Source organism: Parabacteroides sp. AF39-10AC, assembly GCF_003635405.1.
In the GTDB taxonomy this organism is placed as follows: domain Bacteria; phylum Bacteroidota; class Bacteroidia; order Bacteroidales; family Tannerellaceae; genus Parabacteroides; species Parabacteroides distasonis.
Genome location: NZ_QTLP01000013.1, coordinates 59,030 through 154,105, shown reverse-complemented (window position 1 = coordinate 154,105; position 95,076 = coordinate 59,030). Strand labels below are relative to the sequence as shown.

The window sequence follows — 95,076 nt, the reverse complement described above, 5'->3', positions numbered from 1 at the left end:
GCAAATTTTCTATAGAATTAAAGAATTTTCCCCCTGATTTATCGGGTGAGCCCGATTATACGCATTAGGAAGATCCGGTAGCTGGTGGAAAAGGCATAAAAAAAGAGGGCATTGAAAAATGTCCTCTTTTTTATTTTGGCATCGCACGAATTATTCAGCGCTTTCAGTTGCCGGAGCTTCTTCAGCGGGAGCCGCTGCGGCTGCTTCCTCAGCTTGCTTAGCAGCTTCAGCTGCTGCCAATTCTGCTTTCTTTTTAGCTACGATTTCTGCTTTTGCCTTATTAGCTTCCTTCTCAGCCTCAAGACGTGCTTTAGCTTCTGCTCTAGCTGCTTCGCTGTCTTTTTCTTTGATAGCTTGTACGGAAGCTTGTTTGTTCTTCAACCAAGCTTGGAATTTCTCCTCAGCTGCGGCTTCGTCGAACGCACCCTTCTTAACACCTTCCAATAAATGCTTTTTCAAGCAAACGCCTTCGCGAGAAAGGATGTTACGAGTTGTGTCTGTAGGTTGAGCACCTACTTGTAACCAATACAAAGCTCTTTCGAAGTTCAAATCTACTGTAGCAGGATTAGTGTTCGGATTATAAGAACCTATCCTTTCAATAAATCTTCCATCACGTGGAGCCCTGCTGTCTGCGATCACGATTTGGTAGAAGGCGTAACCTTTACGACCGTGTCTTTGCAATCTAATTTTTGTTGCCATGTTTGAATAATTAATTTAAGCTGTTTGTATTAGCGGGTGCAAAGATAGGAGTTTCTGTTTATAAAACAAGCGTTTTGTTGGAAAATATGTGGATGTTTCTGCTTTTTTTAAAGGTAGTTTAAGGGATTAGTCCCTTATGCAATTGGTTGCCGACACCGTCGGCAATAATGCTGACGCTGTCGGAAATATTGCTGACGCTGTCGGAAATATTGCTGACGGCGTCGAAAATATTGTCGACGGCATCGGCAACCAATTTCTTCCTAGTCTTGCCCCGGAAAGATCGTATGAAATCTCCTGTACATCCCTAATGAAAGGGATTTTTCTTATCTTTGCGGCTTCATTATATTAATGTATTAAAATAAACATATGATTTCAGTTGACGGACTAACAGTAGAGTTTGGTGGAAGCGCCCTTTTCTCGGATGTTTCTTTTGTGATTAACGAGAAAGATCGTATCGCCTTGATGGGTAAGAACGGTGCCGGTAAATCTACCTTGTTGAAGATATTGGCCGGCGTGCGGGAGCCAAGCCGTGGAAAAGTGTCCGCCCCTAAAGATACCGTGATCGCTTATTTGCCGCAGCATTTGATGACGGAGGATGGCCGTACCGTTTTCGAGGAGACGGCGCAGGCTTTCGCCCATCTGCACGAGATGGAGGCGGAGATCGCCGAATTGAATAAGCAACTGGAGACTCGTACGGACTATGAGTCGGATGGTTATATGGAGCTGATCGAGCGGGTCTCTACCTTGAGCGAGAAATTCTATTCCATAGAGGAGATCAATTACGACGCCGATATAGAGAAAACCTTGTTGGGACTGGGTTTCAAACGGGAGGATTTCGACCGGCAAACCAGTGAATTCAGCGGTGGCTGGCGTATGCGTATCGAACTGGCGAAACTACTGTTGAAGAAACCGGATGTCCTTTTGCTGGACGAGCCGACGAATCACTTGGATATCGAGTCTATCCAGTGGTTGGAGGATTTCTTGATCGATAACGGTCAGGCCGTAGTGGTGATCAGCCACGACCGTGCGTTCGTGGATCATATCACGACTCGTACGATCGAGGTGACGATGGGCCGGATTTATGATTATAAGGTAAACTATAGCCAATACTTGCAATTACGGAAGGAACGTCGTGAGCAACAACAGAAGGCTTATGACGAGCAACAGAAGATGATCGCCGAGACGAGAGAGTTCATCGAGCGTTTCAAGGGCACGTACTCCAAGACCTTGCAGGTGCAGAGCCGTGTGAAGATGCTGGAGAAACTGGAGATCTTGGAGGTGGATGAGGAAGATACCTCGGCTTTGCGCTTGAAGTTTCCGCCTTCGCCCCGTTCGGGCTCTTATCCGGTGACGATTGAGAATGTCTCGAAAGCGTATGGCGATCATACGGTTTTCCGAAACGCTAATCTGATGATCGAGCGAGGGGATAAGATCGCTTTCGTCGGGAAGAATGGCGAGGGTAAGTCTACCTTGGTGAAGTGTATCATGAAAGAGATCGAGCATGAGGGGACGTTGACGCTGGGGCATAACGTGATGATCGGTTATTTCGCCCAGAACCAAGCCTCCCTGCTGGATGAGAATCTTACGGTTTTCCAGACGATAGACGATGTGGCACAAGGCGATATCCGTAATAAGATCAAGGATCTGCTGGGTGCGTTCATGTTTGGCGGCGAGAACTCGGCGAAGAAGGTGAAGGTGCTTTCCGGTGGCGAGCGTACACGTCTGGCCATGATTAAGCTATTGTTGGAGCCTGTGAACTTGCTGATTCTGGATGAGCCGACAAACCATCTGGATATGAAGACGAAGGATATCTTGAAGCAGGCGTTGCTTGACTTTGACGGGACGTTGATCGTCGTATCCCACGACCGTGATTTCTTGGATGGGCTGGTCTCTAAGGTCTATGAGTTCGGAAACCAAAAAGTGACGGAGCATTTGGAAGGCATCTATGAGTTTATGCAGCGCAAGAAGATGGAGAATCTGCGTGAGCTTGAGCGGAAGAATTAAATCCTCCACCCAAGCGTCAGCATAATATCATACGTGGAGCTATCTATATCTTTATGATACTTATAATGGGTACGGCGGGAGAAATAACGATTTCGCAACGCAATATTCCATTTATGCTTGGACATATAGGCTAAGGTGGTGGAAAATACCGTTAAACGTGCGTTGCCGGCATCGCCTTGTACGTTTAACTTTGTAGGGTCCACCGCATTCCAGTCTATATCCGGCTCGTATCCTTTCCATGTGAAGATATGGTAGTTCTCCAAATCGATCAAGAACGCCCAGCGTTTATCGTAGGCCAATCCGGTAAACGCTTTCACGCTATAACCGCTTCCCAGATTATAATCTCTCTCTTCCAGCCGGAGGTAATCGGAGATGCTTGCGCCCAAGGCGACTCCTGTTCCGTATAATTCGGCGTAAACATCTACTTTATTGTCCGGCGTGCCTCTTTTGTAATAGATCAATCCACCACCGACCGCCGCCGCTTCCGATATGCGGTAGGGAGCTACCGTTTGGGAACTATTGGATTTTAACTCGGAATCATAGTAGTCGAAATGCTGAAAGATTCCAGCGGCCAGACTACGAGGGCCTTTACTCCAGACCTGTTTCCCCCAGATAGCCCCAACGGCATTGACTTGGCTGATGAGCGGCTGGCTCGAAAAGAAATCGAACCCGGCCTTCAACTGAAACCATTCATAGGGCGAATAGAAGTCATCATTGAAAGGATCTCCATAATCCAACCTGAAGGATACGTGCATGCTCGTAGTGCCATGCTTGGAGCCTTCCTGCTCGGCAAGGAAGCGAGGGCCGACACCCACGATGAAGTTTACGGGAACCGAGGTGTAGACACGCCCCTTGGAGCTGCTGTGTCTCCAAGCTTCTCCCGTGATGATACGATTGATCGCCCGCATCGGAGATATCAAACCGGATAAGATCTCCCGTCCCACACGTTCCGCCCCGTGGGAGCGGTTGTCGATGAATAAGTCGGAGAGCCGGTAGGTAATCTCACCTAATTCTATACCGCCGAAAGAGGTGGCAAGCATGTCATTGATGGAGGGCGGTTCCGTTTCCATAAAGAATTCCCACATTAGGCTGCCTCCCGCCGCGAATGGAATGGATTGCCAGAAATTCAGTCCGTTGCTACGGGCCGCGTTGAAATATAATGATCCGTGATAGGGATGGGCCACCAGATTGGTAGAGAACTTATCCGTGTCCCAAACAGGCCCCGTCTTGAAGTTTTGCTTAATCGTATGTCCGTTTATCTTCGCGAAATCCTCGTTCATTAAGAAACGGTCGAAAGTCCAGACGGCCATGTTCATTCCGAATACCTCGCTTGCTGCCAACCAAGGGCGGCGTGGAATGAAAAGGGCCGTGTCGCTCACGTAATTGCGGGCATCCATCTGAGGGAAGTGTTGCCCCCACATCCATTGGCTGGATAGCAGACAGATCAACCCGATCAACATGCATTTTTTCATCCTCATCTAACTCAATTCTCTTTTGTGAATAAAAATCAATAGGTTACGGTTATAACCACTCCGCAAACTTATATATAATAAACATTAAGGGATTCGTTTGGTTTAAATTATTGTTAGGTATTCTTTCTATAAATGCTGTTATTTGCGAACTATTCCGTATTTTTGCGAAAAAAACAAAATGATAGATTTTATCACCTTTTGTGACTATACAGGGACCTTTGCGTTTGCCATAAGTGGCATAAGATTGGCTTCTGCGAAACAATTTGATTGGTTTGGCGCCTATGTGGTGGGTGTCGTGACCGCTGTAGGAGGAGGTACGATTCGTGATATTTTATTGAATGCGGTGCCTTTTTGGATGGAACAAGCCTCTTATTTGATTGTCTCGGCCTTGGCTTTGTTGTTCGTTATCGCTTTCCGAAAATACGTGATCCGTTTGAACAATACATTTTTTATATTCGATGCTATCGGATTGGGGTTGTTTGTGGTGGTAGGTATCGCCAAGACCTTGGATTTCGGGTTTCCCATGTGGGTGGCGATCGTGATGGGAACTATAACCGGCTCGTTTGGCGGTATGATGAGGGATATATTGATTAATGAGGAGCCTTTGATATTCCGGAAAGATATTTATGCGTTGGCTTGTGTCTTTGGCGGTTTGATATATTATATATGTATGCAAACTTCTATGTCGGCGGCGATGATACAGTTCGTATCGGCGTTGAGCGTGTTCCTCGCACGTATAATCGCCGTAAAATATCATATAAGTGTTCCGGTGTTGAAAGGAGAAGAATAATTTATTAACTTTGCATAATTATATGGACATGCATACTCAACAAGAAAAGGCTTCCATCCTGTTGATATATACGGGTGGGACGATAGGTATGATCGAGAATCCGGAGACTGGAGTGTTAGAGTCGTTTAATTTCCAGCATTTGAAGGACAATATGCCGGAGTTGAAGAAACTGGGGTATTCGGTGGCCACGATACAGTTCGATCCTCCGATGGACTCCTCGGAGATGGGGCCGGACTCGTGGATGAAGATCGTGAAAATCATCGCCGATAATTATCAGAAATACGACGGCTTCGTGGTACTGCATGGCACGGATACAATGTCGTATACGGCATCGGCATTGAGTTTTATGCTCGAGAACCTGAGTAAGCCGGTGATCCTTACGGGATCGCAATTACCGATCGGGATGTTGCGTACCGATGGGAAGGAGAACTTGATTACGGCGATCGAGATAGCGGCCGCCAAGGAGAACGGCTTACCGTTGGTCCCGGAGGTCTGTATCTTTTTTGAGAATGATTTATTGAGGGGGAATCGTACGAGTAAGATAAACGCAGATAATTTTAATGCGTTCCGTTCGTACAATTACCCGGCTTTGGCTCATGCGGGTATCTATATTAAGTATGATCTGCCGCAGGTATATCATCCGGTATCGCGTAAGCCGCTGAAGCCGCATTATTTGTTGGACCGAAATATCGCTATACTAAAACTATTCCCCGGAATTTCTCCGCAAGTAGTGGAAAGTATCCTGAATATCCCGGGTCTGAAAGGCGTGGTGATGGAAACATTCGGAAGCGGAAACGCTCCGTGCGAGGAATGGTTCTTGAATATGTTGAAGGAGGCTGTAGACCGTGGTATCGTCATCGTGAATGTTACTCAGTGTAGGGCCGGAAGTGTGGAGATGCACCGTTATGAGACGGGGCACAAATTGTTGGAGGCAGGCGTGACGAGCGGCTTCGATAGTACGACGGAGAGCGCCGTGACGAAGCTAATGTTCCTCTTCGGCCATGGGCTGACACCCGACGAGGTGAAGGAGCATATGAACTGCTCGTTGATCGGGGAGGTATCGATCCCTGAGACGTTCCGCCCCTAGTGTATACTATGTAAAACAGAAAAAAAGCAGTGTTGCGGAATAGGAGAGTATGAAACTATCATTTCTGAGTTTAGCGAGTGGGAGCAGTGGGAACTGCTATTATTTGGGGACTTCGGAATTCGGTATGCTGATTGACGCAGGTATCGGAATCCGGACCATAAAGAAAGTATTGAAGGACCGGTCGATCGATTTTACCAAGATCGTGGCCGTGTTGATTACCCACGATCATGCGGATCATATCAAGACGGTCGGGTATTTGGGCGAGAAGCTTTGCATTCCTGTCTATGCGACAGCCGACGTGCACCGGGGGATTGATAAGAGCCGGTATGTGGAGGAGACCTTATGTGTCTCCCGCAAGGTTATAGAAAAAGAAGTTCCATTCCTTATCCGTGATTTCCGTATCACGGCTTTCGAGGTGCCTCACGATAGTACTGATAATGTGGGGTACCATATCGAGTATGGTAATCATAAATTCACTTTCGCTACCGACGTAGGCCATATCACGGACACGGTGGGGAAATATATCTGCATGGCGAACCATTTAATATTGGAAGCGAACTATGACGAGGAGATGCTTCGTTTCGGTACATATCCCGCTTTCTTGAAAGAGCGGGTGGCGAGCCCCACCGGGCATTTGAGTAACAGGGAGGCCGCAGAGTTCTTGGCGACCCATTATAATACCGGTTTGAAGAATATCTGGCTTTGCCATCTCAGCCGGGACAATAACCATCCCGAACTGGCCTATAAGACAGTGGATATACGTCTTTTCCAAGAGGGCATAAGGGTAGGGAAAGATGTCTCATTGGTTGCGTTGAAGCGGACTACACCCTCGGATATTTACGAGTTTGATTAAAATTTTATGAAAAAAAGTAGTCGAAAAGTTTGCGGGGAAAAATAAAACCTCTATCTTTGCACCCGCAATCGAGAAACAAACGGTGGTTTGAAAAAGTAACGATAGCAAAATGGAATGACTTGGTAGCTCAGTTGGTAGAGCAAATGACTCTTAATCATTGGGTCGAGGGTTCGAGCCCCTCCCAGGTCACTCAAACAAATAACATGTTGACTTGGTAGCTCAGCTGGTAGAGCAAATGACTCTTAATCATTGGGTCGAGGGTTCGAGCCCCTCCCAGGTCACTCAAACAAATAACATGTTGACTTGGTAGCTCAGCTGGTAGAGCAAATGACTCTTAATCATTGGGTCGAGGGTTCGAGCCCCTCCCAGGTCACTCAAACAAATAACATGTTGACTTGGTAGCTCAGCTGGTAGAGCAAATGACTCTTAATCATTGGGTCGAGGGTTCGAGCCCCTCCCAGGTCACACGATTTACTTATTGGAAAGATGGCAGAGTGGTCGATTGCGGCGGTCTTGAAAACCGTTGAACTGAGAGGTTCCCGGGGTTCGAATCCCTGTCTTTCCGCAGAGAGTCCTGTAAGGCGAAAGCTTTACGGGATTTTTTGTTTTTGAGGCGTTTGTCCGGGCACGAACGGAAAGAGGTAGTGGGCATCGCTAGAATGAGAAAGTGTATAATAATATGGAAACAGGATCATTGCGGATAAGTGATATACGGCCGGATTTTATCTATATGATGGAACAAGCCGTGAAAGCCCCATCGGGGCATAATACCCAACCTTGGTTGTTTCGTGTGCAAAAGGATAGGATACAGATTCTTCCGGATATGAGTAAGTCCCTTCCGGTCGTAGATCCGGATAACCGTGAGTTATTTATTAGCTTAGGATGTGCCACCGAGAATCTTTGCATTGCGGCTGAGGCAAAAGGATATGCTCCGCTACCGGTTTTTTCAGGATCGGGGGAGATCACCGTACTCTTGTCGGAGGCATCGATGATTAAGGAGACGAGTGGGCTTATCGAGGAAATTTCGGTCAGACAGACGAATCGAGGCATATATTCCGGGGAAATGATTCCATCGGATCAATTGAGCTATTTGAGGAATACGCCTTTGGAGGAAAATATCAGTCTGCATTTGTGGTCGAAAGGAGAGTGGGAGTTCGATACGCTTTCTTCTTATATATTTGCGGGGAATAACCGGCAAATGAACGATCATCTGTTTAAACGAGAGCTGAAATCATGGATGCGTTTTAATAAGAATCATGTACGAGCTACATCGGACGGCCTGAGTTATGCGGTGTTCGGGGCGCCGAATCTTCCCCGTCTTATCTCAGAGACAATCATGGGAAGTGTCTTGAAAGCCGGCATACAAAATAGGGGAGACAAGAAGAAGCTGGACTCTTCTTCTCATTTAGCCTTGTTTGCCTTACGGACAAATACGCTACCGGAATGGTTTGCGCTAGGCCGGAGTTTGCAACGTTTTCTTTTGAGAGCTACGGAAAAGAATATCGCTTTCGCCTTTTTGAACCAGCCTTGTGAGGTGCGTGATCTTTCCGGTTTGCTGGCGAAAGACTTGTCTTTCACCAACGAGATTCCTGCTTTGATCCTCCGTCTGGGATACGCTAAGCGGAAAATGCCGTACTCACCTCGAAAGTCTTGGCGTGAGAGGCTGGTTCCGTAATGGTTAAGTCAGATAGCGAGTGCCCTCGTTCATGCCAGCTTGCACGGGATATGCCAAGACGAAACTGTTTGCCTGAAAGTATTTGTTGAGGTACTTGGGGATACGGGCCATGGCGGGAGCGTAGGAAAGTCCTTCCTTGCGGCTAAGGATAATCCACATCGTGTCGTCCGGTTTTATATCCCGGAAAACGATCAGGAAGTCATCCCAGTCGTTGAATTCGATATAACTGGCTTCTCCGCTTTTCTTGGCTAATAATTTCTTTAAGGCATTCAAGGTCGCTTCCGAACCGTAAAAGACTGTCGCTGCACCTGTGTTCTGGGTCACGTTTCGTAGCCGGAAGATGATTTGGTTGAAACCGATTTCTTTTTCGGCCAATTCCGGGATGATGATCAGATGCCGTCTAACAGTAGAGATGGGTTGTGCGGGCTTGTATATGAATGTGCTTACACTACTTTCCGCCAATACGCTTTCCACGATATGGCCAAGGAAGGCCGCCGGTATATCTTTTTCCTTGTGCAATCCCACTACCAGATCTGTGATCTCCCGCTCTTTTACCACGCTGGCGATAGCATTCGATATGCTTAAGTCATATCTTAATAAATCCTTCATCCGGGTATCCGTGGCGGCAGCCGTATTGACTGCGGTCTGTAGAACCCTGCGGGATTGTTTTAACGCTTTCTCGTCTGAATGATGGTTATCTATCACTTTTAGGGCAAACAAGCCGTTCTTGTTTTGGGGAGATTTGATCGCCAAGCTGAGGTTGACCAGCTCTTCCACGGTCTCTTCATTGCTGACCGGTATCAAGATATGCTCTGATTCTTTTTTGTTTTCCTCCTTATCGGATATATCTTGGGCCGCTATGTTATGAGCGCCTTTTTGGGCGGCGAAAGAGGCGATGGTGCAAGTGACAAGTATCATCAGGATCGTACCGTTCAACACGCTCTCATTTAATAACCGGATTGGTTCCCCATTAGCGTCTGTTCCGGTGATTACGTTATATCCGACCATCACGGCGGCCAATGTAGCGGCGGCTTGTGCGTTACTTAGGCCGAAAATAACGCTTCGCTGATCCGTGGACAGATGGAAAGTCTTTTGGGTCATCCAAGCGGCTATGTATTTGGCGGCCGTAGCTACGATAATCATGATAAGTCCTACTTTAATGGTCTCGAAACTGGTAAAGAACGTACGATAATCTATTAACATACCTACGCCCAACAAGAAGAATGGGATGAATATGGCATTTCCTACGAACTCGACACGATTCATCAAAGGTGAGCTTTGCGGGATAAGGCGATTTAGGGCTAGTCCGGATAAGAACGCCCCGATGATCGCCTCCATGCCCGCTACCTGAGCTAGGAAAGATCCCAGAAATACCATCACCAGCACGAATATATACTGTGATATATTATCGTGTACATGCTTAAAGAACCAACGCCCAATGAAAGGGAAACCGAATAATACGATTAACGCGAATATCAAGATGGAAACCCCCAGACGAATCCAAAACATATCGTTGACCTGTCCGGTGGCCATGCCGACAATGATCGTTAGGACGAGCAATGCCAAGGTATCAGTGATCATCGTTCCTCCTACGGTGATACTGACAGCTTTGTTTTTGCTGATACCCAGTTTACTGATAATCGGATAGGCGATCAATGTATGGGAGGCGAACATACTGGCGAGTAAAACGGAGGTCAATACGTTGAATTGCAGGACCCATATCCCGACAACCGTTCCTAGGATCATCGGAATGAGGAATGTGTACATGCCGAAAGCTAGGCTTTTCGTACTATTTCTCTTAAAATCCGCCATATCGATTTCCAATCCGGCGAGAAACATGATATAAAGCAATCCCGCCGTCCCGGACAAGATAATGCTGCTATCCCGTAATACGAGATTAAAGCCATGCGGTCCGATAATTGCGCCGGCAATGATCAGTCCAAGCAGGTGAGGGATTCTCAGCTTGTTTAATAAAAGGGGAGCGGCCAGGATAATTAAAAGAATCAAGAGAAATTTTAATACCGGGTCCGCTAAGGGCAATGTGAAATCTATTGTCGAGGCTAATACCATATGCGTAATTTTTTCGTTATAATTTGAAACAAAAATAATAAGAATTTGCGGAGATTGCAGCGTTTACGCCAACTTTGCATCTTCTTTTATAGATAACAATAAATGTGTGAGTTTTATAAGTTAAAGTATATGTAAATCTTGGGACATTAACGTGAACCGATTATATTTGTACATACATTACATTGAGTTTATTGTTATAAAACTAAAAAGCGTTTAAACCCTTTGCATAAAAGGGCGTCAAACATGAAAAGAGAAAAATATTTATTTAATGTAGAGGAGAAACAAATATGAAACCCATGAAATTAACATCTTTAGTGATGATGCTTCTGATCGCATTTAGTGCCGCGGCTCAGGAGGAGTTCTTTGATGATGTGTATTTCTCTTCCAAAAACAAGAAAAAGAAAGAACAGGTTGAAGAGAAAAAGGTTGTTCAGCCGAAACAGGAGTCTAGGACCCTGGTCGCTACAGCCAAGAGCCAAGCTTCTTCAGACAGCCGGGATGTGGATGAATATAACCGTCGTTATACATCAGTCGAGGTGGAGGAGCCTTATCGTGAGGATGATTCCGTTATCTATGAGGATAGCGATGAGAATGAGTCTTCTTCCGAGCGTCGTTCGGATACTGAATATACGGAACGTATCATTCGTTATCATTCGCCGAGTAAGATTACGATCGCCGGAGCGGATCAAGTCGATTTGTATCTGAGTGACGGATATTATGGTTACGGCTATGATACGGATTATTCGAACGGTAGCGCGAACGTGAATTTTAATATCAATGTCGGCAACGGTTGGGGCTCGCCTTGGTATACAGGTTGGTACGATCCTTGGTTCTATAGTTATAGCCCTTGGTGGACTTATTCATCTCGCTTCTACGGCCCGTCTTGGGGATTCGGCTGGGGCTGGGGAGGCTTTTATGCCGGCTATTATAGTCCGTGGTACGATCCATGGTATGGCCCGTCTTGGGGCTGGGGTGGAGGCTATTGGGGTGGCCATTGGGGACATCACCATCATTACTATCCCGGTTACTACTCGACTCCAAGTAGACATTATTCAAACGGACGTTCCTCTTATCGAGATAATCGCTCTTATGCGAGTGGCAGAGGTTCCGGTTATACAGGTGGGCGGAGCAGTGGCTCTTCTTCCTTGAGAAATTCCGGATCGACTACAAGACCTTCGTCTTCAAGTTCCTTGAGCAATGGACGTGCGGGATCTACCCGTAGGGAATCTGCTATTTCCTCTGGTGCGGGACGTCGTTCCTCTTCTTCTGTTAGAAATTCGGCAACGACAAGAAGTAGCTCGGGCATAAGTAATAGCTCGGCGAGAACAAGGATTTCCAGAAGTAGTTCTGGAGCCGCATCTTCTTCCGGACGTCAATATTCAGCTCCGGTAACACGTTCTTCTTCCAGAAGCAGTAGCGATTTCTCAAATAGTCGCTCTTCTTCCAGTCAATTTAGAAGTTCCTCTCCTTCTCGTAGTAGTTCGGTAGGTTCTTCTTCCGGTAGCTTCGGTGGAGGTCGTTCTAGTGGAGGCTCTGTTGGTGGCGGAGGTGGCCGTGCCGGTGGTGGTCGCAGGTAAAAGTGTTAGGTTGATAAAATTAGAGATACGATGAAAAGGATAGGAATTATAATGTCGGTGCTTGCCCTGTGTGGCGGCACCGCTTTTTCGCAGTCACAGTTGGATGCCTTTAAGTATTCCCAGACGGAGTTGAATGGTACGGCTCGTTATTTAGGAATGGGTGGTGCTTTTGGTGCGTTAGGTGGTGATATTTCCGCTATGAATACGAACCCGGCAGGCTTGGCGATTTATAAAAGCTCGGAGGTGGTTACGACATTGAGTTTGTCTTCGGCCTCCGCGAAGACCGATTGGCTTGGTTCGAAGGTGGACAACAGCCGTACGAAGGTGAGTTTCGATAATATCGCTTACGTAGGATATTTCCCGACAGCGAATGATGAGGGTATCGTGAGCTGGAACGTTGGTTTCTCTTATAATCGCTTGAAGAATTATAACCGGAACTATACGATGGCTACAGGAGGTGATTTGAATACTTCTCTTTCTGATTATGTGGCCATGCGTGCGGCAGGAATGCCTAGCGGACTGTTGGGGGAGGGTAAAGACTATAACCCTTATAATAACCAAGACTTAGGTGATTGGCTATCTATTCTAGGATACAATGCCGGTTATATGGATTCATATAACGATAATGATAAAGAGTATTATAGTGCGTTCGGGGATAAAGATGCGGATGGGCAATGGAGTCCGTATTTATTGCAAGGAGGTCAATTAAAAGTTTCAGAGCGAGGTTCCGTGGATCAATATGACTTGGCTTTCGGTATAAATATATCGGAACTTGTGATGCTTGGCGCTACGGTTGCGATTACGGATCTGAACTATAGATATCAGTCATCGTATGATGAGGAATTTACGAACGGCAATAATTTATACTTAGATAATTACTTGGATACGGATGGTACCGGGTATTCATTTAATGTGGGTGCCATTGTTCGTCCTACTGATTTTCTTCGTTTAGGTGTAGCTTATAATTCACCTACGTGGTATAAGATGACAGATCGTTATTATGGTGAGGCCGGTTCTTATCTGACCTTTATGGATAAAGGGGAGATGAAGGAGCGTAAACTGGATGCGGCTACTCCTAATAATGCTTATTATGACTATGAATTCCGTTCTCCGGATAAATGGATATTTAGTGCCGCCGCAATCTTGGGTACGACCGCTTTGATAAGCGTTGATTACGAGTTGATGAATTATAAGAATATGCGTATGTATCAAACGGATGGTAGCAGTAACGTGTATACTAACCAAGATATAACGGATAATTTCAAGTCAATGAATACGATCCGTGTAGGTGCGGAGGTAAAGGTTACTCCTCAATTTGCCGTAAGAGCAGGTGTCGCCTACAGCGATAGTCCGATCAAGGATAAACTGAAGAATGGAGAGAAAGAGGTCTTTACGGTTGGTACGATTCCTAATTATACGATCGATAAAGGGGTCATGAATTATACGGTAGGTATCGGTTATCGCTTCACCCCGAACTTCTATACGGACTTGGCTTGTGTATTCCGTACGCATAAGGAAGATGTTTATGCGTTCTCTAATATGTTTGCGGGAGATGATCCGAAGCCATTCCTCGAAGCCCAACCCGCCACGATGAAAACAAACACGACTCGTGTAGCTTTGACATTGGGATACAAGTTCTAATATACATATATTTTAGATCAGTAAAGTCCCCTGTTCGTACGTTAAAGGTGCGGGCAGGGGACATTCTTTTTATAATTTGAAATAAAATGTTTGTTGGTTTAAAATATTTTTCGTTCTTTTGCTTCCATAAATAACATTGTATAACAGTTAAACCCCATCGCCTATAGCATAAACATTACTCGAATAAACTAAAAATGTGAAAGTAATGAAGACTTTAAAAATGATGACCGACGAGGAATTGGTTGTCCTTTATGCAGAAGGTAATAATGCCGCTTTCGATATTTTATTAAATCGATACAAAAGTAGCATTCATTCTTACATTTATTTCATAGTACGTAACAAAGAGCTTACGGAGGATATCTTTCAAGAGACCTTCGTGAAGGTTATCATGACTATAAAACAAGGTCGCTATACCGAGAACGGCAAGTTTAAGGCATGGATTACTCGTATTGCCCATAACTTGATTATAGATAATTTCCGTCAGGAACGTAGCGAGAACACGATCTCGAATGATGAGGTAGAAATCGACTTATTTAATAACATCAAGCTTTGCGATGGTACGATAGAGGATAATATCGTGCGCCATCAAGTATTGTCTGACGTGAAGAAATTGGTAAAGCATTTGCCGGATAACCAGCGTGAGGTGTTGGAGATGCGTTACTATCAAGATCTTAGTTTTAAGGAAATCGCCGATATCACGGGGGTTAGCATCAATACGGCCTTAGGGCGTATGCGTTACGCTATCTTGAATATGCGCCGTATGGCCGATGAGAACCGTATCGAGCTATCTATGGTGTAAAATAATTTTCTTTCCATGCAATAAGTCTTAGGTCCCTACGTTTTATTAGCAAACAAGATAAAAATAAAGGTGCCTATGAGGAAGCTTTCTACGCAATGCATGGATGATTTGGAGAAAAAAGTGAAAAGTGCCCCGGAGGCGAAAAGTTCGCCTCGGAAGCAAACGATGGATTTCTTGAAACAGTTTGCGAGGGCTTATCAAGCGGAACCGGCTGTACGTCCGGAGCTCTGCGGGTATGTGTTGAACTAAGAATTACAGAAAGAGAATCTATATTATTAGGTTCTCTTTCTTTTTTTGTGTACTTTTGTAAAAACAAAAGACAAGATTATGAAGCATTTGATAGCGCCTTCCCTGCTTTCCGCTAATTTTCTGGATTTGCGGAAGGAGGTGGAGATGATAAATAAAAGTGACGCCGATTGGTTGCATCTGGATATTATGGATGGGGTATTCGTGCCGAATATCTCGTTTGGCTTCCCGGTACTTAACGCATTAAAGTCTATATGCCAGAAGCCGATGGATGTGCACTTGATGATCGTGGAGCCCCAGAAGTTTATCCCTGAGGTCGCGGCTACGGGAGCCTATATGATGAACGTGCATTATGAGGCATGTACCCATTTGCATCGGACGGTAGCGGCTATTAAGGAAACGGGCATGAAAGCGGGTGTCACCTTGAATCCGCATACGCCCATCTGCTTATTGGAAGATATTATCCAAGATGTGGACATGGTTTTATTGATGTCCGTGAATCCGGGATTTGGTGGTCAACGCTTCATTGAGCATTCCGTAGATAAGGTGGCCCGTTTACGGGAAATGATAGACCGGAAGGGATTGAGTACTATGATCGAGGTAGATGGCGGGGTGAATTTAGAGACGGGGAAGCGCTTGGTTGACGCCGGTGCCAATGTGTTAGTCGCCGGTAACTTCGTATTCAAATCTCCAGATCCGATACAAACAATTAAAGACTTGAAAGCTTTGTAGAACACATTAATATATCACAAAACCTAACTATCATGATTGAGGAAATACAAAAGCGGCCTTTTGTACGGCCGCTTTTTTTATGGATAACCGGAATTTTATGCTATGCGTTTTTACCTGCCTCTTCGCTCCTATATGTTTTAGGGGTTTTATCTGCTTTGGTTTTTCTTTTTCTGGGCTTCTCGTGTGGGAGAGCGCATGCGGAGTTGCGATACGATTCCCGTTGGATATGGGGAGCTATAGTCTCTGTTTTGATTGTATGTTTGGCGGTTGAGGTCTGTTGGTATAGTGACCGGCGTATAGCGCTTGTAAATGAGCCTGCTTCTTCTTTAGATTTATTGGCTACCAAGGCTCAATATTCTTTGGTAAATACATTTGATCGTTTGCGTTTGTCTGATGAGGAGAAATCTATTTTGGCTACATTGACATTGGGATATAAGAAAGCGATGAGTCGGGAAACGAAAAGGCGCTTCTCTTTGGCGGGCGTGTCTCATATATTAGCGGTGAGCGGTTTTCATGTTGCCGTGATTTGTGGATTCTTATCTTTCTTTTGCTCGTTTATGCCAAGATGGGGGATAGGACGTTGGGTTCGTTATATCATTCTGGTGGGAAGTCTTTGGGGGTTTGTCTTTATCACAGGATTAGCGCCCTCGGCGGTACGGGCCGCCTTGATGCTGTCTTTATATTTAACAGGAAGGGCGCTTAGGCGTGTTACGGATGGATATAATACATTGGCCGCTGCCGCTTTCTGTATGCTGGCCTATAATCCGTATTATCTGTTTGATGTCGGTTTTCAGTTAAGCTATTTGGCTGTGTTTTTTATTTTATTCCTAGTGCCTCGTTTCAAGGAATGGATAGTGGTGAGAAATCCTTTGTTGGCCATGCCTTGGGAATGGATTACGGTGTCTATAGCTGCGCAGATAGGGACTGCTTTGCTCTGTTTTTATTATTTTGGACAATTTTCGACAGTTTTCTTGTTTACGAATCTACCGGTCACTCTCTTGGCTATGTTTTTGATTCCTTTTGCCTTTTTGTGGTTAGGCTATCCGGTGGATTTCTGTGGATATGACTGGATACAGAAGATCGTAGAAGGGCTGGTTCATGGCATGGTAAGGGTAGTGGACGTGTTCAGCGCCCTGCCTTATGCGACGATTACGGGTCGTTTTAGTTTCTTTGAGATGCTAGGAGGTTATGGTTTTCTTGTTTTATGCTTGATATATATGAAGATACGGGAACCAAAAGTTTTGTTGGCCGCCTTAACCCTTTTGTTAATAATATCAGTAAAGATCCTTATTGAACTTTTTTTGATAGCCGGAAACTAAAAAAGTCGTACCTTTGGGGTGAAAACAAAAAGATTATATGATCACTAAAATCATTCAAGAAGAGAAGATTCAGAAAGCCAAAAAATACGTAGAGAAAGGCGAGAGTTTTGTTATCGTGACGCATGTCTCACCAGACGGCGACGCATTAGGTTCATCCCTTGGTTTATATCATTTCCTATCCGCTTACGGTAAGGATAATGTAGCGGTAGTAGTACCGAACGCATTTCCCTCTTTTTATAGATGGATGCCGGGCGCTAAGGATGTCGTGATACATGAGAAATATCCGGATTTCGCCGAGAAATTGATCAAGGAAGCGGATGTTATTTTCTGCCTCGATTTCAATGAACCCAAACGTATCGAGAAACTGGCTCCGGCGGTGATCGCCTCAGAAGGCCGCAAGGTGATGATTGATCATCATTTGAACCCCGCAGATTTTTGTCGTGTGACGATGTCGTATCCGGAGATGTCTTCTACCAGTGAGATGATCTTCCGTTTTATTTGTCGTATGGGGATGTTCGATTTATTGAATCGGGATGCCGCCGCTTGTATCTATACGGGTATGATGACGGATACGGGATCGTTCACCTATAATTCGAATAAACCGGAGATTTATACGATCGTCAGCGAATTGATCAAGAAGGGGATTGATAAGGATTTGATCTATCGTAAGGTGAATCAGGTCTATTCCGAGTGCCGTTTACGTATGATGGGATATGTGTTGTATGAGAAGATGAGGGTCTATCCGGAACAACAGGCGGCTCTTATCACATTATCGAAAGAGGAACTGGATCGTTTTCAGTACCAGACTGGAGATACGGAAGGTTTCGTGAACTTGCCGTTAAGCATAGAGAACGTAAGCTTTAGTGTCTTTATTCGTGAGGACAGCGATTACATAAAGGTATCGCTTCGCTCCGTGGGCGATTTTCCTTGCAATCAGTTTGCTTCTACTTATTTCAACGGAGGTGGACATAAAAATGCGTCCGGAGGTGAGTTCTATGGCTCTTTATCTGAGGCCGTAGCCGTGTTTGAGAAAGGTTTACAGGAATTTAATCCTAATAAATCAGAAGATTTAGGCAAACATGCGTAAGGTTTGACGAAGATTATTTACATTTGCGATTCATTCAATTAAAGACTAACAAATGAAGAAAGGTTTTAATATCCTGTTGATTCTGTGTGCCGCATTAGTTGCTATCTCTTGTAGCAAGACAAAGTCGTACACGGATATGTTGAAAGATGAGAAAAAGGCAATCGAGCGTTTGATCGATGCTAATGATTTTGAGATTTTAGACGATTTTCCTAAAGATAGCATCTTCAAGGAGAATCAATTCGTTAAATTAGAAAATGGTGTTTATTTGAATATCATAGATAAGGGTTCTAGTGAGCGTGCGGTGCAGTATAAAACGAAAATGTTGTACCGTTGTAAATTGCACTACATACTGGAGGTGGATACCTTGGTGTACGAGAATTATGGCCCACATAGCAATGGGACTTATCCCATTCCGTTCACATACGGCGATTATTCGAACAGTAATCCATACGATCCTTCCTATCAATGGGTAAGCGAAGGTTTGCAGACTCCTTTGCAATATGTGGGAGACCGGGCTAGAGTAAAACTTATCGTTCCTTTTAAGCGGGGCACCTATTATGACCAGTCGAAAGGCTTGCCTGTATATTATGAAATTCTAGAATATATATTTGAAGAAAACTTATGACACTAATTAAATCTATTTCCGGTATTCGCGGTACAATAGGCGGTAGCCCGGAAGACGGATTGAATCCGTTAGCTATTGTTAAGTTTGTAGCCGCTTATGCTACATTCATCCGAAAAAACACAAAAGTGGAGACCAATAAGATCGTTGTAGGGCGTGACGCACGTATCTCCGGTCCGATGGTTAAACAAGTCGTCCTAGGAACGCTTACCGGCATGGGATTTGATGTGGTGGATATCGATCTGGCCACGACTCCTACTACCGAATTGGCCGTAGCTATGGAAGGGGCTTGCGGAGGTATTATCCTTACCGCCAGTCATAATCCGAAGCAATGGAATGCCTTGAAGCTTTTGAATGAGAAAGGTGAGTTCTTGAATGCCGCTGAGGGGGCTGAGGTATTACGCATAGCTGCCGCCGAGGACTTCGAGTTCGCCGACGTGGATCATTTGGGCAAGGTAATCCCGAATGCGACTTATAAGCAAAAACATATTGAGAGCGTCTTGAATCTGGATCTCGTGGACGTGGAGGCTATTAAGGCCGCTAATTTCCGTGTAGCTATCGATTGCGTGAACTCCGTAGGCGGTATCGTGATCCCTGATTTATTATATGCGTTGGGCGTGAAGGAAATCTTCAAGCTGCATTGCGCTCCTCATGGAAACTTCTCTCATAATCCGGAACCCATTCCGGAAAACTTGACAGAGATCTCCGATTTGATGGGACATGCGAAAGCGGATGTCGGTTTCGTAGTAGATCCGGACGTAGACCGTTTGGCGATTATCTGCGAGAATGGCGAGATGTTCAACGAGGAATACACTTTGGTCGCTGTCAGTGATTACGTATTAAGCCATACTCCGGGTAATACGGTAAGTAACCTGAGCTCCAGCCGTGCGCTTCGTGACGTTACCCGTGCTCATGGCTGCGAATATAATGCCGCCGCTGTAGGTGAGGTAAATGTGGTTACCAAGATGAAGGCTACGAATGCAGTGATCGGTGGTGAGGGCAACGGTGGAGTGATCTATCCGGCCAGCCATTACGGACGCGACGCTTTGGTAGGTATCGCCTTGTTCCTGACTCATCTGGCAAAGAAGAAGATGAAGACAAGCGAGTTGAAGGCTTCTTATCCTCCGTATTTTATCTCCAAGCAAAAAGTCCAGTTAACGCCGGAGATCGACGTGGACGCTATCTTAGCGAAAGTAAAAGAGAAGTTCTCTCAATATGATATTACGGATATCGACGGCGTAAAGATCGATTTCCCGGATAAATGGGTTCATTTGCGTAAAAGCAATACGGAACCGATCATCCGTATCTACTCTGAGGCCCATACGATGGAGGAAGCCGAGGAATTAGGCGGTCAATTAATACAGATCATCAACGAGATGTGTAAATAACACCCTTTCGGGGCGTTTTAAAATATTGGGTTCAGTCTTCAGCCGAGGTAAGCTATTTATACTCTGTTGATTTGACTGAACCCTTTTCTTTTGGATAATTCTCGGTTCGTGTAATGAATAAACTAATAAAGGTAATCTTATTTCTAATTGTCGGGATGGTTCAAGCCTTCGCATGGGGAGGGCTGAGAGGGGACACGTTGGCCAAGGAGCTGGATGAAGCTGTCTTGAATAGATCTTTTTATCTTCAGCAACGGGAGCAACGGATCACGCAGCTAAAGGACATGTTTCTCTTGAGCAAGATATCGTTGTGGCAGGAATATGAGATCAACCACCAATTATACGAGGAATTCAAGAAAATACAACAAGACTCGGCCATCTATTACATAAAGCGGAATATGGAGATAGCGTCATTTATGAAGGATACGGCACGCATCTATACTTCCCGCTTACGGCTGGCTACGCTTTATGCTTTCTCCGGGATGTACCGTGAGTCGGAAGGTCTGTTGCGAAGCATAGACCGTGAGTTGCTGTCTAAAGAGCAGAAACAGGATTTCTATGAGGCTTATTATTCGTTTTTCTCTTATTACAGTACGAATCTGGATTCTTTTGGATATAGGAAACAACTTGATTTATACAAGGATTCGTTATTGTCTGTCTTAGATACGGTCTCTTATCGGTATAAGATAAATCTGGCGCAGAAATATCTGGCTCACGGACAGGCGAGGTCTGCGGAGAAGGTGCTCATCCCTTTATTGGAGAAAGAGGAGCGGTATAACCCGAATTTCGCGATGATCACTTATCTGCTGGGAGATGTTTATGATATGGATGGGCGTACCGATCTCGCCCGAGACTATTATACCTTGTCGGTTATCGCCGATATCAAGAGGGCCTTCTTGGATAGTGGTTCTATCCAAAAGCTGGCGTTGAATTATTATGAAAGTGGTGATCTATCCAATGCCCTTAAATATGCGCAGCTAGCTATAGAAGGTGCCGTTACTTGCAATATACAGTTCCGCATGAATGAGATCTCTAAATTCTATCCTATCATTAATGCTTCCTATCAGACACGGGAAGCTCAGGGCAAAAGGCAATTGATGACTTATTTCTTGTTGATCAGCCTATTGACGCTCTTTCTGATCCTTTCTCTTGCCTATGTGTATAGGCAGATACGGAAGATCTCAGCGATACGAGAAGAGTTGGTTAATACCAATGCCTGTTTGGTAAAGTTGAATGGAGAGATAAGCGAGACGAATAATTTATTGCAAGAGCGAAATATACAGCTATCGGAGTCAAACCATATCAAGGAGGAATACATCGCTCATTTCCTCGATCTCTGCTCCACCTATATTAATAAACTGGAGGATTACCAGAAATCGCTACAGAAAAAGGCGATGAATAAACAGTTGGACGAGTTATTCAAGATGCTCCGTTCGACCCGTATGGTGGAGAATGAGGTGGAAGCGCTTTATGTTAACTTCGATCGAATCTTTCTTGGATTATATCCTACGTTTGTCAGGGACTTCAACGCTTTGTTGCAGCCCGAGGAACGTATCGTCTTGAAATCGGAGGATCTGTTGAATAAGGAACTTCGTATATTCGCCTTGATGCGGTTGGGAGTTACGGACAGCGTAAGGATAGCCGCTTTTCTTCGTTGTTCGTTGAGTACGATCTATAACTACCGGACCAAGGTACGTAATAAGGCGTTAGTGCCTCGTGATGAGTTTGAAGGTTGGGTGATGAGGATCGGGGTTAACCGGAATCCGTTATAATCAATCTACATTTTTTAGGATAGTGATCTTTATTAACTGATTTGTATTTAATGGGATAGAGGATCGTACTGTCTACATTTTTATATCAATCTTCTTTTTGCTTCTTATTCCCGGATACATTTGCGGCATAACTTTTAAAAAGAGATGCCATGAAGATTAAATTAATGATTGCCGCCGTGATCGCCTGTTTGGTGTTCACGGGATTTACGAAAGAGAACGTATCCGATACGGTCGATCACAACGCATGGAAGACATCCGGCGTCGTGGTCATACAAAATGATGTCCTTACGTTGGCCGGTTCCAACGCCCGTGCTTTGTTGAACGATGGCAAAGGCTATACGAACTTCGAGTTAGATATGGATGTACGTACCACGACCGGTGGCAAAGGTTATATTGGTATCCATACGGATGCTACGGATCGTAAAGGATATCGTATCGCCTTGAACAACGATCGGGAAGATCCGGTTTGGTGGCGGATGACGGGTAGCTTGGTGTCGGTCCGGAACCTGACGAAGAGTTTCGTGAAAGAGAACGAATGGTTCAAGATGAATATCCGGGTAGAAGGACGGCTTGTCCGGGTGCGGATTAATGGTGAGACTGTCGTAGAATATATAGAGCCTTCCAAACCTTTCCGTTTGAAGGAGAACGCTAAAGCATTGTTATCCCAAGGTACTATCTCGCTGGTGGGTACGGGACGTGGAAATCTTCAGTTTAAGAATATCTCTTTAGAGGCGTTTAGCGCGAAAGGAATAGACATTCCCGCTCAATGGGCGAATGCCGTGGATGAGCAGACGGACGAGATTATTCGTTTGCACCAAGAGGACTTCCCCGTGCTTGATTATCATGTTCATTTAAAAGGTGGATTGACGAAGGAAGTAGCCGCACGGCAGTCACGCCAGACGGGTGTTAATTATGGCTTGGCTATCAATTGTGGCGTCGGCTTCTCGATCACGAACGATACGGAGTTGTATAATTATCTGGATACCATGCGTACCCAACCCTTTATCTTGGCTATGCAAGCGGAAGGACGTGAGTGGGTAACCACCTTTTCGGAGGCGGCCCGCAACAGCTTCGACTATGTGTTTACCGATGCCATGACGTTTCTGGATCATAAGGGGCGGCGTACGCACCTATGGGTAAACAAGGAAGTGATTATCGATGATGAGCAAGCATATATGGATATGATGTTGGACCGTATCTGTTCTGTCTTGGAAGAGCCGGTCGATATGTACGTGAATTCCTGTTTCCTTCCCGATGCGATGAGTGACCGATATGATATGTTTTGGACAGAAGAGCGTATCGACCGTTTCGTGAATGCCTTGGCAAAAAGTGGAAAGGCTTTGGAGATAAACGAGCTTTATCATATTCCGAATAAAGCGATCATTCAGAAAGCGAAAGCCGCGGGTGTAAAGTTCACGTTCGGTTCCAACAATATCACGCCGGAGGTAGGAACGCTCGATTATTGCATCCGTATGAAAAAGGAATGCGGTTTGACGGCGCAAGATATGTATAAACCACACATTAATATATAAGATTAGTTTTAAGGTCTGAACAAACATTAGATTTAAGGTAGAGGTATTAGTGCTTTAGGCAAAGATTGTTAGGTTTCGAGGTAAGATACATATGGAGTTACAGTTATAATATAATAGGTCGATTACTATAGGACAAAACATTTTATTTACTATATATAAAGATAATCATATATAGTTACATTCTACAAACCACGGCGTGAACTGTACATACCACAGCATGGTTTGTGCAGTTCACGTCGTGGTCTGTACGATTCACGCCGTGCTTTGTAGAATGTAACAGTATCTTACGAAGAATGAACAGGCTCTTGAATAACTATTCTAGCCAAAGTGTAGCGTTTTTATCTTATAGGAAAATAGCGGTGAATTCCTTTTCGAAATTCGGCGTGAATACGCCTTTCCCCAGATTCTCCTTGATCTCCTCGATCGGCCAGAAACGTCCTCCGTCCAGTTCCTCGGGATCAGGGGTGATGGGGCCATCGTAAGTGGTCCGGAAGCTGTTTACCAATTCCTTCTCTATGGAAGACTCGAATATATAACGTTTGATGAAGACAGGCGTGAAATCGGTAATGCCCAATTCCTCACGAACCTCACGGCGCAGGGCCTCTTCCACGCTTTCTCCATAATCAATATGCCCACCTACGGCCGTGTCCCATTTTCCCGGTTGTATATCCTTGTTCATGGAACGTTTTTGTAGATATAGATCTCCATCCTTATTAAAGATATGTAAATGGATTACGGGATGTAGCAACTTACTTCCGCTATGACATTCCTTGCGAGTAGCCTTTCCGATCGTCTCACCTTCCTCGTTTACCAGAGGAAACCATTCTGTTCTCATATTTTAAATAGACTTTAATTTACTGATAACCGTACCTAACTCCTCATCCGTTAAATTATTTCCATACGTAGCGTAATCCAAGCGGAACGTACATCCGTTCTTGTATTCGGAGCAACCATAAGCGGTTTTGCCCCGGAGGATAGAGCCTTTGTGACAGATGGGGCAAACGGGCTTATCCGTTGATGGAAGCTCCAATTCAGGAGTAGCCTCTGCTTTCTCTTTCTCTTTCTTGGCACGAGGCTTACGAGGTTTCTTTTCCTTTTTCTCCTTGGGTTCGTCTTTGGGAGTTTCTTTAGCTGCTTTAGACGTATCCTCAATCGTGATCGTTCGCCGGGTTTGGTCGGAAAGGACGTTTATGACGACCTCGTTTACCATCTGCTTCAACTCATCCAGAAAAGTACGGGCCTCATAAGTCCCTCGTTCAATCTGGCGTAGTTTCTTTTCCCAAAGCCCCGTCAACTCTGCGCTTTTCAGCAGTTCTTCATGGATCGTGCCGATCAATTCCGCACCGGTAGCGGTGGGATAAAGATTCTTGCGCTCCTTCCGTATATAATTACGCTTGAACAAGGTCTCGATGATCGCCGCACGGGTAGAAGGGCGGCCGATACCGTTTTCCTTTAAGGCATCCCGCAGCTCGTCATTATCCACTAATTTACCGGCGGTTTCCATCGCCCGCAATAAAGTTGCTTCCGTATAGGGTTTCGGAGGCTGGGTCCAAGTCTCTTTCAAGATCGGTTTATGCGGGCCGCTTTCTCCTTTCACGAAATCGGGCAATACGCCTTCTTCCTCGGTAGGTTCAGCCTCCGGATCTTTCTGCTCGGCTCCGAATACGACACGCCAACCCGGTTTGAGGATTTGCTTTCCGGTTACCTTGAATTCCACCTTATCCACTTGACCCAAGACCGTAGTGGTCGATATCTCGCAATCCGGATAAAAGGCAGCGATAAAACGACGGGCTACCAAATCGTACACCTTCCGTTCCGTATCCGTAAGATTGCGGGCGGGGACTCCGGTAGGGATGATCGCATGGTGATCGGTAACCTTCGAGTTATCAAACACTTTCTTGCTCTTCGGCAATTTCTGATTCATCAAAGGAGCGGTAAGCTCCGTATAATCCACCAACCCTTTCAAGGTATTGGGAACTTTCGGATAGATATCATCACTAAGGAAAGTCGTGTCGACACGCGGGTAGGTTGTCACCTTCTTCTCGTAGAGCGATTGGATCAGCTTTAGGGTATCGTCCGCCGTAAACGCAAATTTCTTATTACATTCCACCTGCAACGAGGTCAAGTCGAATAGGCGGGGGGCGAATTCCTTCCCTTTCTTCTCGGTGATACTGGTTACAGTAAAATCCTGTTCCTTTACCTTCTCCAGAAAAGCCTCGCCTTCCTCTTTCTTCGTGAACTTACCTTTCGTGGCGGAGAAAGTCGTATTCCTGTAAATGGTCTTTAATTCCCAATAGGGTTCCGGCTTGAAATTGTCGATCTCGGCTTGCCGGTTTACGATCAAGGCGAGCGTCGGGGTTTGCACACGGCCGATCGATAATACCTGCCGGTTCTGCCCGTAGCGCAAGGTATAAAGGCGGGTGGCGTTCATCCCCAGCAACCAGTCGCCGATGGCACGGGATAGCCCGGCCTCATATAACTTATTGAATTCCGTCTGTTCTTTGAGTTTTTGGAAACCTTCCCGGATCGCCTCCTCCGTAAGCGAGGAGATCCAAAGGCGGTAGACCGGGCATTTACAACCTGCCTTTTGCATGACCCAGCGTTGGATCAGCTCTCCCTCTTGGCCGGCATCACCGCAGTTAATGACCATCTCGGCATTTTGCATCAGGCTCTCGATTACCTTGAATTGTTGCTCATACGTAGGATTCTCGATTAGTTTGATACCGAACCGGGGAGGGATCATAGGTAGTGACCCCAGACTCCAGCGTTTCCAGTTCTCCGCGTATTCATGCGGTTCTTTCAGGGTACACAAATGCCCGAATGTCCAAGTTACCTGATATCCGTTTCCTTCGATATACCCATTCATTCGTTGGGTTGCCCCTAATACTTCCGCAATTTCCCGGGCCACACTCGGCTTTTCGGCGATACAAACTTTCATCAATACATCATCCTTTCTTAAATGAACAGACAAAAATACATGATTATTTCCGAATGAGCAAAGATGTTTGTTATCGCGAGTTTATAAAGCTGTATGATGGAGTTGCTGATTTTGGTTCAATTTGTTTTTACCTTTGGGAATTTTGCATACATTTGAACCTATGTAATCGAAGTGGGAGAATAAGTCGAATGGCAGACATTGATTCAGAGAAAGAAAGAAGGCTTGTGGCGGACTTGCTAGAAGGGGACGAGTCGGCCTTTTGTGAATTATATGCCCTGTATAAGGATCGCTTGATGTGGTTTTCCTTGAAATTCCTTAAATCCCGGGATATGGCGGAAGATGTTTTTCAGGATGCTTTCGCCTCTATTTGGCAGAATCGCCGTTTCTTGAACCCGAATGTACCTTTTGGCCCGTATGTGTATACGATCGTGAAAAATCGGATCTTAAACCTGTTGGCGGGACTGGATCGTGAGTTGGAGCTGAGGGATAAGATACGGTCCGCCTCATTGGATAGCACGAACGAGACGGAGGACTCGGTATTGGATACGGATTTAAACGCATTGTTGGATAAGGCGCTTGAAACGTTGACCCCACAACAAAAAAGGGTTTTTGATATGAGCCGTAAAGATATGAAATCCCATAAGGAGATAGCCGACAGTTTGGGTATCTCGGTATATACGGTACAACAACATATCTCTACGGCCTTGAAAGTGATCCGGGCGTTTCTGGCTAAATATGCGGAGACTTATATGAAGCTACTGCTCTAAAAACACACCTCCCTTTATTCATATTCCCGATAGGCACCGAACCGGGCTAAGCGATCCTCGCCGAGTTGTTCCGGTACAGGTTGAGGGGAGAGGCTCAAGCCTTCGTTGATCTGTTCCCAAAGTCCCGTACGGGTGTAAGTTTGATGCACTTTCTGGAAATGGGTGGATAGTAATAAATCCTTGGCTTCTTGATATTGCTTCTTATCAATCAGTAGCTGTACCTTTCGCTCGACCACCCATTCATCAGAGGACGCGTTTATCTTATCCAAACATTTTTCCCGTTCCGGTAAAGCCTCTGTTCCAAACTTCTTTAATACTTTATCCCGCTCGATAACCAACTGGGGATGTAGGTTCAACCACGAGGTCTCGGGGATAGCGGCGTAAGTATCTCTCGCCTTTTCCCACGCCTGCCGACGAACATATAGCCTTGCCAATAAAGCTTTTGCCAGATCGATATCCGGGATGGATAGTTGTTCGATCGCCTCCTCTACACGTTCTCTTCCAGCCAACCAAGTCCCATAGTGGAATTGCCAATAATCCCGTTCCGGCCGGGGAGATATTTGGATCGCCCAACGAAAAGCATCGTCCAGATCTTCCATGCCGGATGGAGCCCACTGCCCGTCTTCCGGATAGGGGGCGGCGGGAAGCGTGGACTTATTCTTATAGGCATCGGCTAAGGCGATCCAGATGGAAGATTCATTCTTCCGGGCCCAGTCGAATAGCGGGATGCGATCGATCGGGCGAAGCCTTAATGCCGGAACCTTTAAAGAATAGATATCCAAAGGATGATCTGTCGGTATCCAATATTCTACGTGATTCTTTTTCTCGCCGGGACGCAATTCTAGCTTGATGGACTGGTCGCTGATCGGGCCACCTTGGATTTCTACGTAAGGCTGCCGGTCGGGGGTACTGAGCATGGACCATTCCTTGTCGCCGGCTACGCCATAACTCCATAGCTTGATACCGGGCGTACTGGATTCGTCGGCGATATGATAGAGCCCGCTGCCCAAGGAGGGAGTGTAGGCCCCGAAAGCATTCACGTCTTTCGTTTTCCAGAAGTAGCCGGTCATCTCTTTGATATCCCGTTCATGATGGGTTCCTTCGGTTTTCCAGTCGATCGTGTCCAACGTGGAGGCATGGGATAATACGGTCCCGTTCGGGAAATCGTATTGGGTATCCGGTGCGCAAGGAAGGGCGGCGTTGGACCATGACATCCATGGATAGGCTTGCTTTCCCGGGTTGTAGTAAACAACCCTTTGGGTAAGGCATTCGTCCTTATCTCCTAAGGAATATTCTACAGACCATTGCATACCGTAATGAGATTCCCGTTCTCCGCATGTTACATATGTGCGGTCTCCCGTATGATCGATCTGATAAAGCACCGGCTCATTTTGCGTGGGAGAGTGGGAGATCGGGAAACTGACCTCGATCCCCCCGGCCACGAAATAGAAACGGGGTAATATCCGTGTGTATTTGATTACGTCCGGTCTGTACAAGACCTCCTTGCCGCTCTCCTTGTGAGTGAGGGATATTACTTTCCCGCAAAGATCGGGGCAGATGATAGCCTTGACTTTCTCGTTCTCTAGCGAGATCATCCGGTACCTTTTAGGTACCGGACGATTTGAGGTCTCGCTATAACTCATATAGGGGTATACGCCATTCGGGTCCAAGGCGGTCGGTAGCGGGCCGGTGGGCGTCAATACGTGCGTCAGCTGTATCTGGTCGAACTCCTCGCAAACAACACCTGTTGTCTGCGAGAAGGCCGGCCCTGCGGCTACGCTTGCCATGAGTGATAGGATTAAACGATATGCTTTCATGTCTTTCCTGCTATATAAGCCCATTATTTCGCCAAAAGATCGGACAGTTGACGGATGATGAGGTTACCCTTACGTACATCCGCCGAGATCTTGTTCTCATCGAACTCTTTCTCTTTCGGGAAGATAGACAAATGTTGGTCTAGCTGCTTCAATAAGCCTTGGGCTTGCGCGTTACCCGATTGGGCGGTCAGTTCCCGTAAGATACGGACCTTCTCGAAATCCACGATACCCTCTCTCATCTTCTCGAAGCGGATGCAACTCTTGCCTCCCGGATATACCATGTAGCAATCGCCTGCTGCCCAAGAGCCATGACGTGCGTCGCGATCGGCATCTTCCGGCCAAGCGTCGTAAGCCCATCGCAAGAAGCCGTCGTACCCATACGCCATTACATACCAACTGATCCAACGTCCCTCGATAGGAGGTGAGAACACGAAGTTGTTCGGGATCGGCGGGTTACAGCATACGTATACGGTGGACGTGCGTCCGGTGGCGGCCCGTGCCTTTTGCTCGGCGATGGTAGGTTCCTCTCCGTAAAGGAAAGAATAATCGTCCAGCAGTCCGTCCAATTCCTTATGCCAATTGCCGGCGTAAGTGATCTTCCAGCATTTATCATGGTTGCGCACGACATTGATAGCCGCTAAGGTCTCTTCCATCGGATTCTCGTTGATTCCGATATAGGTGATGTCCAACCAGCTTTTAGCTTCTAGATGGAACTTGAAATCCGTGAGGAAGATATTCCACATCTTCTTGAATTCCTCCGAGCTTGGCGCCCAGTTGATATAAGAATAATCGCCCGTAGCCTCGTCCTTATAGCGGTGACGGAATCCCCAAGGAATCGGGGTATAGAGGGTGATTGCCTCGTTGATGCCACATTCCATCGCTAATTCTACGTACTCGTCGAAGATCTTGTAGTCGAAGGCCCATGTGCCGTCCGCTTTCTTGATCCACTCGATCATGCCCCCCTCGATCATATAGGAGTTATCGGACCAAGGAGAATGTACTCCATAAGTCGTGATGTAGGTACCACCCGCGTCGGCATAATGCTTCAAATGCTGCTTGAGAAGCATCTTATGTTCTGGTGACCACGGTTCCACGTGATTGTACCATGCCACGGCCCACGGGTTCTGCCATAGGTCCAGACGGTATTTCCAGTCTTTCGGATAGGGGAGCAACTGGTTTTGCACCACGATCTCCAGATTCAATAGTTGAGGAGCCTTGCCTTTCGCCCGTACCTCCACTTTGCCTTTATACGTACCGGGAGCGGTTCCTCTCGGCACATCCACCATCATCCATACCGGACGGGTGGTTTGGGAAGGGAGATCGAAGCGGTCCAGCGTCTCGAAACGGTCTGGCATCAAGAAGCCGGATTTGTAGGGAGATTCCCCGCAGATGGCTTTTTTCTCGGCATACGGATAATTGGACAATACGTAACGCACCAACTCGAAGGTAATCCGATCTTTCGGGATGATGTTTCCCTCGGCGCTCCTCAAGTCTTGCGTAGAGACACGTACTTGTTCCAATGCTTCTGACGACCATACCAATATCTGGGCATTCGCTCTTTCCCCCCTCCAAACGGCCGTAGAGTAGGAAGATGATAAATCGTTGTCATGGTTTACGGGTACTTCCTTCCGGAAATAAAGCCGGTCGGTCGATCCGAAGGCGGAATGGATACCCGCCTGATTGCTCCAAGCGGGTTCATTCACGCAAAAATCAAATGTTAACTCCGGGTCATAGTGGTGACTCCGTACAGGGACAAACGTGGAATCCATCTGCCCCGGATACACTTGGCCTAGACTGATATGAGAATAAATAAAAAAACTAGCTACCGCTAAAAAGTATTTCTTCATGCTATAAAAATTTAAGATAATTCATATTTAAATGGGATTCCCCTCCCAGATAGGTAGGCCCTCCCTTCTCGTATAGGTAGGGCCTACCCTCATATATATAGTCGCTTATTCTTGGAAAAACCCTTACCAGCCCGGATTCTGTTCCAAGGTTCCTTTCGACAATTGTACCTGTTGCAAAGGGATCGGGGATAGCCAATGCTTCGGTGTCTGGAACTTGCGGGCGGATGCGGGTTGGGCGATGATAAAGCCATCGCTATCCACCTGTATATCCTGCCCGATCACCAACTCCGGGAATTTCTGTTGATACTCCGTACCCACGAATTTCACGCCACGGATCGCAAGGGGAAGAACCGTTTCCGCCGTGCCCCAACGACGTAGGTCGTCCCGGCGATATCCTTCGAATGCCAGTTCCACGGTTCTCTCACGCCGGATCTCTTCCAGCATATTCAGGCCGTTGACGGAGACGAAAGCGTTGGTTAGGTGAGGCATATTCGCCCGGTTTCTCAGATCATTGATGGTGATGTCTAACTGATCGTCCGTGATTTGTCCGTTCTTCTCGTATAAAGCCTCGGCGAGGATCAGCAGGACTTCGGCGTAACGAAACTCCTTGAAGTCGTATTCGCCGATGAATTGAGCGGCATCCAATGTCTCATCCAAGAACTTACGGATCATATAGCCTGTGCGTGTAGCGCTATTCCCTACAAATCCCGGATAGGTAGGTGTCCAGAGACCTCCCTCGAAAAAGACCTCGCTACCGGGAACGATAAACGTCTGCTCCATACGGGAGTCCCGGTTCTCGAATTCACTCGTCTGGTATTGGAATCCCTTAAATAAAGGAGATTTATCGATGGGCAGACCATCGTTACATAAATACATATCCGCAAGGTTTTTTGTAGGAACCATGGCACCGAACCAAAGTTCCCGTGTCCAGTTATGGGTCACTCTCAATTTATAATAACGCCTTGCCAATAAGACCTCCTTGCTATCATCCCCCTCTAAGATATGTAGATATTTATAGCTTTCCTTCCCTTTATCCCGGAACAAGGCGTATTCCTTGGAATCCACTAAGGCTTGGGCGGCATCGATGGCCGATTGGATATACATATCGGCGTTGGAGCCTTGATGGTATTTCTCCCAAGTTCCCTCGTACAAGGATACGCGGGCTTTTAACGCTAAGGCGGCCCCTTGCGTGGTACGGCCCAATTCCTCGGTAGTCAACTGGCTTTGCTTGGGAAGCAAAGGAATCGCCTTATCGAGATCGTCGATGATAAAATCAATGATCTCCTGCTGGGAGGAGCGAGGCGTGTAAAGCTGTTCCGAGGAGGTATTCAAGGGAATCTCTATCTTGGGAACCCCTCCGTAGAATTTGACCAGTTTCCAGTAGTTGTAGGCCCGGAAGAAATGGGCCTCAGCTTTCCAGCGTCCGATCTCGTCATCGGTCAATCCAGACTCCTCCGCTTTCTTGAGCAGATAGGAAGTGGATTGGATGAATTTCCAAGGCTCATCCCAATCATCCGAATTGACCGGTGCTAAATAAGAACCATCGCTTACGTCGTCCGCCCCCGAACCGAAAGCGATATCCGAGTTCTTATCTATATATTGGGAGGCCTCCATCAGGCTGAAGTAAAAATCATTGGCGGCCAACTCGAAATCGGAAGGCTTTTGCCAAAATACGGCGTCGGACACTTGATCCATAGGTGTCATATCCAAGTCGCAACTAGATAGCCCGAGTGTGGCCGATAGCGCTATAATTATATTAAATCGTCTCATACTGCTAATTTGTTTTTTCGTGGAACCTTAGAAAGTTAAGTCAATACCGAAAGAATAATAACGTTGGAACGGATAATTGAATCCGGCTTTGTCCGACTCGGGGTCCCATCCTCCTTTTACGTTATGTATCTCGAATAGATCCTGTCCGCTTACGTAAAAGCGTGTCCGTTCGATGCCTAGTTTCTGTAACGCACCTTTGGGGAGCGTGTAGCCTATCTGGATATTCTTTAGGCGAATGTAGGCGGCGTTGATCTTTTGCAGGGTGGATGCCTGATAATTCCAATGCCGGATCTCCCCATGCGTCAAGCGGGGATAATAGGCGTCCGGGCGATCCTCGTTCCATGTCTGGCCGTAGTAGAACTGAGGCGGGTATCTCCACCAGTCGCTCTAAGGCATGGCGAAGTCTCCTTCACGGAACAAGGTGCGCTTGGCAACTCCTTGGAAGAATACGCTGATATCGAAGTTATTCCATTTAGCGCCCAGATTCAATCCGAAGGAATAGCGGGGAGTGGTGGAGCCAACGTATTCGGCGTCGCCGTCATCCCCATCTTTATCACCGTAGGTGGAGATCTTACCGTCGCCGTTCAAATCCTTGAACTTCGCGTCTCCGATGCCGATATTGGAAGGTACGCCCTCTAGTTTCTTATAAGCGTCGAGATCCGCTTGGTCCTTGATCACGCCATCGTATACGTAAGCGAAATAGGAATTCATGGGATAACCTTCCCGGGTCTCGTTCAATCCTAGTTTATAGGTATCGGCACCTCCGTATTCAACTAATTTGTTCACGGCGTCGGTCAACTGGAATTGGGCAGAGTATTCAACGTTGCCGATCTTGTCGGTCCAGTTCAATGTCAACTCGAAGCCGTTCGTGCGTAATTTACCCGAGTTCGAGTAGGGTGCCTCCGCGCCTAACATGCTGGGATAAGTTACCGGAATTAACATATTATTATTCATCTTCACGAAATAATCAAACGAGAAGCCGAGGCGGGAATCAAGGAAAGCGGCATCGACACCCACGTTGACATTCTCCAGAATTTCCCATGTCCGGTCTACCCCGGCCAATACGTCTAAGCCCATGGCTTGGCTTTGGGAACCGTTTCCGAACGGATAGATTAATTTAGTTCCCCAGCCATCGTCCCTAAACTTTAGCAACTGGATATAGTCATACAGGCGGATACCTTCTTGGTTTCCGGTCTGTCCGTATGATGCTCTTAACTTCAGCTCATTGAATACCTTGGAGTTTTTCAAGAAGTTTTCTTGAGAGATACGCCAGCTGGCGGAGACTCCGGGAAACATCCTCCACCGGTTGCCGGGGGCGAAACGGGAACTACCGTCATAACGGAAGTTTGTCTCCAGAATGTACTTGTTCTTAAAGCTGTAGCCTAGGCGGGCGAAGGTAGAGCCGGTAGCCCAATGCTCGGCTTTGGCGTCGTTCTTCATATTTCCCGTGCCTCCGAGGTTAAGCTCCCACAGCTCATCCGAGATGAAGTTATCACGGCGTGCCATGAACATGCGGACTTCCTCCGTCTCGTAGGCCATACCTAACATGGCGTCCAGATGGTGGTCCGGGCCGAAGTTCTTATCGTAATTCAAGTAGGCCGTGTAATTTTGGTAAACGGTCTCTTCTGTCGTGCGATCCACGGCAGACTGCTCCGGACTTCCCGCTCCGGTGTAGTAGGTGATATTATTGTCCCATGTATAAAGAGGGATCGCTTTCGCTATGTCCTCATTGTTCTTGTTCTTATAATTAACACCGGCTTGGGCGGTTAAGGTCAGTCCGTCGATAATGTTGGCGATTAACCTGAAATTACCATTCATCTCCCGGGTCTTGAACGTGGCGGTCTCGCTCTCTTTGGCCAACGCTACGGCATTGCTCCAGCCTCCTTGGGTGAAGAAGTTACCATCGGCATTATAGACCGGGTGGTTAGGCATATCCAGAATCGCCTCACCGATTACCCACGCTCCGTTGCTGCCTACATCGGTACGTTTATTATTGTCCAAGGCTACTTTGGTTTCCAGCTTTAACCAATCCGTGATCCTATAATCGTAGTTCATACGTAGATTATACTTGGTGTTATTGTCGTCGGCATATTTTACGACTCCGAATTGCTTGCTATAACCGGCGGATAAATAATAATTGGATTTCTCGCCGCCACCGGAGATAGTGAGATTGTGCTTATGCTGAACGCCGTTGTTCAACAGCTCGTCCATCCAGTCCGTGTTCGTAAAGAACAATTTCCATCCTCCATACAACGGGTGATCGATCGGATTCGGGTCGTTGGACAAGATCCTATCCAGAAGCTCTTGCGTATACATAGGGGCGGAGCCGTTATGGATATTGGCCTCGTTGTCCATGATCGCCATCTCATAATTGGTTGGCGCTTTCATCATACCGGTCATCTTGGAGATCGACAAGTTTCCATTGTAAGTGATCTTAGGTGCGCCGGTCGCTCCCTTCTTGGTCGTAATCAAGACAACGCCGCCTGCGGCCCGTGCTCCGTAAATAGAGGCGGAGGCATCTTTTAAGACGGAGATGGCATCGATATCCTGCGGATTGATCATATTGATATCACCGGGAATACCATCTACTAAAACCAGCGGGGCACTGTCTCCGTTAGCGGATGAGACTCCACGTATGTTCATCTTAAAGTCCTCGTTACCCGGCTGGCCGGAGCTTCGTTGGATAACCATCCCCGGTATTTCTCCCTGCAAGGCGGATAGCACGTTGGTCACGGGCTTAGATTCGATAACCTCAGAGGTGACTTTCGAGATCGCTCCGGAAAGATTGCTTCGTTTCTGTGTTCCGTAACCAATCACGACTACCTCGTCAAGCTTTTGGGCGTCTTCCTTTAGCTGGATATTAAGGGTCTTGTTGTTGCCTACGGCCACTTCTTCCGATAAATAGCCGATGTAAGATATGAGCAGGATCGATTTACCGTTCGCCTCGATGCTATACTCACCGTTCAGGTCGGTAACTGTCCCTTTGGACGTACCTTTTACCACGACGTTCGCCCCGATGATCGGTTCGCCCCGTTCATCTGTAATGATACCGGTCACTTTCCGGTCTTGTGTCACTGGAACGGAGGCGTTGCCCGCGTTTCCGAGACTGACGGCTATCGTGTTATTCTCTCGCTTAAAATAAAGATTGGCTTGCCGGGTGATCTCGTTCAATACGCTGTTGATGGGAGCGTTCTTGAACTTTAGGTTAACTTGTACGTTCCGGTTCGCTATGGCTTCTCCATAGAAAAACTTTAATCCTGTCTGCTTCGACAAATCATCGAAGACTTTTTGTATGGGTTGGTTTTTTACTTGAATCGTTATTCTTTCTTTTTGATTTTCTTGGGCTTGCAGAGGCTTAGGGGAGCTTAACGCTAAAAAAACTAAAATAATAGAACAACACATCCAATTATACCTAGTAATAGTTGGAAAGTTCATAATTTTGTATGTTTAAAGGTTGTTTTTATACACTTTTAAAAACAGTCCGATTTCTGTAATCTCCAAGGGGGTCCAATCCAAGGGTGTACATATCGGGAAAGATAAAGGGAGATCGAAGGTCAGAGGTCGGTTTCCCTTTTTTATGTGGCTATGCTTAGGTCGTATCTTTCATGACAAATCGATTTTAAGGTTAATAACTCGTTTTGTATAACACGATCCGGTTTCCTTCCGTCCGGTATCGGATGCCGGTTGAATATTGAATCACGTTCAGTACGGCTTTCAGACTTTTATTGTCGTGCTCGCCATAGATGTAATCGTCGAATACGCTATTCGGATCGAGTACGATCGCTTGATTATACATCCGTTCCAGATCATGTACAACGCTACTAATAGGTGTCCGGTTAAAATAAAGGCCGCCTTGCAACCATGCCGTTACTTTTTGGACGTCCTCGTTCTTTTTAAGGATCTCTCCATTCGCGTTATTCACGATTACTTGCTCGTTCGGTAATAGGCGCATTACGCTTTCGGGCATATCCACCTCAACTTTTCCGGTCCGAACGCTGACGGCCATCAACTCATCCTCTTGATAGGCTTTTACGTTGAAAGAGGTTCCGAGTACTTTTACGTCGGCTTGTCGGGTACGGACGATGAAGGGCTTGCCCTCGTCTCTCATGACATTGAAAAAAGCTTCTCCTTCCATTTCTACCAAACGGATGTCAGAGGTAAATTCCGTTGGGTATCGCATGACGGTACCGGCGTTTAGATGAACGACCGTGCCATCGGGAAGGGTGACTTGCTTATGTTCGCCATGATTGACGCTTATTTCCGTTAGGAGATGGTCGCTAGCAGATGTATGCTGCTTCGCTGAATGATTTAGGTATAGTTTCGCTCCGAATCCGATGGAAACGATAATCGCTATGCTCGCCGCATACTTGATGAAAGTGGATAGGGAGATTCTTCTTTCTCTTTTACGTGTCTTATCCAACAGGTCTTGCGCCTCCTTCTTATAAAGCAGATGATTATGGGAATCGGATTGAGGTAAGTCCTGCGCTTCGTTCCAGACCCGGTCCATTTCGCTTTCTAATTCTGCTCGCTCCGTTATGGATGAGGCTAACTTCCGCAAGGTCTCTATATCGTTCCGTGTATAGAGTCCATTTACGTATCGGATTAATAAATCGCTTATATGTTTGTTTTCTTCTTCCATTATTTCTCGTGCTATATTAATAGTACAAAGAAGTCCGGGAGAACTGGGATATCATTAACTTTTATTAGTATATGATTTTATTATCTTTGCGAAACGATATGTGATGCTAAATGAAAGAGAGACAAATTATAAAGTCGTTGAAAGAAGGAGATAGGGAGGCTTTTTCGATGTTGTATAAACAATATTGGGAAAAGGTTTATCATTTCTGCGGGCTTTATTTGAATAATCGGGATGTGGCCGAGGATGTGGTACAAGAGGTGTTTATCAAGGTCTGGGAGTCGAGGGAATTCATCCGGGAGGATGATAACTTCAAGGGGCTTCTGTTTGTCATCACCCGTAACTTGATCTTTAATCAGCACCGGAAGAACGTGAACGAGGACTTTTATAAAATGACGGTCTTGTCCGCTATGGAGACCTCCTACGACTTAGAGGAAGAGATCACCGCCTATAACTTGGGGGAGTATATCGATCATTTGATAGAGGAATTGCCGGAAAGACGCCGGGTTATCTTTAATCTAAGCCGGAAGGAGCATAAAAGCTATAAAGAGATAGCCTTCCAACTCAATATTTCGGAGAAGACCGTTGAGAACCAGATCAGCGAAGCCTTGAAGTTCTTGAAGAAAAATATCATGTTACTTATCTGGTTTATCTAGCGCTTTCCTAGGTCACGTATTTATAGAGTCCGGAAGTGCCACTGCGTTCGAATACGCCTTTTTTTATCAGGCTCTCCTTCAAGAGGGCTAAGGAATGAGCGCCGAATCCCCTGTATTTTAGTAGGACTTGTAGTCCTTTATCTTTCGTGTATCGCAGCAGATCTTCCAATGTATAGATTTCCATTTTTCGTAACATGTTTATCGTTCGGGTGTCTAGGTCAAAATCGCTCACGAGAGATAAGGAGAGTACATTCATGATATCGTCCGTAATGATTAGGGGTAATTCATGGGGAAGATAGATATTAGGTGAGATTTCTTTTCCCGATAAGTCTTTTATCGTTCTCAATAACCGTAGGTTCTCTAGTTTCAGGGATCTAAGCTCTAACTCTTGTTGGCGACAGGTTCGTAAAAGAGAGGTCATTTGTAGTTCGGTCTTGGTTATAACGGCTTTTTGGCGGTCAAATTCATTAGCCATGGCGATAATATGCCGTGAATACTCTTTCAGGCTTTGTACATTAATATATATACTGTCTTTGGAGGATGTCACCTCCTGATCGGGAATTTGTTCTTTTACGTCTAGCCTTGTCATAATATATTCAAAAGTATTTTATCGTGAATAAATATGATGTAGCGACGATATCATAAAAAAGCATGGAACTGTCGCTACTACCCAACGTGTAGGGTATCCCCATACCCTTGAAATCGATAATAGACAACAGCCCATGCTTTATTATATATATTTGAGTATATACAATTAGCATGGGCATTTAGTTGCTATTATTCCGATTTCTTAATTACGGGGATAATTTACACGAAGGGAATAATATCTTAAAATGCCGTATTTATAATTAGTGCCACACAGGGATTATCGCTTTAACCCCATTATCGGTAGCACGGCAAAGATAGTCTTTCTTCTTTGATAAATAATAACGATTGTGGTTGTTTTTCGTCCTAAGTTTTAGTTTTGCTCGTCTTCTTTTTCAGGCAGCACATAAATCCGGTGTGTTCGATATCCTACGCTGGCTATTACGTTATCCTTGATAAATTGCTTGATATCCTCGCTCGCACGGTAGCGGGTACAATTGTTCAAGCCGGCGTAATCGGTGAGATTTATATATGAGTTTCTTTCTAGATAAGATAACATCTTAGCCTTCCTTCCCTCAATTCCCGTTTTGGGCAGATTTTCCCGTTTAACCAAGATGGGGGCGTTCTTTTTTACCATCTCCTTCAGTCGGGGAGAGCAGCGGAAGTTAACGCCGTGTATGCTAGCGCTTGATTTAGTATTTCCTTTCTGGTCCGTTACTTCTTTGCTTTTTACCGATGGCGAGAAATGTCCCAATCCTTCCAGTTCCACGCTGTACCCATAGGATAATTCCCTGCCGATATAGGAAGTAAGCGCCTCCAATACACCTTTTATGTCGGCGGAGGTGACGGATGAGCATTCGGAAATATACTCACATATATCGTTCATGCGTTTGGTATCTCTGGTGATGACTCGTGCGCAGGATGTTGGCCCGCGTTGTTCATTGCCCGGTGTATTATAAATACTGACTTGGATGCCACTTCTTGGTTTTCCCATGATTTTCTCGTTATTTAAATGGATAATGTATAGGATGCCTCGGAGATTTAACGTTTATCTCTTTGGCGTTTCTATTTGATGAAATCGGTTGCCGACGCCCTCGGCAATGCTGCTGACGCTGTCGGAAATATTGCTGACGGCGTCGGAAATACTGCCGACACCGTCGGCAACCAATTTCATTGAATACAAAGGACGGAAATATAAGGATGGAAAGCAAGGAAGATACTGATAAAATACAATTTCGTAAAGATAATTTTAAAGAGTACCTATAAGTAATGGACATTTAATTGTACTTGAGGCTTTAGGCATGATTATTTTTCAATCGTATTTGGGTATCTTATCTGAATTTGATTAACCTAAGCGAATTTTTTTATCTTCCAATAGGGGGGAGGGAGTCGTGGCGTGTATTTATAAATAGAACAAGAATAATAAACATGAGCGAAGATACGAGAACGATATTGAAGAAGTTGATGCGAAATGCTCTGGATGAGAAAGATCGGCAACGTTTGCTGTGTGACCCAAAAGTGGAAGAGCGTATGCGTTCCCAATGGGACGAGGCTGCGGATCGCGTGAATCCCGTGGTGGGGAATCGCATGTGGGAACGAATCATAGCCCGGACAATGGCGACAAACGGTGTCCGTAAACTCTGGGTCTATAAGATTACGGCGATAGCCGCCTCCATATTGCTACTTTTAGGTGTAGGAAGCGTAGTTTATTGGTCTCATACGAAAGAAGATCAATATATATATGTAATGGCCTCCGGTGTCCGTTGCATAGAGTCGGTTTCCTTATCGGACGGCACGACCGTGAGAATGGGGCCGAATAGCCAATTGATCTACCCAAAGAGTTTCGATGGCAAGACCCGTGATGTGGAATTAAAAGGGCAAGCCTTCTTCGACGTGGCGAAAGATCGGGAAAGACCATTTACCGTGCATACCAAGAACATGGATGTAACGGCCTTGGGCACGGCCTTCGAGGTTTTCAATTATGATTCCGAGAGCAAGTTGGAGACGATCCTGTTAAACGGTAAGGTGAAGATTGGCTTGGGAGGTCCCAATGTGAAGAACAGGCGTGAGGTGATATTGAACCCGAACGAGATGTTGGTTTTCGACAAACAAGCGAATACCGTTAGAGTTAAGACGGTTAATGCCGAGGAGTATTCGGGTTGGCGTAACGGTGTCCTCAGTTTTGAGAACGAACGCTTGAGCATGATCCTTACCCGTCTGGAGCCTTGGTTCGGGCGGAAGATAAAGTGCCCGAAGGAGATAGCGGAGAAATATCGGTTTACGTTTAAGGTACGGGATGAGTCCTTGGAGCGAATCCTGTTTATGCTGAGCAATACGTCGCCCATTAAATACAGAGAGAAAGACAATGAATATGAACTATATATAAAGGGAGATAAATGAGTGTCTAACGTTAAATTCTAGGAGATATGCTTGTTAACAGTTCTTGAGTCTAATAAAAAACAGGAGGAAAAACTAGGTTTCTCCTCCTGATCAAATGTTCTTGACGGCAGGCGTTAGGAGTTGAGAGGCCGACACACCTGCTAATTTATTCATCAGAAACATTACAAAGTTATGAAAAAAATCAGAAAAGTAAACCGAGTCATGAAGATAAGTGCGTTGTTATCCTTGGCTTTCGCATGCACTGTATCCGCTTCTACCTATGGACAGAATTATAAGCTTTCCATGAATAAACAGGATTGCAGTATATCGGAAGTGCTAAAAGAAATAGAGAAAAATAGTGAGTACACGTTCTTCTTGAATGATAATCAAGTAAATGTAAATAGGAAAACGAGTGTAAAAGCAAATAATGCTTCGTTAGAGGAGGTCTTAGAGCAAGCCTTGAAAAATACGGGATACCAATATGAGATTGTAGACCGGCAGATTATAATTAAGTCAAAGAGTGTTTCAAGTGTCTCACATCCGAATGCCTTATTCCAGTCTTCGCCACGAAAGATTACCGGGCAAGTAAAAGATGCCTTGGGAGAACCCATTATCGGGGCGAATGTTGTCGTTAAAGGCACTACGAACGGAACGATTACGGATATTGATGGAAACTTCAGTCTGGAAGTACCGGACAATGCGATCTTGGTAGTTTCTTTTATTGGTTATACGGATCGTACGGTCGAGGTTGGTAATTCTTCGAAAGTAATGGTCAGCCTGTCCGAGGATACCCAGAAGTTGGATGAGGTTGTGGTTGTAGGTTACGGAACGCAGAAGAAAGTGAATTTAACAGGAGCGATCTCCTCTTTGGATGCGGAGACGTTGGAGAATCGTCCGATCACCAACTCGACCCAAGCGTTGCAAGGTACGCAAGGTGTTTACGTAAATCAAGCGGGTGCTCAGCCGGGAGCGGACGGGGCGACGATTCGTATTCGTGGTCAGGGAACCTTGAACGATAATAATCCATTGATTTTGGTGGATGGCATCGAGTTCCCGTTGGAAGCGGTAAATCCGAATGATATTGAGAGTATTTCCGTATTGAAAGATGCGGCTTCTTCCGCTATCTACGGTTCTCGTGCGGCGAATGGCGTTGTCTTGGTAAAGACAAAGGGGGGAAAGAAAGGTAAGTTTACCGTCGATTATAATAACTATTTCGGCGTGCAGCAGGCTACCTATCTGCCTAACTTCGTATATGATCCGGTCGTGTTTATGGAAATGAGAAACCAAGCGCAACGGAACGAAGGTAAACTAACGGTGGATTATTCTGATGCGTTAATCGAGGAGTACAAACAAGGTATGTTAACAGACCCGATTATGTATCCGCAGAATAATTGGTTGGATATTATGTATAATAATGCCTTTATTATGGAGCATAACATGCGTTTCTCCGGAGGTGATGATAAATATACGTATTCCGTATCTTTAGGCTATGGTGATCAAAATGGAGTATTGCGTGGAACGGATTCCAATAAATATACCTTAGCTGTGAATACGACTGCTCAGGTAAATAGCCGTTTGAAGATCGGCGCTAATATCAATGCGCATTATCAGATCTATAATGAGCCGGTAGCGGGTGTGGCAAACTTAGTGGAGATGACTTATAAAGCGCAGGCTTTCCACCCGACTTATACGGCCGATGGTCGCTATGCGGATACCTTTATCCGTACTCCTGGGCATAATATCTATCGCCATCCGTTGGCGTTGGCCGATGAGGGCGAGAACAAGCATAAGTCCTTGCGTATGTTGGCGAATTTGTCTGCGGAATATAAGCTTCCGTTTGATATCGTTTATAACTTGAATGTCGGTTTAAACAAATATGATTATCTGCAATCTCGTTTTGCGCCTGATGTATACGAATATCAGTTGAAGACCAATGAGGAGAAACGAGTGGTTTATGACGGTCAGAATACACGCCATGCCTATAAAGGTGATAAGAATGACTTGGCAGTTACAGTATTCAATACTTTATCTTGGGGCAAGAAGTTCAATGATGCCCATGACGTAAAAGTATTGGCTGGCTATAGTTTTGAGAGCGATGATAAGACTGAGTTTTCCGCTAAGGTAGAAGGTTTCTTAGGGAACGAGTTGCACGAATTAAACGCAGGTTCTAGTAATCCGAGTGTAGCGGGTACTTCCTCGAGATCAGTCTTGATGTCTTACTTTGGTAGGGTGAATTATGGTTATAAGGATCGTTATTTATTTGAGGGTAACTTTCGCTATGATGGTTCGTCTCGTTTTGCCAAAGGAAATCGTTGGGGTATTTTCCCATCATTCTCTGCCGGATGGCGTTTGAGCGAGGAAGAGTTTATGAAAGATATTCCTTGGATATATAATCTGAAATTGAGAGCTTCTTGGGGACAATTGGGTAACGAGCGTATCGATTTGTTCCGTTACGTGGACCTAATGAACTTGAAGGTGATAAAAAATGATGGTTCAATTACGGATTATAACTACCCGTTGAATGGAGCGATGCAATCCGGAGCGGCTATTACCGCCTATAACGATCCGAACATCACATGGGAGACAACGACCATGACGAATGTCGGTATTGACGCTAGCTTGTTAAACGGAAACTTAGATTTCTCTTTCGAGTTCTTTGATAAACGTACTTCCGACATCTTGCGAAAGGTTACTTTGCCGGATCAAGTAGGTGGTCTGGATGGCCCGATCCGTAATATCGGCGAGGTGAGCAATAAAGGTTTCGAGTTGAATATGGGGTATCGGAACAATATCGGGGACTTCCGTTACGAGGTAAATGGAAATATGACCTTTATCAAGAATAAGATCGTTAGCTTGAAGGGGCAAACAATCATTGATGGAATGTTTATCTTGGAAGAAGGAAAGCCTATCGATTCTTATTATATGCTTCATGCTATCGGTATTTTCCAATCTGAGGAGGAAATCAAGAATAGTCCGTATCAAACCGCAGCTACTAAACCGGGATATCTGAAGTTTGAGGATACGAATGGAGATGGGAAAATTACCGAAGATGACCGCCAGATACGTGGTGGTGTGATTCCTAAGATAACTTATGGATTCAATATCAACTTAGGATATAAGGATTGGGATCTGGGCGCTTTCTTCCAAGGTGTAACTGATGTCTATACATATGGAGACCGCATTGGTGCTACTCCTTTATGGTTTGGTTGTGGTTTGCCGGAACAATGGTTGACGGATGCTTGGACTCCCGAGCGGGGAACCAGCGCTACATTGCCTATCTTGACTACGTATGAAGGATGCTTGAACGAGAATTTCCGTACAAATGATTTCTGGTTGAGAAATGCCTCTTATTTACGTTTGAAGAACTTGCAACTTTCTTATAACGTACCGGCCTCTTTCTTGAAAAGCGGTGTGGTTAAGAGATTAAAGGTCTTTGTCAATGCGCAAAACTTATTCACGTTCTCTCCGATGAAGGATTTTGATCCGGAGAAGAACTTGAAGGGAAGCAACTGGTATGCCTATCCGTCTGTACGGACTTATACGGCAGGTGTTAATGTCACATTTTAAATAATAAGGAATAATAATATGAGACGTAAAATATATAAGATGATATGTGTCGCTGTCGCTTGTATGAGTTTAATCGCTTGTGATAGCTGGTTGGATGTAGATCCTTCCGATCAATATTCCACGGAAACATTCTGGAAGACAAAAGAGCATGCGAGCGCCGGTATAATGGGATGTTACAACGCATTGAAACCTTGGCGTTCATTGCATACGATGGAATTCGATATGCTGACAGCGAATGCGATGCCTTATAACGAGGCGAATGGTACGCAAGCGATTGGAAAGGGTGAACATTTGTCTACTACGGCTCTAATCGGAAGTTTATGGAAGAACTGTTACGTTGGTATTGGCCGTACGAATACTTTCATCGCTAATGTCGGAGGTGTTGATATGGATGAGTCGGAGAAGGCGAAGATGGTGGGTGAAGCCAAGTTCTTACGAGCTTTCTATTATTTAAGTCTGGTCGATAAATTCGGAGGTGTGCCACTGATTATAGATGCTCCCAATGCGGATGAGCAAGCCGAATTACCTCGCAATTCCAAGGACGAGGTAGTGAATCAGATTGTCAAGGATTTGGAGGAGGCCGCTGCCGTGCTACCGGACACCTATGCTAGCTCAGACTTGGGACGTGCGACAAAAGGTGCTGCGTTAGCGTTAAAAGCCCGTACTTTATTATATAATTCTCGTTGGGCGGAGGCGGCCCAAGCTGCTAAGCAGGTAATGGAGTCTGGCGTTTATCAATTATTCAATGATTATCGTCATTTCTTTAGCGAAGATAATAAATATAATTGTGAGGTAATCTTTGATATAGAAGCGAAATTGCCGGAGTATCCAACGGATTATGATCAGAATATCTGGCGCTTGAATCGTCCGGCTCCCTTGAAGGAACTGGTTGATACATATCTCTGTATTGACGGGAAGACGATAGAAGAGTCACCGCTTTATGATCCGACTCGTCCGTATGAGAACAGAGATCCTCGTTTATTGAAATCGATCGTTTGCATCGGTTATCCGTATTTAGGAAAGACGATCACAAAAGAAGATGTGGCGACTACGGGTTTCGGTGTGAAGAAATACACTTCTTATGAGGATGATGTAACGATTCCTTTAGTAGAACGTTCGGCTTTCAATTTCATTTTAATTCGTTATGCGGAAGTTCTGTTGACGTATGCCGAGGCGCAGAATGAGGCGAGTGGTCCTGATCAGTCAGTTTATGATGCCATCAACCAATTGCGTAGGCGTCCGGATATCAATATGCCGGAAGTACCAAAAGGTTTGACGAAAGATCAGATGCGTGAGGTAATCCGCCGTGAACGCCGTATCGAGTTGACCTTTGAAGGACTCTACTATTCGGATATCTTGCGTTGGAAAACCGCCGAGAAAGAGAATAATGGTATGATGCATAATTATGATGGAATAGAAGTCGTGAAACGTTCTTTTAATCCGAAACGAGATTATTTATGGCCGATCCCTTATAACCAAACAGTCTTGAACCCTAATTTGGAGCAAAATCCGAACTGGGATTAATTCTTGGATAAATTAAAAACTGTTATCTTTGAAGTGCCAAACACAGGATGGCACTTCAAAGCCAATATATCAATAAATAATATCATGAAGAATAAACTAATGTTACTGACGGCCGCCTCAGCTTTTTCAATGGCAGGCATAGCCGCTGATTACACGAATATCGTCCTAATCAATTTGGATGATGTGGGTTACGGAGATTTTTCTTTTAATGGGGCTTATGGATATACCACTCCGAATATCGACAAAATGGCGGCGGAAGGCGTTCGTTTTACACACTTCTTGGCGGGACAGCCGATTAGTGGAGCGTCTCGTGCTGGTTTGTTGACCGGTTGCTATCCGAATCGTATCGGTTTCGCCGGCGCTCCGGGACCGGATTCGAACTACGGAATCCATCCGGATGAGATGACGATCGCAGAGGTATTGAAACAGAAAGGATATAGTACCGCTATCTTCGGTAAATGGCATTTAGGTAGCCAAAAGGAATTTCTTCCCTTGCAAAATGGCTTCGATGAGTATTATGGTTTGCCGTATTCTAACGATATGTGGCCATTCCACCCGCAACAAGGTGAGGTCTTTAATTTCCCGGATTTGCCGACTTATGACGGAAACGAGATTATCGGTTATAATACGGACCAAACACGGTTGACTACGGATTATACCACCCGTTCTGTTAATTTCATCAAGAAGAATAAGAATAAGCCTTTCTTCTTGTATCTGGCTCATAATATGCCCCATGTACCGTTGGCCGTTTCCGATAAATTCAAGGGAAAGAGCGAGCAGGGTTTATATGGCGACGTGATGATGGAGATCGACTGGAGTGTAGGTGAGATATTCAAGACATTGCGTGAGCTGGGCTTGGAAGATAATACGTTGGTGATCTTGACTTCCGATAATGGCCCTTGGACCAATTACGGGAATCATGCCGGTTCAGCCGGTGGGTTACGTGAGGCAAAGGCTACGACCTTTGATGGTGGTAACCGGGTTCCTTGTATCATGTACTGGAAAGGTAAGACGTTGCCGGGCACGACTTGTAATAAGTTAGCTTCTAATATCGACCTTCTTCCTACGTTTGCTGAGATCACGCAGGCCCCGCTGCCTACTCGCAAGATTGATGGCGTTAGTATCTTATCATTGATAGAGGGCAAGAAAGATGCGAATCCTCGTGAATCCTTTGTCTATTATTATAACAAGAATGACTTGGAGGCTGTCACGGACGGTATGTTTAAGCTGGTATTCCCTCATAAATACGTTACTTACGGGGCTTATGAGCCGGGAAACGACGGCCAGCCGGGTAAGTTGACGAATCTGGAGATCATGAAACCGGAGATGTACGACTTGCGCCGTGATCCGGGAGAGCGTTATAACGTGATCACCCAGTATCCTGAGGAAGCCGCGAAGTTGATGAAGATCGCCGACCTGAAACGTCATGAGTTAGGGGATAACCTAACGCGCGTAAAGGGAACGGAGCGTAGGGAACCGGGTCTAGTACAAGGGAAAAAACGTCATGACCTATGAAACAATCGATCATAAGTATCGGAATGACTGCCTGTTGTCTTTCGGGGAACGGGCAGTTCCTCTTTGCCGCCGATAAACCGGCGCAAGAGGAACGTCCCAATATCTTGTTTATCCTTTCGGATGATCATACTTCCCAGTCTTGGGGCATTTACGGGGGGGTGTTGGGTGATTATGCCCGGAACGAGAATATCCGTCGCTTGGCTGCGGAGGGCTGCGTGTTAGATAATTGTTTTTGTACGAACTCGATCTCTTCCCCTAGTCGTGCGGCGATCTTGACCGGAGCCTATAGTCACGTGAACGGTGTTTACACGTTAAGTGATTCCTTTGATCCGGAGCAGGATAATATCGCCAAGCAAATGCGGGCGGGAGGCTATCAGACCGCTTTGGTCGGTAAATGGCATCTGAAAACGCAACCGCAAGGTTTCGACTTCTATTCCGTGTTTCATGACCAAGGCGAGTACCGGGACCCTACTTTCATAAACTGTACGGACCCTTGGCCGGGTGAGCGTAATTTCGGGGAGCGGGTACGAGGTTTCTCCACGGATATCGTGACGGATAAGGCGATCCGTTGGATGAAAGAGGCCGATAAGGACCGGCCTTTCATGATGTGTTGTCATTTCAAGGCTACACACGAACCTTGGGATTTTCCGGAACGGATGAGGCATTTGTATGACGGCGTTGTTTTCCCGGAACCGGAGAACTTATTTGATTGGGGGCCGGAGACGAATGGACGTACCTTCTCCGGACAGCCTTTGGAGGAGTTGGCTCGTCGTTGGGACGTGGCGTCGCAAGACCCTGATAAATGGTGGTGCCGGTATCCGGAGTTGCCTTTTACGACGAAGGGCATGCATCGATCTGCCGCCCGTAGCGCCGCTTACCAGAAATTGGTGCGCGACTATCTGCGTTGCGGGGCTACGATCGACGATAATATCGGGAAGTTATTGAAAGCGCTGGACGATATGGGAATCGCCGATAATACGATCGTGGTGTACGTATCCGACCAAGGTTATTTCTTAGGAGAGCATGGTTTCTTCGATAAGCGTATGATGTATGAGGAGTCTCTACGTATGCCTTTCGTGATCCGTTACCCGAAAGAGATCCCGGCAGGGACCCGCAATAAGGATATGATCTTGAACGTGGATTTTGCCTCTTTGCTGGCGGATTACGCAGGCGTGAAGACCCCGAAAGAATCGCAGGGCCATAGTTTTCGCAATAATCTGAAAGGAAATACCCCAAGGGATTGGCGTAAGGAGATGTATTATCGTTATTGGACCCAACATTCGAACCGTCCGGCCCATATGGGTATCCGTAATGAGCGGTATAAACTGATGTTTTTCTATGGCGACCGTCTGAATATGACTGGTTCGGAGGATAAGACCACGACACCAGCATGGGAGTTTTACGACCTTCAATCCGATCCTCGTGAGAATCACAACGCTTACAACGATCCCCAATACGCCAAGATTATCCGGCAAATGAAGGAGGAGATGCTGAAGCTGCGGAAAGATGTTAAGGATGAGGACACGAATACCCCTAAAATGAAGGAGATTATGGATACCTATTATTGGTAAAAAGAAAGCGGAGGGAGACGTAGCGTGCTGCGTCGCCTATCCTTTGTAATAGAAGTCCACGCTAGCAACCGAGAGGGAGTGTGGTATGTTATAAAGCATGTATTTCTAGAAAGAAGAAGGAATTTGTTCTTTTGTGAAAAAGAAGTCTTATGTTTGTGCACGATATGAAAAACAGGGTTTATATGGCCCCGTTATCAGTAAACAACCAACCTTGACATGAATACAAACAGAGATAAGGCTGTCTCTTTTGGGCGGGACGGCGGAGATGTCCGCCGTCCCGTTTTTTTTGTCAATGAGCCAGAGCCGTACGTGACATCCGTTCCAGCTCCGGGGGAGCCAGAGCGGAATATCGCCCGCTGGCTGTGTGAATAATGACAAGCTGCGTCTCCCCGGATACCTATTTCGTTAACTCATAAGCCTCTATCACGCACTCCAAAGCGCAGGCGTTTGCTGCCGAGCTTTCCTTGTGGAAAGGGCCGTACCAATAACAACCGAAGCTTTTGGATGTGGGGTCATAATCTTTCGTGATGATGGATTCTGCGTTTTTCAAGATGAAATCTTTATAAGCCGGATTCTTTGTCACTTCATACAGGAAGGCTAAATGACGGATGAAGATACCCTTAAATTGGACACCGTCGTTGCTATCATCGATCTCGGGCTTCATTTCTCGGAGAATTCCCTCGTCGGTTACCAATCGCGTGGTAATGGTAGCGTCGGCGATCTTTTCCGCTAGCTCCAAGTAAGATTTATCGTTGGTTTGGAGATACATCTCGGCTAAGACAGCGATGGCTACGCCTTGGTTATACGTGTAGTGGGCGTTGCGGTTGGGGGTACAATCGTCTTTCGTGCCGTCCTCGATTTGGTAGATGTCCGTATTGATCATGCCGGTTCGCGTATACCAATCCACGTTCTTCTTGAACCAGTCGAGATACGCCGGATTTTGGGTCGCTTTATATAATCGGATAGCTGTCAGGGAGAACAGGTTGTTCGCTATGGAGTTCTTGTAATGCAAAGGGTTCTTTTTCCAGAAGATGCCACCTCCGCAAGCGTCGCTCCAGCCAGTTGTCATATCATCGAATATGATCTCGGCCATATCTAGGTACTTTTTCTCTCCGGTCAGTTTGGAGGCCTCGATCCATGCCAATGCCCACCAACCCTCGTCATCGTAATAATCATTGATGAAGTTGTCGCAATAACGGGGAGTACCGGTTGAGTCTACGCCTACTTGGTAATGACGGGCTTTCTCGAATACATCCTCTATGACAGATGGGATGGCCGGATCTTTGGTTACGGCGCCGTAGCGAATGGTGGCGGTCAATACGTTCGCCGAGTTCCACCAGTCGGCTGTTTCCCAGATACCGGTCGTGTCGTTTCTCCAGCTTAGGGAGGTTTGTACGCTTTCTCGCATCTTTCCCTCAAAAGGGGAAGGTTTGCTACAGGATAGCATGAAAAATACAAGCAATACGCTTGTCAGGAAATGTTTGTACATACGTATTTATGAAAATAAGATTAGATTAAGCCACAAAGATAAATGATCTTTTTGAACTTTAGTTAAACTTTGTACCTTTGTCTGACGGAATCTAAGATACTTCAATATTAATCATAAAAGAAAAACACGGTAAGATGAAAAAGCAAATCTTATTTATTTGTTGTGCGGTAATCGCATACTGCCTGAGCGCCTGTAATACGGCACCTCAGCAAGCGCCTTTGAAAGAGAAGAATCTGCCAAAGCATGTAATCTTGATCGGTTTCGACGGCTTGAGCGCCCATTGCTTGAATAATGGGGCGGATATGCCTACTTTCCGTAAGATGATGGCGGAAGGCGCCTCCACGTTAGAGAATCGTTCGATCCTGCCTTCGTCGAGTGCTTGTAATTGGGCTTCCATGTTTATGGGAGCGGGACCGGAGTTGCACGGATATACGGAGTGGGGATCTCGTACGCCAGAGCTTCCTTCCCGTGTCGTGAATAGCGACAACCGTTTCCCGAATATCTTCGGCCTGTACCGGGATAAGGCTCCCGAGGCTGAGATCGGCTATATCTATGAGTGGGAAGGCATGAATTATCTGGTGGATACCTTGGCCATGAGCTTCCGTAAGCATGCTTCGATGTCGGCTGAGAACCCGAACGGATGTACCCCGGTAGCCGTTCAGTATATCAAGGAGAAGAAGCCGAACCTTTGCGCGATCATATACGATCAGCCGGATGGTACCGGACATGGCAAGGGTTGGAGCTCCCCGGAGTATTTCGCGATGGTGAATCATTTGGACAGTTGCTTGACGCAAGTGATGGATGCCGTTCGTGAGGCGGGTATCATGGATGATACGGTGGTTATACTGACGGCCGACCACGGCGGTATCGAGACCGGTCACGGTGGCAAGACGATGAACGAGATGCAAACCCCGATCGTTTTCTATGGAAAGAACGTAAAGAAAGGCTTCAAGATCCCGGAGAGTACGATGGTATATGATATCGCCGGCACGATGGCTTACCTCTTGGACGTACCGCAGCCGCAGGTGTGGATCGCCCGTCCGATATTATCAGCTTTCGAGGATAATTAAAAACATAGATCATGAAGAAAGTTATTTATTCTTTTATTTTTCTTTTTTGCGCCGTATTAACCTTACAGGCGGAGACAATGGTGGTTGCCACCTATAATTTGCGTAACGCCAACGGCGGCGATTCCACGAACGGTAACGGTTGGGGACAACGCTATCCTTACATCGCCCAGATCGTACAATTTCACGGGTTCGATATCTTTGGTACCCAAGAGGGCAAATATCCGCAATTGCAGGACTTGAGGCAAGCCATGCCCGGATATGATTATATCGGTGTGGGACGTGACGATGGTAAGCGGGCGGGAGAGCATTCGGCTATCTTTTACCGCACGGACAAGTTCGAGGTTTTGGAGCATGGCGATTTCTGGCTATCCGAGATCACCGACCGTCCGAATAAGGGCTGGGATGCCGTCCTTCCCCGTATCTGTACGTGGGGTGAGTTCCGGGATAAGCAAACCGGTTTCACTTTCTTGTTCTTCAACCTTCACATGGACCATGTAGGCGTACAGGCACGTGCCGAGAGCGCCAAGCTGATCTTGGAGAAGATCAAGGAGTTCCCCAAGAAACTTCCCGCTATCCTTACCGGCGATTTCAACGTGGACCAAACAAGTGAGTCCTATCAGTTGTTAGATGGTTCCGGTATCATGCGTGACTCTTATGAGATCGCTGATTTCCGCTATGCCCCGAATGGTACCTTCAACGGTTTCCATCCGGACCGCAAGACCGATAGCCGTATCGACCACCTTTTTCTTACGAAAGAATTTGAGGTGAAGAAGTATGGAATCTTAACGGATACTTATCGCTCCGAGGCGAAAGAAAGCGCCCGGAAGGAGCAAAACGGTAATTTCCCGAAAGAGGTGTCATTGAGTAAATATGAGGCCCGTACCCCTTCCGACCACTTTCCCGTAATGATCGTTGTGGAAGTAAAAGACTGAGGTTTTAGAAAAATTGGTTATTATTAACCCCGTAATCTTTATCAAATTTGTTTAGATCTTGTTATATAATCAGAATATTGACTAAAACGATCTAAACAAATTTGGTATGATACGTAAATTATTGATTCGTGATTTGACTCTTCGCGATGGTCAGCAATCGGCATTCGCTACAAGAATGTCTCAAGCGCAAATAGACCGTGTACTTCCTTACTACAAAGACGCAGGCTTTTACGCCATGGAAGTATGGGGTGGGGCGGTTCCCGATTCCGTGATGCGTTATTTAGGTGAGAATCCGTGGGATCGTTTAGAGATCATCAAAGAGAAAATAGGTAATTCCTCAAAACTATCCGCTCTTTCCCGTGGGCGTAATTTATTCGGTTATAATCCTTATCCCGACGAGATTATAGAAGGCTTTTGCCGGAACTCGATTCGTTCCGGTATCGATATCATGCGTATTTTCGATGCTTTGAACGACGTGGATAACGTGAAATCCACGATCCGTTATGTGAAGAAATTCGGGGGAAAGGCCGACTGTGCCATCTGTTATACGATAGATCCTCACCATTCCCCGGTAGAACGTATAAAAGCCGCCTTGCATGGACGGCCCTTGCATAAGCCTGTTTTTACGAATGAGTATTTCTTAAACAAGGCCCTTCAACTGGAGTCGCTGGGCGCAGATATGATCACCCTGAAGGATATGAGTGGTTTGATACCTCCGGCTCGTACGGCGGAATTGGTGCGATTGTTCAAGAAGAGCTTGAAAGTACCGGTAGATTTTCATACGCATTGTACGCCCGGTTACGGATTGGCGTCGGTCGTATCCGCCATTATCAATGGGGTGGATATCGTTGATACGAATATATGGAACTTCGCCGGAGGACCAGCTGCTCCCGCAGTAGAACTGGTCTATATCTTCTGCAAGAAATTGGGTATCGAGCTGGATCTTGATATGGATGCGATCGCTAAGATCAACAAGGAATTATTGACGATCCGCAAGGAACTTTCCGCATTCGATACCGCTAAGAAATTCCCAAGGCCCTTTAATCCCGTAGAGGATAGTTTCCCCGCCGAGATCGACCGCTTCTTCAACGATGCCATCGAGGCCGCTCGGAAAGATAAGGAGGACGATTTGCTGCTTTATTGCCGTGCGATCGAGGAGTATTTTGATTTCCCCGAGCCGAACGAGTTGGTGAAAAAAGCGCAGATCCCGGGAGGTATGTACACAAATATGGTTGCCCAGTTGAAGCAATTGGGGCAGATCGACTTGTTGGAGAAGGCGATGTCGCTCATTCCGCAAGTACGGATGGATGCCGGCTTGCCTCCGTTGGTGACGCCTACGAGCCAGATTATCGGGGCGCAAGCGGTTTCCTGTGCGCTGGATGAGCTGAAAGGCCGCCCGATGTATAGTAATCCTTCCAACCAGTTTATCGCCTTGGTAAAAGGAGAGTATGGCAAGACGCCGATTCCGGTAGATCCGGCGTTCCGGTTGAAAATCGCCGGCGTACAAAATGAGGTGCCTTACGACGGTTCCCATTACGTGATGCAAGAGAATCCTGTATTGGAGGATTTGGATGTGTTATTGGCTGAGAATGAGAAAGAAATACTGTTGCTGGAGTTATTCCCGACGGTAGCCCGTACATTTTTAACTAAATGGAAAGAACAAAAAGCGAGATCGAATGTTTAATAGTAGAAAGTCTTCAAATTTGGCATCCGTCATCTATTATATGTACGTTGCCGTTTAAACGGTGATACGAAAAGGCTCTCCGAATGGTAAGCGAACCATGGGAGAGCCTTCTTTATTTTATAAAGTGACTTTTTCGCGGACTTTACAAAGGGATCTTGTCTATACGACGTTGGTGGCGACCACCCTCAAAAGGTGTATCCAAGAATATCGCAACGATTTTCTTAGCCTCTTCCTTGCTGATAAAACGACCGGGCATTGATAACACGTTCGCGTCGTTATGCTCACGTGCCAGTTTCGCGATATCCTCTTGCCAGCATAAGGCGGCACGGACACCCCGATGTTTGTTCAAGGTCATACTAATGCCATTCCCTGTACCGCAGACAGCTATTCCCGGATAAACCTCGCCAGCTTCTACGGCCTTGCCCATCAGATGGGCGAAATCCGGATAATCGCAACTGTCAGAGGAATAAGTTCCAAAATCTTTATAAGACAATCCCCTTTCATTGAGGATTGTCTTTATATATTCTTTTAACTCAAAACCAGCGTGATCGCTACACAAACCTACTATACCCATCTTTATGCTAATAATTCTTTTACTTGGTTATAAACGTTCTTAGCCGTGAAACCTAATTTCTCGTCCAATACTTTGTAAGGGGCGGAGAAACCGAAGGATTCAAGTCCCCATACCTTGCCGTTAGGACCTACCAACCCTTCCAGATTAACCGGAAGACCAGCGGTTAAGCCGAAAATCTTGCTTCCTGCGGGAAGAATGGATTCTTGGTACTCTTTGCTTTGTGAACGGAATAGACCTTCGGAAGGTACGGAAACGATACGAACCTTTATGCCATCGGCACGAAGCAGGGCGGCGCCCTCGACCAAAGTCGATACCTCGGAACCGGAAGCCAAAAGAATTACATCCGCGTTTGCGTCTTCATTGACGATATAGGCACCCTTCTCTGCTTGCAAAGCCTCTTGATAGCGATTTTCCTTAGCGGGAAGATCTGTGATATTCTGACGGGAAAGAATCAATGCGGTAGGAGTGTAAACGTTCTCCATCGCTAGTTTCCATGCGACTGTTGTCTCCACAACGTCTGCCGGACGAAGTACCAACATGGAGTTGTGTCCCTTATGATTCTTCAATTTCTCTAATAAACGAACTTGAGCTTCTTGCTCTACCGGCTCGTGTGTAGGTCCGTCTTCTCCAACACGGAAAGCGTCGTGTGTCCAGATGAACTTAACGGGCTGCTCCATCAATGCGGCCATACGTAACGCAGGCTTCATGTAATCGGAGAATACGAAGAAAGTACCGCAAGCGGCGATCACGCCACCATGTAAAGACATACCGATACAGATACAAGCCATAGAAAGCTCGGCTACACCCGCTTGGAAGAAAGCTCCGCTAAAGTCGCCTTTCACGAAAGCATGGGTCTTTTTCAAGAAGCCGTCTGTCTTATCGGAATTGGAAAGGTCGGCGGAAGCTACGATCATGTTTTCTACATGGGTAGCAAGCACACCTAATACGGTAGCGGAAGCGGCACGGGTCGCTTGGTTCGCTTTCTGCTCGATTGCGGCCCAGTCGATTTTAGGAGCCTTACCGGAGAACCATTGCTCCATCTTAGCCGCTAAGTCCGGGTGAGCTTTCGCCCAGACGTCTTTCACGGCGTAACGCTCGGCGACGATTACTTCCAGTTCTTTCGCACGTTTGGCATATAATTCGGCTACCTCAGGAAGGATTGCGAACGGATGTTCCGGATCGCCTCCTAGGTTCTTGATCGTATCTGCGATGGAAGCTCCTGCTGCGGATAAAGGTTGTCCGTGAGTAGATACCTTATTCTCGTAACAGCTGTTATCAGCGCCGACAGCACCTTTCCCCATAACGGTGTTACCGATGATCAAAGTCGGTTTGGAGATCTCTGCCTTAGCCTCTTTTAAAGCCTTGCGGATCTCGTTTACGTCGTTACCGTTTATTTGAATGACTTTCCAGCCCCAAGCCTCGTATTTCATGGCTACGTTCTCCGCGTCGACGTCTTCTACCTTGGTAGATAGCTGCACGTTGTTAGCGTCGTAGAACATGATCAAGTTATCCAGTCCTAAAGTTCCGGCGATACGTCCGGCACCTTGGGAGATTTCCTCTTGGATACCTCCATCGGAAATATATGCGTAAATAGTCTGGTTCATTACTTCCTCACCCAGACGTGCTTTCAAGAATTTAGCCGCGATAGCCGCACCTACCGCATAAGTATGTCCTTGTCCCAGCGGGCCGGACGTGTTTTCGATACCACGCATAACGTCTACCTCAGGATGTCCCGGAGTAACGCTTCCCCATTGGCGGAACTGTTGAAGTTCATCCAATGTGAATTTGCCGCTTAAAGCCAGTACGGAATAAAGCATCGGAGACATATGCCCCGGGTCAAGGAAGAAACGATCGCGTCCTTCCCATTTGGGATTCTTGGGATCGTATATTAAGAACTCTGAGAACAGTACGTTAACAAAGTCTGCACCACCCATAGCGCCACCCGGGTGCCCGGAGTTCGCTTTCTCCACCATTGACGCAGCCAGTATACGGATGTTATCAGCTGCTTTGTTCATTACTTGAATATCGTTCATTTTATCAGATGAATTATTTATTTGACTGCAAAGATAATCAAACTCTTTGTAAGAGCCGTTATATCAATCAAACAATTCCTTTTCGGTAAAGGTTCCTATCTTCTTATATTTTTGATAAATTGAGAGATATTTAAGATAGCCCGCTGAGCGCCTTATTCTTGCGGGTATACATCATTCGGATTAGAGCGAGAAGTCGAAACCCTGTTCAACCCATTTGTTGTATTTTTTCTCGTTGAATTTGTAGAGGAAAGCTCCTCGTTTAGAACTTTTCTTGTCTTTGATATCCAGTTTTTCCAGAATATCCATGGCGTTTAGCTTTTTGCGGAAGTTTCGTTTGTCTAAAAGGGTTTGGTAGATGGCCTCATACAATGTCTGTAGTTGGGGCAAGGTAAATTGCTCGGGAAGCAAATTGAAACCGATAGGGCGGCTTGCCGCTTTCTTTTTAAGGACGGACAACGTATCGTTTATCATTTGGTTATGGTCGAAAATCAAGTCAGGAAGCTCGGATATCTTGGTCCAAGTAGCGTTATGGTTTTCCAAGATCTCGGGACTAAAATCATTCATATTCACCAAGGAATAGTAAGCTACGGAGATAACCCGTTCCCCTAAGTCACGTGATACATCTCCGTAAGCCCCTATTTGTTCCATAAAAAGATGCTCGATGCCCGTGCAATCGGTTAATACCCGTGATGCTGCTTCATCCACGCTTTCCCCGGATTTCACGAAGCCTCCCATAAGAGACCACTGTCCTTTCATCGGCTCGAACGAACGTTTGTATAATAAAACATTCAACTCCTTATTGTTAAACCCTAGAATGATACAATCTACGGCAACATAGAATTTTACTTCGTCTTGATAAAAAGCTGCTGACATCGTTTTATGGATTTTAAAGATTAACAGAGCTTGCGTGCTCCGTCGCTGATTACTACATTATATAATTTAGGTTCACGGCCAAACTTCTCTTTATAAGCGGAGAAGGCTTTCTTCACGAAATCGTCGTACAACTCATCCTTAACCAAGTTGATCGTACAACCGCCGAATCCTCCACCCATGACACGAGAACCCGTTACACCACATTCCTTGGCGATATCGTTCAAGAAATCCAGTTCCTCGCAGCTAACTTCATAAAGCTTGCTCATACCTTGATGCGTGCCGTACATCTTTTCGCCGACAGTCTCATAGTCGCCTTTCTCCAAAGCGGCACATACGTCGAGTACACGTTGGATTTCCTCGATAACATATTCGGCACGCATGTAATCCTCTGCGCTGACATCCGCTTTTACCTCGTTCAGCATCTCCATCGTAGCGTCACGTAAGAACTCTACTTTCGGATGGTTGCGGCGAATGGCGGCTACCACGTTCTCGCAGGATTTACGGCGTTTGTTGTAGGCTGAGGACGCCAACTCATGCTTAACGACCGAATCCAATAACACGAGTTTGTAACCAACCGGATTAAACGGATAATATTTATATTCCAAAGAACGGCAATCCAAGCGGATCAAACTTCCGGCCTTGCCGAATACGGAAGCGAATTGGTCCATGATACCGCAATTCACGCCACAATAATTATGTTCTGTAGCTTGACCGATCTTAGCCAACTCGAATTTATCGATATTCAATGAGAATAAGTCATTCAATGCGAAAGCATAAGTACTTTCCAATGCGGCGGAAGAAGACATTCCAGCGCCCAGAGGCACGTCTCCAGCGAATACGGTATCGAAACCTTGGATATTACCACCTCGTTTAATAATCTCCCGGCATACGCCAAAGATATATCTTGCCCAGCTTGCGGAAGGAGCGTCCTCCTCGGTCAAGCCAAATTCAGCGTAATCATTTAAGTCGATGGAGAACGCCCGGACTTTGCCCGTCCCATTCGGTTTGATCTCGGCGATCATCCCTTTATCTACAGCACCCGGAAAAACGAAACCTCCATTATAATCAGTGTGTTCACCGATCAAGTTAATACGTCCCGGGGATGTGTATAAGCTACCTTCGGTATTAAATAACTCTTTAAATTTAGTTCTGATTTTTTGTTGCATGATACTTAATTTGATTAAGGTAAATAATTGAATAAACAAGAAGAAATTACCCATTCAGATAACTCTGCCGGATAATTTCTTCTTTATCATATTATGTCCTGTCCTTATTATTCAACAGGAATGTCTTTGTTTACGTTCTTGCTACCGATCAAAGCGTAATATAGCAAATATGCCAATCCTAGGAATACCACCCAGAAGCTAGTAATGAAACCGCCAGCGTCGGCTACAGCTCCTTGGATCAACGGAAGAATACCTCCACCGCAAACCATCACCATGAAGATACCGGAAGCGGCTGCCGTATATTTACCTAAACCTTCTACTGCCAAGTTGAAGATACCACCCCACATGATGGAAGTACATAAACCACAAAGAGCCATGAACATGATTCCAACCGGAACCTCAACCATACCGAAAGAGATATCAGACAAGAATACAGGCATACTAACTTTTGTCGTAGCAGGGGCGAAGATAGCGATCAAGATAAAGATCATACCTACCGTGGCGGCTGATGACAACATCGCCTTACTAGAGATCTTAGCTCCGAAAGAGGCACCGAACAGACGTCCGATCATCATCAAGAACCAATATGTACCCACGATAGAACCGGCTACTGTAGGATCGATACCGATCTCAGGAGAAGTAGCGAACAAGTTCATGAAGTTAGGAATACCTACTTCGACACCCACATACAAGAAGATTGCGATGGCACCTAAAATGAAGTGACGGAAAGAAAGCGCGCTGTGCTTGTCCGGAGTCTTGGCTTCATTTTCCTTAACCATATGCGGTTCCGGAATTTGCATGCAGAACAATACGATAAATACGATGGCAAAGATACCCATAGCCAAGAACAATGCCGGGTTAGCGTCACTGATCTGAGCCTTAGCAGCGTCACCGATCAAATAACCAACCAATACCGGAACGATCGTAGCGCCGATAGAGTTCACGGAACCGGCAACCTGAATTAATTGGTTACCTTTGTTTCCACCACCACCTAGCGTGTTCAACATCGGGTTTACTACGGTATTCAACATACACATAGAGAAACCGGACACGAAAGCACCTGTCAAATAAACAGCGTAGCTACCAGCCACACCGGAAAGATAAGAAATACCTACACCACAGAAACCTACGATGATCGCTAACAAAGCGGTTTTCTTGTAACCGATCTTCTGCAATAGCATACCGGCCGGAATACCCATGAAGGCATAGGCGATAAAGTTAGCCGCGTTACCCAGCTGCGACATGAAGTTGCTGGCAGCGAACTGGTTCTTAACGATGATACCGAATGGGTTCTGTAGACCCGTCACGAAAGATATCATGAAGAAGAGAGCCACCATCATGATAATAGGCAATGTGTAATTCTTTTTTGCTGTTGATTCCATTTCTTTTTTGTTGTTTTAGATTATTAGATTACTTAAATTATTCTCTTATTCTACACTGAATTTATAAATAGTAGTACTTTGGAAAACCTCGCCCGGGCGGAGTTCCGTTGTCGGATATTCCGGTTTGTTGGGGCTATCGGGGAAATGCTGGGTTTCCAGACATAAAGCGGCCCGCTCCGGGTAGCGTTGTCCGTTCTTACCTTCGAAATTCCCAGTCATCCAGTTACCTGTGTATAATTGCACGCCCGGTTGAGTCGTATAAGTTTCCATTACGATACCGGTCTTGGGGGAGGAGCAGCGAGCGCAGTAAGAAAGTTCGTTGTCCTCTTTATTTAATATGTACGTGTGGTCATATCCCTTACCGAATATAAGCTGTTCGAAATTGTCATTGATTCGTTCGCCTACCTCATGAGGAGTCCGGAAGTCCATCGGTGTACCTTCTACCTTCTCTTTAGGTCCGTACGGGATTGCCGTATTGTCTGTAGGCAGATAATAGTCGGCGTTGATCGTGAGAATATGGTCTCCTATATAAGGGTCTCCCGCACCGGATAGGTTAAAATAAGAATGATTGGTTAGATTCAAGACCGTAGGTTTGTCCGTAGAGGCTTGATAGGAGATAACGACCTCATTCTCATTTGTCAGATGATAAGTTACGGTTGTCTTTAGTTCTCCGGGGAAACCTTCCTCGCCATCGGCGGAGGTATATTTCAACTCAATGGTTTGCTCGTCTATTTGTTTGGCGTCCCATACGACCGCATTGAATCCCTTGATTCCGCCATGCAAGCTATTGGGGCCATTATTTATGGCTAATTTGTCATAAGTAATACCGTCGATCGTGAATTTTCCAGCGGCGATACGATTTCCATAACGACCGCAAATGGCACCGAAATAAGGTTCTTCTGATGTTAAGTACTCTTCAATCGAATTATGGCCAGTAACGACATCGGTCATTTTTCCGTTTTTATCCGGAACCATCAGCGAGACGATTTTCGCTCCATAATTCGTGATCGCTAGCTCTGCTCCAACCTTGTTACACAGGGTATAAAGCGCCGTTTCTTTCCCGTCAATTTGCTTGCTGAAGTTAGCAACAGACAAGCCCGACAGTGTATTTATGTTCTTCATGCGTATCAATATTATTGAAATTGCGTGTAAAAGTAACTTTCTTCTTTGTATTTATAACCTTTCTGAATAATGTTTTATAGCATGATTTTAGATTTGTCTACCAAAAATATATAATTATCGCTTGTTTATACGTCAAGTCCTTGATTCTTCTCTTAGGCTAAAAAACAAAACAACTCTTGTCTTACCCCTGTTATTAGTAAAACAGAGATAGAAAGAAATTGTCCATGCGGTCGTCCTATAAATATATCATACTCATACTCTTTGTGCTTATGCCCGGCTTGCTTTATTCCCAATCTCAAGATTGGGTACGTAAGTCCATTTATCCGCAAGCGGATAGTGGTAAAAGCAAGATCTATAATTGGATGTGGGGGAGGCATTATCGTCACCTTTATACGATCCCGATCAGGGTTCCTTCGGCTACGATAGAAACGTTGGGGGGTGGGATGGATATCGTCGGGCAAGCGGAAGGGTTTCACGGATTATTGTTGGAGAATAAGCGTAAGCAATTGTATTTGCTAAAGCCCTTGGGTGGCTCTACAAGTTTCTTGGAGTCGAAGTTTTTCCGGGAAATATATAATAAGACTGATTTTAAGAATACATATTTGGATGAGTTCTTAGGAGATGCTTATACGATTATCAATCCCTATACCTTTTTGGTCGCAGATTATTTAGCGAAGTCCGCGGGATTGAGTTTTTCTCCCTCCCGTATTTACTATATTCCTTCCCACATACGGAAAGACACAGTTGCGGACGGCAGCGATATACAAGATAGGCTGGTCAATCTAATCAATGTTCCGGATATTAATTTAAGGTCTAATTTGTATACCACGGAAGACTTTCTAGACAGCCTTCAAGTGAGTAAAAACTATATGGCGGATCAAAATCTATACATTCGGGAACGTATTTTCGATATGTGGACCGGAGATTGGAATAAGACGAACGAAAACTGGGAGTGGCAGTCACATACCGTCAATGATAGCGTAATTTATACCCCGATCGTGATCGATAGGAATCATGCTTTCACGAAGGTGGACGGAGTATTGTTCAAGCAAATGTTGAAGATGTTATCGTTGGATTTTATCTGTAATTATGATAGCTTGATTTTAAAAGATACAAAGAAAATCAATAAGCTAGCTTTTGCGCTGGATATGGCGGTAGCAGGCCGCAGTGATGAGTCGGTTTGGATACGCCAAGCCCAAGAAATTCAGAGACAGATGACCGACTCTTTGATCGATAGCGCTTTTACTTATTTGCCGGAAGGTGTAAAACATGATGAGATAGAACTGATTAAACGAAAGTTGAAACGAAGGAGGCTAGAGCTGGAAGCGGTTGCCAGCCAATATTATCGCTTATTGCAACGTACTCCAGTGGTTGCCGGAACCAATCAATCCGATTATTTCTTGATCGAGCGGCAAGCGCCGGACCGGACTGTTTTACGGATTTATGATCCCGAGACCGGAGACTGTAGGTTGGAACAACAATTCTCCGGCAAGGAAACCAAGGAACTGTGGTTATATGGGCTTGCGGGAAACGATACGTTTGAAGTGAAGGGAAATACACGGAAAGATTTTCCGATATACTTGATCTCCGGAGAGGGGGAGAGCCAATACCAATTGAATCATAACCGGAAAATACATGTCTATGATAAAGATTATAAATATGATTACCAGAAGATAAAATACCATAAGATATCTTTTACCCCGTGGGGAATATATGATTCGGATAAAGGTATTAGTTTGGGTACGTTCTTTACATATACGATGTATGGCTTTAAACGAGCCCCATTCACCTATCAGCATCGGGTCGGGTATAATTATTTGAAAGGGTTCATGTATGCAGGTATCTTCCCTAATTATGACGGCCGGAGACGTTTATACCTAAATGCCTCCATCTCTTCACCCCGTAACTTCGAGAACTTCTTCGGATTTGGAAATAATACGGCGGGCTATAAAGAGGAGAAAAAGAATTATAACCGGGTGAAGCTCCGGACGTATATGTTTAATCCATCCTTCGAGATGGATTTGAGGAAAGAAGAGGTGATGACATTCTTTGGCTCTTTGGATATGTACAAGGCTAAACGTACGGATGATCGATATATTTATACGGTTTATGGAGAAGATCATCCTATTTTCCGCACGAATTATTTCGTAGGTCTTGGTGCTACTTACCGGATAACGAAACAGCCTTATTCGTGGCTTCCCCTATTGGAAACCGAATGGACGGCCGGATGGAAAATGAATTTGAAAAAGCCGGAACGCAATTTACCCTATGCGCAGGGAAGCCTTTCATGGAACGTACGGTTCTCGGATCGTTTTACTTGGGCCTCCTTGATGAAGGGAACGGTATTATTCGATAATGACTATGAGTTCTATCAAGCCGCTACGATTGATTTAAGGGGATTCCGTGAGAACCGTTTTATCGGAAAGCAATCCTTTTACCAATACTCGGATTTACGCTTGGACATGGGAAAACTAAAGAATCCGTTCACTCCCTTAAAATATGGTCTATTCGCGGGCTTTGATTATGGTAGGGTCTGGTTTCCCGGTGAGCGTTCCCATAGTTGGCATACTTCCTATGGTGGCGGGATTTGGCTTACTTTCTTGAATAAGTTCACCACTAAATATTCTTGGTTTGGCTCGACGGATAGTTTCCGGTTCGCCTTTGAGTTGGGGCTTGGGTTTTGATATAGCCTCAAACCTACACGGGACTGATGAGGGAAATTCTCATCATGATAAGGAGGGTTATTGTCTATTTCTATATTTGTTCTTGTCTTCTGTCGTATGATCCGGTAAAAACGTGTACGTGTTTTCCGAAAAACATGTACGCCTTTTTTGGAAAACATGTACGTGTTTTTTCAGAAATATAATCATGTTTTTAAGGATGATGATAATCAATGATTTACATATTCTTGTTATTTGCATGCTTATTGTTTGGATTTATTGAGTGAAAATCCATACATTTGCCTTTGATCAATTTTGTTCTTGTTATGAAGTGGTTAAAGGCAATGTTTTTGTGCATGGTCGTTTTTGCCGCATTGACTGTGGTCGCCAACGATTCTTTCTCCCAAAAGGAGGTACGGGTGTGTGCTTCTACATCTTTATTTTCAATAGCGAATAAAGAGCCGGCTGCTTTCATCTCTTTTCAAGAAATCATAACTCCTTTGACGTCTTTCTCCGCTTTTGGGGAGAAACTTTTGTACCTTATTGCCTCATTGACTTTTTTCCTCGCTTTGTTTACCCTGTCGGTAGCTTTGTTGTTTTACGAACGGAGGGTAAGTTATGTTCGATTAAAATCCGTCTTTTGGCAAGAACGATACTCTTGCTATGTGCTTTGTCGTATGCTGAATTAGACATGATTATGCCCTGTCTTCAAGGGCATAGAGGAGAGTTGTGTCAATTTATTTTATACGAAAAACAAGCGTATCATGAACTCTATATATCGAAATTTTATTATCACGTTGAAGGCAAATAAAATGGCGGCAACACTAAATATATGCGGCCTCGTAATCGCCTTTACTTTATTTAATAGCGTAGCTATCCGTACGGAATCCGAACGAACTTTTGATAAAATACACTCGAAAGCCGAGGCTATTTATCGATTGGATTGTGTAACGAGTAAAAGTCAATGGCCTACGCAAATCCTGCCTTTCGCCCAAGCATTTGCCTTGTCTTCTCCACATATATTGGTAAGTACGATCATAAATCCTTACATAGGGGAAGTTTATTTTACGATCGGGAGGGACGAGATTCTCAAAGGTTATAAGGAACCGGTGATAACCTGTACTCCGGGGATCGTTTCTATATTTGACTTCCAATTGGTGGAAGGTTCACTGGATTGCTTAGATGATCCGGAGAAATGCCTTTTGCCGGAAAGTATGGTCCGGAAGATATTTGGCGAGTCATCGGCTATTGGTAAGGAGTTGCTTGCGGAAGAAGAGATTTGGAGCAAGGAACGAAAATCACTAGTCGTAGGAGGAGTTTATAAAGATTTCCCGGAAAACACACAATTGAATAATGCCATTTATACTTCTTTATCGTCGACTTATTGTATGGATGATTGGGATAACTGGATTTTCCTTTGTTATGTCCTTTTAGATGATCCGTCACAAAAAGATCTCATTTGCTCCCAGTTTAACCAAGCATTTCCCTTCAAGCAATACGAGAGGCTCCAAGAGGTACAGACCCGTTTGGTGAATTTATGCGATATTTATTATATGAATGATATGAATAGTGTTACTTACATAAAATCAGGGAATAAAAGACAAACGGATTTGTTGTTTAGCGCCTCGTTTTTAGTGGTATTGATAGCAGTGATTAATTTTATAAACTTTACAATGGCATTGGTTCCGGCAAGAATAAAAAGTATTAACATCCGCAAAATTCTAGGGGACTCGGTATGGCGGTTGCGTGGATTTCTTTGGTTAGAGTCTTTTCTTTTTGCGCTATTGTCTTATGCTATATCCTTGTTGCTGTTATTGGTTTATGAAGGTTGCATTGGAGGAGGGTTTCATATGAAGGGAATAGTTTTTTTGGGTGGATTATTTATGACTTTGTGTGCGGGACTATTGGCCGGTGCATATCCGGCTATTTATGCGACTTCTATTCCTCAGCGAATCGTGCTGAATGGTTCTTTCGGTTTGTCTCCAAAGGGAAAAAGAATGCGGGAATGTCTGGTTGGTTTTCAGTATACGGTTTCAATTATATTGATCGTCCTGTCACTGTTTATTTATAAGCAGATAGAGACAATGCGGAGTCATTCCTTTGGTTTCGGGAATGATAATGTAGTTGTCGTAGAATTGAATAAGGAGATAACCGAGAAATATAAAGAGAATTTTACCAACCGTTTGCGTGGTTATGCAGGAATTGAGGATGTGGCTTTCGCCGCTAGTAAGATAGGAGCGACCAATGAGAATCGTGGCGGGGCCGCAGAGTTTAATGGAGAGACTATTTATTTTTATTATTTGAATGTATCACCCAATTTTTTGTCCCTTATGGATATCATCGCAAACGAGGGACGTGTCTCAAGGATGGAAGATGGGAGGAATAAAGAGTTGCTTTTGGTTTTTGACCAAAAAGCGAAAAGGCAATTAAACCTTCATGTGGGTGACCGTATGAAAACCTTTTGGGGGAATGATGCCCGAGTATTAGGATTTACGGATGAGGTGGTGATCGCTTCCACACATAAAGCATCGGAGTTGCTAGCTACTTATCCTGTCTCTTTTGTGACGAATGAGGAATTATATATGCCTTACGCTTATATAAAGTTGATGCCGGGGGCTGATAAAGGGAATGTTTTACTTTATATTAGGAATATGCTCAACGAACTTTCCCCTTCATGTTTACCCGATTTTGAGTTTTGCGATACATTCTCCCGGCATCTGTATGAAAAAGAAATCCAGTTTGGTGACCGGGTTATTTTATCCAGTGTTTTATCTATCTGGATGGCATTGGCAGGTATTTTAAGTCTGGTATTGTTTGATGTCCACTATCAGCGGCGAGAAATTGGTATAAGGCGGGTGTATGGATCTTCCGTGAGCGAGATACTATATCGTTTGAATAAAGTCTATTTAAAGGTCTTGCTCATTAGTTTTGTTATCGCGATTCCGGTTTCCTATTATTTTATGGAGAGATGGGCCAGTAATTTTATGGAGAAAACCCCTGTCGGTTATTTGATTTATTTTGTCGCATTGCTAGGGATCAGTATCCTGACGGTAGGAGTGGTCACGTTCCAAAGTTGGAGGGCGGCGAATGAGAATCCGGTGGATATGTTATAGACAACTTACATCGGCAACGAAGTTAACTTCATCGGCAAAGTAACTTAACATACTTTGCCGACGAACCTAAGATACTTTGCTGATGAAGCTAAGATACTTTGGAAGTACAGATAAGGTATTGGATTGTAACCGATTTTTCTAACTAACTTGAAATTTGTAAGGGAGGATTTATGCGAATAGTCCATCCCTTACATTTTGTCTTGTTCAAATAGTTGGCTTTATTTGTCCTAGAACTTATTTCTTCAAGGCCTCCAATACTTGAGGCATCATAGTACAGATATAATGTTCTTCTTTCGCTGTAAAGAAATTGCCATCGACTACGGAATCCTCATCTGTAGCTTGTCCTTTGCTAATGGCAGGTTTAGCCAACGGATGTACCGCGAGCTTCTTTCCTTCCGTGATTCCGGTGAAGTCGAAGAGCATAGCAGCAGCGCAATGTCCAATCATAATCTTACCCTTTTCCCCGAAATTCTTAATCACATCCATTAGATCGATATTGTATTGTTTGCTAGCGTTCTGCTGGAAAACAGGAACCGCATCGCCACAAGCGAATACCATTGCGTCGTATTCATCTTCATGCCCTTTTAAATTAGCGATCACATCGTCTACTGTCAAAGCTATGCCAGAGTTCGTTTTGATCTCTTTTGAATCGGCTACCGCATATACTTTATAAGTAATGCCATTCTCGAAAAATGATTCCAAATATTGGAACAAACCAAATCCATTTACTGGATTTACCGCTAAAACTGCTACTTTCTTTGCCATAATCGTAAATTATTAAGTGATACAATAGTTATTTTTCGTAAGTTTATTACTTTTGTGGTGTAAAAGTAAGTCCCTTTTTTAGAGAAAACAAGAAGGCACTTATAAATAAGGAACTTACATGGATGTAACCATTGTTGAGATTCAAGTAAATAGAAAAGGTTAAAAAATGAAAAACTTTCATCCGACAGGGAATTGCCCCGTAAGAGACGTATTGAGCCGGCTAGGAGATAAATGGTCTATGTTAGTGCTTATCACTTTAAGCGCCAATGGTACCATGCGTTTTAGTGATATCCATAAAACCATCGCGGATGTATCGCAACGTATGCTGACCGTAACTTTGCGCACGTTGGAATCGGATGGTCTGATCGAACGAAAGATCTATGCGGAAGTTCCTCCCCGAGTAGAATACTGCTTAACGGAAAGAGGATTAAGTCTTATTCCCCATATCCAAGGATTGGTGGATTGGGCGTTGCAGCAGATGAGTGGTATTATGGAAAGCCGGGTTTTACATACGTCATGACTTGCTCTGGCATTAATCTATCAGTGAGCTTTTTCTGCAAGAATATCTGCCAGCGACCGTTGGGTTAATTTACTCTCAATCCAAGCAAGGACATCAAATGTCTTTAAAAGTTGGCGTTCATATTTATCTTGTTCGATTTTTTGAATGTCTTTTTGGTATTGTAGCCAGCGTTTATTTCTAGCTTTCTCGTATGATGGAAGCGGATAGCCCTGTATAAACTTGAATATTAACTTTTCTGTGATATAAGTCTGTTTCTCGAAGCGGATGTTTCTTTTGATGGAAATAATTTCGTTCTCAAAGAAATCATAATTGCCTAATTCTGCTTGGAGTAAAAGATTTACCAATCTTGCTATCTTGTAAGAAGGAAATGCGCAAAATAACTTTCCCAAACTAAATATCTTTTTCATGTATTTGCGAGCTTGTACATAATCTTTCGTATACATGCCTAATACAGCGAAGCTTAGATATAACCGTAATTGAGACTCAAGTCCTAATGATGTTACTTTTTTTAGTAATTCATTTTCTTGCTTATCCCTTAGCTCTAAGGCCTGTTCAAAGTTTCCGGCTTGTAACAAGCTATTGGATTTGTAGATATATATCAAGGTTTTCAGATGTAAGATGAATTCAGTGGAGTACTCATTTTGTGTTAATTCTTCTAGTTTAGAAAGGAAAAAGGGAGTTTCATGATATAATCCGGCAATACATAAACTGTCTAAAATACCTTGTATGGCACTTAAATAGTAGATAGGAGGATTTAATATTAAATGTTGGTTGTCGTTAAATAAGTTGATAAGCTCTTGGTAATATCGGATAGCCGATTTATAATTGCCGGAGTTAAGATAATAAGTGGCTTGGAATAGCAAATGTAACTTTTGCGCTTCGAATCCTTGGTAGGAATTGTTTGCGATTAAATGGAGTTCGCTCAATACGAGATCGTTTAAATCCTCTTTTTGTTTGTCGGAACGGATATAGCCTTTGTTAATTAAACGGTGTTTAAGAATATCGTATAGCTGTGTATGTTGATTAAGGGTTCTTGCGTATTTTAATACTTCATTGATTTTCATTTGCTTGTTTACCAGCTGCTTTTCTGAGATTGTTTTAAAATCAAGAGCGCTTAAGTATTTCAGTTCCGTTCTCCGAATCAATAAAAGCAAGGAATCATTTTCATAAGTGATCGCTAATTTTTTTGCTTTATCTAATTCAATGAAAGCTTCATCAAATATTTCTCGTTCGAATAATACGCCAGCCTTTGATATATAATTGAAAATTCTTGTTTGGACATCCTGTTTTTCTCTTAGTCTAACTAAACATTCTAGAAGTACCCGATATAAATGTTTGACTGCGGTCTCGAAACTCTTCCCGTCTTGAATCTGACAAAAGCGTGTATACAGCTGTTCGGGAGACGTATTAGCGTCTATTAGATTAAAAAGGGTGAGGTATACCTTATCACCGTTTTGAAGGTTTGCGCAAAGATGGAAATATCTTTTCTCAGCTTTTGTCAAGGTGTTGACAAGCATTAATAATATGTATGTGTTATTCATGGACTTTTGATGTTATCAAGTGTTTGATATATAGTGAATATGAGAAATTGTATGATGCAAATATATCGATTTGGGTTTATCTACGATGAAGATTAATTGATGATTTTTATATTTTGGATCTTTTTATATTTGCGACATCGGTGAATGAATTTAAATTAACATGAAATCTGGTGTACCAAGCGGAATATATGATATTTTTGTTAAACGAATGATTAATAAGAGAAAAGCATGAAAGACTTACGGAATCATAATATATTGGTTGTTGGAAGTAGCAATACCGATATGGTCATAAAGACGAATCATCTCCCTCGTCCGGGAGAGACGGTATTAGGCGGAACATTTTTTATGAACCCGGGTGGGAAAGGAGCGAATCAAGCGGTTGCTGTTGCGCGGTTAGGGGGACAGGTTTCATTTATTTGTAAAACAGGTAGTGACATATTTGGACATCAGTCTCAGCAATTATTTGAAGAAGAAGGCATAGATACTTCTTATATTTTCTCAGATTCAAAGAATCCTTCCGGTGTAGCGTTGATTACGGTAGATGCCCATGCTGAGAATTGTATTGTTGTGGCTTCTGGGGCAAATGCGAATTTACTGCCAACAGATTTAGCGAAGGCAGAGGAAGCTATAGAACAAGCCGAGTTGATATTAATGCAGTTAGAAATACCGATGGATACTGTTGAGTTTGTCGCAAAGACAGCTTGGGAGAAAAATAAGCTAGTAATACTAAATCCGGCTCCAGCTCAACCATTGTCGGCTGCGTTACTCCGCCATCTGTATATGATTACCCCGAATGAGACAGAGGCGGAGATGATCTCCGGCGTGAAGATCACGGATGAGGTTTCCGCGGAGAAGGCTGCGCGAGTTATAATGGAGATGGGGGTACAGAACGTAATCATTACTTTAGGTTCAAAAGGAGCTTTGATTTACTGTGATTCCATGGTAGATATGGTTCCTGCGATAAAAGTGGAAGCCGTTGATACTACTGCGGCCGGGGATATTTTCAACGGTGCTTTAACGGTTGCTTTGGCCGAGGGGCGGGATTTAAGGGAAGCCGTGAGATTCGCTTGCAAAGCTTCCGCCATTTCCGTGACTCGTGTGGGAGCGCAATCTTCCGCTCCTTATCGAAATGAGGTAGATATCTTTGATTAATCTAAAAAACAATCTAATATTATGAAACAAACAGTATTTGCGATGATAGCGGCTGCCTCTTTATTTATAGGGGCGATCTCATGTTCCCAACAACCCTCGGCAAAGGATCAAACGACGGTTCCCGCTGAGTTTACGATTAGTAAAGAAAAGTTGATGGATAAGATTAAGGGAGGTTGGGCCGGACAAACCATAGGCTGTACGTATGGCGGTCCGACGGAGTTCAAATATAACGGAACGATGATTCAGGAATACGTACCGATCGTATGGCCGGACGGGTATATCAAATGGTGGTACGAGAATGTTCCCGGATTATACGATGATGTTTATATGGACCTTACGTTCGTGGATGTCTTTGACCGGTTGGGATTGGATGCTCCTGTAGACTCATTCGCCATGGCGTTCGCTACGGCTGGATATACGTTGTGGCATGCTAACCAGTCGGCACGTTATAATATTTTACAAGGGATCATGCCGCCGGCATCCGGTCATTGGCTGAATAACCCGCATGCGGATGATCTTGATTATCAGATCGAGGCGGACTATGCCGGACTGATGTCGCCGGGTATGCCGAATACGGCTTCCGAGATTTCTGATAAGATCGGGCATATCATGAATTATGGAGATGGTTGGTACGGCGGTGTGTATGTCGGGGCGATGTATTCGTTATCGTTTATCTCGGATGATATCGAGTTTATCGTGACTGAGGCATTGAAGACGATACCGGAGCAAAGTATCTATTATAAATGTATGAGCGATGTGATCCGCTGGCATAAGGAATATCCGGACGATTGGAAACGCACTTGGTTTGAATGTGAGAAGAAATGGAGCTCGGATATTGGTTGTCCGGATGGTGTTTTTGTTCCGTTCAATATTGATGCCGTGATCAATAGCGCATACATTCTTATCGGCTTGCTTTATGGTGAGGGAGATTTCTATAAAACATTGGATATCTCTACCCGTTGCGGACAAGACTCGGATTGCAACCCAGCCTCCGCGGGTGGTATCTTAGGAACAATCCTTGGTTATAGCCATATACCGGATTATTGGATGAAGAACTTGAGAGAAGTGGAAAATATGGATTTTGCCTATACGACCATCTCATTGAATAAGACTTACCAAATGGGCTTCGATCAAGCGTTGCAAGTGATAGAGCGCAACGGCGGTTCCGTTTCAGGTGACGAGGTGACGATCAAATGCCAGCAACCTGTAGCCGTTCGTTACGAGAAGGCTTTCGAGGGTATGTATCCGATAGAGAAAGTGGCGGTTAATAAGAATTTGCCCGATGTAGGAGAACTGCCTTTTGAGGGAACAGGCGCCGTATTCAAAGGCTTTGTGAACGCTAAAGATGATAAATACGTAGCGAGAGTAGAGATGTACCTAGATGGGGAGCTGGTTGAGACGGCGAACCTTCCGGCATCCTATACGACTCGTAGGAACGACCTGTTCTGGAAGTATCAGCTGCCCAAGGGAAAACATACGGCTACGTTTAAATGGCTAAATCCACGTAATGATGTCTCCGTTCATTTCAGCGAGATACTGATTTACTCGGATGCTCCGAAAGAGATTGTTCACCAATAAATTATAAAGATTATGAAGAAATCATTGTTTCTGATGGGCTTATTTGCCTTGTTGATTTCCTGTAAGGGAAATGTGTCGAAAAATATTCCTCAAACCGATAAGCCTCAACCGGTAAATCTTATTCTAGATACTGATTTAGGTCCGGACTATGATGATGTGGGCGCTATGGCCTTGATGCATGCCTTGGCGGATAGCGGTCAGGTAAATATCCTTGCGACTCTTTCCTCCAACTATGATGAGCGGGTGGTACCTTGCATTGAGGTGTTGAATACTTATTTCAACCGTCCGGACATACCGGTAGGGGCACCAAAGAGCGAACCGGGGGCCTCCTTGACTACTTGGCATAAAACGAAGTGGACAGACGAGTTACCCGCTAACTATCCGCATCATACGGCGAAGACTTCCGACGCTCCGGATGCTCTGAAGGTGTACCGTAAGATTCTGAGCGAACAACCGGATACCAGCGTTGTTATTTGTACGATTGGTTTCTTCTCTAATTTAAGGGACTTGCTTCAATCGGGAGCTGATGAATATAGCGATCTCTCCGGAAAGGAATTAGTCGCCAAGAAAGTGAAACGTTTGGTTTCTATGGCGGGCCTGTTTCCGGAAGGAAAAGAATTTAATGTGTATTGCGATGTCCCTGCCTCGAAAGTCGTAGCGGATGAATGGCCTACAGAGATTGTCTTTAGCGGTTTTGAGATCGGGAACGTAATCTTGACCGGAAAGAAACTGGTGCAAATGAACGTGGAGAACAGTCCTGTAAAAGATGCATATGCCCTTTGTTTCGCCGAGGGAGACCCGGAAGGGCGCATGAGCTGGGATCATACGGCGGTATTGATCGCTATAAAAGGTTATGAGCCTTATTTCGATGTAGAGCGAGGAACCTTTCATGTCGTAGATGATGAGGGGACTAACAATTGGGTGGCAAATCCCAATGGCCGTGATCTTCGTTTGATCGAGAAGATGCCGCCTACGGAGGTCGCTTCCTTGATAGAGAATTATATGATGCATCAACCATCTATTAAATAGTATTTTATGTATATCGTACAAGATTATTCTTTAGCTGTCATATTCTGTGTCGTTACGATGCTTTGTTGGGGATCGTGGGGGAATACGCAGAAATTAGCCTCCAAGACTTGGAGATATGAGTTCTTCTATTGGGACTACGTGATTGGTGTCTTGCTCCTTTCTCTGATTTCCGGCTTTACCTTGGGCAGCATCGGGACGGAAGGACGCAGTTTCCTGCCGGATTTGGCGCAAGCGAATCTCGCTAGTTTAGGGAGTGCCTTTTTGGGCGGTATTATTTTTAATGCTGCCAATATCTTGTTGTCTGCGGCGATCGCCATTTGCGGATTGTCGGTCGCTTTTCCGGTAGGGATCGGATTGGCCTTGGTGCTAGGCGTATTGGTTAACTATTTCGGGGCGGCGAAGGGGGAACCGACTTATATCTTTATCGGTGTAGCCTTAATCACGGTCGCCATCATCTTGAATGGCCTGGCTTATAAGAAAGCCTTGGTCGGTACCAAGAAAGTATCGGGGAAGGGGATCCTTATATCGGTTGTGGCCGGCGTGATCATGGCCTTTTTCTATCGTTTTGTCGCCGCTTCCATGGACATGGAGAATTTCGCTTCTCCGGCACCCGGGAAGTTGACGCCTTATACCGCCGTATTTGTTTTTGCCATAGGAGTATTTGTTAGTAATTTCTTATTTAACACATTGGCAATGAAACATCCGGTGGAAGGTAAGCCTGTCTCCATATCCGGTTATTTTAAAGGAGATATGAGTACGCATCTCGTGGGTGTATTGGGGGGTGTTATCTGGTGTATCGGTCAATCTTTCAGTATGATAGCGTCAGAGAAGGCGGGAGCGGCTATATCTTACGGATTGGGGCAAGGAGCCACGCTAGTCTCCGCTTTATGGGGCATCCTTATCTGGAAAGAGTTCAAGGGAGCGCCAGCCATTTCCAATCGTCTGAATGTCGGGATGTTTATTTTATTCGTGATCGGACTTGGGTTCTTAATTTATGCGGGAGCTTAAATAACGTTATTTTTATTTATTCCGGAAAAAACATTACCTTTGTTCTTGTTTCTTGTTTATGGGAGTTTAATAACGAAAAAAGACGATCTATGAAAGAAGAAGGTGATGTATTCAAAAAGTTCCGTGATTCCTTCAGCAGGATGGAGGGACATTTCCATATACTAGAACAGCGTGTGCCGGTTGAACTTCAGATGGAGTATTTCAAATACTCGGAAAACGTACGGAAGGAAAACCGGCCTCCCCGTCCCTTATCGGAGGATGAGTGCGAGACCCTGTACAACACTTTGTTGACGGAGGAAACCACGGACAAGACCGAGAAGAGATATTTGTTATCTCAATTGGCTACCTCGAAATCCGTCCGTGCGTACCGATTGTTGGAGGAATACACCCAGCATCCGGACCCGGAAGTGACAGATTGGGCCTACATGGCTTTGATGGAGTCTCGTATCTCTTTAGAGTCCGATTTCTCCGACGAGAAACAAATTTATATCTCGACCGGCTTGGGAGGAAAAGGGGAGAAGCTGCGTTTCTATGTCTTGATGACGTCTAAAGGCAAGAAACCTTTCCAAGAATATCAGCGGCAGACAATCGAGCGGGAGTTCGCTTATTATCTGCCGAAAACGGACTGCGAGATCGAGCGTTTGACGATCGGTGAGCAGTATGTGGAGCTGGTGTTCTTGATCCCGGTGCGTACGGATATAAAAGCCACGTTGGACCGGGTGATCAATGAATGTAACCAATACGGCGATTTCCTCTCGAATGTTTTCACGATCACGAATGTCAAGGAATTGACACCCGAGGAGATTTCCGAGATTATAAGTAAGAATGGAGACGATTAAGCAAGCTATTAAGTATGGTGTAGTCGGGTTGAGCAATACCTTGATAACGATGATTGTTATCTGGGTGATGATGAAACTCTTCGGATGCCGGGAAGGTTTATCTAACTTAACGGGATATGTGGCAGGCATATTAAACAGTTTCATCTGGAACAAGCAATGGACTTTCAAGGGAAGTTCCACCGGATGGACGAAAGGGGCAGTTCGGTTCACGATCGCTTTCATTATTTGTTATGCCTTACAGTACGGATTGGTACTGATCTTGAATTCCCGACTTACGATCGATCATTACTACAACCACTTGATTGGAATGGCTTTCTATACGGTGATTAATTTTTTAGTAAATAAGTTTTATACCTTTAAAGCTTAAAAGGCATGAAGAAGTTAGCGGTTATAGTCCCGTGTTATAACGAGGAAGCCGTGATCGAGGAATCGTATCGGCGTACGAAAGAGGTCTTGGTAAAGTTGCCGAACCCTACGGAGATTATCTATATAAATGATGGCAGTCAGGATAAGACACGTTCTTTGTTGGATCATATAGCCGCAACCGATCCTCATGTGAAGGTGATTCACTTCTCCCGGAATTTCGGTCATCAACCGGCGGTAACGGCGGGTATCAATAACTGTGACGCTGATTTGGCGATTATCATCGACGCCGATATGCAGGATCCGCCGGAATTGATTCCGGATCTGCTGGAAGTGCAGGAGAGAGAGGATGCCAACGTGGTTTATTGCGTCCGTAAGTCACGGGAAGGGGAGAGTCTTTTCAAGCTGTTCACCTCCAAGGCTTTTTACCGGGTGATGAATTATATGAGCGAGGTCCATTTCCCGCTGGATACAGGAGATTTCCGTTTAGTGGACCGGAAGGTGATGAATGAGTTCGACCGTTTTAAGGAACGGGGAAAATATATCCGTGGCTTGATAAGCTGGGTGGGCTTCCACCAAGTGCCGTTTTATTATGAGCGTGAGGCGCGTATCGCCGGCGAGACGAAATATCCGATTAGTAAGATGCTGAAATTCGCGTCGACGGCAATGCTTTATTTCTCGAAGAAGCCGTTGCGTTTGGCGACGAGTCTCGGGTTTATATCCGTATTGGTCGGTATAATCTTGGCGGTTTGGTTCACGTTGGGCAAGATCTATGGTTTTAGTAACGCCGAGGTTGGCTGGACTTCTATCATGACTTCCATTATCTTCTTTGGAGGTGTACAGTTATTGACGGTCGGCGTGTTAGGGCAATATGTCGGTATCCTCTTTGACGAGATCAAGGCCCGTCCCGAATACATTATTGACGAGAAGAAAAACTATTAAAAAACATCGGAGGCGAAATAAGCCGTTTTTCTATGATCTGAATTCTGTTCCATGATAAATGTCTTTTCATGATATACTTGTGATATGTAACATAAACAATTCGATATCCGGATAGTTTATACATAGAAGAGATTAATAAAACTTATGTGTCATGAAGTATAGAATAGAGAAAGATACCTTAGGTGAGGTGGAAGTGCCGGTGGACGTTTATTATGGGCCGCAAACACAACGGAGCGTGAATAATTTCAAGATCGCCACCGATATTAGCCGGATGCCCAAAGAGGTGATAGAGGCGTTCGCTTACTTGAAAAAAGGAGCGGCTTTGGCTAATAAAGACGCCGGCGTCTTGTCTCCGGAGAAATGCGAGTTGATCGGTAAGGTATGCGACGAGATCTTGGCGGGTAAATTAAATGACTCCTTCCCCTTGATCGTATGGCAAACGGGGAGCGGGACCCAGACGAATATGAATGTCAATGAGGTGATCGCCAACCGGGCACATGTGCTGAGCGGAGGAAAGCTAACGGATAAGGAGAAAGTGCTGCTTCCGAACGATGACGTGAATAAATCGCAATCCTCCAATGATACGTTTCCTTCCGCTATGCATATTGCCGCCTATAAGGTGACTGCGGAGGTGACGATACCGGGATTGGAGAGTCTGTATCGTGCCTTGGCGCTAAAAAGTGAGGAGTTCATGAAGATCGTGAAGATCGGGAGGACTCATTTTATGGATGCCACTCCATTGACATTGGGGCAAGAGTTCAGTGGCTATGCGGCTCAATTGGAATATGGTATACGGAAAGTAAAGGATTCCCTGTCGCATATCTCCGAGTTGGCTTTAGGAGGTACGGCGGTTGGGACTGGTATTAACGCCCCAGTCAATTATGACGAGTGTGTCGCTAAGAAGATATCAGAGTTGACTGGGCTTCCTTTTGTAACCGCTCCGAATAAATTCGAGGCCCTAGCTACCCATGATGCCTTGGTTGAGGCGCATGGAGCCTTGAAATCCGTAGCGGTCAGCTTAATGAAGATCGCGAACGATATACGAATGTTGGGCTCAGGTCCTCGTGCCGGTATCGGTGAGATCCATTTGCCGGAGAACGAGCCGGGTTCCTCCATCATGCCGGGAAAGGTGAATCCTACGCAATGCGAGTCATTGACGATGCTCGCCGCTCAAGTAATGGGTAACGACGTGACAATCTCGATAGCCGGCTCCAACGGGCAGTTCGAGTTGAACGTATTTAAGCCGGTGATTATCTCGAACTTCTTGCAAAGCGCCCGCTTGATTGGTGACGGTTGCCTGAATTTCAGTGAACGTTGCGTAAAAGGCATTACCCCGGTGAACGAAAACATCAAACGCCATCTGGATAGCTCCTTAATGCTGGTTACCGCCTTGAATCCGAAAATAGGATATTACAAGGCCGCCGCTATCGCCCAGAAAGCCTATCAAGAAAATAAGACTTTGCGGGAGGCGGCTATCGAGTCCGGTTATGTGACCGCCGAGGAGTTTGATCGTTGGGTAGACCCGTCCAAGATGGTAGGAAAGATTGAGTAGTGTCAAAACTGCTACATCTTCTCCCAAAAATGAAACAAAGAGTTAAGATAATAATGGATATTTTTGTACCGTTATCATTTTAATTCTTTGTATTATGAAGAGCACACGATGTATTTTGTCTATAATCTTAGGGTTGCTGGCCGGATGGTTACCTCTGGGTGCGGTTACCGTATTGAAGAACCTACAGGTTGAGTATCAAACCAATCCACTGGGAATTGATGTCAGTCAGCCACGTTTTAACTGGCAGATGGAGTCCGATCGCTATGGGGCCTGTGGGCAGGCTTATCGGTTATGGGTGGCCGATAGTCCGGAGCAATTAGCTGCCGGGCGTTATATCTATGATTCGGGAAAGGTTCTTTCCGGGGAATCGGTCGGCGTAGTTTATCAAGGAAAAGCATTACAACCTTCCACTCGCTATTATTGGAAAGTTTCCGTATGGGATGAATCGGGAACGGAAATTACCTCCACCGAGCCTGCGTGGTTCGAGACCGGTCTTCTGGGTTCCGGATGGAGTGGCGCCCGTTGGATCGGCTCGTCGGAGACACAACTCTCCAAATATCGCTCGCATTATGTGATCGACTATGATGTGCGGGTGGCCGAGGGTAATGATAAAGCCGCATTTGTCTTTGGGGCGAGGGACGCTGATAATTATGTGTCTGCTGAACTGGACTTGAATGGTTCGGGGGACGCCCGTTTCATTCTACGCCATACCACGGATGGAAAAACGACGCAAGACGCCTCGGAGAGTCTGGCCTCCATCATCCCAGCCTCGGATAAGCATAAGGCGCATCATATCCGGTTGAAGGTGACGACGGCCCAATATGCCTTGAAATATTTCGTGGATATAGAGATCGATGGAAAGACCTTGGTGAATTCCTCTTTGACTCCCGAGGAGAAAGAACGGAAGAGCCGTGGTGATTTCTGGGGAGGCAAGGAAGGGGCTTTCACCGTGTATCCTTATCCGGATGGAGAGTTGGCTTATCATTGCCGTTTGTACGCGATCGGTTTCCTGCAACCTAAAGGGCAGACCGCTACATTCTCCAACTTGCGTATCAGCGAGGATACGTGGAATACGCTTCTGTACAATCCTGCCGAGACTTATGTGGAGAAAGGGGAGGGAAAGCTCAATGTCTGGTATCCGGGCGAGAACGTATCCGCTCCCATGCTCCGGAAAGCGATAAAGATAGAGAAACCGGTCAAGAGCGCCCGTTTATACGCTACCGCTAGGGGTGTCTACGAGTTCTCGGTGAACGGGCAGAAGGTTGGAAAGGATTATCTGAATCCGGGTTGGACGGATTACCGTTACCGTATCATGTATAATACGTATGATATAACGGATTTGCTACGACCGGGCGATAATGGTATCGGGGCGATGTTGGGCGCCGGATGGTGGAGCGAGCATAGCGGTTTCCTTACCGGTTGGCAGGATCAATACGGAACCCGCCAGTCCTTATTGGGAAAGATCGTGATCGAGTATGCCGACGGTACTCGTGAGACGATCGTTACGAATGATAGCTGGAAATGTTATGACCGGGGACCGATCACTTTTAACGGCCTTCAGAATGGAGAGGAATATGATGCCCGGAAAGAGGTGAACGGCTGGGATGCTCCGGGTTTTGATGACTCGTCATGGAAACCGGCGACCTTATTCGCCGCTCCTCCGGTAAATGTGGAGATCCAAGGATATGTAGGCAGCCCGATACAAAATAATGTGACCCTGACCGCTCAGTCCGTGGTAGAGCCTATCCCCGGCGTCTATGTCTATGATATGGGGCAGAATATGGTCGGTGTTCCCCGTCTGACTTTCAAGGGAAAGGCCGGACAGGAAATCACGATCCGTTTCGGGGAGATGAATTATCCGGAAACGATCCCTACCGAACCTGTCGCCCCGTACACGATCGCGATGTATAAGGAGAAGAAAGGGCAAGTCTATACGGATAATTACCGGAGCGCCCTTTCCACGGATCGTTATATCTTGAAAGGGGATGCGGCGGGTGAGACGTATGAGCCTCGCTTTACGTTCCATGGTTTCCGTTACGTGGAGATTCACGGGTTGGACAAGCCGTTACCCTTGGAGGCGGTGAAAGGGATCGTGCTGGAATCTATCGGTGCGCGGACGAGCGGTTATGAGACATCGGACGAGCGTGTCAACCGTTTGTTTAATAACATCATTTGGGGCCAACGGGGTAATTTCCTGTCGGTTCCGACAGATTGTCCGCAACGGGATGAGCGTATGGGCTGGACAGGGGATGCGCAGGTATTCGCTCGTACGGCTACTTATAATATGAATGTCGATCCGTTTTACACCCGTTGGCTCTACTCGGTCCGGGATAATCAAGGAGATGACGGTAGTTACGCGAACTATATACCCGTAGTCGGTTTCCCGCCTCACGGCGCGGAGGATGGCGGAGGTGCCATGGGATGGATGGAAGCCGGCGTGATCGTACCGTGGCAAATGTATCAACAATACGGAGACGTGCGTATTCTGGAACAGCATTACGCTTCCATGGTCGCTTATATGGATTATTTGGAGCGTCGTGCCATACGCTATGTACAGCCCTTCGGTGGTTTCGGCGATTGGCTGGCTATCGAGCCGACGAATTCCATGTTGACGAACACCGCTTACTCCGCCTACGACGCTTTGATTATGGAGCAGGTAGCGAAACGTTTAGGGAAGGACGCGGACCAAAGGCGTTTCCGTACTTTCTACGAGAACGTGAAGAGGTCTTTTAACGACCTGTTCGTAAACGAGGAAGGACGCACGTTCGCCCCGACGGTGGAATCTATCTTTGGCAAGGATTCGCAAGTAGGTATGTGGCCCGGAACGGCGGCTACCGAGGCGAAAATCGTAGATACGCAGACCTCATACGTGGTTCCTCTCCAGTTCGATCTGTTCAATGAGAAAAACAAACCCTTGGCGATCCGGCATCTGGTAGAGAATATCAAGAAACATAATTATACGCTTACGACTGGCTTTATCGGTACGCCTTACCTGAATTTGGTATTATCCGACAATGGTTATGACGATGTCGCCTATAAATTATTTGAGCAAACCGCCTATCCTTCATGGCTATACCCTGTCCTGCAAGGCGCTACCACGATTTGGGAACGTTGGAATTCCTACACGTTGGTAAATGGCTTCGGCCCTGTGGATATGAACTCTTTCAACCATTATTCGTATGGCGCTATCGAGGAGTGGATGATAGCTTATACCTTGGGTATCCAGCGGGATGAGGAACAACCCGCCTATAAGCACATCATCCTTCAACCCCGTATCGGCGGAACCTTCTCGTTCATCCGGGGTCATTACGATTCCGCCTATGGCCGTATCGAGAGTGGATGGCAAATCCAAAAGAGGGGCTATATATACGAGGCAACCATCCCCGCTAATACGACGGCTATTTTATATCTGCCCGCTAAATCGGAGAAGTCCGTTCGTATGGAGAAAGGGCAGGAGGGTATCACGTCCGTGGGGTTGAAGGATGGGAAGGCTGTGTACCGATTGAGATCGGGGAGCTACCGGATATGTGTGGATTGAATATTTAGAAAATATTTGGCCTTGCATCGGGTGCGCAGTCGAATCTGTGAGAAATGCGGGGCTTACATCGGGCGCGGGGTCGAATCTTGGAGAAATATTTGACCTTGCGCTGGGTGCGCGGTCGAATCTCGGAGAAATGCGGGGTTTACACCGGGTGCGCGGTCGAATCTTGGAGAAATGCGGTGCTTCTCACCCGGTGTAAGGTCAGATTTTGTAAAAACGATAGTGCCCGGCCTTATTAAAATCTGTACATTCGCGCAAAAATAAATAAGAACATTGTTCATGATTGTTTAATTCTAATTAGATCAAGCGAGAATGTCAATACGAAAATCGGATCGCATTATCAGCGTGGAGCACGTATCGAAGTATTTTGGCGAGAAGGCCGTGCTGAATGATGTAAATTTACAGGTCCGCAAGGGCGAGTTTGTAACCATTTTGGGGCCTTCCGGTTGCGGAAAGACTACCCTGTTGCGTTTGATAGCCGGCTTCCAGACGGCCTCCGAGGGCGTTATCACGATGTCCGGGAAGGAGATTACGCAGACGCCGCCGCATAAACGTCCCGTAAATACGGTATTTCAGAAATATGCTTTATTTCCACATCTGAATGTGTACAATAATATCGCCTTTGGCCTGAAGCTGAAGAAACTTCCTTCCGCCACGATCGAGAAGAAAGTGAAACAGGCGTTGAAAATGGTAGGGTTGACAGACTATGAGGATCGGGATGTCGATTCCCTTTCCGGTGGCCAGCAGCAACGTGTGGCGATCGCTCGCGCTATCGTGAATGAGCCGGAGGTGTTATTGCTGGATGAGCCGTTGGCGGCCTTGGACTTGAAGATGCGCAAGGACATGCAAATGGAATTGAAAGAGATGCATAAGTCCTTAGGCATTACGTTCGTGTACGTGACCCACGACCAAGAGGAAGCGCTGACGCTGAGCGACACGATCGTTGTCATGAGCGAGGGAAAGATCCAGCAAATCGGTACCCCGATCGATATTTATAACGAGCCGGTCAATTCGTTCGTCGCTGATTTCATCGGTGAGAGTAACATCTTGAACGGAACGATGATCAAGGATAAGCAAGTCTCTTTCGCCGGTCATGAGTTCGAGTGCGTGGATGAGGGATTCGGGGAGCAAATGCCGGTAGATGTCGTGTTGCGCCCCGAGGATATTTACATCTTCGAGCCGTCGGAGGCGGCGATGCTGACGGGTACGGTAACCTCCTCCATCTTTAAGGGCGTGCATTATGAGATGATGGTGCAAACCCCGAACGGATACGAGTTCATGGTACAGGATTACCACCCGTTCGAGGCGGGTAGCGAGGTCGGGCTTCTTATCAAGCCTTTCGATATCCATGTAATGAAGAAAGAGCGTATTTGCAATACCTTCGAGGGAAAGCTCATCGACGCTACGCATGTGGAATTCCTAGGCTGTACGTTCGAATGCAAGGAGGTAACCGATATAGAGCCAAATACGCCTGTGAAAGTCGAGATCGATTTTAAAGATGTGATCTTGGAGGATAACGAGGAAGACGGTCGCCTGACCGGAGAGGTGAAATTTATCCTCTACAAAGGCAACCATTATCATCTGACCGTGTTTACGGATTGGGACGAGGACATCTTTGTCGATACCAACGATGTTTGGGATGATGGAGACCATGTCGGCATAACGATCGCCCCGGATAAAATTCGAATTATTCATGCTTAAAAAGGGAAGGAAGTGATCAATACGTTTTCTGCATTTTTTATGAGACGAAGGAACTGGACCATTCCTTATGTCCTGTTCTTGGCCATCTTTGTCGTGATACCGCTCCTCCTGATCGTGTATTACGCCTTTACGAATGACGAGGGGATGTTTACCTTCGCCAATTTCCGTAAGTTTATGATCCATCCCGAGGCGATAAACACCTTCGTGTATTCAGTCGGGATCGCTTTGATAACGACCATTCTTTGTCTGCTGCTGGGATATCCGGCCGCTTGGATATTGAGCCAAGCCCGGTTTAATACTTCCCGTACGATGGTCGTTTTGTTTATCCTTCCGATGTGGGTCAATATCTTGATCCGTACGTTGGCTACCGTGGCTTTGTTCGATTTCTTGAATTTCCCGCTGGGAGAGGGGGCCTTGATCTTTGGTATGGTGTACAACTTCCTGCCCTTTATGATCTACCCGATTTATAATACGCTCCAGAAAATGGATCACAGCTTGATAGAGGCGGCGCAAGACTTGGGGGCGAATCCGTCGCAGGTATTTATCAAGGCCGTATTCCCACTATCGATGCCGGGAGTGATGAGCGGTATCATGATGGTGTTTATGCCGACCATCTCTACGTTTGCCATCGCCGAGTTGTTGACGATGAACAATATCAAGCTCTTCGGTACGACCATACAGGAGAATATCAATAACGGTATGTGGAACTACGGGGCGGCGCTTTCTCTTATCATGTTGTTATTAATCGGAATCACGGGATTGTTCAGCAATGAGAGCAGTGATTCGGCGAATGAGGGAGGGCTTATCTGATGGTGAAATATTTAGCTAAGGGATATCTATGGGCTTTGTTATTATTGCTCTACTCGCCAATCTTGATTATCATGATCTTCTCGTTTACGGAGGCGAAAGTACTGGGTAACTGGACCGGGTTCTCCACGAAATTATATAGCTCTCTTTTTGCCGGCAACGTACAACATTCGTTGGTCAGCGCCCTTTGGAATACGTTCGCTATCGCCATGATAGCCGCTACGGTATCTACCTTGTTGGGGAGCGTAGCCGCTATCGGGATCTTTAATTTGAAGGCAAGGGCCCGTAATGCCGTGAGTTTTGTCAATAACATCCCGATGTTGAATCCGGATATCATTACCGGTATTTCCTTGTTCCTGTTGTTTGTCAGCTTAGGGATCTCTCAAGGTTTGACGACGGTCGTGCTGGCGCATATCACGTTCTGTACGCCGTATGTGGTATTAAGCGTCATGCCTCGCTTGAAACAAATGAACCAGAATATCTACGAGGCGGCGTTGGATTTGGGGGCGACTCCGTTTCAGGCCTTGCGGAAGGTGATCTTCCCGGAAATCCGTCCGGGTATGATCAGTGGCTTTATCCTTGCCTTCACGCTGTCTATCGACGATTTCGCCGTGACCATATTTACGATTGGTAATGAGGGCTTGGAAACCCTTTCCACCTTTATCTACGCGGATGCCCGGAAAGGAGGTTTGACCCCGGAGTTGCGTCCCCTCTCAACGATTATATTCGTAACCGTGTTAGTATTGTTGATTGTTATAAATAAACGTGCTGAGAAAGCGAAGCGAGCGTAAATGAAAATGAAGAAATTTATATCGATTCTGTCTGTTTTGGCCCTGCTTATGGGGCTGTTCACTTCTTGCGGGCGCTCGGACGAGGAGAGAAGCAAGATATTGAAGATTTATAACTGGGGAGATTATATCGACGAGGACGTCCTGACGGATTTCCCGAAATGGTATAAGGAACAGACGGGTGAGGAAGTCCGGATTATCTATCAGGTCTTTGATATCAACGAGATCATGTTGACCAAGATCGAGCGGGGACATGAGGATTTTGACTTGATTTGCCCTTCGGAGTATATCCTTGAGCGCATGCTGCGGAAAAATCTCTTGCTACCGATCGACCGTAATTTCGGGAAGACACCGGATTATATCGACAATGTCTCCCCCTATATCCAAAAGGAACTGAATAAGTTAAGTCAGCCGGGCCGTAAGACTACCGACTACGTGGTTCCTTATATGTGGGGAACCGCCGGCCTGTTGTATAATAAAGCCGATGTCTCGAGGGACGAGGTAATGTCGTGGAAATGCCTTTGGGACCCTCGTTTCAGGAATAAGATCTTGATGAAGGATAGTTATCGTGACGCTTATGGAACCGCTATCATATACGCCCATGCGAGGGAATTGGCGAATGGTACGATCACGGTGGAGCAATTGATGAACGATAGCTCCCCGGAAATGATCGCTATCGCCGAGGAATACTTAAAGAAAATGAAACCGAATATCGCCGGTTGGGAGGCCGATTTCGGTAAGGAGATGATGACGAAAGGAAAGGCGTGGCTGAATTTCACTTGGAGCGGCGACGCGGTCTGGGCCATGGAAGAGGCGAGTGCCGTAGGCGTAGATCTGGGGTATGAGGTTCCTTTGGAGGGTAGTAATATCTGGTACGATGGTTGGGCGATCCCTAAATACGCTCGCAACGTGAAGGCCGCCAGTTATTTTATGAACTATCTATGCCGTCCGGACATCGTCAGCCGTAATATGGAAGTGACCGGATATGTCAGCACCGTGGCTACCCCGGAAATATTGGCGGAAAAGATCGATACGACGCTGACCGAGTTCTCGGACGTAAGTTATTTCTTCGGACCGGGAGCGGAGCGTATCCAGATAGACCCGGCTCAATATCCGGACCGGAAGATCGTGGAACGTTGTGCCATGATCCGTGATTTCGGGAACGAGACGGAGGTGGTTCTGGAAATGTGGAGCCGGGTAAAAGGTGACAATCTTAACTCTTGGATTGTTATATTGATATTCGCTGTTTTCGGCTTGTTGTTTGTCTGGGTCGTTTACAAGCGGATCAATCGTTATCAACAGAAAAGACGACATCGCAGACGTCGTAGCTGGTATAAAAAGAAATGATATGGAAGGCATAAAGAACTTGATTATAGACTTGGGCGGTGTGCTTATTAACTTGACTCGCAACCGTTGTATCGAGGCTTTCGAGAATCTGGGCATGGAGAATATCCGGGAACAGATCACGAATAACTATCAACATAAGGACTTGTTTGAGCGATTAGAGTTGGGAACGATTTCGGTGGAACAGTTTCGCGATGATATTCGTGCCTTATCGGGAAAGCCCCTGACGGACGAACAAATCGACACGGCATGGATCGCCATGTTGGGAGACGTCCCGGAAAATAAGTTGCGTCTGCTATTGGAGCTTCGTGAACGCTATAATACGATGCTTCTGAGCAATACGAACGAGCTTCATTGGAAATGGTCCGAAGATACCTATTTCTCTTATCAAGGTCTTTGTGCCCAAGATTTCTTCCATAAGATTTACCTCTCTTACGAATTGCATATGCTGAAGCCGAACGTGGATATTTTTGAGTACGTACTGAAGGACTCGAATCTTTTAGCCGAGGAGACTATGCTGATTGATGACGCTTCCGTGAATTGCCGGGCGGCTGAATTATTGGGAATGAAGTCCTATATGCCGCAGCAAAGGGAGGATTGGTCGCATCTATTCAAATGAAGGCCGGTCATTGTTTGGTCCCGGCCTAAATGTCTTTAACCTTTAGGATATTATACGAGGTACCAAGATCATACACATCATTCCCGTCTACTTTCTTGATGTACTTTACGACACGGATGGTGACGGGAAGGATGATAACCTCGTACAAGGATTTAAGTACCGCCTGCGTCCCGATCATGATAAGCAATTCTCCGGCCGGGATCAATCCGGCGAAGGCGATCGGGAAAAAGATCAGGGAATCGGCGCTCTCACCGATAAGGGTAGATACGATCGCTCGTAACGAGAAATTCTTTCCGTTGGAGGCGATTTTCATTTTGCTCATCACATAGGCGTTCAGGAAAGAACCGGCCAAAAACGCTATCAAGCTGGCGACCGCTATACGTGGGGCCATCCCGAAGACGAAATTGAAACCTTCCTCCCCCTCCCAGAAAGGGGCGGCCGGTAATAATACCGCCAATTGCGCGAAAGCGATCACTAGGAAATTAGAGGCGAAGCCACTCCAGATAATTAGCCGTGCCTTCTTGAATCCCCACACTTCCGCTATACAATCATTGATGATATACGAGATCGGGAATACGATCAAACCTGCGGTAGCCGTTATACCGCCTACTTGCACTACTTTTGTCTCTAAAAGATTGGACGCTACAAGGCATATATTAAAAAGTATACCTAGCAGCATGAAAGGTACTGTAACTGTTTTTTGCATGTCTTCTTGTTTTTAACGAGGTTTATCAAGCACTCGGGGCGCAAAGGTACGAAAATTCTCATTAAAAACGATGGGTATAGCAGATACCGATCGCATGGCGGTAATTCACGGGATCGTCTACATTAAATATATGGTAGCGATAATAGAGTTGGAGGTTATTGTTCGGGTTTAGTTGGTAATTACTTCCTGTGGAGAAACGGATCTTATCGGACCGCATCTTATTTCGCGTATCATTGAAGACCTCGGTGTAGGCAAAAGGACAGAAACCACTCTTGCCGATCTTATAGGAGAGGGTCAGCATCGAACGCAGATAATTCTTGGGATGTTCGGCGTGAACCTTATAGGTACTTTGAAAACGTTCCCGGACAGAGAGGGTAAAACGTCCGGCCGAATAAGTCCCCGTAGCGTAGAGATAATATCGGTTTCGTAACTCGTCGGATGCCTTGTATCGTGCTAGAGACATATATCCGCTTCCTGCCAGAAGATATTTATTAAACTTGTAGTTTACCTCAACGGTGGTGAGGAACCATTCCGCTTCCTTAAAGTCATCTCTCGGACGGATGTCCTCTTCTACAAGAAAGGATAAATGCTTATAGATTTTTCCGCATAGGCTCGCCTTGAAATACACACCTGCGCCTTCCATTCCGTATAGGGATGAAGTGCATCCTATTATAAAGAATAGGATCAGATAAATAGATCGTTTTGTATATGATGTGTTTTTCATGTAGAGTGACTTCCGATGCAAAAGTAGTGTTTTTGGATGTAATACCAACGCCTCAGGATATTATATCCGATTTTTCTTATATTTGTCTCCTATTAACTATCAAATTCGAATACATGGAAAACATATCAAGAAGAACGGCTATCAAGACATTTTTAGCTGGAGGCGTGGCTTTGGCGACTACAGGTATCGAGGCGGCAGCCGCCGCAAAAAAGAAAACAGACGTGAAGGAAACCTTGAAAGGAAATGTCCGCCATTCCGTAAGTAAATGGTGTTTCGGCGATTATAAGCTGGACGAGTTCTGTGAGATCTGCAAGCATATAGGGATTGAATCCGTTGAGTTGCTGGACCCGGTAGATTGGCCGATCGTACAAAAACATGGCCTGACGGTGGCGATGGCGCAAGGGGCCGGGCTTGGAATAGATCGAGGTTTCAATGATCCGGCCTTGCATGACGAGTTGGTCGCCAGTTATGAGAAGGTGATCCCGATGGTGGCGGACGCTGGATTGACAAACTTGATTTGCTTCTCCGGCAGACGTAATGGCGTAACGGACTTGCAAGGCTGGGAGAACTGCGAGAAGGGGTTGAAGCGCCTTATCCCGTTAGCGGAGAAACACAAGGTCGTCTTGACCATGGAGCTTTTGAACAGTGTCGGCCATAAGGATTATCTGTGCGATCATACGGTTTGGGGGGCGGAGCTTTGTCGCCGTATCGGTTCCCCTAATTTTAAGTTACTATACGATATTTATCATATGCAGATCATGGAGGGGAATATCATCGAGAATATCCGGAAATATAATCAATACTTCTCCCATGTCCATACCGGAGGTAGCCCGGGGCGCGCGGAAATCGACGAGACGCAGGAACTTTATTATCCGGCTATCATCAAGGCTCTTATGGAGACAGGCTATAAAGGCTTCGTTGGGCAGGAGTTCGTCCCCGCCCAAGAAGACAAGATCGCTTCCTTGGAGAAGTGTATCCGTATCTGTGATGTATAGGGCTATTTAGTAATAACTTACAGTGCCAAGCCAGTGCCGTTATAGTGGCACGGCTGTGCCACCAGCGTGGCATCGTTGTGCCATCGCTATGGCATCATCGTGCCATCGCCGTGGCATTATCGTGCCATAAGGGTGGCACGACTATAATACTAGAATGACAAAGACCTTGAATTTATTTTCTCCAGCCATGTTACGTTTTCTTTTCTCGATTGTCATTAAGATAGAATGGAACAAGAACAGTTTAAAAAAGAGATATTGCCTTTGCGGGAGAAACTATTCCTTTACGCGAGAAGGCTGCTTGATAACCCGGAGGATGCCGAGGATATCATGCAGGAAGTCTTTTTGAAACTATGGTATATGCGTGGCGAGTTAGACTATTATAATTTAGACTATTTTTTTATGTCGAGATATTGGATAGTAGTGTCTAAATTTTGTACACCACTGTCAAATAATTGGACAGTCTGTTTTGGAAAGTAAAATACTACTTGTTTGAGAATTAAATATTTAGTTAGTTTGGCACACTATTTGAATTAGATATGGTAAATTAAATAGTTAGATAACAATTAAAACAAATACAGTCATGATTAAGATCGAAGGTTTAAGTAAGTTTTTCCGTACGGAAGAGGTTGAGACAATTGCGTTGAATAAGGTTTCTTTGGAGGTAAAAGATGGCGAGTTCGTCGCTGTCATGGGACCTTCCGGTTGCGGTAAGTCTACGTTGTTGAATATTCTGGGTTTGCTGGATAACCCTTCCGAGGGAAATTATTACTTGGGCGACCAAGAGGTAGGACATTTGAAAGAGAAAGAGCGTACGCAGGTCCGTAAGGGAAACATCGGTTTCGTGTTCCAGAGCTTCAACTTGATAGACGAGTTGAACGTTTTTGAGAACGTGGAGCTGCCGTTGACTTATCTAAAGATCAAGGCGTCGGAGCGTAAGCAGATGGTAACGGATATCTTGAAGCGGATGAATATCAGCCACCGTGCGGCTCACTTCCCTCAGCAACTCTCCGGAGGTCAGCAACAGCGTGTGGCGATCGCCCGTGCGGTAGTTTCCAACCCGAAGATAATCTTGGCCGATGAGCCAACGGGTAACTTGGATTCCAAGAACGGTGCCGAGGTTATGCAGCTGCTCACCGAGCTGAATAAGGAGGGAACGACGATCGTAATGGTGACGCACTCCAAGCACGACGCGGGTTTCGCTCACCGTGTGATCAATTTATTCGACGGTAGCGTTGTTTCTTCCGTTAGTGAATTTATTTAGTCAACATGACATAAACACATACACACAAGAGTTTTTTATAAGCTAATTGGCCTGTGAAGGTCGGTTAGCTTTCAATTTAACTTAAATACAAATCGATGAGACAGCTATATTATACAATCCGTTATTTACTTCGAGGCCGAGGGGGAAATGTGATCAAGGTTCTGTCCTTGACACTAGGACTTGGAGTGGGATTGATCCTGTTCGCTAGGGTCGCTTTTGAATTGAGCTTCGATACATTCTTTGACCAAGTGGAAGATTTGTATAGCGTGCATGTGCGATACAATGATGATAAAACGGGAGAGGAAGATGGGTCTCGTATCCTATTTGCCCCGATCCCGGAGGCTTTGCGGCAAGAGTTCCCCGAGATACAGTATGCGACGGTTTGCCGGAGAAGATACGGAGCCGTATTGTATCATGGTGAGGATCGGTTCAAGCCCCGTTTGATGATGGCGGATTCCCTCTTTTTCCGTACGATGGGAATCAAGGTGCTAAGAGGGGATGACCGTTTGTTGGGAATCGAAGATCAAGTTTTCTTATCGGAAAAAATGGCTGAACGTATATTTGGCAAGGAAGATCCGATCGGGAAACAACTGCTGTACGGAAAAAACTATCCTTATACGGTGGCCGGGATATTCCGTGACATACCGGAAAATAGTCATTTACGTTTTGACGCTGTCGCTTCTTTCATTAATATGAAAACCCAGTTCGGTGCCTATGCCGGTTGGGGTGCCGACGATAGTTATCTGGGCTATATCCGCCTGAAACCGGGTGTGTTCCCGGAACAAATCAATCAGAAAATACCGGCTTTATTGCCTAAATATATAGATGTAGAAAGAGAGAGGAAACAAGGTTTTGATATGGAGCTTTATATCAAGCCGGTCTCGGAGATATATACGCAAAGTACCGAGGTGAAGCGGATGGTGGTGATCATGAGCGTACTGGCTTTCGCTTTGTTATTCGTGGCGGCGATGAATTATATCTTGAACTCGGTATCTTCTCTGCCGATCCGGGCGAGATCCGTAGGAGTACATAAATGTAATGGAGCTTCCAGCAAGGACATTTTCAATATGTTCTTGTTTGAGACGGCGGCTTTATTTGTTGTGGCTCTTGTATGTATGGCATTGCTTTTATTCGCTTTCCGGGAATATGTAGCGGATATGGCGGCTGTTCCTACTTTGGGCACTTTATTGAATGCGCAGACTATATGGCTTCCTGCGATCATGATCTTGGCTATATTCATTTTGTCCGCCTTGCTACCGGCCCGTTTGTTCAGCGTTATCCCGGTTACCCAAGTATTCCGGGTATCTACTTCGGGTAAGCAGGGATGGAAGCGGAGTTTGCTCTTTATCCAGTTTGGGGGAATTGCGTTTGTCATTACATTATTGGTGATCGTGTTATTGCAATATGATCGGCTAATGAATAATGATTTAGGATATGATCCGGAAAATATAGTGTATGCCCCCTTGAATAATATGGATGATCCGGAAACGGCCAAACTTACCGCCGAGTTCAAGAAGTTACCTTATGTCACGGCTACGGGGCTTTCGTCAATGGACATTCTAAGTGGTTATGGTGGTTTCCCTATTCTGGATAATGAGAAAAACTGGCTGTTCACGGCCCGACAGGTAAACTATGATGCCGATTATCTCTCTCTGATGAAAATCCCCTTGCTTGAGGGGCAACCACTAAAAGGTGACGGGGATATTTTAGTGAATGAGTCATTCGTGAGTAAACGTGGGTGGACGGATGCTGCGATCGGTAAATATATTTATGATGATGAGGGTAATTTAAAAGGAAAAATAGTGGGTGTAACCCGTGATTTCATGGTGAATTCCTTCTTCACTCCCCAGTTACCGGTCATCATGTTTGGTAGTGACCGGATGAGTTATTGTAACTTTACGGTTCGTGTCTCCGAGCTAACTCCGGAATATTTACGGGAAATGAATGATAAGATCGCGGAACTATTTCCGAATGAGGATGTCGGTTTTACGGTGCTGAAAACGATCATAGAGTCTCAGTATGAGGGAACCCGTCATTTCCGTGACGGCGTCTTTGTTGCCTCGATCGCTATCTTGCTGATCACCTTAATGGGATTATTCGGATATATTACGGACGAGATGCACCGTAGGAGCAAGGAGATAGCGATTCGCAAGGTGAATGGAGCGACGGCCCCGAATATTTTACGTCTTTTATCTAAGGATGTTTTGATCACGGCTTTCCCGGCTATCCTTTTAGGAGTGATAGCCTCACGAGTCGTGGGAGAGAGCTGGTTGAGGCAATTCGCGGATAAGATACCGCTGACTGTTTTTATTTTCATATCTACGGCTCTACTGGTTCTAGCGATCATTTGGGGATGCGTGATCCTGAAATCTTGGAATATCGCCAATGAGAATCCGGTCCGTAGCATTAAGAACGAATAATATAACAGGTAATATAAAATTACGTATGAAAACTATTTTGAGGAATCTCTTGAGTGTATTGTGCCGTTTCAAGATGGCGACACTTTTAAATGTATTAGGACTATCTGTGGCTTTTTCTGCTTTCATCTTGATTATGATGCAAGTGGACTATGACCGGAATTTTGACCGAGGCATAAAGGATGTGGATCGGATATTCCGGGTAGAGGTGGCTTATGAAAGTGGTACGAAACAGGCTATTATAAACCGTCCGTTAGCGGAAGCTTTTATCCGATCATCACCGCATATTCTGGCCGGTTCGTTATTGGATCCTTGGGGAGAGGGCGCTTTCTTTTATACGGAGGAGAACGGTGTTCGGAATAATTTCAAGGAGCGATGGATGCGTGTATTTCCTGAGTATGCGGATATATTTACGTTTGATATGTTGGACGGCAGCGCCGATAAATTGAAAGAACCCAATATGGTATTACTTCCGCTAAGTCTATCGAACAAGCTTTTCGGCAATCAATCCGCGGTGGGTAAGCAGTTGCATATGGTTAATTCGAAAGGTGTTTTCACCATTGGAGGAGTGTATCGGGATTTCCCGGATAACTCATCTGTGGGGAATAGTATCTATTACCAATTAAATCCGAAAGAGAATTTCCAGAACTTTGGCAATTGGAATTATATGTTCTACGTCCGTTTGGATGATCCAGCGAACGCTTCCGGCTTGTTCGAGAATTTCAAAGCGCATTTCGATGTATCTACCTTATCGAAAGATTTCTCTTGGGAAGGAGGTGGAATGTCTTTGGTTCTGAACCCTCTGACGGAGGTGCATTTCGACTCCGGGGTCACTTACGATAATGCTCCGAAGGCAAGTAAATCTACTATGCTTGTCTTATTTGCGATCGCCATCGTGATCGTAGTGATTGCCGGTATTAATTTCACGAACTTCAGTACGGCGCTTACGCCCATGCGTATCAAGAGCATAAATACGCAAAAAGTATTGGGTGGCGAGGTCTCGGTGATCCGTATGTCTCTGATTTTGGAGGCTATCGTTATCAGTGTTATCTCTTTCCTGTTGGCGTTGCTTTGGGTCTCTTTGTTTTCCAGCACAACCTTATCCGCGCTTATCGACGCTCGGATTGCCTTGATGGATTATCCGTTGTTGTTGGGGGCTACGGCATTGATCGCGATTGCTACCGGTTTGTGCGCCGGGTTGTATCCCGCTTATTATATGACATCTTTTTCTCCGGCCTTGGTATTGAAAGGAAGTTTCGGTCTGTCACCAAAAGGCCGCCAGATGCGTAATGTCTTGATTGGCGTGCAGTATGTGGCTTCATTTGGGTTGATTATTGGGGCGGTATTCATGTATTTGCAGAATTATTATATGCAGCACGCCCCGTTAGGCTATGATAAGGATGAGATTATCGTTACCGATCTGAACTCTAAACTCTGGAAAAGCCATGAGGCTTTCGTGAGCCAGGTGAAATCTTTCTCGGGCATCGATGACGTGACGTTCGCCGAGCCTCTTCTCTCCAGCAGTGACCAGTACATGGGGTGGGGACGTGAGTATCAAGGCAGAGAGATCAGTTTTCAATGCCTGCCGGTAGATCCTTCTTTCCTAAAGGTGTTAGGGATACAAGTAAATGAAGGCCGCGACTTTCGGGAGGAAGACGCTAATAATCCTTATGGGGCTTATATTTTTAATGAGCGTGCGCGTGCCGCCTATGAAATGGAGGTAGATGCGATGATTGACAGCACAAAAATCGTCGGTTTCATACCGGACGTGAAATTCGCCTCTTTCCGTACGGAGATAGCGCCCATGGCGTTTTTCGTATGGGGAACACGTAATTGGGGGAGTCGTCCTAAC

General features: G+C 45.5%; 75 protein-coding genes and 5 tRNA genes (1 of these 80 running past the window's edge). 55 read left to right on the top strand and 25 right to left on the bottom strand.

All coding sequences use genetic code 11. The annotated features are described in order from the left end of the window. Positions 1-150: 150 nt before the first annotated feature. Positions 151-699 carry a 30S ribosomal protein S16 gene (locus DW033_RS13485; RefSeq protein ID WP_005858168.1) on the bottom strand — a complete coding sequence of 183 codons (549 nt, stop codon included), beginning with the start codon at positions 697-699 and terminating at the stop codon, positions 151-153. 136 nt (positions 700-835) lie between these two features. Here DW033_RS13485 and DW033_RS13480 point away from each other — a divergent pair, with 136 nt between their 5' ends. Together DW033_RS13480 and DW033_RS13475 are read left to right on the top strand one after the other, a co-directional pair. Then, positions 836-1,048 (top strand): hypothetical protein, encoded by a 213-nt coding sequence (locus DW033_RS13480; RefSeq protein ID WP_048927777.1) that lies wholly within the window; start codon positions 836-838, stop codon positions 1,046-1,048. A 17-nt stretch (positions 1,049-1,065) separates the two neighbouring features. Then, entirely contained in the window at positions 1,066-2,703 is a 1,638-nt protein-coding gene (locus tag DW033_RS13475; RefSeq protein ID WP_005858166.1) for an ABC-F family ATP-binding cassette domain-containing protein, read from the top strand. Here the strand turns inward: DW033_RS13475 and DW033_RS13470 are convergent. Next, on the bottom strand, positions 2,700-4,181 hold the full coding sequence (locus tag DW033_RS13470; RefSeq protein ID WP_005858165.1) for a DUF3943 domain-containing protein: 1,482 nt from the start codon (positions 4,179-4,181) through the stop codon (positions 2,700-2,702). The genes DW033_RS13475 and DW033_RS13470 overlap by 4 nt on opposite strands. Before the next feature lie 172 nt (positions 4,182-4,353). On the opposite strand from DW033_RS13470, the gene DW033_RS13465 reads away from it, so the two are divergent. The 9 genes from DW033_RS13465 (at position 4,354) to DW033_RS13425 (ending at position 8,580) form a co-directional block, all read left to right on the top strand. Next, positions 4,354-4,965: a trimeric intracellular cation channel family protein gene (locus DW033_RS13465; protein ID WP_005858164.1), complete on the top strand. Its 612-nt coding sequence runs from the start codon at positions 4,354-4,356 to the stop codon at positions 4,963-4,965. 22 nt (positions 4,966-4,987) lie between these two features. Continuing rightward, the gene (locus DW033_RS13460; protein ID WP_005858163.1) at positions 4,988-6,052 is read left to right on the top strand and encodes an asparaginase; all 1,065 of its coding nucleotides are present in this window, start codon (positions 4,988-4,990) and stop codon (positions 6,050-6,052) included. A gap of 49 nt (positions 6,053-6,101) precedes the next feature. Further along, the gene (locus DW033_RS13455; protein WP_005858162.1) at positions 6,102-6,905 is read left to right on the top strand and encodes an MBL fold metallo-hydrolase; all 804 of its coding nucleotides are present in this window, start codon (positions 6,102-6,104) and stop codon (positions 6,903-6,905) included. 116 nt (positions 6,906-7,021) lie between these two features. Then, positions 7,022-7,094, top strand: a tRNA-Lys gene (locus tag DW033_RS13450). 19 nt (positions 7,095-7,113) lie between these two features. Next, positions 7,114-7,186 (top strand) — tRNA-Lys (locus DW033_RS13445). A 19-nt stretch (positions 7,187-7,205) separates the two neighbouring features. Continuing rightward, a tRNA-Lys gene (locus DW033_RS13440) sits at positions 7,206-7,278 on the top strand. 19 nt (positions 7,279-7,297) lie between these two features. Continuing rightward, positions 7,298-7,370: transfer RNA gene (locus DW033_RS13435), tRNA-Lys, on the top strand. Between the two features lie 15 nt (positions 7,371-7,385). Next, positions 7,386-7,470: transfer RNA gene (locus DW033_RS13430), tRNA-Ser, on the top strand. Between the two features lie 114 nt (positions 7,471-7,584). Next, complete coding sequence (locus tag DW033_RS13425) at positions 7,585-8,580, top strand: nitroreductase (protein ID WP_048927789.1); 996 nt, start codon at positions 7,585-7,587, stop codon at positions 8,578-8,580. A 3-nt stretch (positions 8,581-8,583) separates the two neighbouring features. Here the strand turns inward: DW033_RS13425 and DW033_RS13420 are convergent, their stop codons facing one another. After that, entirely contained in the window at positions 8,584-10,650 is a 2,067-nt protein-coding gene (locus tag DW033_RS13420) for a cation:proton antiporter (protein WP_044544615.1), read from the bottom strand. A gap of 287 nt (positions 10,651-10,937) precedes the next feature. Here DW033_RS13420 and DW033_RS13415 point away from each other — a divergent pair, with 287 nt between their 5' ends. The 11 genes from DW033_RS13415 to DW033_RS13370 all read left to right on the top strand — a co-directional run bounded on the left by DW033_RS13415 (position 10,938) and on the right by DW033_RS13370 (position 23,362). Continuing rightward, positions 10,938-12,227, top strand: coding sequence for a hypothetical protein (locus DW033_RS13415; RefSeq protein WP_005866279.1), 1,290 nt, complete (start codon positions 10,938-10,940; stop codon positions 12,225-12,227). A gap of 30 nt (positions 12,228-12,257) precedes the next feature. Then, entirely contained in the window at positions 12,258-13,868 is a 1,611-nt protein-coding gene (locus DW033_RS13410; protein WP_005866281.1) for an OmpP1/FadL family transporter, read from the top strand. Positions 13,869-14,073: 205 nt separating this feature from the next. Then, positions 14,074-14,667 (top strand): RNA polymerase sigma factor, encoded by a 594-nt coding sequence (locus tag DW033_RS13405; protein ID WP_008774229.1) that lies wholly within the window; start codon positions 14,074-14,076, stop codon positions 14,665-14,667. A 75-nt stretch (positions 14,668-14,742) separates the two neighbouring features. After that, positions 14,743-14,916, top strand: a complete 174-nt coding sequence (locus tag DW033_RS24675) for a hypothetical protein (RefSeq protein ID WP_005858156.1) — start codon at positions 14,743-14,745, stop codon at positions 14,914-14,916. Positions 14,917-14,994: 78 nt separating this feature from the next. Next, on the top strand, positions 14,995-15,645 hold the full coding sequence (rpe, locus tag DW033_RS13400) for a ribulose-phosphate 3-epimerase (RefSeq protein WP_057325936.1): 651 nt from the start codon (positions 14,995-14,997) through the stop codon (positions 15,643-15,645). 32 nt (positions 15,646-15,677) lie between these two features. Then, positions 15,678-16,964, top strand: a complete 1,287-nt coding sequence (locus DW033_RS13395) for a ComEC/Rec2 family competence protein (RefSeq protein WP_036610526.1) — start codon at positions 15,678-15,680, stop codon at positions 16,962-16,964. 37 nt (positions 16,965-17,001) lie between these two features. Further along, on the top strand, positions 17,002-18,051 hold the full coding sequence (locus DW033_RS13390) for a bifunctional oligoribonuclease/PAP phosphatase NrnA (protein WP_005866290.1): 1,050 nt from the start codon (positions 17,002-17,004) through the stop codon (positions 18,049-18,051). A 52-nt stretch (positions 18,052-18,103) separates the two neighbouring features. Then, a complete protein-coding gene (locus DW033_RS13385) occupies positions 18,104-18,676 on the top strand; it encodes a DUF4827 domain-containing protein (protein WP_048927791.1) in 573 nt (190 codons plus the stop codon). After that, positions 18,673-20,061 (top strand): phosphoglucosamine mutase, encoded by a 1,389-nt coding sequence (glmM, locus tag DW033_RS13380; RefSeq protein WP_005858149.1) that lies wholly within the window; start codon positions 18,673-18,675, stop codon positions 20,059-20,061. The genes DW033_RS13385 and glmM overlap by 4 nt, the downstream gene beginning before the upstream one ends. Before the next feature lie 113 nt (positions 20,062-20,174). Then, positions 20,175-21,830 carry a DUF6377 domain-containing protein gene (locus tag DW033_RS13375; protein ID WP_122382832.1) on the top strand — a complete coding sequence of 552 codons (1,656 nt, stop codon included), beginning with the start codon at positions 20,175-20,177 and terminating at the stop codon, positions 21,828-21,830. A gap of 149 nt (positions 21,831-21,979) precedes the next feature. Next, positions 21,980-23,362, top strand: a complete 1,383-nt coding sequence (locus tag DW033_RS13370; RefSeq protein WP_122382831.1) for a DUF1080 domain-containing protein — start codon at positions 21,980-21,982, stop codon at positions 23,360-23,362. A 343-nt stretch (positions 23,363-23,705) separates the two neighbouring features. On the opposite strand, the gene DW033_RS13365 is transcribed toward DW033_RS13370, so the two are convergent. Continuing rightward, a complete protein-coding gene (locus DW033_RS13365) occupies positions 23,706-24,197 on the bottom strand; it encodes an NUDIX domain-containing protein (protein WP_122382830.1) in 492 nt (163 codons plus the stop codon). A 3-nt stretch (positions 24,198-24,200) separates the two neighbouring features. After that, positions 24,201-26,300 carry a DNA topoisomerase 3 gene (locus DW033_RS13360; protein ID WP_034527038.1) on the bottom strand — a complete coding sequence of 700 codons (2,100 nt, stop codon included), beginning with the start codon at positions 26,298-26,300 and terminating at the stop codon, positions 24,201-24,203. A gap of 188 nt (positions 26,301-26,488) precedes the next feature. On the opposite strand from DW033_RS13360, the gene DW033_RS13355 reads away from it, so the two are divergent. After that, the gene (locus DW033_RS13355; protein ID WP_005858137.1) at positions 26,489-27,067 is read left to right on the top strand and encodes an RNA polymerase sigma-70 factor; all 579 of its coding nucleotides are present in this window, start codon (positions 26,489-26,491) and stop codon (positions 27,065-27,067) included. A gap of 14 nt (positions 27,068-27,081) precedes the next feature. Here DW033_RS13355 and DW033_RS13350 read toward each other — a convergent pair whose 3' ends face one another. The 6 genes from DW033_RS13350 to DW033_RS13330 form a co-directional block, all read right to left on the bottom strand. Then, positions 27,082-28,884 (bottom strand): DUF5107 domain-containing protein, encoded by a 1,803-nt coding sequence (locus DW033_RS13350; RefSeq protein WP_122382829.1) that lies wholly within the window; start codon positions 28,882-28,884, stop codon positions 27,082-27,084. Positions 28,885-28,907: 23 nt separating this feature from the next. Beyond that, positions 28,908-30,731 carry a DUF4091 domain-containing protein gene (locus tag DW033_RS13345; RefSeq protein WP_122382828.1) on the bottom strand — a complete coding sequence of 608 codons (1,824 nt, stop codon included), beginning with the start codon at positions 30,729-30,731 and terminating at the stop codon, positions 28,908-28,910. Between the two features lie 123 nt (positions 30,732-30,854). After that, positions 30,855-32,501, bottom strand: a complete 1,647-nt coding sequence (locus DW033_RS13340; RefSeq protein WP_048927794.1) for a RagB/SusD family nutrient uptake outer membrane protein — start codon at positions 32,499-32,501, stop codon at positions 30,855-30,857. Positions 32,502-32,528: 27 nt separating this feature from the next. Beyond that, positions 32,529-32,807, bottom strand: a complete 279-nt coding sequence (locus DW033_RS24910) for a hypothetical protein (RefSeq protein WP_233554204.1) — start codon at positions 32,805-32,807, stop codon at positions 32,529-32,531. Positions 32,808-32,888: 81 nt separating this feature from the next. Then, complete coding sequence (locus DW033_RS13335; protein WP_233554203.1) at positions 32,889-35,774, bottom strand: TonB-dependent receptor; 2,886 nt, start codon at positions 35,772-35,774, stop codon at positions 32,889-32,891. A 352-nt stretch (positions 35,775-36,126) separates the two neighbouring features. Further along, a complete protein-coding gene (locus tag DW033_RS13330; protein WP_122382827.1) occupies positions 36,127-37,140 on the bottom strand; it encodes a FecR family protein in 1,014 nt (337 codons plus the stop codon). Positions 37,141-37,250: 110 nt separating this feature from the next. Between DW033_RS13330 and DW033_RS13325 the strand changes: the two genes are divergently transcribed. After that, positions 37,251-37,793, top strand: coding sequence for an RNA polymerase sigma-70 factor (locus DW033_RS13325; RefSeq protein ID WP_005866315.1), 543 nt, complete (start codon positions 37,251-37,253; stop codon positions 37,791-37,793). 7 nt (positions 37,794-37,800) lie between these two features. Here the strand turns inward: DW033_RS13325 and DW033_RS13320 are convergent, their stop codons facing one another. Then, positions 37,801-38,382: a hypothetical protein gene (locus tag DW033_RS13320; RefSeq protein WP_036610550.1), complete on the bottom strand. Its 582-nt coding sequence runs from the start codon at positions 38,380-38,382 to the stop codon at positions 37,801-37,803. Positions 38,383-38,751: 369 nt separating this feature from the next. Then, positions 38,752-39,372 (bottom strand): HU family DNA-binding protein, encoded by a 621-nt coding sequence (locus tag DW033_RS13315; RefSeq protein ID WP_005866317.1) that lies wholly within the window; start codon positions 39,370-39,372, stop codon positions 38,752-38,754. A gap of 434 nt (positions 39,373-39,806) precedes the next feature. Here DW033_RS13315 and DW033_RS13310 point away from each other — a divergent pair, with 434 nt between their 5' ends. The 6 genes from DW033_RS13310 (at position 39,807) to DW033_RS13285 (ending at position 49,306) form a co-directional block, all read left to right on the top strand. After that, positions 39,807-40,778 carry a FecR family protein gene (locus DW033_RS13310; RefSeq protein WP_122382826.1) on the top strand — a complete coding sequence of 324 codons (972 nt, stop codon included), beginning with the start codon at positions 39,807-39,809 and terminating at the stop codon, positions 40,776-40,778. 171 nt (positions 40,779-40,949) lie between these two features. Beyond that, positions 40,950-44,324: a TonB-dependent receptor gene (locus tag DW033_RS13305; RefSeq protein ID WP_008774244.1), complete on the top strand. Its 3,375-nt coding sequence runs from the start codon at positions 40,950-40,952 to the stop codon at positions 44,322-44,324. An 18-nt stretch (positions 44,325-44,342) separates the two neighbouring features. Beyond that, a complete protein-coding gene (locus DW033_RS13300) occupies positions 44,343-45,848 on the top strand; it encodes a RagB/SusD family nutrient uptake outer membrane protein (RefSeq protein ID WP_005866325.1) in 1,506 nt (501 codons plus the stop codon). Positions 45,849-45,932: 84 nt separating this feature from the next. Beyond that, positions 45,933-47,363 (top strand): sulfatase, encoded by a 1,431-nt coding sequence (locus tag DW033_RS13295; protein WP_008774247.1) that lies wholly within the window; start codon positions 45,933-45,935, stop codon positions 47,361-47,363. Then, positions 47,360-48,934, top strand: a complete 1,575-nt coding sequence (locus tag DW033_RS13290) for a sulfatase (RefSeq protein WP_008774248.1) — start codon at positions 47,360-47,362, stop codon at positions 48,932-48,934. Before DW033_RS13295 ends, DW033_RS13290 begins: the two co-directional genes overlap by 4 nt. Positions 48,935-49,150: 216 nt before the next feature. Next, the gene (locus DW033_RS13285) at positions 49,151-49,306 is read left to right on the top strand and encodes a hypothetical protein (RefSeq protein WP_227805375.1); all 156 of its coding nucleotides are present in this window, start codon (positions 49,151-49,153) and stop codon (positions 49,304-49,306) included. Between the two features lie 25 nt (positions 49,307-49,331). Here DW033_RS13285 and DW033_RS13280 read toward each other — a convergent pair whose 3' ends face one another. Beyond that, on the bottom strand, positions 49,332-50,423 hold the full coding sequence (locus tag DW033_RS13280) for a glycoside hydrolase family 76 protein (RefSeq protein ID WP_122382825.1): 1,092 nt from the start codon (positions 50,421-50,423) through the stop codon (positions 49,332-49,334). Between the two features lie 134 nt (positions 50,424-50,557). Here DW033_RS13280 and DW033_RS13275 point away from each other — a divergent pair, with 134 nt between their 5' ends. From DW033_RS13275 to DW033_RS13265, 3 genes are all read left to right on the top strand, one after another. After that, entirely contained in the window at positions 50,558-51,493 is a 936-nt protein-coding gene (locus DW033_RS13275; RefSeq protein WP_122382824.1) for an alkaline phosphatase, read from the top strand. An 11-nt stretch (positions 51,494-51,504) separates the two neighbouring features. After that, complete coding sequence (locus DW033_RS13270) at positions 51,505-52,425, top strand: endonuclease/exonuclease/phosphatase family protein (RefSeq protein WP_005858105.1); 921 nt, start codon at positions 51,505-51,507, stop codon at positions 52,423-52,425. Positions 52,426-52,531: 106 nt separating this feature from the next. Next, positions 52,532-54,109, top strand: coding sequence for a carboxylase (locus DW033_RS13265; protein WP_122369282.1), 1,578 nt, complete (start codon positions 52,532-52,534; stop codon positions 54,107-54,109). A 142-nt stretch (positions 54,110-54,251) separates the two neighbouring features. Here DW033_RS13265 and rpiB read toward each other — a convergent pair whose 3' ends face one another. The 6 genes from rpiB to DW033_RS13235 form a co-directional block, all read right to left on the bottom strand. Then, the gene (gene rpiB / locus DW033_RS13260) at positions 54,252-54,683 is read right to left on the bottom strand and encodes a ribose 5-phosphate isomerase B (protein WP_122377574.1); all 432 of its coding nucleotides are present in this window, start codon (positions 54,681-54,683) and stop codon (positions 54,252-54,254) included. A 2-nt stretch (positions 54,684-54,685) separates the two neighbouring features. Continuing rightward, a complete protein-coding gene (locus DW033_RS13255) occupies positions 54,686-56,716 on the bottom strand; it encodes a transketolase (RefSeq protein ID WP_005866349.1) in 2,031 nt (676 codons plus the stop codon). A gap of 180 nt (positions 56,717-56,896) precedes the next feature. After that, a complete protein-coding gene (locus DW033_RS13250; protein WP_036610602.1) occupies positions 56,897-57,589 on the bottom strand; it encodes an NUDIX domain-containing protein in 693 nt (230 codons plus the stop codon). Positions 57,590-57,609: 20 nt separating this feature from the next. Further along, positions 57,610-58,755, bottom strand: a complete 1,146-nt coding sequence (galK, locus tag DW033_RS13245; protein WP_048927859.1) for a galactokinase — start codon at positions 58,753-58,755, stop codon at positions 57,610-57,612. Positions 58,756-58,862: 107 nt separating this feature from the next. Further along, positions 58,863-60,137: an MFS transporter gene (locus DW033_RS13240; protein ID WP_005866353.1), complete on the bottom strand. Its 1,275-nt coding sequence runs from the start codon at positions 60,135-60,137 to the stop codon at positions 58,863-58,865. 45 nt (positions 60,138-60,182) lie between these two features. After that, positions 60,183-61,259, bottom strand: coding sequence for an aldose epimerase family protein (locus DW033_RS13235; protein WP_005866355.1), 1,077 nt, complete (start codon positions 61,257-61,259; stop codon positions 60,183-60,185). Between the two features lie 224 nt (positions 61,260-61,483). Between DW033_RS13235 and DW033_RS13230 the strand changes: the two genes are divergently transcribed. Continuing rightward, on the top strand, positions 61,484-63,943 hold the full coding sequence (locus tag DW033_RS13230; RefSeq protein WP_048927803.1) for a hypothetical protein: 2,460 nt from the start codon (positions 61,484-61,486) through the stop codon (positions 63,941-63,943). A gap of 214 nt (positions 63,944-64,157) precedes the next feature. On the opposite strand, the gene DW033_RS24515 is transcribed toward DW033_RS13230, so the two are convergent. Continuing rightward, positions 64,158-64,394, bottom strand: coding sequence for a hypothetical protein (locus DW033_RS24515; RefSeq protein ID WP_154302197.1), 237 nt, complete (start codon positions 64,392-64,394; stop codon positions 64,158-64,160). A 289-nt stretch (positions 64,395-64,683) separates the two neighbouring features. Between DW033_RS24515 and DW033_RS13215 the strand changes: the two genes are divergently transcribed. After that, positions 64,684-67,032, top strand: coding sequence for an ABC transporter permease (locus tag DW033_RS13215; RefSeq protein WP_122382823.1), 2,349 nt, complete (start codon positions 64,684-64,686; stop codon positions 67,030-67,032). Positions 67,033-67,266: 234 nt separating this feature from the next. Here DW033_RS13215 and DW033_RS13210 read toward each other — a convergent pair whose 3' ends face one another. Continuing rightward, positions 67,267-67,797: a DJ-1/PfpI family protein gene (locus tag DW033_RS13210; protein ID WP_005858081.1), complete on the bottom strand. Its 531-nt coding sequence runs from the start codon at positions 67,795-67,797 to the stop codon at positions 67,267-67,269. Positions 67,798-67,963: 166 nt separating this feature from the next. Here DW033_RS13210 and DW033_RS13205 point away from each other — a divergent pair, with 166 nt between their 5' ends. After that, entirely contained in the window at positions 67,964-68,317 is a 354-nt protein-coding gene (locus tag DW033_RS13205) for a helix-turn-helix domain-containing protein (protein WP_048927806.1), read from the top strand. A 20-nt stretch (positions 68,318-68,337) separates the two neighbouring features. Here the strand turns inward: DW033_RS13205 and DW033_RS13200 are convergent, their stop codons facing one another. Beyond that, positions 68,338-69,858: a hypothetical protein gene (locus DW033_RS13200; RefSeq protein ID WP_009017153.1), complete on the bottom strand. Its 1,521-nt coding sequence runs from the start codon at positions 69,856-69,858 to the stop codon at positions 68,338-68,340. Between the two features lie 228 nt (positions 69,859-70,086). Here DW033_RS13200 and rbsK point away from each other — a divergent pair, with 228 nt between their 5' ends. From rbsK to DW033_RS13125, 14 genes are all read left to right on the top strand, one after another. Further along, on the top strand, positions 70,087-71,010 hold the full coding sequence (gene rbsK / locus DW033_RS13195) for a ribokinase (RefSeq protein WP_048927807.1): 924 nt from the start codon (positions 70,087-70,089) through the stop codon (positions 71,008-71,010). A 21-nt stretch (positions 71,011-71,031) separates the two neighbouring features. Next, positions 71,032-72,588 (top strand): ADP-ribosylglycohydrolase family protein, encoded by a 1,557-nt coding sequence (locus tag DW033_RS13190; RefSeq protein ID WP_005866369.1) that lies wholly within the window; start codon positions 71,032-71,034, stop codon positions 72,586-72,588. 12 nt (positions 72,589-72,600) lie between these two features. Further along, positions 72,601-73,617, top strand: coding sequence for a nucleoside hydrolase (locus DW033_RS13185; protein WP_122382822.1), 1,017 nt, complete (start codon positions 72,601-72,603; stop codon positions 73,615-73,617). 6 nt (positions 73,618-73,623) lie between these two features. Next, on the top strand, positions 73,624-74,625 hold the full coding sequence (locus DW033_RS13180; protein WP_008774266.1) for a GRP family sugar transporter: 1,002 nt from the start codon (positions 73,624-73,626) through the stop codon (positions 74,623-74,625). 89 nt (positions 74,626-74,714) lie between these two features. Next, positions 74,715-75,464 carry a hypothetical protein gene (locus tag DW033_RS13175; RefSeq protein WP_005866375.1) on the top strand — a complete coding sequence of 250 codons (750 nt, stop codon included), beginning with the start codon at positions 74,715-74,717 and terminating at the stop codon, positions 75,462-75,464. Beyond that, positions 75,451-75,831: a GtrA family protein gene (locus DW033_RS13170; RefSeq protein WP_005858065.1), complete on the top strand. Its 381-nt coding sequence runs from the start codon at positions 75,451-75,453 to the stop codon at positions 75,829-75,831. Before DW033_RS13175 ends, DW033_RS13170 begins: the two co-directional genes overlap by 14 nt. 5 nt (positions 75,832-75,836) lie before the next feature. Further along, positions 75,837-76,769 (top strand): glycosyltransferase family 2 protein, encoded by a 933-nt coding sequence (locus tag DW033_RS13165; RefSeq protein WP_005866377.1) that lies wholly within the window; start codon positions 75,837-75,839, stop codon positions 76,767-76,769. 151 nt (positions 76,770-76,920) lie between these two features. Beyond that, positions 76,921-78,321, top strand: a complete 1,401-nt coding sequence (fumC, locus tag DW033_RS13160; protein ID WP_121962255.1) for a class II fumarate hydratase — start codon at positions 76,921-76,923, stop codon at positions 78,319-78,321. A gap of 94 nt (positions 78,322-78,415) precedes the next feature. Continuing rightward, positions 78,416-81,859 (top strand): alpha-L-rhamnosidase, encoded by a 3,444-nt coding sequence (locus DW033_RS13155; protein WP_122382821.1) that lies wholly within the window; start codon positions 78,416-78,418, stop codon positions 81,857-81,859. A gap of 315 nt (positions 81,860-82,174) precedes the next feature. Beyond that, a complete protein-coding gene (gene potA / locus DW033_RS13145) occupies positions 82,175-83,563 on the top strand; it encodes a polyamine ABC transporter ATP-binding protein (RefSeq protein WP_121956415.1) in 1,389 nt (462 codons plus the stop codon). A 12-nt stretch (positions 83,564-83,575) separates the two neighbouring features. After that, the gene (locus DW033_RS13140) at positions 83,576-84,373 is read left to right on the top strand and encodes an ABC transporter permease (RefSeq protein ID WP_005858055.1); all 798 of its coding nucleotides are present in this window, start codon (positions 83,576-83,578) and stop codon (positions 84,371-84,373) included. Then, positions 84,373-85,161, top strand: a complete 789-nt coding sequence (locus tag DW033_RS13135) for an ABC transporter permease (RefSeq protein WP_005858053.1) — start codon at positions 84,373-84,375, stop codon at positions 85,159-85,161. Before DW033_RS13140 ends, DW033_RS13135 begins: the two co-directional genes overlap by 1 nt. Before the next feature lie 6 nt (positions 85,162-85,167). Then, a complete protein-coding gene (locus DW033_RS13130) occupies positions 85,168-86,505 on the top strand; it encodes an ABC transporter substrate-binding protein (RefSeq protein ID WP_048927860.1) in 1,338 nt (445 codons plus the stop codon). Position 86,506: 1 nt separating this feature from the next. Next, the gene (locus tag DW033_RS13125; RefSeq protein ID WP_122382819.1) at positions 86,507-87,121 is read left to right on the top strand and encodes an HAD family phosphatase; all 615 of its coding nucleotides are present in this window, start codon (positions 86,507-86,509) and stop codon (positions 87,119-87,121) included. A 25-nt stretch (positions 87,122-87,146) separates the two neighbouring features. Here the strand turns inward: DW033_RS13125 and DW033_RS13120 are convergent, their stop codons facing one another. After that, positions 87,147-87,827, bottom strand: a complete 681-nt coding sequence (locus DW033_RS13120; RefSeq protein ID WP_005858047.1) for a queuosine precursor transporter — start codon at positions 87,825-87,827, stop codon at positions 87,147-87,149. A 61-nt stretch (positions 87,828-87,888) separates the two neighbouring features. Continuing rightward, positions 87,889-88,551 carry a DUF2490 domain-containing protein gene (locus tag DW033_RS13115; RefSeq protein WP_008774273.1) on the bottom strand — a complete coding sequence of 221 codons (663 nt, stop codon included), beginning with the start codon at positions 88,549-88,551 and terminating at the stop codon, positions 87,889-87,891. Positions 88,552-88,664: 113 nt separating this feature from the next. On the opposite strand from DW033_RS13115, the gene DW033_RS13110 reads away from it, so the two are divergent. The 5 genes from DW033_RS13110 to DW033_RS13090 all read left to right on the top strand — a co-directional run. Continuing rightward, positions 88,665-89,546 (top strand): hydroxypyruvate isomerase family protein, encoded by an 882-nt coding sequence (locus DW033_RS13110; protein ID WP_122144118.1) that lies wholly within the window; start codon positions 88,665-88,667, stop codon positions 89,544-89,546. Between the two features lie 225 nt (positions 89,547-89,771). Beyond that, positions 89,772-90,023 (top strand): RNA polymerase sigma factor, encoded by a 252-nt coding sequence (locus tag DW033_RS13105; RefSeq protein ID WP_005866389.1) that lies wholly within the window; start codon positions 89,772-89,774, stop codon positions 90,021-90,023. A 103-nt stretch (positions 90,024-90,126) separates the two neighbouring features. Further along, positions 90,127-90,807, top strand: coding sequence for an ABC transporter ATP-binding protein (locus DW033_RS13100; RefSeq protein WP_005858035.1), 681 nt, complete (start codon positions 90,127-90,129; stop codon positions 90,805-90,807). 95 nt (positions 90,808-90,902) lie between these two features. After that, positions 90,903-93,227 (top strand): FtsX-like permease family protein, encoded by a 2,325-nt coding sequence (locus DW033_RS13095; protein ID WP_048927813.1) that lies wholly within the window; start codon positions 90,903-90,905, stop codon positions 93,225-93,227. Positions 93,228-93,252: 25 nt separating this feature from the next. Further along, positions 93,253-95,076, top strand: the 5' portion of a protein-coding gene (locus DW033_RS13090) for an ABC transporter permease (RefSeq protein ID WP_008774279.1). 534 nt of this gene lie beyond the right edge of the window; 1,824 of the gene's 2,358 nt are visible here — the first part of the coding sequence; it begins with the start codon at positions 93,253-93,255; its stop codon lies beyond the right edge, outside the window.

Coding starts and splice junctions, on each gene's coding strand:
- DW033_RS13365 (WP_122382830.1), bottom strand. CDS start 24,197: ATGAGAACAGAATGGTTTCCTCTGGTAAACGAGGAAGGTGAGACGATC.
- DW033_RS13320 (WP_036610550.1), bottom strand. CDS start 38,382: ATGACAAGGCTAGACGTAAAAGAACAAATTCCCGATCAGGAGGTGACA.
- DW033_RS13130 (WP_048927860.1), top strand. CDS start 85,168: ATGAAGAAATTTATATCGATTCTGTCTGTTTTGGCCCTGCTTATGGGG.
- DW033_RS13275 (WP_122382824.1), top strand. CDS start 50,558: ATGAAAAAGCAAATCTTATTTATTTGTTGTGCGGTAATCGCATACTGC.
- DW033_RS13110 (WP_122144118.1), top strand. CDS start 88,665: ATGGAAAACATATCAAGAAGAACGGCTATCAAGACATTTTTAGCTGGA.
- DW033_RS13205 (WP_048927806.1), top strand. CDS start 67,964: ATGAAAAACTTTCATCCGACAGGGAATTGCCCCGTAAGAGACGTATTG.
- DW033_RS13135 (WP_005858053.1), top strand. CDS start 84,373: ATGGTGAAATATTTAGCTAAGGGATATCTATGGGCTTTGTTATTATTG.
- DW033_RS13180 (WP_008774266.1), top strand. CDS start 73,624: ATGTATATCGTACAAGATTATTCTTTAGCTGTCATATTCTGTGTCGTT.
- DW033_RS13120 (WP_005858047.1), bottom strand. CDS start 87,827: ATGCAAAAAACAGTTACAGTACCTTTCATGCTGCTAGGTATACTTTTT.
- DW033_RS13175 (WP_005866375.1), top strand. CDS start 74,715: ATGAAAGAAGAAGGTGATGTATTCAAAAAGTTCCGTGATTCCTTCAGC.
- DW033_RS13370 (WP_122382831.1), top strand. CDS start 21,980: ATGAAGATTAAATTAATGATTGCCGCCGTGATCGCCTGTTTGGTGTTC.
- rpiB (WP_122377574.1), bottom strand. CDS start 54,683: ATGGGTATAGTAGGTTTGTGTAGCGATCACGCTGGTTTTGAGTTAAAA.
- DW033_RS13105 (WP_005866389.1), top strand. CDS start 89,772: ATGGAACAAGAACAGTTTAAAAAAGAGATATTGCCTTTGCGGGAGAAA.
- DW033_RS13270 (WP_005858105.1), top strand. CDS start 51,505: ATGAAGAAAGTTATTTATTCTTTTATTTTTCTTTTTTGCGCCGTATTA.
- DW033_RS13405 (WP_008774229.1), top strand. CDS start 14,074: ATGAAGACTTTAAAAATGATGACCGACGAGGAATTGGTTGTCCTTTAT.
- DW033_RS13280 (WP_122382825.1), bottom strand. CDS start 50,423: ATGTACAAACATTTCCTGACAAGCGTATTGCTTGTATTTTTCATGCTA.
- DW033_RS13115 (WP_008774273.1), bottom strand. CDS start 88,551: ATGAAAAACACATCATATACAAAACGATCTATTTATCTGATCCTATTC.
- DW033_RS13465 (WP_005858164.1), top strand. CDS start 4,354: ATGATAGATTTTATCACCTTTTGTGACTATACAGGGACCTTTGCGTTT.
- DW033_RS13305 (WP_008774244.1), top strand. CDS start 40,950: ATGAAAAAAATCAGAAAAGTAAACCGAGTCATGAAGATAAGTGCGTTG.
- DW033_RS13125 (WP_122382819.1), top strand. CDS start 86,507: ATGGAAGGCATAAAGAACTTGATTATAGACTTGGGCGGTGTGCTTATT.
- DW033_RS13230 (WP_048927803.1), top strand. CDS start 61,484: ATGCGGTCGTCCTATAAATATATCATACTCATACTCTTTGTGCTTATG.
- DW033_RS13210 (WP_005858081.1), bottom strand. CDS start 67,797: ATGGCAAAGAAAGTAGCAGTTTTAGCGGTAAATCCAGTAAATGGATTT.
- DW033_RS13475 (WP_005858166.1), top strand. CDS start 1,066: ATGATTTCAGTTGACGGACTAACAGTAGAGTTTGGTGGAAGCGCCCTT.
- DW033_RS13480 (WP_048927777.1), top strand. CDS start 836: ATGCAATTGGTTGCCGACACCGTCGGCAATAATGCTGACGCTGTCGGA.
- rbsK (WP_048927807.1), top strand. CDS start 70,087: ATGAAAGACTTACGGAATCATAATATATTGGTTGTTGGAAGTAGCAAT.
- DW033_RS13100 (WP_005858035.1), top strand. CDS start 90,127: ATGATTAAGATCGAAGGTTTAAGTAAGTTTTTCCGTACGGAAGAGGTT.
- DW033_RS13485 (WP_005858168.1), bottom strand. CDS start 699: ATGGCAACAAAAATTAGATTGCAAAGACACGGTCGTAAAGGTTACGCC.
- DW033_RS13375 (WP_122382832.1), top strand. CDS start 20,175: ATGAATAAACTAATAAAGGTAATCTTATTTCTAATTGTCGGGATGGTT.
- DW033_RS13340 (WP_048927794.1), bottom strand. CDS start 32,501: ATGAGACGATTTAATATAATTATAGCGCTATCGGCCACACTCGGGCTA.
- DW033_RS13250 (WP_036610602.1), bottom strand. CDS start 57,589: ATGTCAGCAGCTTTTTATCAAGACGAAGTAAAATTCTATGTTGCCGTA.
- DW033_RS13190 (WP_005866369.1), top strand. CDS start 71,032: ATGAAACAAACAGTATTTGCGATGATAGCGGCTGCCTCTTTATTTATA.
- DW033_RS13215 (WP_122382823.1), top strand. CDS start 64,684: ATGAACTCTATATATCGAAATTTTATTATCACGTTGAAGGCAAATAAA.
- DW033_RS13185 (WP_122382822.1), top strand. CDS start 72,601: ATGAAGAAATCATTGTTTCTGATGGGCTTATTTGCCTTGTTGATTTCC.
- DW033_RS13295 (WP_008774247.1), top strand. CDS start 45,933: ATGAAGAATAAACTAATGTTACTGACGGCCGCCTCAGCTTTTTCAATG.
- DW033_RS13300 (WP_005866325.1), top strand. CDS start 44,343: ATGAGACGTAAAATATATAAGATGATATGTGTCGCTGTCGCTTGTATG.
- DW033_RS13255 (WP_005866349.1), bottom strand. CDS start 56,716: ATGAACGATATTCAAGTAATGAACAAAGCAGCTGATAACATCCGTATA.
- DW033_RS24675 (WP_005858156.1), top strand. CDS start 14,743: ATGAGGAAGCTTTCTACGCAATGCATGGATGATTTGGAGAAAAAAGTG.
- DW033_RS13420 (WP_044544615.1), bottom strand. CDS start 10,650: ATGGTATTAGCCTCGACAATAGATTTCACATTGCCCTTAGCGGACCCG.
- glmM (WP_005858149.1), top strand. CDS start 18,673: ATGACACTAATTAAATCTATTTCCGGTATTCGCGGTACAATAGGCGGT.
- DW033_RS13265 (WP_122369282.1), top strand. CDS start 52,532: ATGATACGTAAATTATTGATTCGTGATTTGACTCTTCGCGATGGTCAG.
- fumC (WP_121962255.1), top strand. CDS start 76,921: ATGAAGTATAGAATAGAGAAAGATACCTTAGGTGAGGTGGAAGTGCCG.
- DW033_RS13095 (WP_048927813.1), top strand. CDS start 90,903: ATGAGACAGCTATATTATACAATCCGTTATTTACTTCGAGGCCGAGGG.
- DW033_RS13350 (WP_122382829.1), bottom strand. CDS start 28,884: ATGAAAGCATATCGTTTAATCCTATCACTCATGGCAAGCGTAGCCGCA.
- DW033_RS13460 (WP_005858163.1), top strand. CDS start 4,988: ATGGACATGCATACTCAACAAGAAAAGGCTTCCATCCTGTTGATATAT.
- galK (WP_048927859.1), bottom strand. CDS start 58,755: ATGCAACAAAAAATCAGAACTAAATTTAAAGAGTTATTTAATACCGAA.
- DW033_RS13345 (WP_122382828.1), bottom strand. CDS start 30,731: ATGAAGAAATACTTTTTAGCGGTAGCTAGTTTTTTTATTTATTCTCAT.
- DW033_RS13165 (WP_005866377.1), top strand. CDS start 75,837: ATGAAGAAGTTAGCGGTTATAGTCCCGTGTTATAACGAGGAAGCCGTG.
- DW033_RS13310 (WP_122382826.1), top strand. CDS start 39,807: ATGAGCGAAGATACGAGAACGATATTGAAGAAGTTGATGCGAAATGCT.
- DW033_RS13200 (WP_009017153.1), bottom strand. CDS start 69,858: ATGAATAACACATACATATTATTAATGCTTGTCAACACCTTGACAAAA.
- DW033_RS13385 (WP_048927791.1), top strand. CDS start 18,104: ATGAAGAAAGGTTTTAATATCCTGTTGATTCTGTGTGCCGCATTAGTT.
- DW033_RS13390 (WP_005866290.1), top strand. CDS start 17,002: ATGATCACTAAAATCATTCAAGAAGAGAAGATTCAGAAAGCCAAAAAA.
- DW033_RS13155 (WP_122382821.1), top strand. CDS start 78,416: ATGAAGAGCACACGATGTATTTTGTCTATAATCTTAGGGTTGCTGGCC.
- DW033_RS13415 (WP_005866279.1), top strand. CDS start 10,938: ATGAAACCCATGAAATTAACATCTTTAGTGATGATGCTTCTGATCGCA.
- DW033_RS13470 (WP_005858165.1), bottom strand. CDS start 4,181: ATGAGGATGAAAAAATGCATGTTGATCGGGTTGATCTGTCTGCTATCC.
- DW033_RS24515 (WP_154302197.1), bottom strand. CDS start 64,394: ATGAAAGCAGCCGGCTCTTTATTCGCTATTGAAAATAAAGATGTAGAA.
- DW033_RS13355 (WP_005858137.1), top strand. CDS start 26,489: ATGGCAGACATTGATTCAGAGAAAGAAAGAAGGCTTGTGGCGGACTTG.
- DW033_RS13290 (WP_008774248.1), top strand. CDS start 47,360: ATGAAACAATCGATCATAAGTATCGGAATGACTGCCTGTTGTCTTTCG.
- DW033_RS13285 (WP_227805375.1), top strand. CDS start 49,151: ATGAATACAAACAGAGATAAGGCTGTCTCTTTTGGGCGGGACGGCGGA.
- potA (WP_121956415.1), top strand. CDS start 82,175: ATGTCAATACGAAAATCGGATCGCATTATCAGCGTGGAGCACGTATCG.
- DW033_RS13325 (WP_005866315.1), top strand. CDS start 37,251: ATGAAAGAGAGACAAATTATAAAGTCGTTGAAAGAAGGAGATAGGGAG.
- DW033_RS13395 (WP_036610526.1), top strand. CDS start 15,678: ATGATTGAGGAAATACAAAAGCGGCCTTTTGTACGGCCGCTTTTTTTA.
- DW033_RS13240 (WP_005866353.1), bottom strand. CDS start 60,137: ATGGAATCAACAGCAAAAAAGAATTACACATTGCCTATTATCATGATG.
- DW033_RS13170 (WP_005858065.1), top strand. CDS start 75,451: ATGGAGACGATTAAGCAAGCTATTAAGTATGGTGTAGTCGGGTTGAGC.
- DW033_RS13235 (WP_005866355.1), bottom strand. CDS start 61,259: ATGAAGAACATAAATACACTGTCGGGCTTGTCTGTTGCTAACTTCAGC.
- DW033_RS13425 (WP_048927789.1), top strand. CDS start 7,585: ATGGAAACAGGATCATTGCGGATAAGTGATATACGGCCGGATTTTATC.
- DW033_RS13315 (WP_005866317.1), bottom strand. CDS start 39,372: ATGGGAAAACCAAGAAGTGGCATCCAAGTCAGTATTTATAATACACCG.
- DW033_RS13330 (WP_122382827.1), bottom strand. CDS start 37,140: ATGGAAGAAGAAAACAAACATATAAGCGATTTATTAATCCGATACGTA.
- rpe (WP_057325936.1), top strand. CDS start 14,995: ATGAAGCATTTGATAGCGCCTTCCCTGCTTTCCGCTAATTTTCTGGAT.
- DW033_RS13410 (WP_005866281.1), top strand. CDS start 12,258: ATGAAAAGGATAGGAATTATAATGTCGGTGCTTGCCCTGTGTGGCGGC.
- DW033_RS13360 (WP_034527038.1), bottom strand. CDS start 26,300: ATGAAAGTTTGTATCGCCGAAAAGCCGAGTGTGGCCCGGGAAATTGCG.
- DW033_RS13455 (WP_005858162.1), top strand. CDS start 6,102: ATGAAACTATCATTTCTGAGTTTAGCGAGTGGGAGCAGTGGGAACTGC.